Origin of the sequence: Pedobacter sp. ASV1-7 (genome assembly GCF_040203335.1) — a bacterium.
In the GTDB taxonomy this organism is placed as follows: Bacteria; Bacteroidota; Bacteroidia; order Sphingobacteriales; family Sphingobacteriaceae; genus Pedobacter.
Genome location: NZ_JBEHBV010000002.1, coordinates 288,358 through 403,700 on the forward strand (window position 1 = coordinate 288,358; position 115,343 = coordinate 403,700).

The following is a 115,343-nucleotide window of genomic DNA, read 5'->3' on the forward strand; positions in this document are numbered from 1 at the left end:
TCCACATCCCCTGGCCAAATATACCTGCAAATGCGGCATTCATATTTACTTTTTGCCCATTTATGTCTTGATTAACCCAGAAATCTGAGGGCTGTAGGTGCATTGCAGCACCCACAACGATAAAGGCATAAGAGATTAAAATAGCAGTGAGTATAGATAAAAAACGAACCTGTCTAACTCCAAAATATTCATTTATAATATCTGTCATAATAAATATTATTGGCCAGGTAAGCACACCGGCCGACATATGAAAAGATAAGTTGGGTACACCAAATAAATTTATATCAAACTGCTTTATGCCTAGTGTTCCTTCTACCGTAAAAATTTTAACACCGATAAACTCAGATAGAATTGCATTGGCAACAAAAAAGGCACCTAGGACAAGCAATAACTTACTCTCTTTTGTTCTAAAACTCATAGCAGGTTGAAATTATTAAATAAATCTGATATAAGGCTATAAAATATTTATTTCTATTTTCGTCGTAACATGATATCTATACAGTCAAAATTACCCCATACAGGCGTCACCATTTTCAGTGTAATGTCTAAGTTAGCTGAGGAACACAATGCAGTAAACTTATCACAAGGCTTTCCAGATTATGAATGTGACCCTAAACTATTAAACTTTGTTACAGACGCAATGTTAAGGGGTAACAACCAATATGCCCCTATGGCTGGCTTACCTTTACTTAGAGAGCTTATAGCCGAAAAAGTAAGCAGACTTTACGGTGCAAACTATAATCCAGATACTGAAATTACAATTACAGCCGGCGGAACTCAGGCCATTTTCACTGCATTAAGTTCATGTATTAACTCTGGTGATGAAGTGATTATTTTTGAACCTGCATATGATTGTTATGCGCCGGCTATTAAATTATTGGGTGGCTTGGTTAAACCTTATGAGTTATCTCCTCCTAACTATGAGATTGACTGGGAAATGGTAAAAAAGCTGTTTACCGCAAACACCAAGATGATCATCTTAAATAGCCCTCAGAATCCAACAGGATGCATTTTGTCTGATAAAGATATTAAAGCCTTAATTAAGCTTACTAAAAACACAGACATCTTGATTTTAAGTGATGAGGTATATGAGCATATTATATTTGACAATAATAAACATCGGAGTATTGCTTTATATCCTGAATTAAGAGAGAGGAGCTTTATTGCTGCTTCGTTTGGAAAACTATTGCATGCTACTGGTTGGAAAACAGGTTACTGCCTAGCTCCGGAAAATTTAATGAAAGAGTTCAGGAAAGTACACCAGTTTAATGTTTTTAGCGTTAATACTCCAATGCAGCTTGGTATTGCTAATTATTTAAAAGATAAAGAAACCTACATGGGTCTTTCTCATTTTTTTCAACAAAAAAGGGATTTCTTCATCAGCTTACTTGCAGAAACCCGGTTTAAATTACTACCTTGTAACGGCTCTTATTTTCAATGCGTTAGCTATGCGCATCTAAATGAAGAAAAGGATACGGATATGGCTATAAAACTGGTTAAAGAGTTCGGAGTAGCCAGTATTCCGGTTTCAGCATTTTATATGAAGCATACCGATCATCAGGTATTAAGGTTTTGTTTTGCTAAAAAGCAAGAAACACTCGAAAAAGCCGTTGAGAGACTAATGAAATTATAATTTACATCCCTATAAATTAGAATAATGGACAACCCTAAATACCTAAATATAAACAACCTAAAAATCACCATTTTCCAGGCTTACCTTTTCTGGGAAAACATTGATAAAAACTTACAAAATCTTGCACTCCGTCTTTCATTGGGTGTAAAGGAAAAAACGGATCTGATTGTTTTACCTGAAATGTTCAATACTGGTTTTAGCATGAATGCAGCTGACCTGGCTGAGGAGATGAATGGTAAAACCATGCTGTGGATGAAACAGATTGCAGAAAAGTACGAGAGTGTGGTTACAGGAAGCCTGATCATCAAAGAAAATGGCAATTATTACAATCGTTTAATCTGGATGTTACCAGATGGCACTTCCAGTCATTATGACAAAAGACATCTATTTGGATTGGGAGGCGAAGATAAAACTTATACAGCTGGAACTGAAAAAGTTATTGTGGAGTTAAAGGGATGGAAAATACGCTTAGCGATATGTTACGACCTCCGTTTTCCTGTATGGCTGCGCAATCAGGAGGAAGAATATGATATTTTATTGCTAATTGCCAGTTGGCCTGACAAGCGTTCCTCGCATTGGAAAGCGCTTATTCCTGCTCGTGCAATTGAAAACCAAAGCTATGTAATTGCTGCCAACAGAGTTGGTCATGACGGAAAAGAAGTTTACCATAGCGGCCATTCTATGTGTATTGACCCTATGGGTAAAACCGTTTATTATAAACCTGAGGATGAAGATCTTTACACTTTCAGCATAGGTTATGAAGAGCTGGTAAAAACCCGCAGAAGCTTTCCTTTTTTAAAGGACGCAGATAAGTTTGATATCATTTAATCAAAATACGACAACATGTTTAGTCGTCGAAAGTTTATAAAAGCAACTGCTATCTCTGCATCGCTGATTGTGGCTGATAAAAAAAGTATAGCCGCTTTAACTCCTCCTATTCTTAAAGCTGATGTAAAGCCAATCGTGATATCGACCTGGGATTTTGGTATTGCTGCCAATAAAGACGCATGGAAAATCTTGTCGACCGGCGGAAGAGCACTTGACGCTGTAGAGAAAGGTGTTCGCGTACCTGAAGCAGATCCTAAAAACCAGTCTGTAGGTTATGGCGGCTTACCTGATAGAGATGGTCATATAACACTTGATGCCTGTATTATGGATGAGCGAGGTAATTGCGGCTCAGTGGCTGGCCTGGAACACATTATGCATCCAATTTCTGTTGCAAGACTTGTGATGGAAAAGACGCCTCATGTGATGTTGGTTGGTGATGGCGCATTACAATTTGCACTTGAAAATGGTTTCAAAAAGGTGAACCTACTGACTAAAGAAAGTGAGAAAGCCTGGAAAGAATGGCTTAAAACGGCTAAGTATGCTCCTGTAATGAATATCGAAAATAAGTTATACAATAAGTCTGCCCCTACTAAATTACCCGGCAACCAATATAATCATGATACCATTGGTATGTTAGCGCTGGATATTAATGGCAATTTATCAGGAGCTTGTACAACTAGTGGAATGGCTTATAAATTACACGGACGTGTTGGTGACAGCCCTATAATTGGCGCTGGACTATATGTTGATAATGAAATTGGAGGTGCTACATCTACAGGTGTTGGAGAGGAAGTAATTCGCAATGTCGGCAGCTTCCTTGTTGTAGAACTAATGCGACAAGGCTATAGTCCCACTGATGCCTGTAAAGAGGCTGTAATTAGAATTATTAAGAAAAAACCCGACACAGCTAAAAACATACAGGTAGGCTTTTTAGCCTTAAACAAAAAAGGTGAATATGGTGCATATGCTATTCAGCAAGGCTTTAGTTATGCTGTATGTACTGAACAAAAAAGGGATTTATTGATTCCTGGAAAAAGCTATTATTAATTATTCAATTTCTTCATCAGGTATATGATAAATATGGAAGTCTGCGCAAACTCGTTGGAGTCGGCGCTTGAAGCACAAAGAGGTGGAGCTATTCGGGTTGAATTGTGTGACAATTTAGCTGAAGGTGGAACAACACCCAGTTATGCACAAATAGCATTAGCTAAAGAGCACCTATCTATTAAAGTATATCCTATCATAAGGCCCCGCGGTGGCGATTTCCTGTACAATGAAATGGAATTCAATATCATGAAGAGCGACATCAAAATCTGTAAAGCCTTAAACTGTGATGGTGTTGTCATTGGTATCTTAAATGCCGATGGTAGTATAGACATGGAAAGATGTGCTGAATTGATTGAGTTAGCCAGTCCTATGCCCGTTACCTTTCATAGGGCTTTTGACATGAGTTATAATCTGGAAACATCATTGGAAGCTGTTGTTTCTCTAGGTTGTGAAAGAATCCTGACCTCTGGTGGAGAGTCTTCCGCTATCAATGGGGCTGAAATGATTGCTAAACTGATTAAACAGGCTGCCGGACGCATTATTATTATGCCTGGAGCGGGTATTAATACAGGCAATATAGCCAAGCTTATAAAAACTACAGGGGCCTCAGAATTTCATGCTTCTGCAAAGCATGCCGTAAAAAGCAATATGGTATATAGAAATCCAAGGCTAAATATGGGAAGTGTTGCTGATGAATTTAGTTACGATCTGACCGACGCCGATACAGTTAAAATCTTGATTGAACTGGCTAACAAACCAGGATAAGCTCCTCAAGCTTAGTATTATAATATATGTATTTGTGCAAGTGATGTAAATTAAATATTGTAGGTATTAAATTACATAAAATAATCCAGTCAAACTCTTATATTTGCGCAACTGATGAAGCACATACGTAATTTCTGCATAATTGCACATATTGACCACGGTAAAAGCACTTTAGCTGACCGTTTATTGGAATACACTAAAACCATTTCACAACGTGAGTCTCAAGCTCAATTGCTGGATAACATGGATTTAGAGCGTGAACGTGGTATCACGATCAAAAGCCACGCTATACAAATGAATTATAAGGTTGGTGAAATTGAATACAATTTCAACCTGATTGATACACCTGGACACGTAGATTTTTCTTATGAGGTTTCTCGTTCTATCGCTGCCTGTGAAGGTGCTTTACTTATTGTAGACGCGTCTCAGGGTATTCAGGCACAAACCATTTCAAACTTATATCTTGCTTTAGAGCATGACCTTGAAATTATTCCGATTTTAAATAAAATGGACTTACCTGGAGCTATGCCTGAGGAAGTAAAAGACCAGATTATTGATTTGATTGGTTGTAAACGTGAGGAAATTATCCCTGCTTCCGGAAAAACTGGAATGGGTATACCAGATATCATACAAGCTATTGTAGATCGTGTTCCTGCACCAGTTGGTGATCCTGAAGCTCCATTGCAAGCTTTGATCTTTGACTCAGTTTTTAACCCTTTCAGGGGAATTATTGCCTACTATAAAGTAGTAAACGGAGAAATTAAAAAAGGTGACAAAGTGAAGTTCATCAACACTGGTAAACAGTATTTAGCTGATGAAGTTGGTATCCTTAAACTGGATATGTCGCCACGTAATGTAGTTAAAACCGGGGATGTAGGTTATATCATTTCTGGAATTAAAGAAGCTCGTGAAGTAAAGGTTGGGGATACAATTACTACTGTAGACAGGCCTTCATTAGAGTCTATCCAAGGGTTTGAAGAGGTTAAGCCAATGGTTTTCGCTGGTATTTACCCTGTTGACACGGATGATTTTGAGGAGCTACGTGAAGCCATGCATAAATTACAGCTAAACGATGCTTCAATTGTTTTCGAACCAGAAAGTTCTGCAGCATTAGGTTTTGGTTTCCGTTGCGGATTCCTTGGCATGTTACACATGGAAATTATCCAGGAGCGTTTGGAGCGTGAATTCGATATGACGGTTATTACCACCGTTCCCAACGTATCTTATATTGCTTATACTACAAAAGGAGACGAAGTAACAGTAAACAATCCATCTGATTTACCTGATCCAAGTAAGTTAGAGTCTGTTGAAGAGCCTTTCATTAAAGCAAATATCATTACAAAAGCTGAATTTGTTGGCCCGGTAATGTCCCTTTGTATCCAAAAAAGAGGTATTATTATTAATCAATCATACTTAACTTCAGATCGTGTAGAGCTTGTTTTTGAAATGCCTATGGGTGAAATCGTTTTCGATTTCTATGATAAGCTTAAAACAATTTCTAAAGGTTACGCTTCATTTGATTATCATCAGATTGGTTATCGTAAATCAGACCTGGTAAGGTTAGATATGTTGCTTAATGAAGAACCTGTTGATGCTTTATCTTCCTTAATCCACCGCAGTAATGCGTATGATTTTGGAAAGAAAATTTGCGAAAAGTTGAGAGAGCTTATCCCTCGTCAGCAATTCGAGATTAAAATACAGGCATCTATCGGTGCAAAAGTTATTGCAAGGGAAACACTTAGTGCTTTACGCAAAGATGTTACTGCTAAATGTTATGGTGGTGATATTTCACGTAAGCGTAAGTTACTTGAAAAACAGAAGCAAGGAAAGAAACGTATGCGCCAGGTTGGTAACGTAGAGATTCCACAAACAGCTTTTATGGCTGTTCTAAAACTGGATTAGTCTTTTAATTTATAAGTTCATCTAATTTTTAATAACAAACAACATTATCATACATGCAGTTACTTGACGGAAAATTCGCATCAGAAAAAATAAAACAGGAAATAGCAGCTGAAGCTGCAGACTTTTTAGCTACTAGTGGCCGAAAACCACACCTGGTTGCAATTTTAGTGGGTAACGATGGTGGTAGCGAAACTTATGTTGCCAGTAAAATGAAAAACTGTGAGAAGGTTGGTTTTCAATCCTCTCTGATCAGATATGATGTTACTGTAACTGAAGATGAACTGTTGAATAAGATCCAGGAGATTAATCAGGATGCTGGGGTTGATGGCTTAATTGTACAGCTTCCTCTTCCTAAACATATTGATCCCGAAAAGGTAACTGAAATGATCGACTACCGTAAGGATGTTGATGGTTTTCACCCAGTAAACCTTGGAAGAATGATGCGCAACCTACCTTGTTTTATTCCTGCTACACCTTATGGTATTTTATTGATGTTACAAGCTTATCAAATTGATACTACTGGTAAACACTGTGTGGTTGTTGGTCGTAGTAATATTGTTGGTAGCCCTATGAGTATCCTTATGGCACGTAATGCTAACCCAGGAAACTGCACAGTAACGCTTACACATAGTAAAACTGCTAATTTAAAAGAATTGGCTCTACAAGCTGATATTATTGTTGCTGCAATTGGTAAAAAGAACTTTGTTACTGCCGATATGGTAAAACCAGGTGCGATTATTATCGACGTAGGTATCAACAGAGAAACTTCTGACCAAACTAAGTCCGGCTATAAGTTATTTGGTGATGTGGATTTTGAAAATGTTGCGCCTAAGTCTTCATGGATTACTCCGGTTCCGGGTGGCGTTGGTTTGATGACCATAGTGGGATTACTTAAAAACACACTGGCATCAGCTAAAGGCGAGATTTACAGCTAAATAAATATTATAAAAGAAATTGGTATTAACTGCCAAACAGCTTTTTAATCCAACTTTCTTTAAAACCTACATATATCCCGTCGGCCCTGAGCTCTACGGGATATTTATTTATATAGTCGCCCTGCCCCTCTGCTCCTCTTCCTGTCTGTAAATTGTATTCCCAACGATGGATAGGACAAATCAAATGGCCATTTTTACACCAACCGCCACTCAAAACACCTCCTGCATGTGGACAATAATTCTGTACCACAAAAAACTCTCCTTCATGTTTTACCAGGCATAATTTTTTACCATCTACCATAATTTGTTTCACAAATTCCTCTTCTGGTATTTCTGTATCTATTTTATGCCACTTTAACTTATTCATGAGTTGGTCATTTATTGGTGTCAAGATACATATAATCTCATTTTAAACGGATATTTATTTACCTTTGCCTCCTTAATTATGGCACATCAAATACCAGAAGACGGCACGTTACTTCCTTTAATGGAAGAGTTTTACACTATACAGGGGGAAGGATTTAACACTGGAAAAGCAGCATACTTTATCCGTTTAGGCGGTTGTGATGTGGGGTGCCACTGGTGCGATGTAAAAGAAAGCTGGGATGCTGAGTTACATCCGCTTACTTTAACTGATGATATAGTTGCGAAAGCAGATACTTTTCCTGGCAAAGCTGTAGTGATTACTGGTGGTGAACCTTTGATTTATAACCTTGACTATCTGACAAAATCACTTCGTAGCAAGGGTATATTAACTTTTATTGAAACATCTGGTGCTTACCCTTTATCTGGAGAGTGGGACTGGATTTGTTTATCTCCTAAGAAATTTAAGGCTCCACGTCCTGATATTACTCCTTTTGCAAATGAGCTTAAGGTAATTGTTTTTAATAAGAGTGATTTTGAATGGGCAGAGAAATATGCAGAATCAGTTTCCGAGAACTGCAAGTTGTATTTACAACCAGAATGGTCAAAATCTAAAGAGATGACTCCGCTGATTATTGATTATGTAATGGCCAATCCTAAGTGGGAAATTTCCTTACAGACACATAAGTATCTAAACATCCCTTAAACGGAATAGATTATTTTTTTTACATTTAACCTTATAGTTATTATAACTTGGCATAAATGAAGAAAATTGCGCTTTTACTATTCCTTTTTTGTATTATCAAAAATGCTGATGCGCAAACCTCTACGGTAAAAAAAGCGCAATCAAGTTATGATAAGGCACAGGTACAACTTGCTTCTAGCAATTATGATCATGCAGTAACTTTATTACAGGAGGCTGTGAAAACTGATCCCACTTTTCAGTTTGCCTTTTTTCAATTAGCAGATATCAGCCGCAGACTTAAATTATATGAGCAGGCAAAGCAAAACTACAACAGTGCACTTGCTTTAGGGAGTAATCTGGAACCTAGATTTTATTATGGTTATGCTGAAGCTGAGATACATACTGGTGATTACGTAAATGCCTTAAAACATCTAAAGCTGTTCATAAATACTTATACAGGCAATGATCCTGACTTTATAGACAAAGCAAAAAAGTATGCAAAGGATTGTGAATTTGCCATTGTAGCATTGAAAAATCCTATAAAATACGAACCAGTAAACATGGGGGCTGAAATCAACTCTGTTCACCGTGATTATTTTCCCTCTGTCACTGCAGATGGCAATCAACTCATTTTTAGCAGAAAAATAGATGATAATGAAGACTTCTATGTTTCTTCTTTAAAGGATAAACTATGGAGTAGCCCAACTCCTCTGAGTAACCAGATTAATACTTCAAAATATAATGAAGGGGCACAATCTATTTCTGCTGATGGCAGGTATCTATTTTTTACAGGCTGTAATCGTCCGGATGGTTTAGGACGTTGTGATATATATGTTAGTCATAAAATTGGAAAAGAATGGGGCGAACCATTTAATCTTGGCGCACCAATTAATTCTACTTATTGGGAATCTCAACCTGCCATTAGTCCAGATGGAAGTACTTTATACTTTGTAAGTAACAGACCTGGTGGTTTAGGGGGCTATGATATATGGAAAAGTATGTTAAAAGCAGATGGCTTTTGGACGACCCCTGAAAACCTTGGACCAAACATTAATACGCCTTACGATGAACACACTCCTTTTATACATCCTGATGGAAAGACTTTGTACTTTTCTTCGGATGGTTGGCCAGGAATGGGCAATAAGGATATTTTCATGAGCCGTTCTGATGAAAAGGGCAACTGGTCCAAACCCGAAAACCTAGGTTATCCTATTAACACTTTTAATGAAGAAACAGGTTTAATTGTAACTCCTGATGGCAATTACGGTTTATTTTCATCGAACTTAAAGGGCGGTTATGGAGATATGGATATTTACCAGTTTAAAATGCCCGAAAGTAAAAAGCCGCTTCCGATTACTTATGTTAAAGGGATTGTGACAGACAAAGAGACCAATGCTTTTTTAGAAGCGAAAGTCCACGTTGTAAACTTAAAAAACAGGAAAATTGAGTATAGTGATTATACCTCAGCAGAAACTGGGGATTTTTTAGCGGTAATGCCTATTGGAGGAAATTATGCCTTTAATGTGAGTGCAAATGGTTATATATTTTATTCGGAAAACTATGCGCTTGACACTGCCTATATCAATAATCCATTTATTTTATCAGTTAGACTCGATAAATTGATTATTGGAAAAAATATGGTGATGAGAAATGTTTTCTTCGATACCAATTCCTATAATCTTTTACCTGCATCAGTTACAGAACTAAATACGCTTAAAGAGCTCCTTCAAGACCATACCAATCTGGCTATAGAGATACAAGGACATACTGACAATGTGGGTAATGATATAATCAATGAAAAACTATCATTACAACGCGCTAAAGCCGTTTATGATTATCTGATTGAAAATAGAATTGCTCCTGAAAGATTGAACTTTAAAGGCTATGGAGCTAAAAATCCCATAGCACCGAACGACACAGAAGTGCAAAGAAAACAAAACAGGAGAACCTCTTTTGTAGTTACAAAAATCTAAGAAAAAAGCGGTTAAATAACCGCTTTTCTTATTCTTATTAACTTCACTAATAGCTCTTCTATCAAATCCAGATGCAGCATATTTGCACCATCGGATTTTGCATTAGCCGGATCAGGATGCGTTTCAATAAACAATCCATCAGCACCCACCGCAATAGCTGCTTTAGCAATGGTTTCTATCAATTCGGGCTTACCACCAGTTACACCAGAACTTTGATTAGGCTGTTGCAATGAATGTGTACAATCCATTACTACCGGAACACCAAAACTTTGCATTTCCGGAATTCCGCGATAATCAACGATTAAATCCTGGTAACCAAAAGTATTCCCCCTGTCCGTAAGGATTACCTTATTGTTACTTGACTCTACAATTTTTTCTACAGCAAACTTCATTGATCCCGCAGAAAGAAACTGGCCTTTTTTTACATTTACTACTTTATTTGTTTTAGCAGCAGCGATTAGTAAATCAGTCTGACGACAAAGGAATGCTGGAATTTGAAGTACATCAACATAGGCTGCTGCCATAGCAGCTTCCGCACTTTCATGAATGTCGGTTACGGTCGGTACACTAAAAGTCTTTCCAATCTTCTCTAAGATCTTCAATGCTTTTTCGTCACCTATTCCAGTAAAAGAACCACCTTTAGAACGATTTGCTTTACGGTAAGAACCCTTAAAAATAAAAGGAATCTCTAGTTTATCAGTAATTGTTACCAATCGTTCAGCTATTCTAAGTGCAATCTCTTCACCTTCTATTGCACATGGTCCTGCCATTAAAAAGAAGTTACCAGAATCTATATTTTTTAAATTATCTAATGAAATGTTGGTCATTACTTTTGTTATAGTATTAATTTCCTAATTCAGACATAAACTTTATACGCATCAGCTGTATTTCTTCGCGTGAGTAGTCAGTTTCTCCCAACTCTTTCAATGCCTCATCTATAGAGTCATTTTCAGCAGATTGGAAATAATCAAATACTTCATCTTGTCTGTCTTCGTCAATTACTTCATCCACAAAATAGTTCAGGTTTAGTTTAGTTCCTGAGTTTACGATAGCTTCTATTTCTTTCAAAATGTCATCATAAGTGATGCCTTTAGCCTTAGCGATATCTTCAAGGCCTATCTTTCTATCGATATTTTGAATAATGGAGACTTTAAGCTGCGATTTATTGGCCTGTGTTTTAATGATCAGATCTATAGGGCGTTCAATATCATTATCTTCCACATATTTCTTAATCAATTCCAGAAAAGGAGCACCAAACTTTAATGCTTTACCATTTCCTACTCCAGAAATCTGCTTCAATTCATCCATAGCTATAGGATAATGTGTACACATTTCTTCTAGTGATGGATCTTGGAAAACGACAAATGGAGGTACATTTTTCTGTTTGGCTATTTTCTTTCGCAGATCTTTAAGCAGTTGCAATAACTGAGTATCCGTTGTTCCTGAACCATGTTTTACATCATCTTCATCATCATCCGCTGCACTTTCAATCGGCTCATTCAGGATAAACTTAAGGCTATAAGGATTTTCGATAAAGTCACGGCCTGAATTGGTTAAACCCAGTAGTCCATAGTTATCAATATCTTTAGAAAGGAAGTTATTTAATACAGCCTGTCTAACCAAAGATTTCCAGTAGCTCTCTCCTTCCACAACACCTATTCCAAATTCAGGAAGTTTACTATGTTCGTAAGCAATAGTTTGTGCTGTTTCAGATCCCATAATTAAATTAAGGATATGCGAATCATCAAATTTCTCCCCTACTTTCTGAATTAATTTGAGAAGTAAAGACAATGAATCTTCAGCTTCAAAAAGAGTCTTCGGCTTTTTACAGTTGTCGCACATACAGTTACAACCTGTTTCATTAAAGTTTTCCCCGAAATAGTGAAGGATCTGCTTTCTTCTGCAGACAGCCGATTCAGCATAATCAATAACCTCTTTTAAAATCTGAGTACCTATTTCTCTTTCAGAAACAGGTTTATCTTTCATAAACTTAGCCAGTTTATCTACGTCCTTTTGTGCATAGAAAGCAATACAAACCCCTTCTCCACCATCTCTTCCAGCTCTACCTGTTTCCTGGTAATAGCCTTCCATACTTTTAGGGATATCGTGGTGTATTACAAAACGAACATCAGGTTTATCTATTCCCATACCAAAAGCTATGGTCGCTACAATCACCTCTACATCTTCCATTAGAAACTTGTCCTGAGTTTCAGCTCTAACTTTAGGTTCTAATCCAGCATGGTAAGGTAAAGCCTTAATACCGTTCAAATTCAAAGCTTCAGCGACTTCTTCTACCTTTTTACGGCTTAAGCAATAGATAATTCCAGATTTACCAGTGTTGTATTTTATATACCTGATAATCTCTTTTATGATATCGCGTTTAGGTCTGATTTCATAAAACAAGTTAGGCCTGTTAAATGAAGACTTAAACAGTGTTGCATCGCTCATCTGAAGATTTTTAATGATATCATGCTGCACTTTAGGAGTGGCTGTTGCAGTTAAGGCTATGATAGGAATACCCTCACCCAAGCCACTAATAACCTGTCTGATCTTACGATACTCGGGTCTGAAATCATGTCCCCACTCGGAAATACAGTGAGCCTCATCTACCGCTACAAAAGATATTTTAATCAGTTTCAGGAATTCAATATTATCCTGTTTAGAAAGCGACTCAGGAGCAACATAAAGTAACTTAGTTTGTCCGCTTAATAAATCTCCCTTTACCTGGGCAATTTCTGTTTTGTTCAGTGACGAGTTTAAAAAATGTGCAATACTATCACTTCCACCAAAAGCTCTCAATTGATCTACCTGATTTTTCATCAGTGCTATTAGTGGTGAAATAACAATTGCTGTACCTTCATTCATCAATGCAGGTAACTGGTAACATATGGATTTCCCCCCCCCTGTGGGCATGATCACAAAAGTATTCTTCTTCTCAAGAACATTGGTGATTATTGACTCCTGATCACCCTTAAAATTATCAAAACCAAAAAAGGTTTGTAAGTTGTCAAACAACGACTTTTTCACATCCATTTCGTGTATAAAATATTCAGTGCTATATTTACTTCAAAATAACATAATTTTGCACTAATTCAAAGCATCAATATACTAATAAATTCTGTTTGAAAAGTAAAAAATCTATTATCGAGGCGGGTGTCAGCACTTTACAGTTAGAGGCTGATGCAATTTTAGGCTTAATTAAAAATATAAATGATGATTTTGTTAAAGTTGTTGACTTAATTATTGAAAGTAACGGACGTATAATCGTTACGGGAATTGGCAAAAGTGCCATTATTGCACAAAAAATTGTAGCAACTTTCAACTCAACTGGTACTCCTTCCATATTTATGCACGCTGCAGATGCAGTACATGGAGACCTTGGAATGATCCAGAAAAACGACATTGTTATCTGCATTTCCAACAGTGGAAATACACCTGAAATAAAAGTACTTGCTCCCCTACTTAAACAGTCTGGGAATATCATGATCGGCATGATTGGGCAAATGAATTCAGAACTAGCTAAGCAAGCTGATCTGGTTTTAAATACTACTGTTGAAAAAGAGGCTTGTCCGCATAATCTTGCTCCAACTACCAGCACCACTGCACAGCTTGCTATGGGTGATGCGCTGGCAATGTGTTTATTGCATACCCGGAATTTTAATGAGCAAGATTTTGCGAGATATCATCCAGGCGGAGCATTAGGTAAAAAATTATATTTAAAGACGGGTGAACTGGCACTTAAAAACCAAAAACCAAGTATCAGTCCAGATGCATCGGTTAAAGATGTGATCGTAGAAATTAGCAGAAACCGTCTTGGTGCAGTTGTTGTTGTAGAGACGAACAAGATTTTAGGTATCATTACTGATGGTGACATCAGAAGGATGCTGGAGAATCATTCTGATTTAAGCAATATTAAAGCTAGAGACTTAATGAATTCAAATCCGAAGAGAATAGAAAAAGATTTATTGGCAATAAGTGCACTTGATGTCATAAAAGAAAATAACATAACCCAATTGTTAGTAACAGATGCCGGAAATTACTTTGGTATCGTACATTTGCATGACCTCCTTCAAGAGGGAATCATATAATACTTTCTAATTTAGCATGAATAAGAATAATTACGCATTGATAATGGCCGGCGGTGTTGGCAGTCGGTTCTGGCCGGTAAGCAGGACTGAGTTCCCAAAACAATTCATTGACTTCTTTGGTGTCGGAAAAACGTTGATTCAAAGTACTTATGATCGTTTTTTAAAGATATGTCCACCTGAAAATATATTTATTGTAACTAATGAAATCTACATAGATATCGTTAAAGAGCAATTACCTGATTTAAAAGAAAATCAGATCCTGGCTGAGCCTATAATGAGGAACACAGCGCCCTGCATTTCTTACGGATCAATGAAGATTGCGAGTCTGAATCCAAATGCAACCATTGTTGTTGCGCCATCAGATCATACCATAACCAATCAGGATGCTTTTGTATCGGCAATTGAGCAATCTTTAAAAGCAGCTTCTGAAAACAATTGTCTGATTACGCTAGGTATTAAACCAAGCAGACCAGATACAGGATATGGTTATATTCAATATGTAGAGAATACACTAAAAACTGACGAGCAAATCCATAAGGTGAAGATATTTACTGAAAAGCCAAATATTGAGCTCGCGAAATCATTTATACAAAGTGGCGATTTCCTATGGAATGCCGGGATATTTATCTGGTCTGCAAAGTCAATAAATGAATCATTCCACAAGCACCTTCCTGATATGCATGAGATATTTTTACAGGGACGCGCTTTATATAACACTGAAAATGAAAAACAATTTATCAGTGATGCCTATCAGCAATGTACAAACATTTCTATAGATTTTGCCATTATGGAAAAAGCTGATAATGTTTATGTGCTACCTGCAGAGTTTGGCTGGTCTGATTTAGGCACCTGGGCTTCAATATATGATATTGCTGAACATGATTACGTTGGCAATGCGGTGATACCTACTGAAAAGGTAATGATGTTTGATTCTTCAAATTGTATGGTTAATGTACCTAAAGATAAACTAGTTATTCTTCAAGGCTTACATGATTATATCGTTGTAGAATCTAACAACACATTACTTATCTGTCCACGCACAGAAGAACAATCTATTAAACAAATCGTTGCAGATGTAAAAGCTAAATTTGGCACAAAGTATATCTAGCCCTCAGCTTATTTTTCTATACCTACATCCGGGTCTGGACTAAAACCAGGTTCGGATGTCTTTTTATTCCCCTTTAAACATTTTGAGTTTTTTACAATGAGTAAGTTTTTATACGGAATTGATTTTGGAACAACCAATTCTGCCCTATCTATTTTTGATGAAGAGAAAAATCAAATTATAGAAACGATTATTGTGCCTTCAATTTTATACTTTGGAAGTGAACAGAGTGCAGCAGAGCCATTGAAATATGTAGTTGGAGAAGAAGCTATAGCAGCATACCTGGCTGACGGAATGAAGGGCCGTTTTATGAAATCAATTAAACGAATACTGCCAAGAAGCAGCTTTATCGAAACAAGGATCCACCATAAAAGATTAAATGCTTCTGACCTGGTGACCTTAATTTTAAAAGAATTAAAGACTAAGGCAGACCTGATTACTGGCATTGATTGTCAGAAAGCTGTTATCGGCAGACCTGTTTTCTTTGATGATGACAATACCACTAAGGATGCACTAGCACAAAAAAGATTAACTAAAGCAGCAGAGAATGCAGGATTTAATGAAGTAAGATTTCAGTTTGAACCTATTGGAGCGGCTTTTGCCTACGAAAAAACCATTAGTAAAAAAGAAAAAGTATTAGTTGCCGATCTGGGTGGTGGAACTACAGATTTTACCTATCTGGAGCTAGATCCTGCAAAAATTGGCAGTAAAGACCGTAAAAAAGACATTATTGCAACAGGAGGTATATATATTGGTGGCGACAGCTTTGATTCAGCTTTTATGTGGGAAAAGGGCACGCCATATTTCGGGAAACACACCATGTATGAAGCTGCCCCTGGAAAAATGTTAAAAGTTCCTGTTTCCCTATTTTCTAATATATGCTCATGGGAACAAATGAACTTTTTCAATGGATTAAAGGTAAAAAATGACATTCAGACATACTATCATTACTCCAAGCAGGACAAGACATTCAAAAACCTTATTACACTTATAGATAACAACTTAGGCTACTCTATATTCCAAACTATAGAGCAAACAAAAATAGAACTATCTAAACAAAGTACTTCAAAATTCAATTATTCAGAAATGGAGATCGAGATTGACGAAGCTATTTCTATTGAACAATATGAAACAGTTATTGATAAGGATATCAGAAAGATCAGCCAGTATCTTGATGCCTTTTTATTGCAGCATCAGATTAAGCCTGAAGAAATAAACAGCTTATTTTTAACAGGGGGAACATCAATGGTACTTGCCGTTAAAAACTTATTTAAAGTCAGATTCCCTGATACCCCAATGCATACCGGAGATAACTTTATGAGTGTTGCTAAAGGGTTAGCTTATAGCGGTTACTTATTTAACGAAGAATAATAAAAAATGGTCATCAGTCAGCTATTGCCGCTGTCTGATGGCCTCATACAAAATAACACCTGCCGATACAGATACATTGAGGGAACTGATCTCTCCTATCATAGGAATTTTGGCCAGGTGATTTGCCATACGCATTATCTCATTGGAAATTCCCTCATCTTCAGCGCCCATTACAATAGCTGTTGGAGCTGTATAATCAGGCACATATATTAGGTCGTTGGTTTTTTCAGTGCAAGCCACGATCTGCAAGCCGCATTCCTGCAAATACAAAGCTACTTTATGTAAGTTCTGATGTCTGCATACCGGAATACTAAACAATGCTCCTGCAGAAGTTTTTATAGCATCTGCATTAATTTGTGCTGAATTTTTTGAAGGAACAATTATAGCATGTACACCAGCACAAGCAGCCGTACGGGCAATAGCCCCCATGTTTCTTACATCAGTAACCCCATCAAGAATCAATACTAATGGCGTCTGCCCTTTTTCATAAATTGTTGGAATGATATCTTCAATTTTTTGAAAAGAGATAGCTGATATAACTGCGATAACCCCCTGATGGTTCTTTTGGGTCATGCGGTTTAATTTTTCAATCGGCACATTATGTACAGGAATATCAGTCCCTTTTAATAAGGCCTTTAGCTCCAATATGATCCCACCGGTAAGTCCGCGTTGTATATAAATACTCTCTACATCTTTTCCAGCTTTAATCGCCTCTATTACAGCACGTATACCAAATACGAATTCATTATTTTCTTTAGATCTTGAAGGTCTCCGGAAATTTTCCATTAATATAAAATTGAACCGCAAAAATAAGGATTCTTTTCCACATAGTTTTGTTAGCAAAAATCTAAAATTTCATAAGGCAATACTGTAATGCAAGTATTGAGGAATGTCTAAATGTGAGTAAACAATTAGCGAAAGGACTTATTTTTTACATAATTTTGTAGCTATGAGTAACGATCCCCAATCCCAAGGAAATGATAAGGCAAATTTTAGTGCAAGAAAAAACCGTTTAAGCAACACGATAAGTACTATGGGGCGAATACCTCCACAAGCTACAGATCTTGAAGAAGCGGTTCTAGGTGCACTGATGCTCGAAAAGGATGCATTATCTACTGTTATTGACATCCTTAAACCTGAAATGTTTTATAATGAAGCGCATAGGAAAATATTTGAAGCTATCCAGGGACTCTTTCAAAAATCAAAGCCAGTTGATATATTAACAGTTACGTCTGAAATGCGTACACTTGGCTTATTGGAAATGATTGGGGGAGCTTATTACATTACGAATCTGACAAACAGAGTTGCTTCTGCTGCGAATATAGAGTTTCATGCCAGGATTGTATCTCAGAAATATATTCAAAGGGAACTGATCAGAATTTCATCAGAGATCATATCTAATGCTTACGAAGATACAACCGATATTTTCGATCTTTTAGACCAGGCTGAAAAGGGTTTATTTGATATTGCACAAAACAACCTGCGTAGAGATACACAGAAAATGGATGAGATTGTAAAACAATCATTGGCTACACTAGAGGAATTACGAAGCAAGAGTGATGGTTTAACTGGGGTACCTTCAGGTTTTACAGATCTTGACCGTATTACCGGCGGGTGGCAACCTTCGGATTTGGTAATTATTGCAGCACGTCCTGCGATGGGTAAAACTGCATTCGTATTAACTTGTGCCAGAAATGCCAGTGTACAATTCCACCGTCCAGCAGTAGTATTTTCTTTAGAGATGTCTTCCGTACAGCTTGTAAATCGTCTGATTTCCGGAGAAGCTGAAATTGAACAAGAGAAAATCAGAAAAGGGAATCTACAAGAATGGGAATGGCAACAACTACATAGCAAAATAGGTGGACTAACTGAAGCTCCCCTATTAATTGATGATACACCTGCACTTAACATATTTGAATTCAGAGCTAAATGTAGAAGGCTAAAAGCGCAATATGATATACAATTAATCATTATCGATTATTTGCAGTTGATGCATGGTAAAGGTGAAGGTCAAGGCGGTGGCGGAAACAGGGAGCAGGAAATTGGTAGTATTTCAAGAGCTTTAAAATCTGTTGCTAAAGAGTTAAACGTACCGGTACTAGCTCTTTCGCAATTAAGTCGTGCGGTAGAAAGTAGGCCTGGAGTGAATGGAAAGAGGCCAATGCTATCAGATTTGCGTGAATCTGGGTCTATTGAGCAGGATGCAGACATGGTTTTATTCTTATACAGACCTGAATATTACGGTATCACAGAAGATGAGCAAGGCCGTTCACAAGCCGGTGTTGGTGAAGTAATTATTGCCAAGCACAGAAATGGTGAAACGGGTATTGTACCACTTCGTTTTATTGGTAAATACGTTAAATTTGCTGATTTGGAAGAGAGTTTCTCTGCACCAACTTCATTCTCAATGGATAGCCCAAGTGCAGGTATGACACCTTCGCAAGATTTTGACAGACCAGCAGGAAATGTAATTATTAAACCTTCACGCATGGACGATATGCATGATGATGCGCCATTTTAAATCTACAAAAAATAGCCTAGTAAAATTCCGGCAAGTACAATAAATGGTGTACTGATTTTGGTATAATTAAGTACCAGAAAAGTAATAACCATAATTACAATTGCCAATGCATTTAAGGCAATGGGCGTTAGTAACAGGATAAAAGCTGCAATAATAAAACCTACACTCACCGCATTAATACCCGTTAAGGAGTATTTAATGCGGGTAATTTTTTTAAGGTCTTCCCAGAAAGGGACAATAAACAACACTAATATTACTCCGGGTAAATTAATTCCTATAACTCCAACTACCCCTCCCAAAATCTGTCCACTTATCCCGAAACCAAAATTACGCATACTCAATGCACCCAAATAACTTGTAAAAGAAAATGTCGGGCCTGGCAATGCCTGTTGCAAAGCGAAACCCGATAAAAAACCCGAAGCACTAAGATATTGCTTCATTTGTACAAACTCGGTAAACATTAGTGGAACTAAAACTTGTCCACCCCCAAAAATCACAATACCATTGCGGTAAAAATTTTCAAAAAGCCTGATGGGCAAACTAAATGGTGATGTTCTATTAATTATAGCTCCCATAAGAGCTAAAATCAACAATACACCAAAAAAATAACTTAGCTTTTTGGGATTGATATTTGAAAATAAATTCAATCTGATATTACTTTCTTCTGCTGGTGTACCTATTGCCGATGATATCATCCCTCCCATTAATATGGCCAAGGGAAAAACGTAAGCATTTCTCAAAACCAAAGTGACAATAACAGCCGAGATTGCTAAAAATATAGTTAACTGTGATACTAAAATCCTTTTAGCAAGATTAAATGCCCCATAAGCTACAATTCCAAGTGCAATGGGCTCTACATATTCCAGAATATCGGTGAACTTGCCTTTCTGATCCAGCTTTCCAAAAGTTATAGCTGCAAAGGTCATAATTGCAGCTGACGGCAAAATCCAGATTAAAAAAGTGATGATTGAAAGCTTTAATCCTCCTACTTTATAAGCAACACCGACAAGTGTTTGCGTAGACGCCGGACCAGGCAATACTTGTGCAAGCGCATTTAATTCCAATAGTTCTTCTTCAGAAATAAATGCCACATTTTTCACAAAATATTTGAGCAGAAGTGCCAAATGTGCCTGTGCTCCCCCAAAAGCCGTAAAAGTAAAAAGAGTTACATTTCTAATAAACAACAACTGCCTTTTGCTCACCTGCTTCAATTTAGTTAATCATCTTCATAATCTAAACCAGCTGCCGAGTTGTATGCTCCCTGAAGTTCCGAAAAAGCATGCATATCTCTTTTTGTCCTGGCTGCTAGCATCCCTTTCTGATAAATTTCTAAAGCAGCATCTGTTTGATCTAATTTCTGATAAAGTTTCCCCAGATGATAATAAGTCCCCACATAATCTGGATGGTCATTTATCAGCTTTAAGTAATATTCCAACGCTTTTTCAGTATCATTTGAACTGTTATACTCTGTAGCCAGAGCATACAGAACAAAGGGATCATTAGGATCACTTTCTAAAAACTCCAATAACTTTATTAATCGGGTACTTTGCATTTTAATTCCCTGCTTTTTTAATTAGATTTGCAAAAAGACATTTAGAAGTTTAAGGACTTCTTTAACCTTTAACAATCAAATATATTAATTCTATGAACCCATCTTTGGGTTAAATATTAAAAATCAATATGTGATCCTATGAAAATATTAGTTTGTATCAGTAATGTGCCCGACACGACGACAAAAATAACTTTTACCAACGATAATACACAATTCAATACAGCAGGAGTACAATTTATTGTCAACCCTTATGATGAAATTGCGTTATCAAGAGCAATTGAGCTTTGCGAAGGTGGAAAAGGAACAGTTACGGTAGTCAATGTGGGTGAGAGTTTTACAGACCCAACTATTAGAAAAGCTTTAGCTATTGGAGCTGATGATGCAGTCAGAATTAATGCTGCGCCAAGAGATGCTTATTTTACAGCATACCAAATCGCTGAATATGCAAAGGCCAATGATTATGATATGATCCTTTGCGGACGTGAGTCGATTGACTACAATGGTTCGCAAGTAGCTGCCATGGTTGGGGAATTTTTAGATATCCCATCAATATCTATTATTAAAAAGTTAGATTACGATGGATCAACTGCAACAATTGAGCGTGAAATTGAAGGCGGTAAAGAAGTAATTTCAGTGACTGGAAAATTCATAGCTAGTTGTGCAGAAGGAACTGCTGAACCGAAAATCCCAAATATGAGAGGAATTATGTCAGCACGTACTAAGCCCCTTCAGGTAGTTGAAGCTAAAGATATAGCACAACTTAGTAAAGTACAGCAATTTGAAACACCTCCACCCCGTGGCGCAGTTAAATTAGTACCAGCAGAAGAAACTGCTAAATTAATCGACCTATTACACCACGAGGCAAAAGTTATCTAGACTCCAGCTTCAAATTTTAAATCATTTAATCAAGACCTTATGTCAGTTTTAGTATATGTAGAACAAGTTGATGGTAAATTTAAGAAATCAGTTTATGAAGCGGTTTCTTATGCAAAAGCCATTGCAGATAAACAAAATAGCAATTTAACAGCCATTTCTATTGGTAATGTTGGTGAGCCGGAACTTAAAGAATTGGGTAAATATGGTGCTTCAAAGATTTTGAATGTTTCTAATGATCAATTAAAGAACTTTGTAAACCAAGCTTATGCAGCAGTAATTGCTGAAGCAGCGAAAAAAGAAAATGCTGACATTGTAGTTTTGTCTAATTCATTCTCAGGAAAGGGATTGGCACCTCGTATTGCAGTAAAACTTGAAGCTGGATTAGTTGATGGTGCTATTGAGTTGCCACAACTAGATGGTGGAAAATTCCAGGTAAAGAAAACAGCATTCTCTGGAAAAGCCTTTGCTGTAACAGAACTAACTTCTGCAGTAAAAGTAATTGCGGTTAATCCAAATGCATTTGGCACTAAGGAAAATGCTACGGATGCAACAATTGAGACTTTTAATCCTGAAGTAAAATCAACTGACCTTACTGCTATCGTAAAAGAGGTTGTCAGGGCTACAAATAAAGTTTCATTACCAGATGCAGAACTTGTTGTTTCCGCAGGCAGAGGTCTTAAAGGCCCTGAGAACTGGGGAATGATAGAAGAATTGGCTGATTTGCTTGGTGCTGCTACAGCATGCTCTAAACCAGTCTCAGATGCAGACTGGAGACCACACTCAGAACACGTTGGACAAACTGGTATTGCCATCAGTCCAAATTTGTATATTGCAATAGGTATTTCGGGAGCTATTCAGCACTTAGCGGGTGTTAGTTCTTCAAAAGTAATTGTAGTTATCAATAAAGATCCTGAAGCTCCATTCTTTAAAGTTGCTGACTATGGAATTGTTGGTGATGCATTTGAAGTAGTACCAAAATTAATTGAGGCATTAAAAGCACATAAAGGGTAATATTTGTCATTCTGAGCTTGCTAAATAAGTAATGTTTTTAGCAAGCTTAACATGACATTTCAGCAAAATGAAGAAAGTAAAACTAGACATCGTTGGTTTATCTTATAGCCAAACCCAATCCGGGGCCTATGCACTCGTGCTTGGAGAAGTAAATGGTAGAAGACGGTTACCAATTATAATTGGTGCGTTCGAAGCACAGGCTATCGCCATAGAGATAGAAAAAATGACCCCGAGCAGGCCCTTAACCCATGACCTATTCAAGACATTTGCACAGATTTATAATATTGAAATTCAGGAAGTCCTGATTTACAACCTGGTAGAAGGTGTATTTTATGCCAAACTAATTTGCACAGATGGAAAAACCACACACGAAATTGATGCCCGTACTTCTGATGCAATTGCATTAGCCGTTCGTTTCAACGCCGCTATTTATACCTACGAGTTCATTTTATCATCGGCCGGTATTGTAATAGAAGGTAATGATTTTCTTTTTTTGGAAAATATGGATACACTTCCAAAAGAAAAAGGAGCTGAAGACCTTTCCTCCATCCCATCTTCAAGTTATAAATCATTAAGTATAGAAGAATTAAATCAAAAGCTTCAGGAAGCGCTAGCAGAAGAGGCCTATGAAAAAGCTGCCCGCATACGTGACGAACTAAACAAAAGAAATAATGAACGTTAAGTTTCGCTTAACCCTGATGAGTTTTATGCAATTCTTCGTCTGGGGTGCCTGGCTAATCACTATAGCTAATTACTGGTTCGGCACAAAACAATGGGATGGCACACAATTCGGTGCCATTTTTGCCACTATGGGTTTTGCTTCACTTTTAATGCCCACGTTAAGTGGTATTATTGCCGACAAATGGGTAAATGCAGAAGTCCTTTATGGTATTCTGCATATTTTGTATGCGGGTGTTTTATTTTATTTACCACAAGTAAATAGCCCTAATGGTTTCTTTTGGGTAATGTTAGTAGCCATGTGTTTTTACATGCCTACTATATCTTTAAGCAATTCAATTTCCTATACGACGTTAAAATCCGGATCATTTGATGTGATTAAGGACTTCCCTCCAATCAGAGTATGGGGTACTATAGGTTTTATTGTTGCTATGTGGACAACAAACTTAACAGGAAATAAAGCTACTGCTTATCAATTCTATATTGCCGGAACTGCAGCGCTTGCATTAGGTCTATATGCCTTTACCCTACCTAAATGTCAACCGCAAGGTATAAAAACAGAAAAGAAATCTTTTGCACAAACTTTAGGTCTGGAGGCATTTAAGCTATTTGCGAACTATAAAATGGCTTTATTCTTCATCTTTTCTATGTTCTTAGGTGGTGCACTTCAACTGACCAATGCTTATGGTGATGTATTTTTAGATGAATTTAAATTGTTTCCTACCTATGCAGACTCATTTGTCATCAGGTACTCTACTATTATCATGTCTATTTCACAGGTTTCAGAAACCCTGTTTATATTAGCGATCCCTTTCTTTTTAAAGCGATTTGGTATCAAGAAAGTAATTGTGATTGCAATGCTGGCATGGGTGTTACGTTTCGGTTTTTTTGCTTATGGTGACCCTGCAGGTAATTTATGGATGATTGTTATGTCATGCGTTGTATATGGAATGGCTTTCGATTTCTTCAACATTTCAGGTTCTCTTTTTGTAGAAACTTCTACAACTGCTAAAACACGTTCCTCTGCACAAGGGATGTTTATGATGATGACTAATGGATTTGGAGCAGTATTCGGTAGTCTGGTATCAGGATGGATGATAGATAAATATTTCACTAAACACTACAACGATATTCAATCGCTTGCGGCTATAGCCAACACAGAACCTACAAATCAGCACTTACTTACCTTTTTAAAAAATAAGGGCATAGATGTATTAACGAATGGAGATTTAAGCCGTGCTTTAGATGTTAAAGACTGGCACCATATATGGCTTTCTTTTACAGCTTATGCATTGACTATCACTATTGTATTTGCTATTATGTTTAAGCATAAGCACAGCATTGCAGAAGAAAAAGCTATAGAACAAAAACTAGGTCATTAAGATTATAAAAAAATCCCCGCTCATTTGAACGGGGATTTTCTTTTTATATAATTCAGAATATTACCTGTCTTTTATTGCAACAAACTTCCTGTCTGTATGGCCAACATATATTTGGCGCGGACGGCCAATTGGTTCTTTATTCTCATGCATTTCTTTCCATTGAGCAATCCATCCTGGTAATCGTCCCAATGCAAACAACACAGTAAACATATCAGTTGGGAATCCTAAAGCTCTGTAAATAATACCAGAATAGAAATCAACATTTGGGTATAATTTACGTTGAACAAAATAAGGATCGTTTAATGCGGCTTCTTCCAGTTTTTTGGCAATTTCTAAAACAGGATCATCAATACCTAACTTTTCTAAGATATCATCACATGCTTTTTTAATGATTTTAGCTCTTGGATCAAAGTTTTTATAAACTCTATGTCCGAAACCCATCATACGGAAAGGATCGTTTTTATCTTTAGCTTTATTAATCCATTTTTCTGTATCACCACCATCTTCTTTAATCAATTCAAGCATTTCAATAACAGCTTGGTTTGCGCCACCATGAAGCGGCCCCCATAAGGCATCAATACCTGCCGACACAGAAGCATATAGATTACAATCAGATGAACCAACCATTCTTACTGTAGATGCTGAGCAATTTTGCTCGTGATCAGCATGTAGAATAAGTAATGTGTTCATGGCGCTAACTACTACAGGATCAATTTCGATTTCTTCAGTACGCTGACCAAAAATCATGTTAAGGAAATTACTTACGTAATCATACTTATTTTTAGGATAAATAAGTGGATGACCTAATGATTTTTTATAAATGAAAGAAACGATAGTCGGGAATTTAGCCAGTAATTTAATCATCGTCAGATCCATCGATTCCGGAGATGAATTTGCTTTTAATGATTCAGGATAGAATGTCGATAAAGAACAAACTAAAGAAGATAACTGGGCCATTGGATGTGATTTCGAAGGATATCCATCCAAAAACTTTTTCATATCCTCATGAATCAACGTATGTCTGCTAATTTGCAACTGGAAGTCTGCTAGTTGACTTTCTGTTGGTAAATCACCATATATTAATAAATATGCTACTTCTAAAAATGTAGATTTCTCTGCCAGTTCCTCGATTGGATATCCACGGTATTTTAAAATACCCAGTTCACCGTCTAAAAATGTTATTGCACTCTTTGTTGAGCCCGTATTCTTGTATCCTAAATCTAAAGTGATATGACCTGTTAAATCTCTAAGTTTAGAAATATCAATAGCCTTCTCCCCTTCAGTTCCTGTGATAACGGGGAATTCATACACTTTTCCATCAATCTTAATTTCTGCAATATCTGACATATATATTCTTAAATTTATAAAAACAAACTTAACCAATTCATTCTAATTGGCTTCTAGCTTAAATAACAAAACTGTTAAATTATTATTAAATATGGGTCAACGCCAGGTAAATTACAAGGCAGTTTTTATTGTTTCTACTACTCGACCACATTCCATCATTTCATCACCATAATATGGATTTTGTATTTTTTGCTCACTTGACAACCAGTCACCGCCATCGCCGTTGTTGGCCATTGGACAATGTTGAACAAAAATAGCTCCCTTAGTAATATCTGCATGCTTAAATAGCGCAATTACATCCGAACTTAATGAAGTAAACTCTTTACGTTGGGTTGCAATATCTGAAGCTGTAGCAATCTTTCCAGCAATCAATGCTGTATTTTCACAGCCTTTATAACTCGCTAAATCAGCTTTAAGCACATCAGCAGCTTTTTTAGCTTCATCAAATTTTGTGGCCACCAAAGCATCTTTTAATATAATGTAACCATTATAAATAGACTGAACTTTAGGCTCTTTTAATTCTACTTCAGTAGAAGCTGCAGAGGCTGCAGCTGTAGTTGTCGTGTCCGAATTCCCTGCTACTTTCTTTTCTGTATTTGTGCAAGAAACTATCCCTGCGATTAGCATTACTGCCAGATATTTTCTCATGTATTTTTTTTTGGTTAAAATACCAATTTAATTTTAAATAAATAAGAAAGCTCCTGATTTTTTCAGGAGCTTTGTATAATTAGCAGAAAAATAGTATTATAATTTGAAACCATAGGCAATACGTAGCGCAACCTGGCCTACTGTTCCACCACCAACTGGTACTCCTTCATATTTAACCCCCAGATCTAGTCCGCTACTCCAAGCATAGCCTATTGCAGGTGCATATACAAAGTGTGTCCCTGAATTTTCTGTCACCCCAAAAGCGGCACCAACTTCTGCTAAAGCATATGGACCGGAGCCTGTTTCATCCAAAAACACTTTTACCCCAGTTTTCAGCGGAATATAACCGTAATCACTCACTTTAACATTATTAGCCAGGTCTTCTCCCATAAAGTGAGTATACCCAGTTGTTACAGGAATTGAAACTTGTTTTGATACATCAAACTGTAACCTGGCATCAGCACCAAGCGCGAAATTATATCCATCATTAGTAGGAATACCAAGGTTCAAACCTATTCCTAGTTTCTGAGCATTTGCATTTGTAGTAAAAAATAATGCCACAACAGCTACTGCCGAGGCAATAAATTTGCTAGTTCTATTCATTGATACATTTTTACGTTATTCAATCAGGATTATCCTGATTTTATATACAATGTTGCAAACCCTATGCCATAGATTTAAAATTGTAGAAAAAATAAAAAGGCTCCTGAAAATTCAGGAGCCTTTTTATTTTAATTATTTATCTCGCTAATTACAGTTTAAAGCTATAAGCTAAACGTAAAGCAAACTGACCGTTTTGTGGTCTGAATGTGTTAGAAGTTCTTTGTTGAGTAACACCTTCGTATCTAGCACCGATATCAAAACCACCAGCAGTCTGGTAACCTAAACCACCTGAATAGATAAATGACTCTTTAGAATCTTTTTCAGTACCGAAACCAAAACCAGCTTCACCTGATAAATATAAACCACCGATTTGAGGGAATACTTTAACACCAGCTTTTACTGGGATAAAGTTATAATCTTCACCTTGACCATCTTTCGCTTTGAATGAAGTATAACCACCAGTTGCAGTAAGTGCTAATTCTCTTGACAATTCAAATTGGAAACCTAGATCTGCACCATAAGCATATTCGAATGGAGATTTGTCAGTAGTAGTTCCACCACTAATACCGATACCTAAACGTACACCTTTAGCATCTTCTCTTGTTTGAGCTTGAGTAGCCGTTGCAGTAAACATAAACAAACCTGCTGCAATAGCTAAAATTCCAGTAACTTTTTTCATCTTTTTAATTTCAATTATATAAAACTTATTTGTGTATTATAAATATATATTTAATTGTCGATAAATTATTAATACCTCTAACTAAATAACTATTTATTACTCCCCTTTGCAAAACGTATGCCACATTTCTTAACTATCAATTATTAATTTACAATAATAAAGATGTTAAATGTTCACCATTTTACTTCAAAATATGCCCTGACTGTTAAAAAAGGAGTTATACAAATCCAGCGCTTGTTGGGTAGGGTCAGTTTTTTCAGTCGATTTTATCCAATGAATTTTAACACCATCCTTTTCCATTTTCCTAAAAAAAGTCATCTGACGCTTTGCAAACTGACATATCGCTATTGTTAATTTCTCAACTAATGTCCTATAATCGATTTCACCTAAAATATACGTTACAACATACTTATATTCAAGACCATAGAACTGAAGCTTCTCTATAGAAACACCTGATTGCATCAATTGCTCCACCTCATTTATAAGGCCTTCATTTAACCTTAATTCCAAGCGGCTAATGATGCTTTGCCTACGCAAATTCAGTTCAGGTTCTAACCCAATTACACACGAATTAAATGTTGGTCTTACTACTTTGTCAAGTTTATGGTCAGTTAGATATGAAGAAACTTCTATGGCTCTAATAATTCTCTTCCGAGAAGACAAATCTGCGTGAGCTGTAAATTTATGAGAATATTTTGACAATAAATGTATTAGTTCTTCCGTTTCCAACTTAAGCAAAGTTGTCCTTAATGTAGGATTTGGTGGAATTGCTGTGTATTCATGGTCTTGCAGGACGCTGTGAATATACATACCACTGCCACCACATAATATTGGCAGTGCATTTTTGTCAGTTATTTTTTCAAAAGCACGATAAAAGTCTTCTTTAAATTCATTTACATTATAACTGTCGCCTGCCTTTTTAATGTCTATTAAATGATACTGGATTCTCTTTCCATTAATTATATATTCATCAAGATCTTTCCCTGTGCCAATATCCATTCCTTCAAATACCTGTCTGCTATCGCCACTAATGATTTCGCCTTTTAAAATATTTGCCAAATTCACAGCTAACTTTGTTTTACCAGAAGCAGTGGGGCCCAATATGATTAGAAGTGGATTTTTAGTCATTATTTAATTAAACTTTATTCAAGTATAGTATATATTTAAGATTGCCTGTATTAAACACTGCGGCAAATTTATCTTGACCAAGATCCGGCATACGATGTGGAAAATATCTGATCATCTCCTCTTTTTGTAACCATATCTTAGCTGGAGGAGTAGTTTCAACGAGTTTAAAACCAGAAAGTTCATAAGCATTCCCTAGCGACCAATCACGATCTGCATAACTCATTACGTCATCAGGTTGAATTAATTTTATAAAATGCTTAAGTAACTTTGTGAAGCCCCCTGTAACTGTATAGCCCATTAAAGTAGCAAAACGAATCAGTTCTACAGATCTATAACTGGCAGAAATTCCTTTCATCCATCTCAAATTACTAAAACAGGCTACTGCCACAGTTTGTCCGTCTATTTGAAGTGCAAATTTATACCGCGCTTTAGCAGAGGCTTGAATATGATTTGCAATTAAAAAATCATCCACTTCCGCTTGATCAATTACGGTAACCAGCCCCTTTCGCCCATGCAACCTTTTATTTAAGCCTAAAATAGACTTAATTCTTCCGATTACCTGCTCTTGCCTGGTTAGCCAAATATCTTCCCATAACTGAACTAAAACCACATTTTTAAGCTGATATACCGATTGTAAATCAATTAATTCCGAAGCAGAATAATCATTATCTAGGGGAATCAGATTAATGACCAGCTTGTCGTTGATCAGTATCAAATCATACCGATCATATATTTCAGTGCTTGCAATAACTCCATTATCCTGCAGTGCAATCCAAACACTGTTTTGCCAGATCAATCCTATACCCAACCCTTTTCCTTATATAATCTGAATCCTTCTGCCAATGCACTTTCAATACTCGCTAACAATGTATCGTCCAATTTTTTGATACGAAAACAAGATTTCCCTTTTAATAATTTCAACAGACCAGGATCAAAAATCTCTTTCATTTTTTCAGGTTCTGCATAAACAGGCATAAAATAGAAGCCAACGTGTCCTTTAAAAATCTTTACTTCTGCAAAATAAACTTCATTTCTCTTTTTCCCTTCAATAACCACATTCATATCACTCCACAGATCAAAAGTTGTTTCACTGTTTATCCTGTTGCTAAACCCTTGTGCAGTGTAAGGTTGTAATACTGCTCTTATCGTTTGAAATATTTCTATGAAGTCTGTTTTCATTATATTGATGATAAAATTTATTTAGATAACATCTTAAAAACCATATTGTTTATTTACCTAAATCAAGCCACCATTCTTTTGACGGATAATGTTCATCCAAAACAACAGACTCACCCAGTAAGGGGGTTGTAATTTTAAAATTATCAGCTTTAGCCTGTTTTGCTACACGGATAGCTGGATCATCCCAGCTGTGCATTGCTAAAGCAAACTTCCCCCAGTGTACCGGAAGTAATACCTTAGCATTTAAATCTTTAGCTGCCTGAACTGTTTGCTCAGGAAACATATGTATCAATGGCCAAAAAGCATTATACTGTCCACATTCTAGAATTGCCAAATCAAAAGGGCCATATTTCTCCCCCACTTGTTTAAAATGAGTATCATAGCCTGAATCGCCGCCTAAATATAACTTATGACTAGCCCCCTGCAATACAAAAGCTGACCATAGGGTTTGATTTCTTTTAAATCCTCTACCGGTAAAATGGCGTGCTGGTGTAGCAATAAATCTCAGCCCGTTAGCAGTAACATTTTCATTCCATGCCAACTCTACAATTTTATCTGCAGGCACTCCCCAACGTTCCAGATGTGCTCCTACACCTAAAGAAGTAATAAAAAGTTTGGTTTTACTTTTCAGCTTTAATATGCTCTGATAATCCAGATGGTCATAATGATCATGCGTAATCAATACAATATCGAGGTAAGGAAAATCCTCCACTTTCACAAAATCTGTCCCCTTAAAATTACGAGTTCCAATAAAAGAGAATGGAGATGGACGTTCACTAAAAACAGGATCTACAAGTACCTTTACCCCATCAACCTGTAAGTAATATGAAGAATGACCAAACCAAATAAGCGTGGTTTTATTACTGGTCGTGAAATCTGGCTTAACATGTGGCAGAGCCTTTTTAGGTGAACTATTATCGTTGCCCTTTATCATTCCAACAAGCATATCCCAATAACTTACGCTATCCGGCTTCATTGGTGTTGGAGAAAGGTTCTCAAGCGTGCCATCAGCTTTAAAATTACTAAGCTTCTTAAGTTTTTCCAGCCTCGTTCCTTCAGATACAGAGCCAAACACAGGTAAGTTCAGTACCCATACTGTTGCCAGTGCGAATACTACAATTATGACCAAAATGGAATACATAAATTTCTTCATTTACAATTAATCAGCTTTCGTTTCAACTACTGCTCCCGCTGTTGGCTGTGGTGCTGATGCCAATTTTGCAGCAAGTGTATTTCCTGACAGCAATAACTCATTAGTTATAGCAGTTGTATATTCTGCAATTTCCGCTTTAAAATCAACTACAGACGCGCCAGAACGTATTTCTTCCAGACGTTTTTCCCACTGACCTGTTAATTCTGCCTGTGCAATTTTCTGATCTTTTACTACATCATATACAGCTAAACCTTTAGTAGTAGGTACCAGATTACGTTTCTCCCTCGATATATATTCCCTGTTAATCAGTGTTTCGATAATTGAGGCCCTTGTTGCAGGTGTACCCAATCCACTATCCTTCATTGCATATCTCAATTCTTCATCTTCAATATCCTTTCCAGATGTTTCAAGGGCTTTTAATAAGGAGGCCTCATTGTACATTGGCTTAGGCTTCGTTTGTTTTTCCAACAAGGCCTTGTTTGTAATCGGTAACTCTTCACCTTTCTTAACTTTTGGTAAAGCAGGATTATCCTCATCTTTCTTTTCTTCGTCAGACTCGTTAAATACCGACCTCCATCCAGCAGAACGAATAACAGTTCCATTTGCTATAAATAATGAACCTGATTCAACCGATATTTTAGTAATTTCTTTAACACACTCCTGATGAAAAGCCTCGAGCATCCGTCCAACGACCATATCATAAACCGCCTGCTGATCACTACCTAAATGATACGGAACTTCACCGGTTGGCAGAATAGCATGGTGATCTGTTACCTTCTTCGCATTCACACTTCTTTTATTTAATGGAATACTCTGTAAAAATTCAGCCTGTCTGCCAAAATCCTTATGTGATTTTAATTTATCAATCAATGTCGGCACCCCAGCAAATACATCATCACCTATATACCTGCTCCCAGTACGCGGATAGGTAACCAGTTTACTTTCATACAACCCCTGTAAAAGACTAAGTGTCTGATCAGCTGTGTAACCCTTACGTTTATTAGCTTCCTGTTGTAAACTACTTAAATCATGCAATAATGGAGGTGGTTCTTTCCTTGGCTTCGCTTCAACGCTTATAATCTTAGCACCATTGGTAAACCCAGATGCTACATCTTCAATTTTAGCCAGCAGTTCTTCGGCATCTTCCTTTTTATCGAAATTGTTGACAGACATTGCTCTGAATAGTTGTCCGTCTTTATCTACCTGAATAGCCAATTGATAATAAGCTTGCGGAACGAAGTTTTTAATCTCCAGAAACCTTGAACAAATCATAGCTAAAGTTGGTGTTTGCACCCTACCCAGCGATAAAACAGATCGATTTCCAGCCGAGATACTCAATGCCTGTGTTGCATTCATCCCTACCAGCCAGTCTGATTCAGACCTCATATGCGCTGAATTAAACAAAGTATCATACTCTGTTCCTGGTTTCAGATTTCTGAACCCTTCTTTAATAGCTTCATCAGTTTGTGATGAAATCCAAAGTCTACGGAAAGGTTTTTTACATTTTAAAAAGTAATAGATATATCGGAAAATGAGTTCACCTTCCCGCCCTGCATCCGTTGCAACAATAATCTCCTCAGCTTCATCGAACAGCTTTTTAATAATATCAAGTTGTTTACGCACTCCAGGGTCCTCAACCATCCCATCTTTGGTTTTTATTTTCCGGATAGCCAGTTTAAATTTCTTCGGCAACATTGGTAAATGCTGCCTGCGCCAACCGATAAAACCATAATCCTGTGGCGGAGCAAGCTGCAATAAATGCCCGAATGCCCAGGTAAAAGAGTAACCTTTCCCCTCTATATAGCCGTCTTTTTTAGTTGTAGCACCAAAAACCTTAGCCAATTCACGTCCCACCGAAGGTTTCTCTGCAATAACAATCTTCATAATTATTCAAAAATATCTAAACCAATCTTAAAAGTGTTACAATGCGCATCAACAATATCTTTAATGTTTGGCGAGTATCCACCTCCCATACTTACCTGAACAGGTAAATTATTGTCTTTACAAAATTGCAATACCAACCTGTCTCTTTCTTTACATCCCTCTTTGCTCATTGCGAGTTTCCCTAGTTTATCAGTTTCCAGTACATCAACACCTGATAAATAGAACACAAAATCGGGTTTATGTTCCATTAATAATGGAAATGATTCCTCCAGTTTATTCAGATACAATCGATCTGTTATTCCATCTTCCAATGGAACATCCAGGTCAGAACGTTCTTTTCTGAATGGAAAATTTTTATCGCCATGCATAGAAAATGTAAACACCCGTGGCTCATTATAAAAAATCTCTGCCGTACCATTGCCCTGATGAACATCTAAATCTATCATTAAAATACGGCTGGCTAAATTATTCTTCAATAAATAGTTTGCAGCAATAGCCTGATCATTCAATAAACAAAAACCTTCCCCCCAATTACTGCCAGCATGATGTGTACCACCAGCAATATTAAAAGCAATTCCATATTCCAGCGCAAATAAAGCCCCATCAACCGTACCTTTAGCAATGCTGATTTCACGCTCTAACAATTGTGCATTTAAAGGGAAACCAATTCTTCTCTGCTCTTTTGGAGAAAGTGTAAGGAATTTAAGTTCATTCCAATAATCTTTATTATGCGACAATAATATGACATCCTCTTCCAATTGATCGGGGGTAAACAAATTGTTTTGAGCAATTACCCCTTCATGCATTAATTGTTCAGGAATTAGTTCATACTTCAGCATTGGAAAACGGTGCCCTTCAGGTAAAGGATGTGCATATAAGGGGTGCCAGGCTATCATCACCATCTTATTTAAGGATTTCTCCTACATGCTTTTCAATATTCAGACAAATCTCGTTTACAGGCAGGTCGTTGGCATCCTCGCCAAAAGGATTTTCAATTTCCTCAGCAATCAGTTCTAAACTAGCCAGTACATACAAAATAAAAGGCACAATAGGTATTACAAAATAACCTAAGCTAAATACCCATCCAAAAGGCAATGTAATCACATAAATAAAAATAAACTTCTTAATAAAAGCGCTGTACGAATATGGTATTGGTGTATTCTTAATTCGTTCGCAACCACCACAAACCTCTGTAAATTGCTGAACGTCATCATTTAGAATTATCAGTTGCTGACCTGTAATTTCTCCATTTGCTTCCAGTTCAAAAATCCTGGAGGATATTCTTGCAACTACCTGATTTGGAATATGTTTACCACCATCTACCTCTATTAAAACACTGTTTTTACCAAAATACTGCTTTTCTCTTAAATGCTCTTTTAATGCAAAAGCATACTTTGCAATTGCATATTCAAAAAATTCATTATGATTTTCCTTTAATTTTAATGCTTTTATTTTGATGGCAAAATTACGACTGACATTAGTTAGTAAACCTAATTGCCTACGACCTTCCCACCATCTATCGTAAGAAGTATTAGTTCTGAAAACCAACAACATAGAAATCACAAAACCCAATAGATTATGCATCATTCCTATATTTTTCACAAAGGTGGTTTCAGCAAGTTTCAGATAATTCAATTCAAAGTAGGCAATAATTCCAGAGAACACTGCCACACTAATCATCAAAGGCCATAAAGTACGGATGGTATCCGCTTTATGAACATGAAATATAAAAGTTACCCAGTCTTTTGGATTATAATTTATCATATTATTTTCTATTCAGAATATTAGATTTTGCTTAAGATATTTATTAATTAAAGTATCCGTTTACTGATATCTAGCAATAAGGCTCCCATAGTAAATACATCCTCAAAAGAATTGTATAGCGGCACTGGACTTAGCCTGATCACATTAGGTTCGCGCCAGTCACCCAGTACATTATTAGCAACTAATTCCTGGAATACCTCTTTTCCCTTTTGCTTAGCAATAATAGAAACCTGAGCACCACGATCTGCCTCTGTGATTGGTGTAATAATCTTATATTGTTCATTGCCAAGCGCCTTATTCACCTCATTAACAACAAAGAATAAATAAGCTGTTAAACTCTTACTTTTCTCTCTTAAAGGCTCCATAAAACCGGCCTTTTCAAAACTTTGTAAGGCTGCATAATACAAAGCCATAGGCATAACCTGAGTACAGCTAACCTGCCATCCATCTGCCCCAGCTTCGGGTAAGAAACCTTTTTCCATCTTAAAACGCTGTTCTTCCTGATATCCCCACCATCCCGCAAAACGGTTCATTTTAGCATCAGAGAAGTGCTTTTCATGAACAAAAATCCCACTGATACCACCAGGGCCTGAGTTTTGATATTTGTATGAACACCAGCAGGCAAAATCAACACCCCAGTCGTGTAATTTCAACGGAACATTTCCAGCTGCATGTGCCAGGTCAAACCCTACTACTGCACCAACTTCATGCCCTGCTTTAGTAATGGCATCCATATCAAACCACTGTCCGGTAAAATAATTTACGCCACCAAATAAAACCAATGCAATATCATTTCCATTTTCTGCAATAGCACTTGTTATATCTTCAGTTCTTAAAGTATACTCTCCCTCTCTGGCTGCAACTTCTATAATAGCAATTGATGGATCATAACCATGAAAACGGACCTGACTTTCAATCGCATACTGATCAGATGGAAAGGCTCCAGCTTCCATTATAATCTTAAACCTGCTGGAGGTTGGTTTATAGAAACTAACCATCAGCAAATGTAGATTTACGGTCAAAGTATTCATCGGACAAACCTCAGCAGCACTGGCTCCTACTAATGGCGCCATCATTTTTTTCAACTTCTTATGATAAAACATCCATGGCGTTTCACCTTCAAACCATCCCTCTACAGCAAGATTTTCCCAGTTGTTCAACTGCTCATTTAAGACCTCACGTGCAGCTTTAGGTTGAACACCTAAAGAGTTACCACATAGATAAATAAATGGTTTACCATTTTGATTAGGAAATAAAAAATCTTGTCTAAATTCACGCAGAGGATCTGCCTGATCAAGCGACTGTGCGAATATTAAAGTGTTTTCAAAATTCATTGTTTCAAATATCTGCAAAAACGAGGATAAATTAATCCCGGTAATCATTTTGTTATCCACAACAAAAGCTACAGGCTGGCAGCAAGGATTATAGGAACAGGCAGTATTAAAAAATCAGGTATTTGGTTTACTAACAAATTTATTGCCTTTGATATAATATCGCCAAGGCAATAAAGCATGATCGCCTGCATAATCAACACCTACTCTTGGAACCGAAATAATATCCTCAGACCTAACCACCAAACCATTATCTTCAATCCAAATTTCTTCTCCACAAAGATCTTTAGCATTCAATGCTTTATCAATTCCCATTGCTTTAGCCAATGCACCGGGGCCAGCTGTTAAAACAGGTTTTAAAACAGTTTTATTTCTTCTATGCAACATAATATCCAAACCGTTTACCGGCTCTAATCCCCTTATCAACACCGCATGAGGCGTTCCTTTAGGAGCTGTAACTACATTAAATAGGTGATGAATGCCATAGCATAAGTAAACATATGACATACCTCCCTGATCATACATAATTTTGGTGCGATCCGTGAATCTGCCGCCATAAGCGTGAGAAGCTTTATCTTCCACGCCCTTATACGCTTCAGTTTCTACTATAGTTCCAGAGGTAAGTACCCCATCTATAAATGTATACAACTGTTTACCCAGTAATTGAACGGCAAGCTGGTTAACATCTGTATCCTGATAAAATGAATAAGGTAATTTAGACATTCAATATCTTAACTATTTCCTTTAAATACTTAGCATCAATATCATCAAAATGAGAAAGATATTGACTATCAACATCCAGTACTCCAATTATTTCTTCCCCTCGATACAAAGGTAAAACGATCTCCGACCTTGAAGCTGAAGCACAAGCAATATGCCCTGGAAACAGATCTACATCCGGCACAACCAAAACTTCATTCTGTTGCCATGAGGCACCACACACACCTTTACCTTTTTTAATCCTGGTACAAGCTACAGGTCCCTGAAAAGGTCCCAAGACTAATTCATCACCTTTAACGAGGTAAAATCCTACCCAAAACCATTTGAATTGCTCTTTCAAAGCAGCTGCAACGTTAGCAAGGTTAGCTATCTGGTCGCGCTCTCCTTCCAACAAAGCTGTTATCTGAGGAATAATTGACTTATATTGAGCTTCTTTATCTATATCTGTATTTATAATTAAATCTTCTGCCATTGTTAGAAAGTTGAATTACAAAAATACAAAAGGAAATTTAAAGCAAGATATTCTTAATTTCTGCTACTTTTAACGAAATTCGAAGAAAATGACCCAAGATAAGACATGAGCAATTCATCAAAATTACTATTGCTATTTTCTTTATTTCTTTTTGTAATAGTATCTAAAACTGGCTATGCACAGAAAAATCTTCTATCCGGTTTTGTAATTGATGGAACTATTATTGGTGTAAAGGATAGTACTATTGTTAAGTTATTTGATATTGATGCATCAAAAATATTAGATTCGTCTTATACAATCAACGGTAAATTTAAACTCAGAGGTAGTGTAGATAAACCAACTTCTTGTTGGTTACAATGTTTAAACGAATACTCCATCATTCAGGTAGAAAATTCACCCATGACATTTTATTCTCCTCTCAAGAATATGAAATTAGAATCAATCGTTACAGGAGGAAAGGAACAATCGCTACAAACCAAACTTGATCATATTCAACGTCCATATGAACGCATTTATACCTTGGCTTACGATAGTTTGAACAATAAAAACTATAGAGATAGCCTGCACCGAATCAAGCTTTTTAAAATAATCAAAAAGGCTAGTGAAGCATACATGAATATTTATGTTGCTTATGGAAAGAAACATATTAATTCCCATTTAGGATTGGATATTGTTTATAGAAACAGGAATAAAGTACCTAAGGATTCTATATTAATACTTTATAATAGTTTACCACTTGAAATGAGAAAAAATAACGTCGCATTAGCTTTAAAACTATATGCTGTAAATCACACTCTTAAAAAAGGAGATGTTTTTTTAGATTTTGAAGTAAATACTATTGCAGGAATACCTTTCAAGCTATCTAGTCTAAGGGGAAAATATATTTATCTAACATTTGGAAGCTTTACCTGCGGCCCATGCAGAATAGAAAATAGGGAGATTAGAAAGAACTACAACATTCTTTCAAAAACAGTACACCTAGTTAATTTTTCATTAGATGTCAATAGAAAGGAATGGGAGGCAGCGTCGAAAATTGACGATATCCTATGGTATAATGTATCTGATATGGAAGGAATGGTAGGGAAAATTAAAACGCTTTATGATGTCCAGGCTATGCCTACTTCATTTTTAATTGATAAAAATGGTATTATTATTAAACGTTTTGAAGGCTACAGCCCAGCTCATTTCAGCGAAATAATGGAATTAGCTTCAAAGTAATTAGCGGTTATATATGTGGAAGTAAAAAACCAAATAGAAAGAGACTAAAATCCAACTATACTCCAACTATTCCTTAAGAAACTCGGTATCAACTTAGAGTATAGTTGGAGTATAGTTGGAGTCATCTCATTATTATGTCCTACTTTTGCCACAAATGAAGCCAATTCTACAACTATTTGATTTTTCCCAAAAAGTAAACTACAGAACAGAAATACTTGCTGGTTTAACAGTAGCGATGACCATGATGCCTGAATCCTTGTCTTTTGCTATTCTTGCGGGCTTACCTCCATTATCTGGATTATACGCAGCTTTTATTATGGGTTTAGTCACAGCTATTTTTGGCGGCAGACCTGGCCTGATTTCGGGCGGTGCAGGAGCTACTGTAATCGTACTCATTGCCCTGATGAAATCGAATGGACTTGAATATGTATTTGCTGCTGTAGCAATGGCTGGTTTAATACAGATTGTTGTTGGCCTTTTTAAATTAGGAAAATTTATTCGGCTTGTTCCACAACCTGTGATGTTTGGCTTTGTAAACGGATTAGCAGTCATCATATTTATGGCACAAATTGAGCAATTTAAAGTAAATGTAAACGGACAGCTGATGTGGTTAAGTGGTAGTGCATTATACATTATGCTCGGGTTAGTCGCTTTAACTGTATCAATAGTCATGCTTTGGCCAAGAATAACAAAAGCAGTCCCCGCCTCTCTTGTTGCTATTATCGTTGTCTTTCTTATCGTACTTGGTTTTAATATTGATACCAAAACCGTTAAAGATATTGCTTCTGTAGGTGGGGGCTTCCCTCCTTTTCATATCCCTGAGATTCCTTTTACGCTCGAAACGCTAAAAATTGTATTCCCATATGCATTGATAATGGCAGCTGTTGGTTTAACAGAGGGCTTGTTGACATTAAACCTTGTAGATGAAATTACAGAAAGCAGAGGAAATAGTAATAGAGAGTGTATCGCTCAGGGTAGTGCAAATATACTTAATGGCTTCTTTTTTGGCATGGGTGGTTGTCCTATGATTGCACAAACACTAGTCAACCTTTCTGCCGGCGCCAGAGCTCGTCTTTCTGGTATTGTTGCTTCCATTACTATTTTAATCATCATTTTATTTGGATCTTCCCTGATTGAAAAAGTACCAATGGCAGCGTTAACAGGCGTCATGATTATGGTCGCTATTGGAACTTTCGAATGGATGAGCTTTAAGGTAATAAATAAGATGCCCCGACAAGACATATTTGTTGGTATTTTGGTAGCTTTAATTACCATTTGGCTACATAACTTAGCTTTAGCAGTATTGATTGGCGTAATCATTTCTGCATTGGTTTTTGCATGGGAAAGCGCTAAACGGATCCGTGCTAAGAAATACTTTGATGAAAATGGAGTAAAGCATTACAAGATCTATGGGCCACTATTTTTTGGTTCTATAACTGCTTTCACAGAGAAATTCGACGTCAGTAACGACCCACAAAAGGTAATTATTGATTTCCGGGATAGCAGAATTGCTGATATGTCTGGAATTGACGCTTTAAATAAGCTTACTGAGCGATATCGAAAGGCAGGAAAAGAACTTCACTTGAAATATCTGAGTGAAGATTGCCGTCAATTGCTCCGGAATGCTGATGCCATAATCGAAGTAAATATTATGGAGGACCCTACCTATAGGGTAGCAGATTCTCGTTAACTATTCCAGAAAACACCTCCCTATAATTGTTGTTTTTAAAAAAAACAATTATGTTTGCGCTATGAGATACCTCGCTTTCATATTCACAATTTACATTATGGCACTTTCTGCGTGGCCATGCTGTGGTGATGAAAACAGTATTTCTTCGAACCATGAAGATGTGTGTCTGAGTTCAACCGAACATCAGAAAGACAATCACGAACATCCAGACGCCTGTTCTCCATTCTTTCATGCCAGCAATTATCATGTTTTCGTAACATCGCCTGCTATAACCAATACTCCTGCTATTGCAAATGCTGAACAAATAAGTGACTATCCGGAATATAAAGATGCTGCAGTTATCTTATTTCCAGGTGATATCTGGCAACCACCTCAATTAGTTTAATTTCTTTCTATCTGATCTTCATCAGATAGTCCATCATTTTGTTTTTTTGAATTGAAGCCATAGCCATTTGCAAACTTGTGTTTCATTCAGAATAACTACAAAATTCATTTGCTTAAAATTTTATTAATCATTGCATTCATGCAGGAATACATCCTCTAATGCAGTAAAAACATCATTATATGTTTAACAAGATTATTTTATTCTCTATCAAGAATAAATTAGCAATAGGCATAATGACCCTGGGCCTTATGATCTGGGGAATTTATTCCTTAACCAGATTACCTATTGATGCGGTACCAGACATCACTAATAACCAGGTACAAATCATTTCACAAGCACCTAGTTTGGGTGCACAGGAAGTGGAACAATTTATTACAGCACCAATAGAGTTATCGATGGCCAATATTGCAAAAGTGGTCGAAAAACGTTCTATCTCCCGTGCCGGTATTTCAGTAATTACTATAGTATTTGAAGATGATGCAGATATCTATTGGGCCCGCCAGCAGGTGGCTTTACAGTTAAAAGAGGCTGAAAGTATCATTCCGGCAGGGATGGCAGAGCCAGCATTGGCCCCTATCACTACAGGGCTAGGTGAAATCTATCAATATGTATTACATACCAAAGAAGGTTATGAAAATAAATATTCTGCTGTAGACCTCAGGACTTTGCAGGACTGGGTAGTACGCCCTCAACTTGCAGGAACGAAAGGTGTTGCAGAAGTAAGCGGTTGGGGTGGTTATGTAAAACAATATGAAATTGCATTAGACAACGAGAAATTGAATGCTAACAATGTAACCATTGCTCAAATCTATGATGCACTTAAGAATAATAACGAAAACACAGGGGGCTCCTATATAGAGCAACAAAGCAATGCTTATGTGATCCGTGGAATCGGACAGGTTAAAACCCTGGATGACATTGAGAAAATAGTTGTAAAAAACGTTGGTGGTGTTCCTGTACTTATCAGAGATATTGGCACAGTCCAATTTGGCACATCTACCAGATATGGTGCTGTGACCAGGAATGGAACCGGTGAAGTTGTTGCTGGAATTACCCTTATGTTAAAGGGCGAGAATTTTAACGAGGTAATTAAAAATGTTAAAGAAAGGATTGAACAGATTCAAAAAACATTACCTGAAGGTGTAATCATAGAGCCATATATGGATCGTACAGAACTGGTTGGTCGTTCCATTAGCACTGTACAAAAAAACCTGATAGAGGGCGCCTTAATTGTGATTTTTGTACTGTTACTTCTATTAGGTAACTGGAGAGCGGGACTAATAGTAGCTTCCGTAATTCCGTTATCTATGTTATTTGCTTTCTCAATGATGCGATTATTTGGCGTTTCCGGCAATCTGATGAGTCTTGGTGCCATAGATTTTGGTTTAATTGTAGATGGTGCCGTGATTATTGTAGAAGCAATAATCTTCAGACTTACCGAAAGCAAATTATTTAAAGGTACGCCAAGGTTAAATCAGGAGCAAATGGACCAGGAGGTTTATACTGCATCTTCTAAAATAAGAGCAAGTGCCACTTTTGGTGAGATCATCATCCTTATCGTATACTTACCTCTATTATCGTTGGTTGGTATTGAAGGAAAAATGTTTAAACCGATGGCAGAAACCGTTGTTTTCGCTATTATAGGAGCATTTATTCTCTCTCTAACTTATGTTCCGATGATGAGTGCTCTATTTTTAAGCAAGAATACGGAACACAAAAGAAACATATCCGACAAAATCATGGATTTCTTTAAACGTATTTATAAACCCATGTTAGAAAAAGCGCTGGAATTCAAAAAAGTAGTCGTTGTTTTTGCTATCATTTGCTTTTCTATTGCCCTTTGGTTATTCAATAATATGGGTGGTGAGTTTATTCCTCAATTGGAAGAAGGCGACTTAGCTGTAGAAATTGGAATGGCACAAGGAACATCGCTTACACAGGTTGTAGAAACATTTGGCAAAGCGGAGAAAATACTGAAGGATAGATTTCCTGAAGTGAAGCAAGTGGTAACAAGAATTGGAAGTGCAGAAATCCCAACCGATCCTATGCCAGTTGAACGTGGCGACATGATGGTAACTATGCTACCTAAAGAGGAATGGACTACTGCAAAGACCAGGGAAGAAATGACAGAAAAGATGGAACATGCTTTGTCGATATTACCAGGTGTAAGTGTTGAACTCACGCAGCCTATGCAATTGCGGTTCAACGAATTGATGACTGGTGTAAGACAAGATGTTGCCATTAAAATTTATGGTGAAGATCTTGATGTATTAGCAGCTCAGGCAAAAAAGGTTGCTCAACTTATTGCTCCGGTACAAGGTGTAAATGAGCCTTTTGTAGAGCAGGTAACAGGCCTACCCCAGGTTGTTGTTGATTATGACAGAGATAAAATTGCACAATATGGCTTAACCATAAGCGACATTAATACCATATTAAAAACTGCTTTTGCAGGTAATGTAGCTGGTGTGGTATTTGAAGGCGAAAAACGCTTTGATATGGTAGTACGCTTGCAGCGTGACCTCAGAGAAGATATCTCAAGTATCGAGAATTTATATATTCCGCTTCCCTCTGGTAATAAAGTACCTTTAAGTCAGGTTGCCAAAATTGAACTGAAAGAAGCACCTGCACAAATTTCGCGTGAGGATGGAAAAAGGCGTATTTATGTAGGCTTTAATGTTAGAGGCAGAGATGTTGAACGTACGGTCGCAGAAATAAAAGACATTCTGGATGCGAAATTAAAGCTCCCTTCTGGATATTATACCACATATGGCGGACAATTCCAGAACTTAATTGAGGCAAAAGAGCGGCTAATGATTGCTGTTCCAGTGGCTATGTTACTCATTTTATCATTGCTCTATTTTACTTTCAGGTCTCTTACTCAAACTATATTGGTCTTTACAGCCGTTCCATTATCTGCCATTGGCGGCGTAATTGCATTATTACTCAGAGGTATGCCTTTCAGTATATCTGCAGGAGTTGGATTCATTGCCTTGTTTGGTGTAGCAGTATTGAATGGAATTGTACTCATCTCCTACTTTAACCAGCTTCGGGAAGAAGGTATAACAGACGTTTATAAACGTGTTATACAAGGTACAGCGGTACGACTAAGGCCAGTGATTATGACAGCCTCTGTTGCTTCTCTAGGCTTTTTACCAATGGCTCTATCTGGTAGTGCCGGAGCTGAAGTACAAAGACCATTGGCTACTGTTGTAATCGGAGGCTTAATCTCAGCTACATTTTTAACGCTGTTTGTATTGCCTTGTCTGTATATATTGGTTACAGATAGGAAAAAAAGGTTTAAAACACCTGCAAAAGCTTTAGGTATGCTTATTCTAATTATTGGTATAGGATTTTCCGGTGATGCTAAAGCTCAACAAAAACCTATTTCTGTAGATACAGCTATATCACTAGCCTTAAAAAACAATTTACAACTCAAATCGGCAGGTCTGGCTATTGATCAGTCTAAAGCTATGCAGAAAACAGCTTTTGATCCTGCTAAAACCGAATTTAGTGTATCACAGGATCCTACCGCTGGTGGTGGAAATGAAAATTCGATATCCGTTACTCAAAGTTTTGCATGGCCTGGACTTTACAAGAATCAGAAAAAAGTGCTTAAGGGTCAAACCAGTTTAATGGAAAAATCTGGGAATTATACCAGATCGGAGATTATCCGTGATACAAGACTAGCCTATTACAATCTGATTTTCAGCATGAATACCTTAAAAGTATTGCAAACTCAGGATAGCATTTATCGTAATTTCATTACTAAATCTGAACTTAGGTATAAAGTTGGCGAAACATCTAATCTCGAACTGATTACGGCTAGAAATAAATATCAGGAAGTACAGGCTTTAAAAAAGGCTGCAGAAGCAGAACTGGCTATACAGCAGCTTAATCTACAGCAACTACTTAATTTGAGCACAAATATCAGCCCTCAAGAAAAAACACTTCCAATTCTACCTTTAATTGAAGCAGGTACAGAAAATAGTCCTTTAATGGATGTTTATCAGCAGCAAATTGCAGTAGCAAAAGCTAAAATTGACCTGGAGCGCTCCCGAGCTATGCCAGATCTGACCTTGGGTTATGCACAGCAGTTTGTAATTAAATCCTTTGACCCTGCAAATATTGGCCGCACCTATACGCCAGGAACACGGATTGCAGGTTTACAGCTAGGTATTGCAGTACCTATTTTTAATGGAGCAGGAAGAGCAAGAGTAAATAATGAAAAGCTTGCTGTTCAAATTGCTCAAACTGATTACCAGCGTATGCAAAATCAATTAAACATGCAGTACCAACAGGAACTTCAAAATTATGCACAGCATAAAAGCATGACCGATTATTTTACTTCTGCCGGGCTTAAACAAGCTGATGAGCAATTGCGTATTGCACAAGTTTCCTATGATCTTGGAGAAATAGGATATATAGAATTTATTCAAAATATGACTTTAGCTGTTCAAAGCAAACTGGATTACCTGCAAAATGTTAATCAGCTCAACCAATCCGTTATTCAATTACAATTTTTAAAAGGAAAATAATATAATGAAGGCAACATCATATATCAAAAGAAACATAGCTGTTCTGATCTCTTCGGCTTTTATCATAACAGCTATTAGTTCATGTGGCAATGCATCAAATAAGACTGCCGCTAATACCGAAGCGACAGATGATCATGCTGGCCACAATCATGGTGCAGAAGGTCACGAGGAACATAATGAAGCACTTGAATTGAGTCAGGAACAAATGAATGCTGTAGGAATTGAAATCGGAAAGATTGAACAAAAAAACCTTACAGCTGTGATTAAAGCAAGTGGGCAGTTAGCTGTACCACCTCAAAATGCAGCACAAATTAATGTGTTGACAGGCGGTATCATCAGAAAAATAAATGTAATTGAAGGTCAGCGTGTAAATAAAGGTCAGGTATTGGTTACCATAGAGAATCAGGATTTAATTAAACTTCAGCAAGACTATCTGACTGCCAAAGGAGGCTTCAGTTATATAGAATCTGAGTATAGTCGCCAGCAGCAACTTAAAGCGGCAAATGCCGGAACAGGCAAAGCTCATCAACTTGCTGAGGCGAATTATAATGCTGAACGTGCTCGTTTAAAGGCTTTGGAACGTCAGCTTCAACAATATGGAATTTCAGTGAGCAGCATTGCATCCGGTAATATTACTTCGCAGGTACCCATTACGGCTCCTATTAGCGGTACAATTGGAAAAATCACTGCCGAGACAGGTTCTTATGCGCAACCAGGGATAGCAATTATGGATATTGTCGATAATTCAAAAATCCATGCAGACCTCATTGTATTTGAGAAAGATCTTTCAAAGATTAAAGTCGGGCAAAATGTGGAATTCCAGCTCACTAACCAAAAGAATGAACGTATTGATGGACATATTTATGGCATTAACAAATCCTTTGAAAATGATAGTAAAGGTGTTATTGTTCATGCAATAATTAAGAAACCAAGTGCTGATCTGATCCCGGGAATGTATGTTACCGGTCTTATTGGTGTGGGTTCCGAAACAACAAGTGCTGTTCCTATTGATGCAGTAGTTCGTGCAGACGGAAAAGCTTACATTTTCATTGTTGATTCAAAAGCGAAAGCAGCACATGAAAAGGAACATGGACATCAAAATGAAGGTGAAGCAACTGAAAAACATAAAGAAGAAGATGCAAAAGATGCAAATTCTGTACATTTTAAAAAGATTGAAGTAACCACCGGTGTATCAGAATTGGGTTATATTAAAATCAATTTTCTGGAAAAATTACCGACAGATGTCCAAGTAGTTACAAAAGGGGCCTTTTATTTGCAGTCTAAAGCTGCAGGGCCAGCTGAACACAGCCACTAAAGAATTTCATTAAACATTTAGCATTAAGTTTATGACACAGGACATTGAAAATGTACTTAAAAATAAGCAGGTTAACCCAACTGCCATGCGATTACTGGTATTGGATTTTTTAACAAAACAAACTGCAGCTATCAGTTTAAATGATCTTGAAAAAGGAATGGCTCCCTCCGACCGTATTACGCTATACAGAACTTTAAAAACATTTGAAGAAAAAGGGCTGGTACACAGTATTGAAGATGGTACAGGAGCGACCAAATATGCATTATGTGAACATGATTGTGATGGTGAAAACCATCACGATCTTCATGTTCATTTTTATTGTAATACCTGTAAAGAAACTTTTTGTCTGCCAAACACCCGTATCCCAGAGATGTCACTACCCAAAGGTTTTAAACAGCAGGAAATGAACCTCATTATTAAAGGTGTTTGTCAAAACTGCGGTTAGATTGCAATAGCATTGCATCCATTCATACCTTAACTTTGTTGTATAATTTAAGGCTATGAAAGTATCGAATATACATAAAGAGTGTTGTACAACAGATGAGATTATCAATACCGGAACTCATGTAAAAAATAATCATACAATACACCAACATACTGATCAGGAACATAATGATGATGATGGACATAACCATGGTTCTGAAGAAGCTTCAGGATGGTTAAGCCACTCGCCTTTGCTGACTTCATTAGCTGTTGTTTTAGTAATGATGGTGCTAGAATATGGTTTTCATATCACGTTCGATACACTCACACAACTGATTATTTTTATTCCGGCTTATCTCCTTGCGGGTTATAATGTACTTAACCTGGCATTTAGAAAGGCTTTGAGGCTTGACTTTTTTAACGAATTCTTTTTAATGAGTGTGGCTACCATAGGTGCTTTTGCCATTGGCTCATTTAGTGAAGGTGTAGCGGTTATGGTATTCTATTCTATTGGTGAATGGTTCCAGGATTCTGCCGTAAACAATGCAAAAAGAAGCATTAAAGCCTTATTGGACATCAGACCAGACGCTGTTGATGTAATAAGGAATGAAAAATTGCTTACGGTTGCTCCTGCCGATGTAGCAATTGATGAAATCATACAGATCAAACCTGGTGAAAAAGTCGCTTTAGATGGAGTTCTATTGTCTGATAAAGCTACCTTTAATACCGCTGCGCTTACTGGTGAGAGTAAACCGGATAACAAAGCTAAAGGTGAAACTGTTCTGGCTGGTATGATCAATCTAAATCAGGTCACTGAGGTTCAGGTAAAGGCGTCTTTTAAAGACAGCAAGCTGAGTAAAATACTGGAGATGGTACAAGATGCCACTGCCCGGAAGTCACAAACACAATTATTCATTTCAAGATTTGCTAAAGTATACACTCCAATAGTGTTTTTACTGGCAGTATTACTAGTTGCTTTACCGTGGTTCTTCTTATCTGACTATGTTTTTAAAGACTGGTTATACAGAGGTCTGGTGTTTTTAGTGATCAGCTGTCCTTGTGCTCTTGTAGTTTCTATTCCTTTAGGCTACTTCGGTGGAATTGGTCTGGCTTCTAAAAATGGTATCTTGTTTAAAGGATCAAATTTCCTTGACGTGATGACTAAGGTTAATACCATTGTTATGGATAAAACAGGCACATTAACAAAGGGCGTTTTTGAGGTTCAGAAAGTAGTGGTAAATGATTTTGATGAAAAGGAGTTGATTCTATTAGCAGCAGCTATTGAAAGTAAATCGACCCATCCTATTGGCCATGCTGTTGTAAAGTATGCTGGTGAGGATTTCCATAATGCTACAATTACCAATGTGGAAGAAGTAGCAGGTCACGGCCTTAAAGGGATTGTAAATGGTAAAGCGGTACTTGCCGGAAATACCAAATTGCTTAAAAAGTTTAACATAGACTATGATAAGGTGATTGATTCGGAAGCTGATACGATTGTCCTACTTGCTGTAGATGGCAAATATGCTGGTTATATTACCATTGCCGATGAGATGAAGGAAGATGCAGAGCAAGCTATTGCGGATATGCACAAATTAAATATTCAGACTGTCATGCTGAGTGGCGATAAACAAAGTGTAGTGGACAAGGTTGCTAGTATCTTAAGAATTGATCGTGCTTATGGCGACCTTTTACCAGAACATAAAGTGGAAAAAGTTGAGCTACTTAAAAAAGAGGGAAAGCACATTGCATTTGTAGGCGATGGTGTAAATGATGCTCCTGTGGTTGCTCTTGCCGATGCAGGCATAGCTATGGGGGGTCTGGGTAGCGATGCAACTATCGAAACTGCTGATATAGTAATTCAAAATGATCAACCGTCCAAGATTGTTACAGCCATAAAAATTGGCAAGCTAACTAAAAACATAGTATGGCAGAATATTGGTTTAGCGATGGGGGTTAAAATTATTGTTTTACTTCTGGGTGCTGGTGGTGTGGCTACTTTATGGGAAGCTGTTATTGCTGATGTTGGAGTTGCATTGCTTGCAATCTTAAATGCAGTTAGAATTCAAAGAATGAATGTTTAATTTTTATATTTAATAATGGTCTGCCAATTGAATTGATAAGAGTGCTAATTATATTTATTAAATAATGGTTTTTTATTACGCTATTGCAGTAGCAATATTTAATCAAATGAAAACCAGATCAATCTTAACTATCTGTATCCTCCTGGTAAGTTTAACAACTTTGTCTTTCATTAATAATAAGTTATGGACATCCAGGTTTCTTGAAGTAAATAAAGATGGTAGTATCACCTATTTTCCGGATGAGCAAGGCAATACCATTCCTGACTTTAGTCTCGTAGGCTATCATCATGGCTTAAAAGAAATTCCATCAGTAAAAGTTGTAAAAACAATTTCATCTGTAAAGGGCGATGCTGGGAGTATTATCCAAGAGGCTATTGATCAGGTTTCCGCTTTACCACCCGGACCCGATGGTTTTAGAGGAACTATTCTTTTAAAAAAAGGTGATTACCTTATTGCTGGATCTTTAGATATTAAAGCTGATGGCATAGTACTTAAAGGCGAAGGAAACTCTACTCAGGGCACTCGCCTGATTGCCACTGGTAAAGGGTTACGCTCACTTCTTAAAATCAGTGGTAAAGGAAAAATTACCGAAGCAGGAAGCAGGGTAAAAATCACGGACAAGTATGTACCTACGGGTGCAAAATCATTCGATGTTGCATCTGCAAAGGGCTTTAAAACCGGGGATAAGATTATTGTTTACAGACCCGGAACCGACAACTGGATTCATGATATTCAAATGGATAATATTGTTGAACGCCAAGGTACAAAGCAATGGAAAGGTTCTGAGTATGATCTCAGTTATGAAAGAGAAATTATAGCTGTTAACGGTAACAAAATTACAATAGATAATCCCATTGTGATGTCAATGGAGCAAAAGTATGGTGGTGGCGAAATTTATAAATATGAATACAAAGGCCGGTTAAAAGAAGTTGGCATTGAAAATATATTATTTGAGTCTGAATATGCTAATGATACAGATGAAGATCATGGTTGGATTGCTGTCGACTTTAACCACATTGAGAATGGCTGGGTTACTGATGTTACATCTCGTTTTTTTGGCTATTCGTGTGTAAGTTTAAGTTATGGAGCTAAGAATATTACAGTTAAAAATTCAAAATGTTTAGATGCAAAATCTGTGATTACTGGTGGTAAGAGATACTCATTTAATAATAATGGTCAGCAGAATCTTTTTATGAATCTGGAGACTACGGAAGGCAGACATGATTATGTAACTGGTGCAAAAGTATGTGGTCCTAATGTGTTTTATAATTGTAAATCAAGAAATACGCATGCAGATATCGGGCCTCATCATCGCTGGGCTTCGGGCACTTTGTATGACAATATTGATACTGATGGTGAAATCAATGTTCAGGATCGTGGCAATTGGGGCAGCGGACATGGCTGGGCAGGTGTGACACAGGTTGTATGGAATTGCAAAGTTAAAGGTGCAGCTATACAGAATCCATGGACCTCAGGAAAAAATTACGCGATTGGTGTTCAGGGTAAGAAGTTAAAAGGACGTTTAGACGGCAAGCCTGATGGGGAATGGGATGGATTGAATAAGGATGGCCTACAACCAGCTTCATTGTACCAGGCGCAAGTTGCTGCGAGAAAAGCTAAGTAAAAGTATTACGACATAAGCGTCATATTGTGACATCCTGCGACAAGCCGTTTTTTATTCCATCTACTTTTGGGTTATGAATCAAAAATATAACATAAGAAAAACTTTTTTAACATTTTTTTGGGATGAATATCAGGCTTACAGGATGGCAGTATTGAGCTTAATAACAAAGCCGAATTTAAGTGGGACTTTGTTCGGGTCTCGTTCGGGTTTGTTCGATAAAATCCAAATTAAAAATGGATGGAAACACGAGCAATATATGTACTTATTAATGAAGGGCTAATCATTGCATGACGGGACTAAAAAAAATCGGTTATGTTATTTTTTCAGGCTCTTTCTGATAATATCTACGATCCCCTCATTTTCAACAATATACATCCCAATTGTTTCTGTTGATATCCCCTCCATTAATTGATAGGTAAATACAGGCTTATTATTTTTAAAGAATGTTTCCAGGTATTTGAAAGATATATTTTTCAAACACTTAAGCTTGTCAGCTAACTCAACAATGTGAGTTGATATAAAAAATACTGAATTCCTGACAGAGGAAAGCTCTGAAATAATAAGTAAAGAAGCATCATGAGCCTCTTTTACATTTGTCCCTCTAAACAATTCATCAAATATTACAAACACACGGTCTCTTTCAGCAATTAAGTTAGCTACTTCTTTCACTCTTTTTACTTCACTGTAATAATGACTTAGCCCATTATTAATATCATCAGGCAAATTAATTGTAGTGATTAAACCATTAAAAACCGTAGTTCTTACATCTTCGGCCGGAACAGGAAAGCCAAGATGTGACAGGTATATAACTAAGCCTAAGGATTTAAGTAGTGAAGACTTTCCGGCCATATTAGAGCCTGTTAGAAAAACAATATTCTGATCTTCATGAAAAAAAACATCATTCTTTACAGCTTTTGAAATACCTGGATGAAATAAGCCCTTTATTGTAACTTTTAAAGATTCTGCATGATCATATATAGGAAATGTGAGACCTATTCTTGATGTTAACAACGCTATATTTTCAAAAATATCAAGTTCATAGGCCAATTGAAGCAATTCTCTCATATTCTTCAGTTCAGCACCACGAATTGCCTGGTCTAACTTATTGACCTGAAAGAACTTCAATTTATCTTCTTTCAGAAGAATCGCTTCTTTTAATACCCCATTCTTAATTAGAGAAGTTATTCGCTCAAAAATTATTATAATATACTCTGGTGGATTTTTTTCTGAATGTTCATCTATAAACTTTAAAATATATCTGGAAAATCTGATAAGATACTTCAATCCTGTTTTTATGATATAATAATCATTACTTGAATTTCTCGTCAAAAAATCATAAACAGCATCTATTATATTATGCTTAGACTTCCTTTTATCAAATTTTAAATAAAAGGAGATCAGATCAAACTCTTCATTTCGGATGTCTAAATTAATATTATACTGATGAAAGAATGCTATTGAATCACGACGCAATGTAAGCTCTTCAATGTCTGATGATGGGTTTTGCATCATATTTTCCAGACGTTCTCTTGCTCCCATCGTTCTTGTATTTTTAAAAATACTAAATATCGAATTGGAAGTTGAACCGCTATTAAAAACGTTTAAATCTTTAAATGTTTGTTCATCAATTTTAAAGCGGTTCATAACGTTAACATCAGATTTAAAACTGTAAGATATACATAATTCAGCAAGAATAAATGTATATCTATCTAGTTTAACTTAATGCTTTTCTAACAGCTGGCGCTACCTTATTACCAAATATTTCAATAGACTTCATCATTTCTGCATGCGACGGATCACCAATATCCATATGTGCGATAAAACGTGTAATACCAAATAATTCATGCATATAAAGGATTTTATCTGTTACTTCTGCGGCTTCACCAATAAATAGTGCACCCTCTTTTGAACGGCCACCATCATATTGTTCTTTGGTATATGGTGCCCAGCCTCTTGAAGCTCCAATCCTATCCATCTGGGCTGCATATTTACTGAAATAGCTATCTGCACCAGGTTCATTATCGCTCACAAATGAATGCGAATGTATACCTATCTGCATTTTATTGATATCGTGACCATATTTTACATACTGTTCTTTATAGTATTCAATTAATGGCTGAAACTGTCTGGGCATACCCCCTATAATTGCAACAACCAATGGTAGTCCCAATACCGCAGCACGTAATACTGATTGTGGTGTTCCACCAACAGCAATCCAAATAGGTAATTGTCCGTTGTTAGTAGCTCTGGGCAATACCATTTGATTAACAAGTGGAGCACGAAGATCTCCAGTCCAGTTTACAACCTCATTGTTATTGATGTTGAGGAGCAAATCAAGTTTCTCTTCAAACAACTTATCATAGTTTTTAAGGTCATATCCAAAAAGTGGGAACGATTCAATAAAACTTCCCCTTCCAACTCCAATTTCAGCGCGTCCGTTGGAGATCAGGTCAATAGTAGAAAAGTCCTGGTACACCTTAACTGGCTCAGAAGAACTCAACACAGTTACGGTACTCATTAACTTTATATTCTTTGTAATACTAGCAGCAGCAGCCAGTACAATTTCAGGTGACGAAACTGCATAATCCGGACGGTGGTGTTCTCCCATTCCGAATACATCTAAACCTACCTCATCGGCTAATTTAATCTGTTCTAAAATCTCTTGGAGTTTTAGTTTCGCAGATCTCGGTTTTCCTGTCTGCGGGTCGATTGCTAAATCGCCAAACATTCCTATGCCTAATTCCATATTTTTATATTTTAATACCACAAAGTTACCAGGAGTAGTAAATATAGACATTGATCTAGGATAAGTAATAGCAATAACTACCAGCTACCTTGATAAAATCTCGTCAATCATTCCAAATTCCTTTGCCTCAACGGATGACATCCAGTAATCTCGGCTTGCGGCCTCATTTATTCGATCATAGGTCTGTCCACTATGTCGGGCAATAACCTGGTACAGTTCTTTTTGCATTTGCAATACCTGCTTAATTGATATGTCCATATCAGTTGCTGTTCCCTGCGTTCCACTGGAAGTTTGATGAATCATCACCCGGGAATGTGGCAGGGCAGACCGTTTTCCGGCAGCGCCGGCACAAAGAAGTACAGAGCCCATTGAAAGCGCTATTCCCGTACATATCGTAGCCACATCTGGTACGATAAACTGCATCGTATCATATATACCCAAACCAGCATATACTGATCCTCCGGGTGAATTGACATATAGCTGGATATCTTTTTCAGTGTCGGCCGACTGCAAAAAGAGCAATTGTGCCTGTATAACATTGGCATTCCTCTCATCTATAGCCTCTCCTATGAAGATGATACGATCCATCATTAAGCGAGAAAAGACATCCATCTGGGCAACGTTCAATTGCCGCTCTTCTGTAATATAAGGTGTCATAGCTACCGGACCTGCCATAGCTGAAGTTCTGGAAATGTATTTGTCTACATACAAACTATTGATGCGGTGATGCTTTACAGCATAGCTGAGAAATTCCTTATTGTTCATATTCTTTTTTTTAGATTAAATAGGACATAGCATTGCCCTTGCCCATTGTCAGGACATTAAATTTGTAATTAGATTAAGATGATTTATTTACTGAAGAACCGCTTAATCCTTTCGCTGAAGGAGAAATGTTCTGGGGTTGTAAACAGGTTTTGATGTACCTGTTGGATTTCTTTGCGCAGTTGTTCCCTACCGTAAGTTTCAACCAACCGATACGTTTTCTGTTGCCAGTATACACTTTCCTGAAGATGAGGCTGTAATATCTGGTGAGCCTCCATTAATAACTTATCTTCTGAGTTGGTATTAGCCAAAAGAAAATCTTCAATTAACTTTAGTTCATTCCAGGATGTCTTCATAGCTTATTGATTTTTCTCTTACTGTTTCTTTGACTTTTTCCAGGCATTTGAATTTCTGAACTGTAGCGGAGTGTGAACCAGAAAAGCCAAAGCGTTCAGCGATATTTTCCATCTTCAGTTTTTCATAATAAAATGCACTAAGCAATTGCATACACCTCTGCCCTGCTGTTTGCAATAGCTGGAACAATCGGGATGTAGATATCTCCTGATCGTCCGTGTTGAACCAACCAGCTTGTTCCTCAAAATCAGTACCGAGTTCATCAATAGATATCTGCTTTCCACCTGCTTTGAATCGCTTATTCCAGAGGTGGCGGGCTATACCGAAGAGGTAGGCTTTATCACTATATTCCAGGTTCAACTCAGTGCGTACTGTTTTCTCATAATAAATGATCAGGGCATCCTGAAAAATATCCCGGGCTTCATCCAGTGAACCACCCATCCTGCTGATATGTTTTGCTACCAGCGGAAAGGCATTCTTATACAATTTCGTAAGCCATGCTTCACGATCATTGATTGATGTATCTTCCTTTAATTGTGTGGCCATAATTACTATGTTTTAATAGTATGTGGACATTTAAACTCAAATATCACCAAAATTTAATACTTTTTTTATCTGGCTTTTAGAATAAAGCCGACTATAGCCTGTGGATTAGTGAAACCAGGTTATTTTCTCTCTTTTAATCTCAGCTGCAATTGTGCTTCAAACAATGACTTAGGCAACACTGGTTCTCCTTTCATTTCCACTATTCCGGCATTCTCAAATGTCACTTTCCTGTCCGACTGAAAACCAATTAATACCGGTGCTGCAATTGTATAATTCCTTCTCCTACTCATGTCCCAAAAATTATATTGCTGATCTTTTGCTGATTTATGATAAAAATTCCAAAGCACTAAATCTTTCCCATGATGTGGATGTCCAGGTTCAGGTCCACCTAAATTATAAAAAACACCACCGTCAATATCATCATAAAGCGTAGCGTAAGGCTGTCCGGAATGAATATCAAAATTCTGATCAGTACCTAATGAACACTGAGTAACGACTGTACCAACCGCACTATATCCAGTTCCAGCACCATGGTGTTGTGCACCATTGAATGTACATTTCTTAACCAATATACCATATCCAGTTCTTGCATGAACGGAAGCATGTCCTTTTTTACCTTTGAAATGAGTGTTTTCTACTGTAATCTGGTAGCCAGACCTCATGTAAATCCCCTCATTCCAGTCATGAAATTCACAATTTCGAACCCAGCTGTTTTTGAGATACTCCATACCTATAGCCTCATAAGCATAATCATGGATTTCATTTTTATGATGGATGAACTCTTCCGGATAATTCTTCCAATTGCTGGTAAACAAAATATCTTCTACACCACAATGATCAATAGAATTATAAGTTTCTATAATCCAATCAGCAGATTTTACCATTTTTATATCGATGTGAATCGGATTTATAAAGCTAACCTTATCACCTTCAATTTTATTGATCGTATGGATTTCATAAACCAACATCCCTCCTTTATCACCAAACAACCTTGTCCACTGTGGCTTCAACTCTAAAGGGGCAAAATAAAGCTTTGTAAATTCCTCACTTCTGTGACGAATAGCTACATCCTGACCAACTTTAAGCTTTGAAGCATCTTTTACAACAACCGAAAAAGTTTCACGTCCTGCATCTTTTACAATAGTCGTTAATCTTTCAACTTTATTATCTTCTGGTTTAAACAAAAACTGCCTACCATTGATTCTCATGTTAGCCTGATAGATTTCTGTTCCACCTTTTCCACTTCCATTACCTTTTAAAACAATGTTACTTTTAGCTATTCTGATTTGCCTGCCAGCATCTTCATCTGGTGCGATTAAGTATTTTCCTGATGAGAAAAATACTATGCCACCACCAGGGTTCGATTCGGCTGCATTTATAGCCATTTGGATAGCATCATCATCAAACTTATCATCGTCAGGCTTTGCTCCATAATCATCTACCTTAAAAATCTTCTTCCCACTTAACGAAGGAATAGGAATTTCAGAAAAGCCATATCCCGCATATGAAAAATCAGGAAGCACTGGTGTACTCCCTGATTTTTTAGATTTTACAAAATCATCCCATAATGGTGCTGTTTTTTGTGCCTGAGCACTCAAATTAATCAAACAAATATTAAAACAGATCAGGATGCAATTAAATCTCCTCATAATTATAATTCAAATAGTATTGGTCTTGTGATTAATCGAGGGCACCTGTTTTCATTTCTTTTTTAGGCTTAATATCCAGTTGAGTTGCTACTTTACCTTCAAATTCAACTTTAATAACGCTAGCAACCTGATCGGGCGCTTCTGATGGTATTCCAATTGTCAGTTCACCAGCCTTTATTTCAGTTTTCAATTTACCTTTTGTAGCTAATAAATTAGCTGACAAGACCTTATTCTTTATCCCTGGAACAACTAACTTACCATCTGATGGCCAATTAAACACGGTAAAATAAAGTATAGTACCTTTCGGTGAATCTTTTCGTGTACACCTGCCCCAGGTTAAGGGTTCAAGAGGGTTAGACCTTGTACCGTAAATAGACTCACTATTTACCTTCATCCATGTTCCAATAGCTTTCAAACGATCTATGCTTTCCTGAGGGAAAGTACCATCAGGTTTAGGTCCGATATTTAAAAGATAATTACCTCCTTTTGATGCTATATCAACAAGGTTTCGGATTAGTGTTTCTGAGGATTTCCATTTCTGATCTGAAGTTCTAAAACCCCATGTACCGTTCATCGTCATACATGTTTCCCAATCCATACCATCCAACTCTGCCTGACTTGGTATTTTCTGTTCAGGTGTTTTCGTATCACCAGGAAAGTTCGGGCGCTTTAAACGATCATTTGTAATGATATGTGGTTGTGATTTCAATGCATTCTGTAATTTAACCGCAGCTTCATCAGTCATATTTGTTGGCGTATCCCACCAAAGAACAGCAATATCACCATAATTGGTCATCAATTCTTTAACCTGTGGCACTGCCACTTCATCAATATACTGATCAAATGATTTAGTCATCTGCGCTGGATCCCAATGACCTTTATTAGCCAATGTGTATGCATCAACTTTAGCAGAATCAGGATTTAACCATCCCTCGTTCATCACTTTCCTGGCAGCAGAACCACCTGGATTATTCCAATCCTGTGCCTGAGAATAATAGAACCCTAATTTTATTCCATACTTTTTACATGCCTCAGCTAGTGGTTTTAACAAATCCTTACCGTAAGGAGTGGCATCTGTAATATCCCATTTACTAGCTTTAGAATTAAACAAAGCAAAGCCATCATGGTGTTTTGCAGTAATAATCAAATATTTCATTCCAGCATCCTTTGCCATCCTTACCCAGTCATCCGGATTATATTTCACCGGATTAAAGCTTTTTGCCATTTCCTGATATTCCGAAACGGGGATTTTCGATCTGTTCATGATCCACTCTGCACCACCTCTACGTTGTTCATGGCCTTTATATACCCCAGCAAACTGTGCATATACTCCCCAGTGAATAAACATGCCAAATTTAGCATCTCTCCACCAAGCCATGCGCTCATCTTTAGTTAATGCTTTCTGACTAAAGACAGGTTGTGCCAATATTAGAATGGCTGTTATTGTTAAAAGTATTTTCCGTTTAAACATAATTTAGTTCTATTTGGTAGATGGCTAATTTAAAGAATTAGAAAGAGCCAATTGTCAGTAAATTTGGCTCTTTCCTATACGATATTGTTTACCTTTTCAACGCTTTGTATCTCAATAGTGCTTCAAGGTAATAATAATCAGCGTAAGACAATGGCACATCCACTTCACTCTCTGATGGTTTGGAACCAGTACTGCTTACCAATATAAAGCCTTTATTTTTTCCAGCTGGAGATGCATATTTCGTAGCCATGCTATTTAACATGACATCTGCTTTTTGATAATACATGTTCTTCTCTTTGCTATAACTGCCTAACTCATATAGAGCAGAAGCAGTTACAGCCGCAGCGGAAACATCTCTAGGTTCATCAGGAATATTCGGAGCATCAAAATCATAATACGGCACTAAGTCTGCAGGCATATTTTTATGTTTGAGCATAAAAGCAGCAATATGCTCAGCCTGATTTAAATAGGCTGGGTCTTTGGTAAAACGATAACACATGGTATAGCCATACAGTGCCCATGCTTGTCCTCTTGACCATGCTGACTCATGGCTATAGCCCTGATGGGTTTGTTTTTTTAAAACTGCACCAGTATTCGGGTCATAGTCCACTACATGATAAGAACTATAATCAGGACGGAAATGGTTCTTTATTGTTGTATTGGCATGACTTACAGCAATTTTATAAAATGAAGAGTCACCAGTAAGTGCCGTAGCTTCAAACAATAATTCAAGGTTCATCATATTGTCAATGATTACTGGATTTACCCATTTATCCCTGCTGTGATCCCATGAAAGGATTACGCCTGTCTTAGGATTAAAGCGGGTAGCAAGCGTTTTAGCCGACTTTATAATTACCTCGCGGTAATGCTTGTCTTTGGTAATACGATATCCTGTTCCAACACTACAGTATATCTTAAAGCCCATATCATGTGTTTTGCCATTAAACTGTTCCGGTTCAATCAATTTAGTAAATGCTTTTGCCTGATCAAGCCAGATCTGTTTACCAGTATATTCATATAAAAACCAAAGTTCACCAGGAAAAAAACCACTTGTCCAGTCCTTTGAGGCGACCATCCTCAGATGACCGTTTTCTAAAGTCCGGGGAGTTACCAGATCCTTTTTTGTAGCAGTAGCTTTAGTTTTTTCTATTTCTTTCAGCATGACCAATGTTTGCTGATCTGCATGTTTAAATGCTTTTTTAATGTCTACTTTCTGACTAAAAGATGATCCCGCAGCAAGTAACAATATGCATATTGTTAAAGAGAATGACTTCATAAATTCTTCTATTATTGTTTTCAATTATTTTATTGGTATCAATTGTATTTCAAGCAATTTCATTAACTCCGTACCCTTAATCTCAATCGCTTTAACGCTTAATTGCTGTAAGCCTTTACTTAACTCTGCTACACCAATTTCCTGAGCAACAACAGCTCCTTTTTTTGACTGTATCACATTCGCTTTTTTAGAGAAATCTCCAATTTTAACTTCATATGATGAACCACCTTCTTCAGCAATATATTTTGCTATAATTTTATATTTAGCAGGTTCGAGGGTTTTAAGATCCCAGGATAGATAACTATCTTTCGATTTCCAATTCGTTACGAAGTAGCGATCCGTTTTACCATCTCCATAGCCAAGCTTCTGTCCGTGTTGACTGGCATCAAATACAAGTAGCCGGTTTTTATCAATATTGGATTCCAATACTCTTGCTGGATCTACATCTATCTTTCCTTTTACTTCAAGTACGATCACGACATCAGGTTCCCCGGTAGATTTGACCGGCACACTAACATTTATAGCCGATGCATCCAGACGTTTAATTCCAAGCTTCTTTTTATTATTATCCCCTAAAAACCAGGCTGCTTTAACCTCATTTTTTAATCCACCTACAAGAAGGTTACCATCACGAGGCCAATTAAATACATGCAAATAAACATATTGTCCTTTCTGGGTAGTTACTCCCCATGCAGGAATTGGTAATTTTCCCCTTTCGGTTCCATAAATAGCTTCTCCATTTTTACTTAACCAGGCACCAATACTATCTAAAATATTTTTGTCTTTCTGATCAAAGGTACCATCACCTTTAGGCCCTAAATTCATTAGAAGATTTGCTCCTCTGGATGCTGAATTAGCTAAAAGTTTTATAAAAAAACTAGCGGTTTTATGACTGTTATCATGTTTAGAATATCCATAAGATTCGTTGGTTGTAGGAATTGCCTCTGCATCTCCCTCCACAGTCATTAATTCAGCTGGCCTATCGGCAGTATTCATATAATCCCCAAAGTTTCCACTCGCACTTCTCACCAAACGTCCATTTACTACAATATTCGGATCAGTTTCGCGAATGGCCTTCAATATTCTCATATTTTCTGATAATGGTAATTTATGAGGTGTATCGAACCATAGGATATCAGGATGGTAGATATTTATCAATTCTTTAATTTGAGGAATAGCCTTTTCATCTACATATTTGGCTGCTTTTGGTAGCCATTCGGGATGATTATCATACCAGTTTGCACCACCAAGTAATTTATCACCTCCTGGATTGTTGTATTCCCAGTCATTCCCAGGAGCATCAGGATGCTCCCAATCAAAGGCATGAGAATAGTAAAACCCAAACTTCATTCCATACTTTTTTGCTGCTGCAGCTAGCTCGGCCATTGGATCACGCTTAAATGGAGTCTGTTTCAAAACATTAAAATCGGAAACTGCAGAATTATACATAGCAAATCCATCGTGGTGTTTAGCCGTAATGATAAAATACCGCATGCCTGACTTCTTTGCTTCCAGAATCCATTCTTCTGCATTGAATTTTAGGGGATTAAATTCATGAGCTAAATCAAGGTACTCAGCTCTACTGATCTTTTCTTTTCGCATCAGGTGTTCAGAATACCCCTTCACCAATTTCCCTTTCCACTCCCCGGCAGGTAAAGAGTAAAGTCCCCAATGTATAAACATGCCGAAACGTGCGTCCCTCCACCATTTTATACGCTCATCGTGCGTCTTCATAGAGGTTTTCCACCAGCCAGTTTTTGCTTCTTCTACTGCCTTTTGGTCACGCTGCTGTGCCCTGTTAAACATCTCTTTATCCTCATCTCCTGAAACCTGACTGTAAGCATAGCTACTCAGCAAAAGAAGTGATGAAAACAAAAGTGCTGTCCCTTTGTTCGTTATACGTTTCATTATTTGGTTTTGTGTGTGATGGGTATTTCGTTAATATTCTGTTAATTCAACCATATCAAAGGATTTCTGATAGGTAAGTTCCTTACTACTTCTTCCACCTGAGGATCATGCTCTAATTTTACCCAGGTATTTAACCAGTCCTTATTACCGTAGGCATTGGCACCAAATACCAGTAAGGGCTGTGCAACCGGCCAGTTGTCCCAATACATCACATCGGGCTTCAAAGTCCACTTGCTTTTATCTGCAACATAAGGGTATAAATATTCTATTCCTTTTTTAATAGACTTTCCATCACTTGTCTTATAGTTCCATAAATTATCTGCTTTTGTAGAAAGAATCTGACAAAGCATTGTCATAGCATCAAGATTAAATATCGAATAACCATAAGGTTTTGTCCGAGAGAGCTCTCTAGGAAAACTACCATCCACAGCCATTTGATCAGGCAACAAAACTGTTTTATATCTATTGCTACAAAATTCCATAAGCTGATCATTGTTACATAATTTGGCAAAAGATGCGACTTGCATTACGAAACAGGTTCCATGATTATTTAATGCATTCATTTCTGCTTTTCCATACTCATGACTCATTAGCCAATCAAGATATGCTGCAAACCATTTCCTTGTACCAGTAAGCACTTCTGCATCCATTGCCTTCTGCATCACAATCACACCTTGAGCTACTTCCATAAAATGTATAGTATCAATAATTCCTATACCACGTCCTGTAAAGCGCCCTTGAATAGCCTGCGCATATTGTAAGTTAGGATTCATTAATGTGGCTTCATTTATAAACCATGCCCGTAAATGTTTCATTGCCTGTTTTGCATATTTCTGATCACCTGTAAGTTTATAAGCAGAAGCTAGTGAACCTATGATCTTACTAAAGCGAATCATTGCCAGGCGATGGGCTACAAAGTTCTCAGGATTGGTTAATCCATCTTTCTGAATATAAGGCCCCTTAGGATTTTGAGGATCAGGCCACCAATAATCTCCTTCTGAATAAAAGTCGTGCTTCCCGCCAGCACTTCGTGACGACTGCTGGTCTGTAACAGTAACAGGTTTTTGCTGCATAGCCCATTCGGCATTTTTCAAAATGGTTACTTTCAATGTTTTTATAACTTCTTTTTCAATGTTATTTGCAAAAGTTGTAGCATGAAATACCATTACATTCAACAATAGCAACCCTGATATCAATACTTTCTTCATAAACTCAATTATTTAGTCATTGCTTTAAAACTCACTTTGTTTATTGTGTTTGGCTTTCCTTTCTGAGCAGGTGAGATAGAAGCTTTCAGCTTACCATTTGTTTCTTTTACTATATTGATCTCTCTGAAACTATATGCACCTTTTTCATAGTTAAAAGTCTCTCCGTCATCATCGTAAAGCATATACTTACCAGGTTTATTTCCATAATATCTGATTTCCAGATCTATCTTTTCAATGGATTTAGGAGCGTGTAACAGTGCAGGTCCGATTGGAATAATACCTCCATCTTTAACATAAACCGGAATTTTATCTAATCCTGGAGTTATGTTAATGACTTCACCATCACCAGCAAATTCGCCAGTATAAAAGTCAAACCATTTTCCTTTTGGCAAAATCACAGTCCTTGTTTTCTTGCCTGCAAACATTGGGGCAACCAACAAGTATTCGCCAGCCATATATTGATCTTTCACCTCTTTGTTTACCGCTTCTATGTATGGGTTCTCCTCAAGATTTGTTGTTTTAACTTCAGCCTTGACCTCTGCCTGATAACCATCTTCAAGATTCATTGCACGGAACGGTGGTGTACCTTCAAAATGATATTTAGCAAATTCGCTGTACCAGTAAGGCATCATTTTCATACGTAGTAATGCTGCATCCTTTACTTGCTTTTCTACATTTGGATAGCTCCACGGTTTTGTTCCTGAAGACCAGGCATTAATCATCGCCATTGGGGAGAATACGACAGACTGCATACGTCTTAGCCATTCTTCTTCTGACTTTGATGCTCTAGCCTCTGGAGTCCAAAGCACACCAGCAAAACCACTGTTAATCAAAGCAGTAATAAAATCTTCATGATTATAATAATCGTTATAAATCACATATGGGAATGATGATGCTCCACCATTAGATCCTCTTACCAGTCCGAATGTACGTTGGTTACGTTCACGATACATTTCCGCACTGTAGCGTTGTATGAGTAAACCATAAGTCTGACGCATTTGTTCCGCACTTTTACCTGAAGGAAAGAGAGTGACATCTGGCCATAAGTAATGGTCATAACCATCTACTTCATCAAATTTATAACCGCTGACACCAATATCCAGCTGACTCTTTTTTAACTGTGAAAATAATACATCACGTGCCTGAGGCATTGTCAAATCGGGGATTGCACCAAGCCAAACTGTATGATCAGCTGTAAAAGGTTTAATCTTATTATATATAGATGCCTGTGGTGATACATATGGGTTTGTCCACAGATTTACTCTTACTCCTTTATCAAGTAATGTTTTCACAAATAAAGATGGCTGGGGAAAGCGGTCCTTATCCCATTCAAATGTACATGGATAGGCTTTACTCTGCCATCCCGGCTCCAGGCCTATAAAATCAAGAGGAAACCCTTTGTCTTCAAAAGCTTTCACTTCGGCTTCCACCTCATCAGCAGTATATAAGGTTCTTACCCTTTGCGTAAAACCCAATCCCCAGCGTGGAGGCAATACACCTCCGCCATTAAAGAGGTTATACCTGCGTATAGCATCCAATGGTTTAGGTCCTGCAAATACATAAAATTCCACTCCTTCTGAAGGCACCAAAATCTCTACACCATCAGAATAGGGACGGGATGACCAACTTTTATCAGTATTTCTATCCTTCGCTTCTGGTACATTTTCTCCATCACGCAATACCGCAGAACCAGCATAAACATCAAGATAACGTGCAGAATTAATAAATACACCATAACCATTTGAAGACACATAAAATGGAGTTGGAGCATGTGTACGACCATTATCTTTACCCCCGAAATGATCTACATGTAATTTAAGGATTTTACCACGCTGATGTACTGTTTGAAAATTTAAACCAAATCCATAAATCTGCTCTTTTCTATCTAGCGGAAATCGTAAATAAGTCTTACCATCATTGAGCTTTGCGGTAATATTTTGCTGAACCAATGGAAAAGAAGCGTCATTCATTCTTTTTAACCTGTCCATTGCTGGTTTAGCACCAGAAGCAATAAGCAGGTCATAGGTTTCAGGTTTACCTATGCTTCCTTTCCAGATACCAGGAGCAATGATTTTCCATTTAATATCCTGTGCATCTAGCTGCCCGAATGTGAACAAGAGTACTAAACAAAATGAATATTTGAGTATTTGGTTCATAAATTATATTTATTTCGTAGTTATTTTATAAGTTTTTCCCTTTTCCGTCTGAAAATCTATCACATATCTTTTATCAGGTGTCAATTCCTGAAGTTTAGCAATGGTTCCAGTCACTTTTACCGGTACTGAAGTAATCAATCTGCAATTGCCACCAGATCCTGAATAGATCTCCGCAGTCAATAACCTCCCATTGTTCCATTCCATATTTACTGTAAAATTACCTCTGCCTTTAATGCCTTTAATATGGCCTCCCGACCAATCATCAGGTAAAGCAGGTAACAGGTTTAGTGTCCCATCATTACTTTGAAGCAACATTTCTGTTATTCCAGCTGTAGCACCGAAGTTTCCGTCAATCTGGAATGGAGGATGTGCATCCAGTAAGTTAGCGTAGGTTCCACCACCGCTCATCTGGTCTTTCCCCGGCTCTATTAATGTTAATCCTGTTTTTAAAATCTTTAAAGCATGATTTCCATCTTTAAGTCTGGCCCACCAGTTTATTTTCCAGGCCATAGACCAACCCGTACTATGATCGCCACGATGAATGAGCGATTGCTTTGCTGCAGCAGCTAATTCCGGAGTGTTTTCTATAGTAATCTGGTTACCAGGATAAAGAGCAAAAAGATGTGATAAATGTCTATGACTATCTTTAGGATCATCCAGATCATCGTACCATTCCTGTAGTTGTCCATATTGTCCAATATGATAAGGATATAACTTTGCTTTTGCATCTTTTAGTCTCGAACGAAATGCGTCATCAATTCCTAAGGTTTCTGAAGAAGCAATACAGGCATTAAACAACTCCCTGATAATCCCCATATCCATTGTAGTCGCCATACTGATCTCATACTCTTTACCATTAATTTTAAAAACATTTTCAGGTGAGGTAGATGGATTAGTAACCAGGTAACCTTTTTTATCCTTAACAAGCCAGTTCAACATAAATTCAGCTGCACCTTTCATCAGAGGATATCCCTTTTCTTTCAAAAAGCGCTTATCACCAGTAAACAAATAATGCTCGTACAGATGTGTACTTAACCATGCGCCTCCCATTGGCCATGCCGACCATCTTGGAGATCCTTTTGGATCCCAATCATAGCCACCTGTTGGTGAAGTTTTAGACCATATATCTGTATTATGATGAACAACCCAACCTTGCTGAATGCCATAGTTAACCTTTGCTGTTACGGCTCCATTAACTGCCAATGTCTCAATAAAATCAAATAATGACTGGTGTAATTCTGAAAGATTTGTATTCTCTGCCAACCAGTAGTTCATTTCTGTATTCACATTTACAGTATAATTACTACCCCATGGTGGTTGTACATGATCATTCCATATTCCCTGTAAATTTGTGGCCTGTGAGCCAGCTCTTGAACTCGATATCAACAGATACCTTCCAAATTGATAATACAAAGCCTGTAACCCCTGATCATTTCCTGTTACTCCTTGTCTGGATAGTCTTATATCTGTAGGTAATTCTGATAAAGCAGAGTTTGCTGATAAAGCAAATGAAACGCGGCTAAACAATCTTTGGTAATCAGAAATATGCGCTAATTTCATCATTCCAAAAGATTTTGGATAAACTTTAGCCAGATTTGAAGTGGCTTCAATAGCAGGATCTTTTCCTTGTAAACCGGGTGATTTATCAAAACCATTGAAACTGGTTCCGTTGGTCATGTAAATGGTTACCGCATTGGCTTTGGTTACTATTAATCTATCTCCAACAGCTTTAGTTGTTCCACCTTCCGCTTTGATCTTTACATGCACCTCAAAGGTCATCCCCTCCTTTTCATCGTAAACCACCTGTTGTGCTTCAATAGCTCTGTGGGCAACATGCTTTGGGGCTTTACCTTTCAAGACCATATAATTTTGATCAGGTGTTACTACTCTATATTTCAGCTTGCTGCTGATCTCAGTTGTAAAGCTCAGCGCATTGGGTTTATCGGCCGTTATACGTATAGCCATTGCCTGATCGGGATAGCTAATCAGGGTTTCACGTTTGTACTTTACGCCACCTATGGTATAAGTTACTGTGCTTAAAGCATCGTTTATATCAAGCTCACGATGATAAGCAGTTGTGGTTGAATCTTTAAAGCTAAAATCAAGGAACAGATCGGCCATCGTTAGGTAACGGGCAGAATATGGCCCTTGCATGTTTTTTTTCCATAACTCTGCTGCTTTTCCATAATCACCATTAAATACCGCTTCTCTTAAGATCGGCAGGCTTGCCTGTGCTTTAGGGTTGTTTCCAGCTTCAGGGGCCCCAGACCAAAGCGTATTATTATTAAGTTGGAAGCGCTCTCTGCTTACCCTGCCGAAAACCATTGCTCCCGTTTTCCCATTGCCTAATGGTAAAGCTTCTTCCCATACTTTTGCAGACTGTTTATACCACAGCTTGAGCTCAGATGCTTTTTTTTGCTGTGCAAACCCTGTAATCCCACTGAAAAATATCCCAACAAAAAGAATTCTATATTTCAGCATATTAATTCAAATTAAAAATATATTCCATCCCGGCATCTGTGTCTATATCATACTCTACTATGGGTTTTATACCTACTGGTTTTAGTTTTGCCAGCGTAGAAATTATTGGTACTTTTACCTGTGGCGTTTCGTAAAACGGATTGGTATTTAAACCTTTTGCTAATACAAGGTTTCCGCTTTTAAGCACTACATCCTTATTGATACGCACTCTGCATTTACCTCCTATTTTTGATTTGATTTTAAGTCTGATCAGTTTACTGTTTTTCCATTCCATATCAATAACAAATCCACCACGAGCTACCAAACCGGTTATTTCACCAGCAGGCCAGTTATCTGGTATAGCAGGCAATAAGTGTATTGCACCATCATGCGATTGCAGCATCATTTCGGCAATCCCCGCAGTACAACCGAAATTACCGTCTATCTGAAATGGCGGATGTGCATCAAGCATATTTGGATAAGTGCCACCACCCTTTGTATCTACACCTTCTATACGACCACCTACCAGTTTTAGTTGATCTGTAATAAGCTTATAAGCATGATTACCATCTAAAAATCTTGCCCAGAAATTAACTTTCCAACCCATAGACCATCCTGTAGCAGGGTCACCTCTGTAAATTAATGAAGTTCTTGCTGCATCAAATAACTCAGGTGTTCTGATTGGGGAAATCTGATTACTGGGATACAAACCATATAAATGAGAAACGTGACGGTGTTTATCATCAGTACGATCAGAATCATGCATCCATTCCTGCAGTTGACTATACTTTCCAATTTGCATTGGTACCAAACGTGCTAATGTGTTTTTTAAAACCTTTCGGAAGTCTGAATCAAGCCCTAAAATTTCCGCTGCTTTTTCTGTTTTGGTAAATAAGTCAAACAGAAGCTGATTATCCATAGTTGTTCCAGCTGCAATTGAAATACGTTTACCCGGCACATAAGTGTTTTCAGGTGAATTAGAGGGAGAAACGACTAACCATTTATGTGTTGGTTCCTCCTGTAAAACATCTAAATAGAAATTACAGGCACCTTTTAACACTGGATAATATTCTTTTAAAAAATTCTGATCACCAGTAAACATATAATGATCCCACAAATGCTGGCTTAACCAATTTCCACCCATTGGCCATAAGCCAGCATAAGGCCTATCTACCGGACCAGTAATTCGCCAAAGATCAGTATTGTGATGCGTGACCCACCCTCGCGCACCATACATCATTTTAGCAGTTTCCTGTCCCGTAACAGAAAGATCTTTCAACATTTTAAATAAAGGATCATGCAATTCAGAAAGATTGGTAACCTCGGCAGGCCAATAGTTCATTTCTGTATTGATATTGATGGTATACTTACTATCCCATGGTGCCAGCATTTTATCGTTCCAGATACCTTGTAAAGTAGCTGGCTGGTTACCGGGTTGTGAACTTGAAATAAGTAAGTACCTGCCAAACTGAAAATAAAGAGCTGTTAGATGCGGATCATTTGCTTTCGCAAATTCCGCTATCCGCTGATCTGTAGGTTTATGAACAGCGCTGTTTGCACCAATGCCAAATTTCACTCTGTTAAAGTATTGCTGATAAAATCTGATATGATCAGTCAAAGCTTCAGGATATTTCTTTTTAACCGCGGCACTTAAAAAAGATCGGGCTTTTAAAGCTGCATTTCCGCTAACATCATTATATTTTCTGAAGTTTGTAGCGATAGAAACATATACTGTAGCAGTATTGGCATTTGCAATCGTCCATACATTGTCCTTTAAAATGGCTTTTCCTCCCTCTGCAATTACCTTTACCTGTGATTCGAATTGAACCTGTCCTTTCTCTCCTTCATGATCTGCAGTTAGTCCGGCATAAACAAGGTTACCATTTTCCATTTTTAATCCACCTTTCTGAGGAGAACCCATTGTTGCAGTAAAGGATATTTTTCCCGGTTTACTTGCTGTTAAACGGACAATCATAACCTGATCAGTAAAAGAGGAGAATATTTCTCTCTTATACTTTACTCCCTCCAATTCGTAAATAACTGTAGCTACAGCTTTCTCAATATTCAGATCACGGTAATAGTTTTTAGTCTTTTCATGTCCCTGAAAATTAAGAAAGAGATTTCCTACAGGCTGATATATCATTCCACTGTTTTTCTTTGGAAACATCTCAACATCTGCTAAAGCCTGAGCTTCTTCAAATTTTCCTTCAAAAATCAATTTCCTTAAAGCCGGAATCGCAGCTCCTGATGCAGCAGTAATATTGCTATTTGGGCCACCGGACCATACTGTTTCTTCATTGAGCTGTAATTGTTCCTTAGCAGGATCACCAAAAACCATTGCTCCTAAACGACCATTACCAATAGGTAGGGCTTCATTCCAATTATCTGCAGGCCTGTTGTACCATAATTTCAATGTTTTGTCAATCTTAGATTGACTAAATGCAATTGAACTGCTTACTAATATAAGCCCGGCAAAGAGGATTAAATTTTTGATCATCATATTTTACGTTAGTTAAGTGGAAGAAAGCTTACTGGTATTCCTTCTGCTTTTACACTTGCCACGCTTTTACCTCTATTCAGATTAACACTAATCACCGCCCTTCCATTGTAAAGCTGAACCTTACGTGAACCATCAGAAGTGCCTTGATTATCAATAAGTGTTCCCTCACCTGTTAAACCGAATGTCACATAGTTACGGGCATCTAAACACAATATATTATTTTCATCGTATAATCTCGCCTGAATCACTACAATGCTATCTTTCTCAGATACCTTCTCCAGTACCAGCTTTGCAGGTTTAGCCCATTTTGCTGTCTGGTATTCCTGTGTAATCTCATCGATTATTTCCTTACCTTCTTTGGTTTTAGCAACAACCTTTATTTTATTCTTACCCTCTTGATACTTTACCATCCACCTTAATCCCGCAGCGGGATAATTCTGACTGTTACGTTTCTTCTTACCCATGCTTTTGCCATTTACAAAAAGTTCCGCTTCGCTACAGTTAGAATATACTTTAACCATTTTCTCCTCTCCTGCATTACCCCATCTAACCGGCCATGAATGTCCATATATATGTACCATAGGTGTCTTTGTCCAATATGATTGGAAAACATAGTAAGATTCTTTCTTCTTAAAATCACGCTCAATTACTCCCTTCTGATTCATGTAAGGCACAGGGTTATCAGGACGAACTGGTGTAGAAAAGTCTTTAAACGGCCAGTACGCTGTGCCAGTTAACCAAGGCATGTTTTCTTGTTCTTTTAAATGCCAGTCAATCAGGTTCACGATATAGCTTTCACTCCAGTCTCCATCTTTGGATACCCTTGCACTTCCTCCAAATAAAGAAGCATCTCCATCTCTTTCATCTGCCCCTCCACCGGTTTTCACAAGACTAAGGGCTTTATCAGGACTTTCAGAATGACGGCCGGCATGACTGTCGCCTCCCCATTCTACATGTAAAAAATGATCTACTCTTTCAAATTCCTTTTTAGATGTTTCTTTATACTCTGTATAAATTCCTCTGTACCATCCCGCCCATATAGATGGAGAATATACATCAACAATATCTTTACAGAAATCACATCTTCTTATGGCAGTTTTTCTTGAGGGATCAAGCTTATGAGAAAGCGCATTTAATTCTTTCATAAAAGTCCTGATCTTTTGCTCATCGAATTCATTGAAGTCATTTGGCCAGTCATTTTCATTTCCTAATCCCCAGATAATTACTGAGGCGTGATTATAATGCTGTTCAATCATATTGGTAAGCATTCTGCGGGCCTGTTCTTTGTAAACTTCACCTCCAAGTCCACCACGGCACCAAGGTATTTCTTCCCAAACCAAAATTCCAAGGCTATCACACAAGTCTAATACTATCCTCGATTGCTGATAATGTCCCAGGCGAATAAAGTTTACCCCCATATCTTTCATCATCAAAAGTTCTTCCCGAATCATGTCTTCTGTCATGGCAGCTGCTACACCGGCATGATCTTCATGTCTATGCGTTCCTCTTAATAGTAAACGTTTTCCATTCAACTTGAATGGACCTCTTTTAACAAATTCGAAATTGCGGAAGCCTATTTTTTCCTGATGTACATGTACATCTCCTTTTGAAGTAATAGTTGTTTGTACTGTGTACAAATCCGGAGATTCAGTTGACCAGAGTTTTGGATTCTTAAAACTAATTTCCCATAAAGCTTTATCACCAAAAAATGCTTTTATTTCATTCCCCCAGGTAGCAACTACTTTCCCTTGTGGATCTTTAACTTCAATTTTTACTGAAACAGTATCTACACCAGTAGGATTTAACAATCTTCCAGAGATACTTAACTTTCCTAAAATTCCTTTTTCATCAACACTTGCAGTTGCAAAAATCTTATCAACCGACACTTTAGGTACATATACAAGATTCAAATACCTATAAATACCACCATAAACATTAAAGTCAGACAAATCTGATGGAATCATTTCCAGATCCCTCGTATTATCACACCTGATTTGCAGTGGCACCTTACCCTTAAAGCGTGTTTTATAAGCTTCTGTTTTTTTAAATGCGTTTACAGCATCAGTAATGTCAACAGTCCATTCGTCATAACCGCCAACATGCTCTGCTACCTTAGTATCATAAATATAAACCTGTGTTTTCTGGCCAGCGCCTTCAAAATGCAATAATGTTCTGCCATCTGTATAAGGATTTTTCAATGACAACTGCGTTCGGTACCAACCTGGTCCCTGGTAATAGTTTTCATCTGGATCAACGGAGTTAAGCGCATTAAAACAATGTGGTAAACTCACATTCTGCCATAAAGGAACCGTTTCCGGACTACCTTCTTTTGCAGGTCTGATTGCCTCCCAGATTCCACCTAAATCACCTTGTAAATATTCCCAATTGTTAATCAATCTTTGCTTATTCTGCGCGGAAAGGTACTGACTGCATAATAACAGCCCTAAAAAAAACAACAGCTTAACTTTCTTCACTTCTTATGGTATCTAAATAATTTATATTTGGTTTGCGCATTATTCGTCATTGCTAAATTGCTGATTAGCCTTAGCATTTCGGTTGGCTCTTTTAGCTTATTCATCAGCTATATTGGCATAATATATCCCTATCCCGCAAGCAGGTTAATCAAAAAGTATGTTTTTATTTGTTAAGCGCAGGCGCTCACAAACTCTTTTTGATAGGATAAAGGACTCTTTCCAGTAATTTTCTTAAAGCATTTATGGAAGCTTGCGAAGTTGTTAAACCCACTGTTATAACAAACCTGCTTAAGATTCAGGCTGTCTTCTATTAGCAACTTACACGCCTGCCCCACTTTAACTTCTATTAGAAATTGAGAATATGTTTTACGGGTACGCGATTTAAAATAGCGACAGAATGAATTAGGACTAATCCGGGCTACTTCAGCTATTTCATCCAGATAGATTTTGTTTTTGAAATTGGCATAAGTATAGTCGTAAATATCATTAATTCTGTCTTTCTCAATCATTTCCAGATCATAGTGAAAGCCTACGGAAGAAAGAACTTCTAATTGACTCGACTTAGCAATCTCTACCAATGCCTGCATTAATATAATGATACGCTCTGTACCTTCTGCTTTAAGCATCTGTGTAATCAGTCCTGCTACCTTGGCCTTATTTTTACCTGTTACTTTGACTCCTCTTTTTGCTTTTTCAAGAATGTCTTTAAGCAGTTTATTTTCAGGAAGATTTAAAAAGCTATCGCCGAATAGGTTTTCACTGAAATGAGCTACACGTACATCGGCCTGTGCTGGTTTAGTATCAGTTGCAAAATAATCCTCATCAAACCTCCAGTAGTGTGGTAAGTTTGCACCTAGCAGAACGATATCTCCAGATTTAAATTTTTTAATACTATCACCTATAAATTGAGTACCGTCTCCTTTATTAAAATAGATCAACTCTACTTCCTGATGATAATGCCATTTATTGTTAATACATGGTTCCAGATCTTGCCTTACACTAAATGAATGAGCTGGCTCCATTGATACTTTCAGTAGTTGTGCTTTCATAATCAGTTTATTTATATTTGGTAAGAGCTAATTTATGGCAGCAACAATTGGAAAAGGGGCTAAAATCTTAAAAGAAAAGGGTGAAATTCTTAAATTTCACCCTTTAAAAGGTCTTATTTAACAGGTTCAACTAAAACTGCCCTCAGCTTAAACAGTTCTTTTCCATTTTGCAAAGGATGAATGGATATGGTATAGTTTCCTCCTTTTGTAAAGGTTGTTGTAGCTATATTATGATCAATGAAGGATAAAGGTGCTTTTCTATCAAATTCTGAAGTACGTAAGGTACGGAATAAGAACTCTTCGCCATTTACTTTCATACTTCCTTCTTGTTTAGCACTTTCTGGAGCACAGGAATATTGCAATGTTATTTTATAATCACCCGGCTCTACAACACGAATATCAAATTCAATTTGATCATTAATATCCTTCATATCTGTTACACACGTAGTATGCTTCCAATCTCCATAGTAATGGCTATACGTGAGGCTCCTGGTTTTGGTATTTCCCTTTGTTTTGGCAAAAACAGCTTCAACTTCATTCTTTTTGAACTGGCCCGATACCGTAACCGGAACAGTTAAATCATAATCCTTAATGCTGCCAGTATACTCCATTACAAAAACCGTGTTTGCTGCGTCCTGATCAAATTGTGTTAAATTAACCCAAACATCATCACCATCATTTTTCCAGGTCAGAGCCTGCTTACTACCTAAGGGATAGACTTTTGTTACCTTGCCTTTAAAACCGGGAATCAATAACTTACCATTTGCAGGTCTGCTTAGCACATGTAAGTATTGTTTACCCGGTTTGGATGTACTTACACCCCATGGTTGTGCAGGAATCAATCCAGCAGTAGAGGCATAAATACTTTCGCCGTTTTTGTCCAGCCACTTACCGGTTTCACGTAAAAATTTAGCAGAGTATTCAGGGATATTTCCTTCACCATCCGGTCCTACATTCAACATCAGGTTCCCTCCTTTTGAAGCAACATTGGCCAGAAGTCTAATGATTTCATGAGGCGTTTTAAAGTTCATATCATGTTTGATATATCCCCAGGAGTCGTTATGCGTATAAATAGATTCCCAAGGGCCCTTTATTGGCGTTGAAGGCACTTCTGAATCACCAAAATCTCTATAATCCCCCAAACCATGACCAACCCGGCTACTGAATAAACTTTTGGGTTGTAATACGCGTAAATCGTTGACAAAAGTTTGGGTTTGTTCTTTCGTCATCCCTCCCGGAGTATCAAACCATACAATGCCCAATGGTCCGTAATTGGTTAAGAGTTCTTTTAACTGAGGTATGGCTTTTTCCTTATAGTATTTTTGATAATCTTTTTTTGATTCATCAAAATCCCAGGTGTTTTTACCTCCATTTGGCTCATACCAGTCTTGAAACTGGGAATAATAGAAGCCAAATTGGATTCCTCGTTTCGCATTAGCTGCCGCCAATGCTTTCATTGGATCTTTTTTGTAGGGAGTAGCGTCTACAATATCGAAATCAGTTACTTTAGAATCATACATTGAAAATCCTTCATGGTGCTTCGCGGTGATCACCATATATTTGATTCCTGCATCCTTAGCCAGATCTGCCCATTCATCTGCATTAAACTTTACAGGATTAAAACTTTCTGCAACTTTTCGATAATCTTTAACAGAAATTCGGGCTTGGTTCATAATCCATTCGCCACTTCCATAATAGCGTTTTCCATTCCACTCACCAGCTAGTTTAGCGTATAAACCCCAGTGAATAAACATTCCAAATTTGGCATCTTTAAACCATTGTATATTTGGATGTTGTTTTTTTGAGGCTCTGTTGTCCCACATTTCATCCATGGTTTGTGCATAAAGAGGAATGGTAATAGTACAAGACAAGGTAAGTGTCAGTAATGTTGTAATGTGTTTTTTTAAATTCTTAAATTTCATCAATATTATTTTCTTTAATCGCTGCATTAATTTAGCAACACCAGGTTTTGTAAATTATGCAAACATCCTGGATCGATTTAGTTTACATTTTGTTTAAACTGTTCAGGAGTTTTTCCTTCAGGAACGAGTACTAAACGGTCATCTTTTTTAGTGTTCAATACCATCAGATCATTGCGTTTTTCCGTTTCTCTTTTTCCATTCCGATAAATAACTACCATTTTTCCGGGCCATGGATTTCTGATCCTGCAAGTAGAACCAGATTGTGACAACAACTCTACAAATTCAATCTGTCCTTGTTTAATAGAAGAGGTGACTAAGAAGTTACCACGAGCCAGCATAGTATATTTGGCATCCCAATCATCAGGCCAGGCCGGGAAAACACGCATAATTAAATCAGCGCCGGGACTTGGAGGTGCTGTTTGATTTAAACCCAACTGTATAGCATCTGCTGCTCTGCCTAAACGCTGAATATTGGTGGTATAATAACCTTCACTTACATCCATCCTGTTCGATAAAACTTCATGTGCAGGATCTCTTTTGATCTGATTAGGAACCAGATATTTGATTGCCTCTTTACGGCCCAGCATTGCACCCGCAGCCGGAATTTTAGAAAGGACATAGGGGTAAACGGTCTTGTTGATTCCATTCGGAAAATAACCATTGTAAGTATTTTGTGCAATTTTGAGCATAGCAGGGTCAGACTCCAGGTTACACAAATCAAAAAACCATACAGGCATGGTATTGCCATCAGGCTTACGTTGTCCGTTTCCTTTTATCCATGGTGGTAAAGAACCAACCCAGTATTCCTTTTGACCTACTAAATCCGGATAACTTTTACTGGTCGATAAAGGCGAAAGGTTAGCTATAAACTCCTTCCAGACAGGACGCATTTCCTTATCCAGACCAAGTATCTCTGAAGCTTTGATCAAGGTTGGAAATATCCCCATCATAGATGAAATTTCCTCGACAGTATTGTGACCTCCCCAAATGGACTCATTATCATTTACATGTCGTATATGATATTTACCATCAGCTTCTTTTTTCACATTGGGGAAATTGCGATAGAACTCTGCCATCCCCTTAAGCATTGGATAAGCCCGGTCCCTTAACCAATTGATATCCTGCGTATATTCATACTGTTGCCAATATTGATAAGCCAATTTAGCTCCTCTTGAAAAGATATGATTTACCGGACTATATGCCCCTTCACCTCTGTTGGCAACTGGCCATCTACCTGCAACCCATGTGGTATCTTTACGCCAGTTCCAGCGACTAAAAAATGGTTGCTTTGTTTCGGCGTAATCTATAAACTTTTGCGTCCTTTCCCGCCAGGGCTTTTGCTTTAGATAAAGTTCGCGCATCTCTGCGGCAATATCATCAGGAAGTTCCTCTACCCCATCAAAAGAGACTGTTTCTGGTATATAGATGCCTTTACTACCCCATTGCTGAGCTGCACTTTTTTCAAATGTTGAAAATGCTTTGGTATATAGGTTAAACATAGGGTCTAACAGTTCTAAGTGATTGGTAGGAAATAGAGCATTATAAAGGCAGCTTTGGTTGGCACCCCAATAAGCACTTCCCCACTTACGTGGGTCACCTCCGGTTGTCCAAAGCATCCCATTAAATTTAGTCGGATAATCACCTCTTGAACTAGCAGCCATGACATACAGGTAATAGGTATAGTTTTGCTCGACAAAATTAGCCTCTCCATCTGAGCTCTTCATTCTAATGAAAGATTTAGACCAGAAATCTGCCCACCACTGTTGATTTGATTTATGCAATCCTTCGAAACCCAGACTTTTTGCAGCTTCAAGCTTTTTGATAGCGGTGGCTGTTAAATCTATTGATGGATCGAAGCTTGCAGCACTGGCTGTGTAGACGGTAAAATCTTTCTGTCCCGATCCGGTAAGTAGCCTTACTGTGGTTTCATTTGCCACTTCTGCAGTTACTGATGATCCTTGTATGCCCATTACTACTGCAGACCCGCAATAATAATCATCTTCTTTAAATACTTGTGTAAGTACAATGTATTCGCCATGAATACTTATTTTTGATACCGCAGTATGATTGCCACGGTTGGTAACAGGATTCCTGAACATTCTCAAACTCGCTGTAAACCCTGCATTCAATTGTCTTTTATCACTGATATTTACCGCCATCACATCTTCCTTATTCCAAATCAGTGTATTGGCTTTTATATCCTTTCCCACAGTGCTTATAAGCCCATCATAACAGTACAAATGTTGTTTAAAATCAGGTTTATTAAATACCGGAACTCCAAAATCAAGGTCAACAAAAGCTGCTCCTCCTCCATACTCTGTATTGCGTTGGAAAAAATTATTAGTAGCAGCATTTGAACCAAAAATATCTACCCTGTTCAATTGCATTTTTAACTGAGCAGGTGTGGTCCATAAGAGCGTCCCCATAGTACCATTACCAACAGGCATTCCGGCCTCACTAGTCTTTACAGGTTCAACATAATCCAGATCTGCCCTTGATACCAGGCTTTTATAATCTACATTGATCAATGTAGATCCTTTGTTTTTTGATGCGGTGCCGGGCGACTGGCCCTGCACGGGTAAATTTGCAAGCAAACTGCAAATCCCTAATGCTAATACTTTCTTGATCATTTCGAGTTTAATTCAGGTGATATTTCTACAGTGTTTTTATTCCAGTTTACTGTAACAGTGGTCCCGTCCGAAAACGTACTGCGTTCTATTTTGTAATTCTTATCCAAAAATTCGTGTTTAGTCATTTCCAGCAATGCTACACGCTTACTCAATTCACTCATTTTATCAATGAGTTTTATGGTTTCTTCATCAATTGCTTTTCTAAAAGATACCTGTGGAGTACCACCGTAAAGCAGTCCGCGCAAATCATCTGGATGATAGGGTGTTAAAATCGCATCATGATAAACCAAATCCCACAGGGGCAGTGTAATTCCATTTTTAGCAGTCAATGGCGAAGAAAAATCAACATAAGGTATAGTCCAGTCGCAGGCCGTTTCTGTTCCTACAAAGCCAAGGTTATTTCTAGACCAGTTATAACTTTTAATCCTGTCATTCAGTCCATCAGTACGTGTTGATGGGTGCTGAGGATTAAAATCTTCATCAGGTGGCACATAACCGAACACATCCAGGTAATTGCCTTGAGGATGTATGCCGTGTTTAAACAGCCACTGGTAATTTTTGTTCAAATGTCCATTCATGAAACGCCCACTTAGGTATGCCATTTTTCCGCCATCCCAGTAATCCATAAAGGGGATTTTCCCTTCTTTACTATCTCCGAAACGAGTCCCTGGAAACATATTTGGCATACTACTTTCATCTTCTGCATGAATTGCAAACTGTTTATTGTATGATGGAGCATCGAGATAATAGTCGCGATACTGATCGTGCAAACTGAATAAGTATCCCAACTCTTTACAGGTTTCGGCCAGTCTTTTCATTCCTTCCCATCCCCCTGCTGTTGGTGCTGGTGGCATGGCATCAGGATGCTGACGATCATAGCCTAGATTTGGCCAACCGGTCAATACTACACATAGACTTTTTAATCCCATTGCCTTGTATTTACGAAATTCTTCAGCACGCTCATCAAAGCTGACCAGTTTATATCGGGTATCAGGATCTCTTTTCCATCTTGCACTTTCGGGTTTATAATTCGTAAGGATACTTGAGCGGATAATAGGCGTACCGATGAGCTCTTTCACAATGGGTTTCCTTGCAATTTTATCTTTCAAGGATACAAAAAGACCTGTATTCATTACGTAACTACGGTATCGCTTGGCCATATCCACGTAATTACCTTCCTGAAAAAAGCACATTCTTGCTGTTCGCGGATAACCCAATTTACCTAATTGTGGGCGCCAGCGAGGCCCAATTACTGTTGGACCACCAGCAGGATGACTAAATTGGTATGCTGCATCATCTGGTGTCTCCACAATGACCATCATTGCTGACTTACCTTTTTGAAATCCCCACCAGGACATGCTCCAATCTTCGATTACATTGCTCTGTAATTCGCTTCTGTCACTTTTGGTAATTTCACCATCCGGATCTGAAGTCCGGATGGGATGGTAAGCTTTTGGCCAGTTTCCAGGCAGCAATACCCCTCTTACATTACTGAGCAGTGTACAATCTATATTTCCTGCATCCAAAGCTGTAGGCCAATTCAGTTCTCTGACTACAGCATTGTGCTCTTCAGCAGCTACATCAAATACCAAATCTTCACTGTCTCCCTCCAAGCAAATGGTCAGGTACAATTTAAGATCTATATCCGACCAGCCTTGAAGGGTCAACTGTACACCGGTTTTATATCCAGTATCATAAAGATTAATCTGCTTACTTTTTGCATCTGCCAATCGTAATTTATAAGTCTTACCCTGAACTTTAACCTCCATATCATTAGATGATGAAGGTACCATCGACCAGGTTTCTGTCCCGGTATTAACTTTAAGTTGCAGATCTGCTTCACGTAGCGTCACCTGTTGTTTTTTTCCAGCAATGAGCCATTGCCCATTTTGCTGTGTTACTTTAATTGTTGTGGCTCCCCAATCTGCTCTCGACATTTGTTGAGTACTGGGTCTAACTTGTGCGATCGCTGTATTTCCAACAATAAAAAAAGGGAAACACATCAATAAAAAGAAGTAAAAATCAAGTATTATAGGACGTGTTTTCATCTAAATAATTTTGTTTAATGATTATTCCATTCGTCTTCATGATTCATTTGGTATTTTAAGCCAACTTACCGATAAGCAGGATTTTGAAAATCAATACCCATCTTATCAACTTCCGACTGTGGAACTGGCCAGTAATAATGTTTATCTTCAAATACACGCGTTACATTGCCTGGGTCTTTAAAACCATTGATCACATCTTTAGCAATTTCCCAACGCTTAATGTCGAAGTATCTTAATCCTTCGAAAGCCAGTTCTACCCTCCGTTCATTACGCACCAAATCTCGCGTAAGTGTAGTTTTAGGAGGCATATTAATCCCTGGTCTGTTACGCACATCATTCAATGCTTTTAAGGCTGTAGCATCCGTCGTTGTTCCTCCGGCAATTTCTGTCATCGCTTCTGCATACATGAGTAAGACATCTGCAAAACGCAATTTAACCACTGCCTGCTCACTACCAGTAGCGCCAGAGTTTCCATTATCTACATTGATATTGATGTATTTGCGTACACCAAGATTATTCACAGAAGGTGATTCAGCTTTACCTTTATCGATGTTATTAAAACCAATGGTTTTGTTATAGGCCCATGTTGCTCCCGGGGTATAAATGGTTAGTTTTAAACGAGGATCTCTGTTCTGGTAAAAATCATTTCGCATCCTGTTATTTGGGTCGTATGACGATGGGACAATGGGTGCAACAGGTTTAGTACCGTCACTCATTTCATAAGCATCTGCTAAACTATGCAAAGGAACCATCGCAAACCTGGAGCCATAAAGCAAGTCCATATTGTGTACTGCATTAGGGCTTAAAGCCCTAATGGAAAATATGATCTCAGGATTATTGTTCTGAGCACCATAAAATATGCCTTCGTAACTGTTGGCTAATGAAAACTTCTTTTCATCTATGACCAGCTTAGCAGCAGCAGCAGCTTCAGGCCACATTTTATTGTACAAACAAATACGGGCTTTTAAAGCCAATGCTGAGCCCCTTACAGGATGACCATTGGTATAAGCTGTGTTTGGCAGTCCCACTGCAGCCAGGTCAAGATCTTTAATGATCTTGGCCACCACATCTGCTTTAGGCGACTTTTTAATTTTAAATACATCTGGTCCGAAACCCAATTCTTCTGTCACCAATGGCACATCACCATAAATCATGGTCAATTCATTATAAAAGAAAGCTCTCAGGAAATAAGCTTCTCCCAGCATCAGGTCTTTCTCAGTCTGAGTTAATGCGGGTACCCTGTCCAGATTCCCTATAAACCAATTGCATCTGGCTATACCTTTGTAGGCATCTGTCCACATTCGTGATACGATTCCACCAGTTCCAGAAGTTAGTACTCCTCTGGAAATATCCGTGTAATTATCCAGTGTCGAGTTGCTATAGGCATTGTCTGTCAAGCTTTCAAACTGCATAGAAGAGTAAGAACTGAGGTCAATCGCAAATGCAGGGGTACGCAAAGTACTGTAGCAACCAATTAAGGCTAGTTCTGCATCTTTCTTTGATGTCCAGAATGCTTCATTTGTTAATTTATCTGTAGGCTGTTTGTCGAGAAAATCATCTTTACACCCCATAAAACCCATTACTGAAACCATCAGCAATGCATATTTTATATATTTTACTTTCATCGTCCTAATTTTAAAATGTTGTCTTAATTCCCAAGGTATATACATTGGCTTGCGGATAAATGGCAAAACGGCCACTGGTATTGTCTAGAATTACGCGCTCCGGATCACCAATAAAATCGCTCACCGTAAATAGGTTATCCCCTGAGAAATAAATTCTTAAGTTTTGCATTCCGATCTTTTTTATGAAGTCATTTTTAAAATTATAACCAACAACCAGGTTTTTAAGTCTCAGGTATGAAGCATCTTGAAGCCAAAAAGAAGAAGCAGTAGTGATGGGCGAATAGTTATCTACATACATGCCGGGTAATTTATTGGTCGGGTTATCCGGGGTCCAGCGATCACGCCAGAATGTTGGCGGTGGCGACCATTGTCTGAATGCACCATAACCCCAATCTGTAGTATATACCTTACGGCCGGCTACACCAAGGAAAAAAGCAGAAAGATCAAATCCTTTATACTCCAGTCCTAAATTAAAACCGTAGTTAAAGTCTGGATGTTGTCCGTCGATAACAATTCTGTCAAACGGGTCAATTTTACCATCAGGCACACCATTAGGTCCACTATGATCTGCAAACATCAAATCACCAGGCTTTGGACTGTTCTGATGTTTTGGTGCTGCATTAATCTGGTCTTGGTTCTGAAAAACACCTATCCAATCTAGCATATACCAGGAATTCCATGGTAAGCCCTCACGACGGATTTTATTACCCTGAATCTCTTCCGGGCCAAACTTGGTTACCGTATTTTTATAAGTATAGAAATTGGCTCCAATTTCATAACCTACATTTCCTATTTTATTCTTGTGGGCAATGGTGAACTCAAATCCAGTGTTTTTCATCGCTCCTGAGTTGACTGTTGGCGGAGCCATTCCAACAAAATCCGGTAATTGGGCCACACGCAGGATATCCTTCGTATTTTTATTGAAATAATCTAAAGTACCACTAAGCTTGCCTTTAAAGAAATCGAAATCAAGTCCTACACCTGCGGCAGTAGTTGTTTCCCAGGTAATATTAGGATCGGATAATTTCTGTGAAACGACACCAGTATTCAGGATATCATAAATATAACTGCCATAATCCAGAAGGTTTTGGTAAGGATAATTGGCAATATTCTGATTACCCAATTGTCCCCATGAACCACGAAGCTTTAAGTTACTCAACCACTCATTATCTTTCAAGAATGACTCTTGTGAAATTCTCCATCCAGCGGACAATGCTGGAAATACCCCCCAACGTTTACCTTTTCTAAATCGTGAAGAACCGTCATAACGAACTGTAGCTTCGAAAAGATAACGTTCATCATAAGCATAGTTTACCCTTCCAAAAACAGACTGTAAAGCCCACTGGTAAGCATATCCATTGGCCGTCTGGGCGTCGCTACCTCCAGCATCCAGACTTGGTAAATTTGGTGAAGGAAAATCTCTTCTAAAACCTGCCAGTTGCTCATAGTTAAAACTCTCCTGATTGTATCCACTTACAGCAGAGAAATGGTGTACATTATTAAAAGTCTCATCATAAGACAAGGTCGCATAAGCCGTATAGTTAATAGACTCTTGCTGAGTTTTACGTAAAGTAATAAATTGGCCCAGATAATTTTGCTGTGGTTTATATACGCCTTGGTTATCGGGTTGAAATAAAAATGTAGGTAGTGGAATACGTTGGGCGGTTTGCTTATCCGTATTGTATCGCACAGCTCCCCTGATTTCTCCAACCAAACCTTTTGCCAGATTTAAGTTCACATATCCGATTCCTGAAATGCCATATTCTTTGTTCAAATCTGAACTCGTTTGCTGCACAGCATAAGCATTCTGGTTGGTGGTTTCAAAATCATAAGCTTTACTCACTACCCTTCCACTTCCATCAGGTAAATACGGACTCCATAAAGGGTGTTGGGCATAAATGCTCAATACCAGGTTTTCGGCATTATCTACCGGATCTCTTCTATCCCCTTGCATGAAGTTGATATTGCTACCAAATGTTACAATCTTATTCATTTTGGTTTTGAAGTTCAGAGAAGCATTATATTTTTTATAACCCGTATTAATAAGAATCCCTTTCTGATCCAGATAACCTAATCCAAAGTTGTAAGTCGTTTTTCCTTCACCACCATTTACACTTAAAAAGTGCTGTTGCATGCTGGCATTCTTAAACATGAGGTCCGTCCAATTTGTGTTCGGAAACTGTGCTGAACCATTTCCATTTCTATAAGCATCAATTTGTTCCTGAGTATAAAGTTTACCCATATTTTGTCCTGTCCGGTTGATACCTTCATTACTCAATTCCATAAACTCGGCAGAGTTCCAGATCAGATCAGGTACACCTGCAGGTTTTTGTATGCCATAATTGTAAGAATACTCGATGTTCATACGACCCTGAGCACCCATTTTTGTGGTGACCAATATAACCCCATTAGCCCCTTGAACCCCGTAAATAGCTGCTGATGCAGCATCTTTTAATACAGAAATGTTTTCAATCATATTGGGGTTGATGTTACTCAAAGAACCTGGTACACCATCAATCAATACTAGTGGATTATTACCACTTGCGCCAAAAGTACCTACTCCATGAATTTGTATAGAGGGGTCTTCCTTACCTGGCTGGGCAGAGTTTTGGATGATCTGTAGCCCTGGAACTTTACCTTGCAATAACACTGAAGCATTAGGTGCAGGCCTTTTAACCAATTCCTGTGCAGCAACAGTAGCGACCGATCCGGTTAAATTTACTTTTTTCTGAGTTCCATAACCAACCACAACCACTTCCGTCAGACTCGCATTTTCTTCTAAGAGCACCACATTTAAGATATTCTTACCTCCTGTAGCCACTTCCTGACTAGTATAACCTATATAACTAAATATAAGAGTCGCATTACTTTGAGCTAGAGTAAGTGTATAGTTCCCATTTTGGTCCGTGACTGTGCCTGTGTTATTACCTTTTACTTTTATACTTACACCGGGCAGGGCACCTCCTTTTGCATCAGTTACTCTACCTTTTATTACTGTCTGTTGAACCTTAAAAGTTTCAGTTGGATTGCTCTTTGATTCTTGCCCTCTGATGATTACTGTTTTATCTTTTATCACATAGGTAAAAGGCTGATTTTCAAAACAGCTGATCAATACACTTTCTAATGTTTCACTGACAACAGAAATGTCTATTTTTTTTGCTTTTTTGATATCTTCAAAGTCAAAGAAAAAATCGTAACCACTTTGTTTTCGTATCTCCTTGAATAGTTGTTCAAGTGTTGCATTTTTTTGCTTTAAAGTGATTCTTTGGGCTTTTGATGCCTGAGCGATTTGCAAAAAAGCTGTGATCAATAAAATTGAAGTGAATTTCATTATCAACAGGATTTTATGTACATAGCCTGGAGGCTTACATACAGATTGTTTGTAAAAGTTCATACATTTGATAAGTTGGGTTAAACGAAAAATTAAAGTTTGAGGGTAATCCCAGCCATTTTTGCCGGGAGTGGTTGCAAGCACTTCCGGTTTTTTGACTATTACTACATCACTAAATGCAGTAATTTATCTGTATTAAGAAGAGTTTTGTTTAATAGTTTTCCTTTTCATAGTGTTTAATTTAGTTTGGTGAAGACAATTTATTTGTCAGATTTAAGTACCGTAATTGTTTTGCCCTGAATTTTAAAATGTATTTTCCCTGTAGATTCCATAATACCTAATACCGATGAAATATTTTTACTTCTTGAAATGTAACCGCCAAATTTCAAATCATCAAAACTGCCTTTGTATACCACCTCAACATCGTACCATCGGGCAATTTTTCTCATAATACCACTAAGTTCCTCCCCATTAAAAATAAAATCTCCTTTTTTCCAGGCTATAACATTTTCGGTATCTACATTCCTGACATCAATATTCTCCCCTGTTTGCTCACTTTGTTGTCCGGGCTTTAGCAATCTAGACAGCTCTTTATTCTTTCCCGCATTGAATAATACACGCACAGAACCTTCCAATAAAGTAGTTTTAACAGATGCCTCATCTTTATAGGCATTAATGTTAAAATGTGTTCCTAGCACTTCTACCTGTTGCAAACCGTTTCTCACAATAAATTTCTGGTTTCCACTTTTTGCAACCTCGAAATACCCCTCCCCATAAAGATCTACAATACGCTCACTACCAACAAATTGCATCGGATACCTGAGAGAAGAGGCTGCATTTAACCAAACCTTTGTACCGTCTGGCAGATTAATCTGATATTGCCCCCCTTTAGGTGTTTCAATCGTATTATAAAGTGTTTTTCCCTGATTACTTTGCTGAGCCAATTTTACCACTTCATATACAAGTGTTCCATCTGCAGTTTTACGAATAGTAAGACCTGTCTGCTGTTGAATGGTTCCATTTGCAGCATCAGTAAGTGAGATCTTCTTACCATTTGCAAGAGTTAAGTAAGCTTTATTTCCCCCCGGAAGGATTTTGTCTGTTTTAACAGTTTTATTGTCTTTCTGAATAAAACTTACCGATGATCGGATATAAAGAATTATAGAAAGTGTTAGTATTGCTAAAACAGCTGCAACACGAATAAAAATATTAAATCTTGTTCTCATACGAGCCTTCCTCCTATGATTCATCAACACTTCCCATACTTCCCTTTTAGTATGATCAATCCGTTGTTCTTCTGGCGTGTGGTGCGTAGATAGTTGCAGATACCAGCTTTCGACAATTGCTTTTTCTTCTTCAGAACAATTACCAGCCTTATATTTTTCCAATAATTTTAAAGGATCTTGATGCATACGTTATATTTGGCTTATTAATATTAAGACAGGAAAGCAAGGGGGTATGGGGTACTTTTTTATTAAAAAAAATAAAAAAAGTAAAATACCTCTTAAAGCTTAATTAAACAGCGTAATAATCACTGTTCAGCTTTACAATAGGTGATAAATGAGGAATAAATAAGAAATGATATTTAGCTTCGGCTTTAATATTCTCAGGGCTTTTTTCACATGGGTCCTAACAGTTTGCTCACTAATGTTGAGCTCTACTGCGATTTGCTTATAAGAAAGGTACTCTCTTCTACTCATTTTAAAGATTTCCTTCATCTTTTTAGGCAGAGCAGCAATTTCCTGCTCTATAATCTTCTTCATTTCAAGTTCACGAACATGGTAATCTGCCAGTTCGGTATCCCTATCCATAAAGTCACTTAAAGATGCAATATATTTGTCTTCTACCTTTTTATGCGAAATAAGATTGATAATACGATTTCGTATTGATGCATAAAGATAGGATGACAAACTTTGTTCAAAAGAGATATTATAACGACGCGACCATAATATTTCAAAAAGCTCTTGAACAACATCTTTTGCTTCGTCCTCATTGCCCAGCATTTTGTATGCGTGTATAAACAGCAGACCATAAAAACGATCAAAAATTACAGTATATGCCTTATGATCTCCATTCTTCAGTAGATCAGCCAGTTCTTCGTCATTAAATTGATTGTATGGCGACATAATTCAACCTGATTAAATATTTAATGAACCACAGACCACCGGAGGTCAGCAGAAACTTGTAATCCTCTTTTATCTACTACCGACAAGTACCATATAGTAGCCACAGCAGGTACTGTCGTATTGATTCTCTTATTGTTTTTGATGGTAATTTCTTTCTGTTTCCATTGCCTGTCTTTCAAGGAAGCCAAAGTATCTGTTGTATAATTTAAATAGGCATTAGTTATTGGCAAATGTGATTTTACTCTTGCAATAACCTGGCTTTTTTTTGTTTGCACGTTATCAATTGATGGCAAAGGATCTGTATTATTCAGGTGGCTGTTAATGAAGTTATAAATTTCATTATTTCCCCAACCATAAGCATGATTATGTTTCAAACCGATCTTAATAGAAAGCTTTTTATTCCTGACTAAATCATATGACTTAGCATAACTATCCAAAAAGAAATTTCCATCATTTGTACCATTGATAAACAACATTGGCATTTTAGCCTTTGAGAGATAATTAGAAGGATCATATTGTTTTATCCATGACGCCCTGCTAATTCCATCCATTTTATCCAACTCTTTTTTCATCGCACTGTTTTGAAATAAATAACCACAGCCATATACCGGAACTACAGCCTTGAATCGATTATCTATCCCAGCCAATGTACTGCTAATAATTCCTCCCCAGCTTATTCCAGTCAATGCAGTTTTACTACTATCTACCCCTTTAAAGCTTCTAATTAAATTATGGGCAAGTATCACATCACCTATTGCCTGATACATCCATTGTTCATCTAAATGCTCAGTGATTGTAAAATATGGTGTTAAGTTATTGGGTTCATCAAAGCCCGCTTCTATATGTTTTTTTGTTGCGTCATTCCCTCTTAAATCCATAGCAATCGCAAAATAACCTTTTTTAGCCCAAAGCAATACCCATTGTTTGAAAGCAGTGCCTCCACCACCATGTACCAAAACTACTGCAGGTAAGTTTTTATCCTCTGATTTATTTCCACTTAAGATTCCAGGACTTGAATAATATGCAAAAACATTTTTAGCATGCCCCTTATAATTTAATCCATTATAAATAATACCTATAGCAGAGTCTTTCGATATTACCTTGTATTTAGGCACTTTATAAATATTTTCAGAATCCCATATAGTTCCCTTTATTTGGGTATACCCATTTGGTATTATCCCAAAAACAAAGATTATGGTCACTGTCAGATAATATTTGGTTAACATGGATATCAAATATAGTAGATTTTAAAGCGCACATATTGTTAAATATTGGCATTATACTCAAGAATTTTAACAGAATCACCCTTCTTCAGTATATTCACTTGGCGATGTGCCAAACTGTTTTGCAAACTCTTTACTAAAATATTTGCTATCACTAAAACCCACCATGTATGCCACTTCATAAACCGTGTGAACCTTTTGTTGTAAAAGCTGCGCAGCTCTTTTTAAGCGTACTGATTTGATAAAATTATTAACCGTAAGTCCTGTTAATGCTTTAATCTTCTTGTATAAAACTGGCGTACTCATTCCAACTTCCGATGCCAGTATATTAACATTAAAATCATCGGTAACAAAATTCTGTTCAATGATAGCCATAATCTTATTCAGAAACTCTTCATCAGTTGATTCTATCAATACATTTGAAGGTTGTAATGTGATCTGCTGACTAAACTTCCTTCGCATACTATTTTGCAGATTTAGCAGGTTATTGATGTTCAATAGTAAAACATCAATACTAAAAGGCTTGGTGATATAAGCCTCAGCACCTGTTTTAAGCCCACTAACTTCATGTATATTCCCCGATCGCGCAGTTAGTAAAATAATAGGAATATGACTGGTCCGTAAATCTGTTTTAAGAATGCGACACATTTCAAGTCCATCTCTAACAGGCATCATTACGTCACTCACGATAATATCCGGAATTTTTTCAAAGGCAATTTCAGTTCCCTCCTCTCCATTCACAGCCTCTATAACCTGATAATTCTGTCTTATAGACTGCCTGATAAAATCACGTATTTCCTGATTATCTTCAACAATAAGGATGGTAATCTTATCATCAACCTTTTCGTCAATCTCATCTGGGTCAGGCAATTCAGGTTGTTCTTGTGGCAATTGGTACAATAATGGACTCTCTACATCTACAAACTGTTCAACAAATTCTTCTTTTTTAAAATGAGAATTTCCAGTTCTTAACTTTAATTTGAAACAGGTTTCTACATGTTCTTCATTTAATGGTTTATCAGACATTAGCAAGAGATCACCATGATGCAATATTGCAATTCTTTTAGATAAAGCCAGGCCAATTCCTGTTCCGCTATTTCTGGAAAGCGGATCTTTAACCTGATAAAAATTAGTAAACAATTTATCTCTGCTATCTTCTGGAATTCCCTTTCCATTATCACAGACAGTAATCTCAACATATTCCTTACCAGATCTTTTAACAATCAGTGTAATGGTTCCATAATCATGTGTGAACTTGAATGCATTTGACAACAAATTATAAAACACTTTTTCTAATTGTCCGGAATCAAAGTAAACCTCTATATGCTCTTCACTGCTCTTAAATTGATAATCAATATGATGTTTTATCGCCAGATACTGAAAAGATAAATAGATCTCTTTTGCAAATGAAACAATATTTTCTGGTGCAACATTCAAGGTCATTTTACCTGCCTCCTGCTTTCTGAAATCCATAAGTTCAGTTACTAATCTGGTTAGTCGCCCCGTATTCTTTCTAACTGTCAACAACCTACGATTAATCCCGGGATATTCTTTAGTATCATTAATTAGACGCTCAAGTGGGCCAACAATAAGTGTTAAAGGTGTCCTGATCTCATGAGAAACATTCGTAAAGAAATCCATTTTCATTTGATAAACTTCGTGCTCTTTTCTTAACAAAGCTCTGATCCATAAAAACCTGAATACCAAAAAGAGTATACCAGAAATTGCCAGTACATAGAATAGATAAGCCCACCATGTTTTCCAAAAGGGCGGAGTAATATGTATGGTCATCTGTTTAGGCTGAGATGCCCATAATCCATCATTATTTGAGCCTTTGATCAGCAATTTATAGGTACCTGGTGGTAAGTTGTAAAAGGTGGCTATAGGTGAACTGACATAATTCCATTCCTTATCCAGTCCTTCCAGCTTATATGCATACTGGTTTTTCTCTGCCTTTATATAATTAAGCACTGCAAACTCAATGCTAAAAATATTCTGTGCATGCGAAAATGTGATTTCATCTGTTAAGCTAATGTTTTTCTTTAACAAATTACTCTCATCTCCAATGGCTACAGTTTTATTAAAAAGTCTTAATCTGGTAAAAATAACCTTCGGGATTTTCTTGTTCTCTTTAATCTGTTCAGGAAAGAAACTCAACAGACCGCTATATCCACCAAAAAAGAATTCACCTTTAGAATCCTTATAAAAAGAATTATAATTAAACACATTCCCTGGTAAACCATCCTCAATCGTATAGTTTTTAAAAACTTTGCGATCAAACTTAGCCAGACCATTATCAGTACTGATCCATAAATTCCTTTCTTTATCCTCTAAAACACCAAGAATTACATTGCTTGGCAGACCGTCCTTCATGGTATAAAACCTGACTGTATTTTTTATCGGATCATAACGAACCAGGCCACAATCATAGCTTCCAAGCCAGATTATTCCCTTAGAATCTTCCTTTATGATGTTGATATCATCAAATTTGCAGCTTTTATCATTAACTGTAAATGTTCGTATTTTGTTGGAAGCAGGATTAAGGATATAAGTTCCTGAATTAGTGGCAATCCATATATTTTTCCTGACATCTTCATAAAAGTATCTAAGAAATTTTAAATCGTGCTGCCTGGCAGGATTGATATAAGGATCAAAATTATCTTCTTTTTCATTATATATAAAAATCCCCTGAGCTCTTGTCCCTATCCATAATCTGTTCTGACTATCATGTAACAAGCATATAATCCGGTTAGAATTTAAAGCTTTAGGGTCGGAATAATCAGATACATAACGTCGGAAATTATTTGTTTTCGGTTGATAAACATCTAACCCACCCTCATAGGTGCCAATCCAGACTTCACCATTACGTGCTATTGATATGGTTTTAACCAGATTTGAACTTAATGAATTTGGATTTTCAGCATCATGCTTATAGCTTTTAAACCTTCCCGAAGTTCTATCATAATAGTTGAGTCCTTCGGCTTCTGTTCCAATCCATAAATTATGAGACTTATCTTCCACGATCGAGCTAACGACGTTACTACTGATTGTATTCTTACCTAAGCTAGTTGTATATTTCTTAAATGGTGTTGCATTAGCATGATAAAAGTTAACACCACCAAAATAAGTTCCCACCCACATTGAACCTGTTGCATCCTCCAATATGTCATATATGGAATTATGATTCAGGCTCCCCGGATCTTCGGGATTATGATTCAGGACAGAGAATTTAAAACTCTCCAGATCTAGTATGTTTATACCATGAAGGGTTGAAATCCATAATTTACCATCAGCAGCCATTTTAATCTTTCTGACTACATTACTGCTGATACTATTCGGATCATCCTTCTTAGACATAAAATGCCTGAAACTCCCCTTTTCCCGGTCAAACAATTCTAAGCCATTATTATGTGTACCTATCCAGAGATTATGTTTTGAGTCTTCATACACTACACTCAAATCATTATCAATCAAACTATTAGGATCATCTTTCTTATGATAGTAAGATTGAAAAGCATATTTTCCATTGATGAACTCCATGCTTGTCAGTCCATTCATAGTAGCAATCCACATTACCCCTTTATAATCCTGATAAATTGATTTTACAAGCTGATGGGCTAAACCAGGAGTATTTAAATCACCTTTCTGAAACCGGATGAATGTATCATCTTTATTTAACTTATTTAAGCCGCTATCAGTTCCTACCCAGATCTGACCTGATTTATCCTCAAAAAGACTTCTGATAATATTGTGGCTAATCGTATTTTTTTTATTGGGATTGGTGACAAAACGTTTGAAAGAATTACTTTCAGGAAGGTATTTATTCAGGCCCTTCTGCGTTCCTACCCATAAATTCCCTTTACTGTCGGTCAATAAGGCATTAATATTCTGCGCACTGGTCAATGATGACCGCTTCCCTCTTTCACGCTTATAAATCTCGAAATTCCTGGTATTATATTTATTTAAGCCATCTTTTGTTCCAAACCACATGAATCCCATACTATCCTGAGCTATAGACAATACACTGCTTTGAGAAAGTCCATCCTCTACAGTTAAATGCTTAAAACTTACTTTCTCCTTTTGAGCAATTGCAGTACCATATCCATAGACAAGTATGAAAAACAATAGTACTTTACAACGGAAATGTGGAGACATCTATAGTTATATTTGGTTTACGGTAAAAATATGCTTTTAGTTTCATATTCATATAAAAGCAGTTGCCAGTAAATACCGCTCTATTAACGGATATTTACTGGCAAACGCATTATAATAGTAAAATAAATTACCTACTATTTCTGAACACTAAACCTATAAATTGTAACAGTTTTATATTCTTGCCCCGGTTTTAGCACAGTTGTTGGAAAAGCAGGTTGGTTTGGTGAATCAGGAAAATGTTGAGTTTCCAGGCAAAACGCCGAACGATGAGGATAGCTGATCTGACCTTTGCCATCTTTATCTTCACCTGTTAAAAAGTTACCACTATAAAACTGTAGTCCTGGTTCTTCTGTTAACACATCCATTACAATACCTGTTTTGGTACTGCTTACTGTTGCTACTTTTTGCAAACCAGCAGCTTTTTTCAATACATAATTATGATCATAGCCTTTACCGTATTTCAATTGCTGATCATCAGTATTAATCCTTTTGCCAATTAAAGTTGCAGTATTAAAATCAAATGGTGTGCCGACAACTTTTTCAATTTTTCCCGTTGGGATCAAGGTAGAATCAACTGGTGTATATCCATCAGCATCAATTTGTAGCAGATGGTCAGTTATTGTAGCATCCCCTGCTCCATTTAAATTAAAATAAGCATGATTGGTTAGATTTACTACAGTATTTTTATCGGTAGTTGCATGATAACTAATTTTAAGTTCATTATTATCAGACCATTCATAAGTTACCTTAACTGTTAAATTACCTGGGTAACCAGCTTCACCATCTTTAGATAGATAAGCTAGCTCCAATGTATGATCATTTATTTTTTTAGCATCCCATACCTTGCCCCAAAAGCCATTAAAACCTCCATGGAGTGTATTTACACCATCGTTTAGTTCAAGATCATAAGTCCTTCCATCCAATACAAACTTCCCTTTGGCAATCCGGTTTCCATAACGGCCAATCAATGCCCCGAAAAAAGCTTCACCTTTTTTCTGATATGATTTCAGATGATCATATCCCAAAACAACATCTTTAAATTGATTATTTTTATCGGGCACCAATAATGACACTACCCTACCACCATAATTGGTTATAGCTACCTGTGCACCATTTTTATTTTTTAAAATGTACAGATCTACTAAATTACCTTCTATATTGGCTTTAAAAGCTGTAGAATCAGGAAGGTTAACTACTGAAACAGTCGTACTATCATTACCCGACGAACTATTATTGGTTTCATTTCCACAGCTACTAAATGTCCAGGCAGCAATGAAAAATAAACAGTAAGATTTGAAATTGTTGTTCATATAGTGTTTTTTTTATATTTGATCTGTATGCTAATGTATTAAAAGATATTAAACGTCACAATAACAATTAATGTTGAGTATTGTAATATATTTACATTTGAAATGTAATAACTTTAAAAGTAATAAAATCCTCACCGCAGCAAAACTGAAAAACAATATAAGTAATTTTCTGCATAGCATACGATAGCTTCATCACTAACAACAACCAAATCAAACACACATGAAAAAATATAATGATCAAACCCGTTTCTTAATAGCTGTAGATTGTATAGTATTCGGATTTGATGGAGAACACCTTAAAATACTATTAATAAAAAGAGGTTTTGAACCTGAGAAAGATAAATGGAGTTTAATGGGTGGTTTTGTAAATCCTAAGGAGAGTCTGGATGGAGCCGCTAATCGCGTACTTACACAACTAACCGGGTTAAAAGATGTTTATCTTGAGCAAATTCATGCTTATGGTAGTCCTCTGAGAGATCCTATTGAAAGAACGGTATCTGTAACTTATTTTGCTTTAATTGATATTCATAAATATGAAACACAGATAAGTGATCAATACCATGCAGAATGGTTTTTATTAAAAGATACTCCAGCACTTATATTTGATCATGAAGAAATGGTCGAAGAAGCAAAGAAAAAAATAAGATATAAGGCTGCACTCCACCCTATTCTTTTTGAACTTTTACCTAAAAAATTTACGGTACCACAATTGCAGAATCTATATGAAGATGTATATAATACGCAAATAGACAACCGTAACTTTATCAGGAAACTAACCGCAACCAAACTACTCATAAAACTAGATGAGAAGGATAAATCAGGTTCAAAAAAGGGAGCCTTTTATTTTAAACTTGATAAGAAAAAATACCAGGCAAACTTTCAGGCATTCCTAAATATCATTCCAAACCCGGACAAACTAATAACTGGGTAAGAACATCTTAGCTCATATTAAGGAATCTTTAAATAAATTCTTTTATTAAAAAAAATAAACGTTAATTAGACGTTTATTTAACTAAATATGAGCAAAGATCAATACGTTATAGGGGTTGACTATGGATCAGATTCTGTACGATCGGTAATTATTAATACAAACAACGGAGCAGAACTTGCTTCATCTGTTTTTTATTATCCCCGCTGGCAAAAAGGTTTATATTGTAATCCAGCAAAAAACCAATTCAGACAACATCCTCTTGACTATATAGAGGGCCTGGAACAAAGTATAAAAGACTGCATTCAGAAAGCAGGTGGTGCATTTGTTGCAACTAATATTAAAGCGATTTCTGTAGACACTACCGGCTCTACTCCTGTCGCGGTTAATCAACAAGGTCTACCATTAGCACTTTTACCAGAATTTGAAGCCAATCCGAATGCAATGTTTGTACTTTGGAAAGACCATACTTCGGTAAAAGAAGCCATGCAAATTAACCAGCACGCCGCATTGCAGGATACCAATTACCTCAAATATTGTGGCGGAATTTATTCTTCAGAATGGTTTTGGGCCAAACTACTACATATTTTACGTGCAGATTCAGAAGTCAGACAAGCCTGTTATTCCTGGGTTGAACATTGCGACTGGATCCCTTTCCTGCTTACTGGGGGTTCAGATATTTCCAAAATGAAAAGAAGTCGTTGTGCAGCCGGGCATAAAGCGCTTTGGGCTGAAGAATTTAATGGCTTGCCACCAAATGACTTCTTTAAAAGCTTAGATCCTCTGCTGGATGGATATACCGACCATTTATTCAAAGACACATATACGTCTGATGAATCTGCTGGAAAAATTAGCAAGGAATGGGCATCACGTTTAGGGTTAAATACTGATGTTATAATTGGTGTTGGTGCTTTTGATGCACATATGGGTGCCGTTGGCGGTCAGATTGAACCTTATTATTTAAGTAAAGTAATGGGAACATCAACCTGTGACATCCTTGCAGTGCCACAGGCAGATATTGATGGTTTATTAATAAAGGGTATTTGCGGACAAGTCAACGGTTCAGTTATTCCTGGTATGCTAGGCCTTGAGGCTGGTCAGTCTGCATTTGGTGATATATATGCATGGTTTAAAGAAGTATTATCATGGGCAGTAAAAAACCTGCTTCGCAACTCTACGTTATTAGATGCAAATACATTAGCTGCTTTAGAGCAAGAGTTACTAGATCAGATCATACCTCAATTGAGTAAACAGGCTGCTGCTTTAGTTAAAACTGATGATGATGAGTTGGCTTTAGACTGGCTAAATGGCAGAAGGACTCCCGATGCAAACCAGGAATTAAAAGGCTTAATCAGCAACCTGGATCTAGGTAGTGATGCACCTCGCATCTTTAGAGCCTTAGTGGAAGCATCTTGCTTTGGCGCTAAAAACATAGTAGATCGATTCATTGAAGAAGGAATTCCAGTTAAAGGAATTATCGGGATTGGCGGTGTGGCTAAAAAATCTCCTTACGTAATGCAAACCATGGCCGATGTATTGAATATGCCAATCAGAATACACCAGTTTGAACATACTTGCGCCTTAGGAGCAGCCATGTTTGCAGCAGTTGCAGCTGGTATTTACCCTGATGTTGAGACCGCTATGAAAGAAATGGGTAGCGGCTTTGACCAGGAGTACTTCCCTCAGGCAGAAAATGTTTCCTACTATGAAGATCGTTTTTTAAAATATAAAGCACTCGGTGCTTTTATAGAGGAAAGTACAAAGGAACATCATATTACAGAAAATGTATAGTTTGAATTAAATCAATAAAAAAATACAAATGAGTAATTATCAGGATATAAAAGAAAAAGCTTACGAAGCTAATATGCAGCTCCCAAAGCTGGGACTGGTACTGTTCACTTTTGGTAATGCAAGCGCGGCTGACCGAACAAAAGGAGTATTCGCTATTAAGCCGAGTGGCGTTGCTTATGAAGAGTTAAGTCCGGAAAAGATGGTTATTGTTGATTTTGATGGCAATACTATTGAGGGTACCTTACGCCCTTCATCCGACACCAAAACTCATGCTGTTTTATATAAGTACTGGGAAGAAATTGGCGGTATTGTGCATACACATTCTACTTATGGAACAGCCTGGGCACAATCACAAAGACCCATTCCAATTTATGGCACCACACACGCAGATCATCTTACTGTTGATATTCCTTGTGCCCCTCCTATGCACGATGACATGATTAAAGGTAATTACGAGTATGAAACTGGATTTCAGATAATGAACCATTTTAATGAGGCTGGACTCAGCTACAAAGAAGTAGAAATGATTCTGGTTGGTAATCATGCACCTTTTACCTGGGGTAAAACTGTTGAAAGAGCAGTATACAATAGTGCTGTGCTTGAAGAAGTAGGCCGCATGGCATTGCTGACTGAACAAATACGCAAAGACGTACCTAAATTAAAGGATGCGTTAATTAAAAAGCATTATGAACGTAAACATGGTGCAGATTCTTATTACGGACAATAACAAAACAGATATATAATGATCAACTTAAAAGACTTAGAGGTATGGTTCATCACCGGTACCCAACACCTTTACGGTGAGGAAACATTAAAACAAGTAGCATCACATGCACAGCAGGTAGCAGCATCATTAAATGCAGCTCAGCCTATCCAGGTGCGGGTGGTATACAAACCAATTGTAAAAACTGCAGACGAGATCTTTCAAACGCTTCAGCAGGCAAACTCAAGCGACAGTTGCATAGGGGTAATTACCTGGATGCATACATTCTCCCCTGCCAAGATGTGGATCAGAGGCTTAAATATTCTTCAGAAACCTTTGTTGCATTTACATACACAATTCAACAGGGACATCCCATGGGATACGATTGACATGGATTTCATGAACCTTAACCAGAGTGCTCACGGTGATCGTGAATTTGGTTTTATGGTAACCAGAATGCGTAAAGACCGTAAGGTTGTTGTTGGTCACTGGCAGGATGAAGAGGTTATTGGCGAGATTGATACCTGGACGCGTGCTGCAGCCGGATGGCATGATTGGCAGGGGGCCAAGTTTGCTCGCTTTGGTGACAATATGCGCTATGTAGCAGTTACTGATGGTGATAAAGTTGAAGCAGAACTTAAATTTGGTTTCGAGGTAAATACATACGGAATCGGCGACCTTGTTGCTGTAATTAACAGCATTCCAGAAGCTGCTATTCAGGATTTACTTACAGAATATGAGGCTACCTATATCATGAGCGACGATCTGATTCGTGGAGGTGCGAGACATACTTCTGTTTATGAAGCGGCTAAAATAGAATTGGGCTTAAAGAAATTCCTGGAAGATGGTGGCTTTAAGGGTTTCAGTGACACTTTCGAGGATTTGCATGGCATGGTTCAACTACCTGGTATCGCTGCTCAACGCCTGATGGCTGCTGGTTATGGCTTTGCTGGTGAAGGCGACTGGAAAACTGCAGCATTGGTTAGAGCCTGTAAAGTAATGGGTGCCGGACTACCTGGTGCAAATGCATTCATGGAAGACTATACCTATCATTTCGATCCATCAAACTCAATGGTGTTAGGCTCTCACATGCTTGAAGTTGATGCTTCATTAGCTAATGGCAAAGCACGCCTGGAAGTTCACCCACTAGGAATCGGTGGTAAGGCAGATCCAGCCAGACTAATTTTTAATGTGGCTGGTGGTAATGCACTAAATGCCTCAATTATTGACATGGGTAACCGTTTCCGTTTATTGGTCAATGAAGTTGAAGCCGTTGAACCTAAACATCAATTACCTAACCTTCCTGTGGCTCAGGTATTATGGAAACCACTTCCTGATATGAAAACCGGATGTGCCGCATGGATTTATGCAGGAGGTGCTCATCATACAGCATACAGTCAGAATCTGACTACATCGCACTTGCTGGACTTTGCCAATATTGCAGGGATCGAATATGTTAGCATTGGTGCCGATACAAAAATCAATCAATTCAGAAATGAATTGCAATGGAATGAAGTTTTTTATAGATAATCCAACAGAGCTGCAATGAACAATAATTTAACCGCTACAGATTATGTAGTTTTCATCATCTATTTCTTAATCGTATCTGGATATGGATATTATATTTACCGCCAGCGTAAAAAAAATGAACATGATGCTAAAGCCTTTTTTCTAGCCGAAGGTACGCTAACCTGGTGGGCAATTGGTGCTTCTCTCATTGCATCGAATATTTCAGCCGAGCAGTTTATCGGTATGAGTGGCGAGGGCTTTTTTCTTGGCATTGCAGTCGCAGCTTACGAATGGATTGCAGCAATTGCATTGATTATTGTTGCAGTGTGGTTTATCCCTGTGTATCTTAAAAATAAGATTTACACCATGCCACAGTTTTTAAAAACCAGATATAATGAGTCAGTCGCTTTAATTATGGCTGTTTTCTGGCTGTTTTTATATGTTTTCGTAAACCTCACGTCTATACTTTATTTAGGTGCAGTAGCTATTAACGGATTAATGGGAGGCGAATACTTACATTTAATCATGATTGGATTAGCTGTTTTCGCCCTTGTTATTTCACTCGGTGGAATGAAAGTTGTGGCATATACAGATGTAATCCAGGTAGGTGTTTTGATTTTTGGTGGGTTAGTAACTACCTATATTGCTTTAACAGTTGTAGGACAAAAATTTGGTGTGGGTGCTAATGCTCTTGCTGGTTTTAATGTACTGATGGAGCAAGCTCCAGAGCATTTTAAAATGATTATACCAGAACCAACAGCTGAGTCAAGTCAAAACGAGATCAACAAATACCTTACTTTTCCTGGACTAATGTCTTACGCTGCAGGTATATGGATTATCAATCTAAACTATTGGGGTTGTAACCAATACATCACACAACGTGCTTTGGGTGCTGATCTTCATACAGCAAGAACAGGCATTTTATTCGCAGGATTTTTAAAGCTCCTGATGCCTTTAATTGTAATGCTACCAGGTATTGCAGCATATGTTTTATATGAAGGTGGACATTTGCCACAACTTATTGGTGGTAAAGACGGTGCTTACTCAGCAGTTCTTACCTTCTTGCCTACTGGACTTAAAGGTTTATCCGTAGCAGCACTGACAGCAGCTATTGTAGCCTCATTAGCAGGTAAGGTCAACAGCATCTCTACTATATTTACCTTAGACATTTACTCGAAATACTTTGCGAAAAGTTCTGGTGAAAAAAATCTGGTTTTTGTAGGAAGAGCGGCTGTATTTGTAGGTATGATCCTGGCTGTTCTATTTACCTGGGATGATCTTCTGGGTATTGGAAGTGCAGGAGGCTTTACATTCATCCAAAAATATACGGGCTTTATTAGTCCGGGTGTTTTTGCCATGTTCATTCTAGGAATGTTCTGGAAAAGAACTACAGGGAGTGCAGCAGTTGCAGGTGTGCTTGCAGGTTTTCTCTTATCAGTTTTTTTCAATGAAATGGCACCAGGTATGCTTGGGAATGAAACTTTTCTTTACACGGCCTATCCTAACGGTTCAGGCGGCTATGAGATTCCATTTCACATTTGCATGGGACTATCATTCGCATTTACCATGCTTATTATGATTGGTATCAGTATGGCAGGCCCTAAAGTTAATGCTAAGGCATTTGAGTTAGATAAGGAGATGTTTAAAGTAGCCCCTTCTACTATGGCATTGATCGTAGTCACCATATTGATCATCGCTGCTCTTTATGTGAAGTTCTGGTAATTGCTTAATAGATTATACGAACAATAAAAAAGGGTTGTATATCGTTGATGTGACCCCAAAAAGTTGGACAGATTAACAAAATTAAGTTTTTTGTACGAGAGCTCGGTATTCCACCGGGCTCTTTCCATTTAACCTGTTTTTTATTCTTTTATTGTTATAGTAATGAATGTATTCTTTTAACGAAGCGATAAATTCTTCCGCAGTTTCAAAGCTCTGTCTGTATAGCAACTCTGTCTTCATAATCCCAAAGAAATTTTCGGCCAGGGCATTATCTAAGCAGTTTCCTTTTCTAGACATGCTCTTTATAATTCCTTGTTTCTCTAAAGCCTTTCTATAGCCATAATGCTGATACTGCCAGCCCTGGTCAGAATGAAAAATAAGCCCTTTTGTATCTTTTACTTTATCAAAAGCCTTGTATAACATTTCCTCTATCATCTGCATGTTTGGACTGTTGGAGATACTATAAGAGATAACTTCTCCATTGAACAGGTCAAGTATTGGAGAGAGGTAGATTTTCTCTCCTTTGATGTTTACCTGAGTGACATCCGTAGCCCATTTCTGATTAGGCAAACTTGCCTTGAAATTCCTTTCAAGTAGGTTGGGGGCAATTTTACCAACTTCACCTTTGTATGAGCGATAGCGGACTTTCCTGATATTACATTTTAGGTCCAATGTTCCCATTAATCTTTGAACAGTCTTATGATTTATACTATAACCCAAGTTCTTCATTTCGGCCGTTACCCGTCGATAACCATACCTTCCTTTATGCAAGTGATAAATGCGGACAATATCTTCTTTTTCATGTTTGTATTTATCATCAACATTCAAGCGCTTGCGATGATAATAAAATACAGAACGAGCCATCTGCTTGCAATTCAGAAGAATTGCAACATCGTGTTCGGGCCTTAGTTCTTCGATGGCTTTTGCCCACTCCTGCGTTCGCGGGCTTCTCTTTCCTTGACTAAGGCCGTGACTTTTTTTAGTAGTGCGTTCTCGGCTCGCAAACGGGCATTCTCTGCCTGGAGCTTCTCTAATTCTGTTTCAGGTTCATGCTTCTTTGATCTTCCCATATCTTTAGGTGGTCGTCCACGGTTCTTTTGTTGATATAATACAGCATATCCCTCAACTCGTACTGATCTTACCCAGCGCTCTAAGGCAGTCTTGCTTACCTTGTATTCCAGAACAACCTGTGTTAAAGGTACTCCTTTTTCTATGACAAGCCTTACAACTTTTTCTTTGAAATCAGCCGTGGGCCGGACATTAGGTTGTTTGTGCAGCCCACTTTCACCATAAAGATCATATTTCCGAACCCATTCCAATATCATGTGTTCGCGGATATGGCGTTCGAGGGATATGCGCAGAATCGGCTTTCCCTTTCTTACTTGAGAAACTATATCTAGTTTCTCTTCAAATGTGTGTTTTGTCATAAATAGTGAACCCCAAAAGTTTTTGTCTAACTTTTGGGGTTCACTTCACGTTAAGTCGATTACAACCCTTTTTCTTTTACAGTTCAACCATTGCCTTGATTACCCCATTTTTAGGATCGAGCCAACTTTGAAATTCATCTTTTACACCGCTAAACGGAACTTTATGTGTAATGTAGGTTGTAGGTTCCACCAGTCCGGCTTTCATCGAAGCAATCACATGTTCAAAGTCTTGTCTGGTTGCATTTCTACTGCTTATTAATGTTGCTTCGCGTTTGTGAAATTCGGGGTGATTAAAGGATATATTTTCCTTTTGCAATCCAATCAACACAAATCTGGCGCCATGTGCCAAATATTGGAATGCATTATTGATCGCTTTTAAGTTACCAGTTGCATCAATTACAACAGTAGGCATATCACCACCCGTAATATCTTTTAATTGCTGTAACACATCCGGAGCCATTGCATTTACTACATATGGTACTTTTATTTTATCCTTACAAAAAGCTAAACGTGCGTCATTGATATCAAGAGCAATTACTTTTGCCCCAGCAATTCTTGCAAACTCCATTGCCCCTAAGCCTATAGGCCCTGCACCGATCACCAATACAAACTCATCCTTTTGGATTGCTGCACGACGAACGCCATGTGCACCAATAGCCAGTGGCTCAACTAAAGCCAGTTCTTCAAAACTTAAACCCTCACCATGAATCAGTGTATGCGATGGAACTGAAAGGTATTCTGCCATACCACCGTCTACGTGAACACCGCAGACCTTAATATCTGTACAGCAATTGGGTTTCGCACTACGACAAGCAATGCATTTACCACAATTAAAATATGGAATAAATGTAACTGACTCCCCTTTTTCAAAACCGTCAGCACCTTCGAATTCAAGCAGTTCGCCGGAAAGTTCATGTCCTAATATTCTTGGATAACTAAAAAAAGGTTGAGTTCCTTCAAAAGCGTGTAAATCAGTACCACAAATACCTATTCTTTTGATCTTTATAATTGCATTACCAGGAGTTAGTAAAGGTCTCTCCCGTGTGATATACTCGAATGTTCCCGGCGTAGTGCAAACTAATGTCTTCATTAATGTTATTCTTTATACTTAATTAGAACTGATACTATTATGCATTGGCCAAGGACCGATCTAAATGAACATATCCTCCATCTACATGAATAATTTGCCCTGTAGTATGACTAGATCGTGCAGACATCAAAAAAACTGCCATATCCGCTATTTCCTCCGGTGTACTCATTCTGTTTTCAAATGGAATTTTCGAAGTGATTTCTTTCAATTTCCGTTCAGCATCAGGCAATGTTTCAATCCAGGCCTCATAAGCTGGAGTCCAGCATTCAGCAACAACTACCGCATTTACCCTGATGCCATGTTTTAATAGTTCTACAGCCCATTCTCTGGTCAATGCATTTCTCCCTCCATTAGCAGCAGCATAAGCTGAAGTATTTCCCTGCCCTGTTTCAGCTGTTTTAGAAGTTATATTTACAATTGTCCCTTTACTTTTTATAAGTTCAGGTAAGGCAAAATGAGCCATCAAATAGTAATGAACAACATTTTTATGCAATGACGCCATGAAATCTTTATAATTCCCATGCTCTAATCCAACACCATCATTTACACCCGCATTGTTTACTAAACCGTCAATCCGTCCAAATTGAGCAACAATAGCCTTAATAGTATTTTCACAGGCATCCGGATCGCTCAGTTCAGCGGCTACCTGGGCAGCACGGCCTCCCGCAGCTAAAATCTCGTCCACCACTTTAATGTTATCGCTTTCCTTTCGGCCAACAACTACTGCAATTGCCTCCTCAGCAGCAAGTAAAATGGCTACTGCCTTCCCTATTCCTTTAGCTCCTCCCGTAACAATAATAACCTTATCTTTTAACTGTAAATCCATCTCACTATTTATTTATTTCTTACTCAATTGCTTGCTAATCCAATAAATCAGGTCTTGTCCCGCATTAAAATTATTATACTCAGCAGGCAGTTTTCTTCCATTTACATACTCATCGTATAACCACGGATCTCCAATTGCAAATACGGTGCCTTTACCCAATTTAGCAACAGCCATCATATCATCGCCATCTTTATCCTTAAGTACGGATTTTGCAGGTGCTGCTAATTTCAAAGTACTATACTCTTTTATGTATAATTGTTTCGCAGTTTTAAAAATTTCATTTCCAGCGGGAACTAATGCCTTCCCCATCTCAAACTCGTTTTTTATCACACGTCCTTTACTATCCTTATTAAATTGGATACCGAAGTTTTTAGCCAGCTGATTAAAATGGTCAAACTCAGAATTTCCTATGTCATTTCCCATCAGCAGCAATACCCCACCTGCTTTTACCCAACTGGTTATTTCTTTAATATCGTTGGCACCAACATAATTAGGTTTAGGCGTTTCCTTTTCTGTATCTGGATCCACAATAATATAAACAGAAGCACTTTTTAAATTTGCAGCTGTAGGTGCAGTAAAAAGTGTCGAAGTCTTAAAGCCAGCATTGTTAAACTGCTCTCCCCACATTGAAAAACCTGGATTAGACATTTCATCCCATTTATAATGCCATGAGATTTCATTACCACTTTGGTCTTTTTTCTTTTCATTATTGAAATAAGAATCCAACAATACTGTTTTACCCAAACCAGGTTTAGGCATTGCTGCCATTTCCATTTCATTAATAGCCTTTAAAAATGCACCAACCCCTTTTGGATCATTGGTAATCACTTTTTCACTCATGTAATATGCAAAGCTACCATCGCGATAAGGTTTACCACCTAATCCCGACACTGAAACTGTACCTTTAAGGTTAATCATGTTTTCTGAGCGCTGTTCTACAAATTCCTGCTGCATCCCTTTGTAACCTTTATCGGCTACAGCAAAAAATGAAGCTGGTAAATATTGCAATCTTACACCTTTAGCAATAGAATAAACAAACATAGCTGATGCTGAAGATTCAAAATAATTCCCTTTATCATTAGGACGATCTAAAATATCATACCATACCCCTGTTTTATTATTTTGAACACTTTTTATTGCTACTGCCAGGCGGTTTAAAATATTAATCAACTCTTTCCTCTTCGGATGATCTTTAGGAAAATAATCCAATGCATCAACCAGGGCCATGGCATACCAACCCATAGCTCTTGCCCATATATGTGGTGATAATCCCGTTTTAGGATCAGCCCATTTTTGTTCTTTCGATTCATCCCAACCATGGTAAAGCAAACCAGTTTTCGTATCTCTGGCATGTTTTTCCATGTAGATGAATTGATTGGCTATATCATTATAAGCTTCCTTATTGTTAATCAAAGCAGCATATTCAGCATAAAATGGCTGCCCCATATACAAGCCATCCAGCCACATCTGATAAGGATAGATCTTTTTATGCCAGAAACCGCCTTCTTTTGTCCTAGGATGTTCTTTTAATTGATCCCAAAGCGTAGTCGCTGCTTTAAAGTATTTTTGCTGTCCAGTTACTTTATATAAAGTAAGTAAAACTGTACCATTCTTTACATTATCAATATTATAATGGTCCATACGGTAAGCATCAATAACACCATCTGCTGAAATAAACTGGTCCATTTGCTTTTGAACATATTTAAAGTACTCGGCATTACCAGTTCTTCTCCATATCTCGTTCATTCCATCTTGTACCACACCATCATCATAAGACCATTTTTTTGATCTTTCCTTCCATACCTCCATAACAGTTGCCGCCATTTGATCTGATAAAGGCTTAGCCTTTGATGCAGTGATCTGGGCATTAGACTGAAATACAGTTGTGAGCGCAAATAAGCTTAATATAAGGGATTTCGTTTTCATCATACTTGTTGTCTTATATTGGTTTATACAAGTCTACACAGTTTTAAACAGTGATTTTAGTAAAACGGACAAAATAAATACGCAATCGTTGCCGTAAATCTATTTCAATAGGTTAACTATGTCTTTTCTTCTTGATTCAGGGCTTACCTTTAAGCTTTCCACCTTACCATTCTTTAATATTCCCTCAACGATTGTTTGCTGGGGAGCATGCAATTTAAAATGTACATCCCAATCCTTTGGCCAGGCAGGAAATAAATAAAGTTTCCCAGCATGACTTTGCAAGAGCATTTCCTGAAGCCCTATCATTCCAGAACCTCCCCAATTATGATCTGGTACCCAATCAAAACCAGGTCCCCAAAAAGCCGGGAACCTTCTACCTGAATTTTTTAATTTCAACAAAGTCAGTTCTGCTGCCTCTTTTGTTAAGCCCAATCTGGCTGCAAAAATATTATCCTGCTTCCATCCAATATGACTTCTAAATTTCAATACATCGGTATCATATTTAAATGTATTAATAGCAGTATCTAATCCTGGCCTACCCAATCCATAAATCCCCCATGGATACACTGGGTATAATTGTGGGCTTTCAGTATTATTTATCCTTTCCCATAGTTTTGCGGGAGCGATAGTAGTATGTCCATTAAATTCTTGAAAAGTAATTGGAGGAATACGCTTTAACATAGATGTCCAGCTAATTCTTTGGACATCAGTTATCCCTTTAAGTTCTAACAGACTGTTCAATACTGTTTTTAGTGCAGCAATAGTAGAAGTGGCATTATAAGTCATTTTATAAGTTTCAGTTGCTGAACCTGGATATAAAACCAGATGTCCATTTGCATCTAATACCTTACTTCCTCTCTTTTTCGCAAGATAGGTATAGTGTTCATCAAAAAAGCTTAAACAGCTTTCTATAAACGGAAGATATACTTCGACATCTTTTCCAGCATAACTTTGTGTTTCCAACATCATCTGGCAAAACTCCAGAACAGTATCCCATTCATATTCAAGCCAGGCATTATACTCCATACCCTTATCGTAGTCTGCAGGTCTTTTCCAATTGTATTCAGCAGGATTAGGCAGCGCAAAATTCTCTAGCTGCTCTGTAAAACTAGCCCCCTTATGTCCCCAGTAAAACTCGCTTCTAATTTCCGCATTGCGTAATAAACGGGTATAAAATTCAAATTGCGGACGCATCATATCGGCATCACCACTTCTTAACATCGGCCAGTATACCAATCTCTGATTTTGAGCAGTATGGGTACCTCCTCCCCAATTTCTAAAATCAGGTGTAAACTTTAAAGTCGAATCCACATATACAGGATCATAAGTAAATAACCCTCCGTTAAATTTAGTTGGATAAACTCCATAAGCATTGGCTCCTAACATATAACGAAACAACTGATAATTACGACTAATTTCTGCAGCTAAAGGTTCAGAACTATTTTTGATGTCAATAAAACTACGATTCCAATAGTTTTTCCACCAATTCTTAGTACTTTCAAACGCGGCCTTACTGTTGAACGCAAAAGATGCAGTTTGATTTAAACCATGTAGCCATTCTGCAATTGTCTCTGTTTGTGCTGTATGTAAAGTAATTGAAAGCTTCATTGCTTTTTCAGCTTTTGAAGTTTTAAACTTCCAGCCTTTAAATGGTGTACCAGCATAAATACCAGTATAGGTTCCAGCTGGAGTCAATCCTTCCCCTTGCATTAAACCTCCAAAAATCAAATTGCGCAATGGGTTATACAATTCGGCCTTACGTGACTTCAAACCTTGCTGATTTACAGCAACATCAAAAATAGTATATGCTTTATTCTGATGAAAAAATAGCAGGTTATTGTTTTTAAAAGTAATACTATCTTTAAAGGTTTTAACTTCACCCTGTGGTGCCCATTTATAAGAATTTTGATTGTTCTCTTTACCTTTAGTTATTCTATCATCATATCTCCAGCTTTCAAATCCTGCTTCTGCAACAGTTTTTTGATTACTTTTTACTTCCAAGTGTACCAATGGTTTAAATACATCAACCCAAACTTTAACTTCTGTATTTAACCCAGATTTTACACCTGTAATTTTTACATAGCCTTCTTTTAATACAAGCTCTTGTTTAAAAGAACTATTTTCATCAAAAGGGTTAGGACTTAACTTTAACCTAACCCTTCCAAGCTTTAACAAGGTATTATTTTCATCAAATGTCCCACTCCTGGAAATGTAAAACATCACATCACCATTTTCCACCCATACGTTAAGGCCTATATCACCACCACCACAAGGCATAGACCCTGCGGAATTCTCACTCTGACTTGCCCATACTACATTGTTATCAAACTGCTTATCCTGCCCAATAGCAGTAAATAAACAGCCCGAGAGTAACATAATACATAGACCTATAAACTTCTTTTTCAAAATTTTTAATTTAATTATTACCAATCATCCGTTCTAAAGGATGACACAGGTAAACCATCAGTTCCAAATAAATCACCTATTACAAAATCCTTAAAAGCGTAACGTACAGCCACTGGAACTGGAACAGCCGCTGCTGAAACAATAACCTCAGTACCTTTTATCACCGCATTTGCAGGATGAAATACCTTATCAGCACCTGCAACTTCAAATAGTTCCAATGTTTTCCCAAAAGCTGTTAATCCATTTGGTGCATTGCTAAATTTAATGGCTACAGTGCCATCACTAATGCTCATAGACTCATAATCAGGACTTGCATAACCAAAACCTTTCATACCGTAAGTCTTATTTAAGGCCAGATAAGCCAGACGATGTCCTACTTTTTCTTTATTTGCTGGATGAATATTATAACTTTCTCCTACATCCATCAATACTGCCATACCGGAATTTGGAATTTTAAGTAATGACTTCCTTTGTGCATCCCTGATATAGGCTGAGTTCGTTTTACCGGCAGTTGCGATTTGTTCTGGTTTCAAATATCCAAAAGGAGCAATTTGAACATAATAAAAAGGAAATTCTCCCATGCCCCATACGTTACGCCAATCCTTAACCATAGCAGGAAACAAATCTTCGTATTTATCTGATTCTATTCTGTTAGACTCGCCTTGATACCAAATAGCACCCTTAATGCCATAACCAATTACAGGAAACAACATTCCATTATATAAAGTTGTTGGAGTGCGACTAGCTACTTTAATCACATCTGTTTTTGCTGGTATTTTAACTTCTGGAAACGAATTTAACGATTCCGGAGACATCCATGCTTGTACGCTTGAACCTCCAAAACTATCATTAATCAACCCAATAGGTACTCCCAACATTTCACTTAGCAACTTCCCAAAGTAATAAGCTGAAGCACTAAAATCAGCCACAGACTCAGGATTAGCAACCTTCCAATCCGACGGCTTACTGTTGTCTTGTCTTACCGCAACAGAAGAACGGGGAACAGTATACAATCTGATCTGAGAATTAGCAGATTTCAATATAGTTTCATTAGAACCTAATATCGGCTGACTTCTAAACCCTTTCATTGGCATTTCCATATTAGATTGGCCACCACAAAACCAAACTTCGCCAATCAAAATGTCTTTTAAAGTAATATTCTTACCATCGCTGATGGTTATCTCATAAGGGCCACCTGCTTTAGGAGTCGCAATTTTTAATTTCCACTTCCCAGTCTCATCGGTTTTAACTGTATATTTCTTCTTATTCCATGAAGAAGTTAAAGTTACCAGACTATTGTTATTTGCCCAGCCCCAGATTGCTACATCAGTTTGCTGTTGAAGCACCATATGGTCAGTAAAAATAGAGGCCGGTTTAACCTCTGCAGAAGAGAAATTTAAATTGCTAATGAGTAACAACGCCGTTGCTACTGATTTAAAAATGTGTGTGTTAAATGGTTTCATCAGACTAAATTATTATTTTGATCTGTATATTTTTCTAATTCTACCGTTTTTATCTAATATTAGTTAACCAAACTAAAGATTTGCTTAAAACTATCGACCTTATCGACTAACAGGTAACCAAACAGACATTTCTGAATGCCCCCTGTTACCCCAAGCGAAATATGGTACAAGCCTGATTGGAGTAATCGCATTAGACCTATTAATTGGTCTATATAACACGTTCTTCCAGTCTTTATTCTCAATTACTTGTGCATTTCCATCCAGACTCATCATATTGGCTCCAGCGATTTGCATCGGATTTGCCCTTAAGCTGATGTTTGAAGGTATTAAAACATTGAAAATACGCTTACCTGGCAGATCAGGAGATTCCAGACAATAAACAACAGGTCCACGTTTAACCGCAACCTGATTTCTATTTTCTTCTACAAGTGGATTTGATTCCAACAACTGAGCTTCCATTGGCAATACAAGTTCAATCCAATCTCCAGCTTTCCATTTACGGTTTAGTTCCGCATAAGTACCAGGAGTTAACACAAGATTCTCCGCTTTACCATTTACCTTCACCGCTGCATGTGATGCCCAGCCTGGAATACGTAAGAACATAGAATAAGGCTTATTCGCGGTTGATTTAACATTGATTCTGATATTGCCATCCCAGGGATAATTGGTTTCCTGTACTAAGGATACATTAGTCCCTTCACTTAAAGTAGTCCTGATAGTATTTCCACCATATAAATTGAACCACAATCCTTTATCGGAAATACTATAAGCATAATCACTTACTTCTGCAATGGTACGCACAACATTTGGAGGGCAACAATTAGATAGACCAATGTAAGGTACGCGATCTTTAGACCAACGTTGTTTAAATGGAAGATCATCCGAATAACTTAAAGGATTGGTGTATAAGAACTTCTTACCATCCAGACTAATGCCAGATAAAACACTATTATATAGTGCAAGCTCCATTACGTCTGCATACTTTGCATCTCCACTGATTTGTAACATACGCCAGTTCCATAATACATTTCCAATATTGGCACAAGTTTCATTATGCGCAGTGAAATTTGGTAGCTGAAAATCTCTACCAAAGGCCTGATGTATCTTTTGAACTTCAGTAGGGTTGTAAGATGTGCCATCAGGAGAAGTACCATCATATAAAGAACCACAACCACCTGTAACATACATTTTATGCTGATTTACATCATCCCACATCAAATTAAGGGTATGCATCAAAGAATCATTTCCAGTTTCAGCATACAAATCTGCCACACCAGCATACAAATAATTAGCCCTTACAGCATGCCCCATTGCTTTAGTTTGTTGTAGAAATGGAATCCTGTCCTGATTATCATCAGTACCGTCCTCAATTTTACCTTTAATAGCAATCAGATGTTTTGCCAATTCCAGATAACGGGGATCTTTAATAGTACGATACATTTCTACTACTCCCATATAATGCGAGGGACAAATGGCATTTCTAGCCAATGTAGGAGATGCTTTCTTATAAAAATTGTATAAATATTCCGTAGCCTTTTTAGCTACATCCAATAGATTCTTTTTTCCAGTAGCCCTATAATGCACACAGGCAGCCGTCATTAAATGACCAATATTATAAGCCTCAAAACTTAGTCTATCTTGAAACTGATTATCAGAGCCAGTCTTTCGCTGCTCTATCATCGCCTTAGTATAGATATATCCATCCTCTCGCTGCGATTTGGCTATCACAGCTATAGACTGATCCATTTTAGCCAATAACTTCTTATCGTTTGTTGAAGCATACATGCTGGCCATAGCTTCTAATGTTTTATAGTAATCACCATCATGAAAGGATGGCCCTTTGTGTGATCCTGTATCTAATCCCGCAGCTATTTCAAAATTCTTAAAAGCATGACTAATGTTTTCATCATTATAAATATCCCACATATTAGGAACCATTGTTTCTTTAGCGACCTTAAACCGATCAGCCCAAAAACCTGTAGTCCAGCTCACGTCTTTCATATTCGGACTATGCAATTTTGCATGAATGCTGGCTTTAGTATTTACAAGACTTTTATCTTGTGCAGAACTATCCGAAAACAGAAAAAACAATGCAGCGTATGTACTATACAACAAAGCTTTACTTAGCCGTACTTTTATCCTTTTCATCTGGTTTATATTTTGGTATTCTTATAATTTACTTAATAACCTGAATACTTACAGGCCCTAACAGACCAGCCTTCAGTAAAGGTTTACCTTCAAGCCTATAAGGTGCTGTAGTTTTGGTGATTCTTTTATTTTCAGGAAGACGCTGATCCCCAATCAGTCGATTTGCCCAGGTATTGCTTACTTCTATAGTTAACTGATTTTTTCCTGCTTTAAGTGCTTTGCTAATGTCTACCCGATAAGGGGGAGTCCATACTGTTCCACAATCCACACCATTTACTTTTACTGATGCGATATCGGCGATTTTACCCAAATCCAGAAAGGTTTGCTGTTGTTTGCCCTTATTATAATTAAAGTCTTTGGTATAGATAGCAGTTCCTGAATAATACCTGACAAGTGAATCAGCATTTTTGCTCCAGTCCTGAAGTTCTTTAAATACCAATGGCTTTGACGGTCCACCATAACTGGCATCAAAACTAACTCCCCAATCTCCTTTTAATACCTGTACCGTGTTAAACACATCAAAATTAGCTTGACCGATAGCTGGACTTTCTGAAACAGCATTATGGTCAAAAGTTAAAAATACAGAAGCATTGGCAGCTAATTCAAGCTGCATTTCCAACCTGCCATTTACAAATTTCCAATCTTTAGCTTTCCTAGCTTTACCTGTAACAGCGTCGTAAAACTCTGGAGCACCATTAACATCATAAATCCTAAATGAAACATTTAACAAACGATCTTTATTCAATTGATTTGCAATAAAATAAACATCCTTACTTTCCGTTTTCCGATGTGTATAGGCTATACCTTTGGCATAAGAATCATACCCTAAATCTTTTAAAACCAAATCCCGATCTAATCCTAAGGCAGTGAATGTTTCATCCTGATAAGGTCCTATAACTACTCGTCCTTCACCTAATTTACCAGGTTTCCATAACTCATCAACTAAGGCTTTAAAGTCAGCAGCATTAACCTGTTTCCGTCCCGTTTGATATAGAGGCTTCTCATTCAACAATACCGTTGCCCCGGCTTTTACCAAATTCAATAATTGCTTCAGTGTTTCGAAGTTCATATATTGATAATTCGGATTCATTGCAGTTTTACCCGGAATGACTAATATCGCATAATTGGCACCGCTAGCAAATACTACCCTTTTATCTTTAACAACAGCAGAGCTCAATACATCAGGATTAAAAGAGTCATAAGCATAACCACGTAGAGGATTTACCCAATTTTCAGGATCAGCCATATTAGCCGAATGATTTACTCCAGCTGGCTTTTGCCTTAATGGTTGTCCGGCATTCAACAATCTAACACGCTCCGCTTCTACTACATCCTTTCCAAAAATACCAGGTAAAAAGGGAACTAAACGATCTGGCAATACAGACCTCCTAGGGATTTCATCACCAATAAAAACAGCAATATCCGCTACCGGTTTACCTTGCTGCAACAGTACTTGTGCACGTTCCGCATAATCTACCCATGCTTTCCCAGGTTTCCACCAGGTTTGGTCGCGCTGAAAATACAGCCCTACACCATCAAGTGTCATCCCTGGTTTTCTATCCATCCAAGGGTTATGAACATACACATGATAGATCAATTTATTGATTCCCAAGGCATAATTCCGGTCTTGCAAAGTTTTTATATTCCCTGGATGCTCGCTCCAATCCATACGCACAGTTGTAAAAGCTTCGGCTTGCACAATATTTTTCCCGTATATATGCGCACCTGAAATGGCATCCATAATGTCGTTCAGTTTATCGTGAGTCGGACTATTTAACCAAAATTCACCCATTGGTACATCAACTGTTTTAAAATGCAGCAAACCATCGCTGGTCATAGTTGGGGCTACACTTTCTGCTACAAGAGTAATTCCTTTTTCTTTAGTAAGAGTAGCAATAGTTGTATAAAACTGATCAATAATCAGTTCTGAAATGGTTTTACGCAAATCGTATAGAAAGCCTTCAGAAGCTGCTGCACTTTGTACAGGTACACCAATTATTGCAGGCAGATATGGCATCATATCATAACCTCTTCGCTTTTTAAATTCCTCAGCAATTACGGGCGACCAGTTCTGGCTACCACATTCCCAACTCTCAATAAATAAGTCGGTCAGCACTTTAGATGCAATCTCTGGCCCTCCGCGTTTTAATGCTTCACCGTACCAGCTATCAAATTGTAACTTCACAGCCACAGGATTAAACTTATCACATTCAAGTCCTTTACCACCTCCACCAGTTGCATTAGTATGACCTGTAGAGGTATGTCCTATCCTTAATATTGTCCAATCTCCTTTTGGGGCATTCCAATTTAAACTACCATCGGCATTTAATTTTGAAGTAAGGTTAATCATTTTATGCAAAGGCACACATGACTTTTCAGGAACTTCTTCTGCTGTACTACGTTTACCAATTCGCCATACTGCTCCTGATTTTCCCTCATATTGATTAATACGAGCTTCAGCAGACAACTCCAGGTTGACCAATTTTAAAGATGGTTTCCACTTAGCGGCATCCAAATCCTCGGCTCCAGGCTCTGAACCGGTTTTATCATATACAAAACGATAATGCTTCGCTGTAACTGCTTTAATAGAATGCGTAACATCAGCATCAGTATCCTGCCAGCCATGACGTGGTGGTACTAAGCGACCTATAGAACGAAAAACCTTTCCATCGTTACTAATTTGTACTTCCAGACGCTGCGCCTGATAATTATTTCCACCTGTTTTAATGGTTATAGTCCTGGCTGTAAACGGATGTTCAAAATCATACTGAATCCAGCATGACTCATTACTACCAAAGTTCTTTTTATTCCCGGGAATAACCAATCCGCTTGCATCGTTACCATTACTGGTGCTTATCTTTGGAACAATTGTACGTGTAGAAATACCGGCACCCTCTGTAGATGGGTAAGCGTAAACAGCAATATCTTTGTAATAATTCTCAAGAGTTTGAGGTTGTTCCAACTTAATATTCGAAGTCTTACCACCCTTAATATTCAATTGAGTAGACACCACCTTCTGCATAGAAAGTTCAGGAGTGATCCATGGACCACCAGCAAGAGCAAAACCGTCACTTACATGCATACCCAGTTTTAAATCCAGACGCTTAGCTTCCTGCATGGCAAAAGTTACCATAGCCCACCATTCGGGGGTTAACTGCTGAGCTGGCGGACTAAACAAGGGTGGGTTACCTACTCCTTTTATAGACATGAGGTATGCACCTCCAATACCTGCTGTTTTCATAGCTTCAAGATCAGCTGTAATTCCAGGCTTTGAAACCCCGGCCTGAACCCAATGCCACAATACCCAGGGTTTAGTTTTATTGTAGTTTTGAGCATGTACTGACATTGCTGTCAGGTTATACCAAATTACAAAAGCCAATAAAATCCCTTTTCCTTTAAAACTCATAAACAATCCTTTTATCTGTGAGCAATTTTATAGCCTCTTAATCCGAAATACAAAATGATCAGATAACAAACCAATGGAATGCTATACCCCATCTGAATGTTGTCACTATTTAAATCAATCAGTGTACCCATTGCGTACGGAAGTATTGCTCCACCTACAATAGACATAATCAACC

General features: G+C 37.6%; 84 protein-coding genes and 1 pseudogene (2 of these 85 only partly in view). 29 read left to right on the forward strand and 56 right to left on the reverse strand.

Translation table 11 applies throughout. The features are described 5' to 3' along the window. A protein-coding gene (locus tag ABDJ41_RS06315; RefSeq protein WP_349785004.1) for a queuosine precursor transporter crosses the window boundary here: on the reverse strand, window positions 1-418 show its 5' portion. The gene continues 353 nt to the left of window position 1, outside the view; only the first 418 of its 771 coding nucleotides appear in the window; the start codon lies at window positions 416-418; its stop codon lies off the left edge, out of view. Window positions 419-487: 69 nt separating this feature from the next. Between ABDJ41_RS06315 and ABDJ41_RS06320 the strand changes: the two genes are divergently transcribed. From ABDJ41_RS06320 to ABDJ41_RS06345, 6 genes are all read left to right on the forward strand, one after another. Next, window positions 488-1,633: a methionine aminotransferase gene (locus tag ABDJ41_RS06320; RefSeq protein WP_349785005.1), complete on the forward strand. Its 1,146-nt coding sequence runs from the start codon at window positions 488-490 to the stop codon at window positions 1,631-1,633. 24 nt (window positions 1,634-1,657) lie between these two features. After that, window positions 1,658-2,461 carry a nitrilase family protein gene (locus ABDJ41_RS06325; protein WP_349785006.1) on the forward strand — a complete coding sequence of 268 codons (804 nt, stop codon included), beginning with the start codon at window positions 1,658-1,660 and terminating at the stop codon, window positions 2,459-2,461. A gap of 15 nt (window positions 2,462-2,476) precedes the next feature. Next, entirely contained in the window at window positions 2,477-3,508 is a 1,032-nt protein-coding gene (locus tag ABDJ41_RS06330) for a glycosylasparaginase (protein WP_349785008.1), read from the forward strand. A 33-nt stretch (window positions 3,509-3,541) separates the two neighbouring features. After that, window positions 3,542-4,273 carry a copper homeostasis protein CutC gene (locus tag ABDJ41_RS06335; protein WP_349785009.1) on the forward strand — a complete coding sequence of 244 codons (732 nt, stop codon included), beginning with the start codon at window positions 3,542-3,544 and terminating at the stop codon, window positions 4,271-4,273. Window positions 4,274-4,387: 114 nt separating this feature from the next. Next, window positions 4,388-6,175, forward strand: coding sequence for a translation elongation factor 4 (lepA, locus tag ABDJ41_RS06340; RefSeq protein ID WP_349785011.1), 1,788 nt, complete (start codon window positions 4,388-4,390; stop codon window positions 6,173-6,175). 53 nt (window positions 6,176-6,228) lie between these two features. Further along, window positions 6,229-7,110, forward strand: a complete 882-nt coding sequence (locus tag ABDJ41_RS06345; RefSeq protein ID WP_349785013.1) for a bifunctional 5,10-methylenetetrahydrofolate dehydrogenase/5,10-methenyltetrahydrofolate cyclohydrolase — start codon at window positions 6,229-6,231, stop codon at window positions 7,108-7,110. A gap of 25 nt (window positions 7,111-7,135) precedes the next feature. Here ABDJ41_RS06345 and ABDJ41_RS06350 read toward each other — a convergent pair whose 3' ends face one another. Continuing rightward, complete coding sequence (locus tag ABDJ41_RS06350) at window positions 7,136-7,477, reverse strand: Rieske (2Fe-2S) protein (protein WP_349785014.1); 342 nt, start codon at window positions 7,475-7,477, stop codon at window positions 7,136-7,138. A 78-nt stretch (window positions 7,478-7,555) separates the two neighbouring features. On the opposite strand from ABDJ41_RS06350, the gene ABDJ41_RS06355 reads away from it, so the two are divergent. Beyond that, entirely contained in the window at window positions 7,556-8,179 is a 624-nt protein-coding gene (locus tag ABDJ41_RS06355) for a 7-carboxy-7-deazaguanine synthase QueE (protein ID WP_349785015.1), read from the forward strand. 56 nt (window positions 8,180-8,235) lie between these two features. Next, entirely contained in the window at window positions 8,236-10,131 is a 1,896-nt protein-coding gene (locus ABDJ41_RS06360; protein ID WP_349785017.1) for an OmpA family protein, read from the forward strand. An 11-nt stretch (window positions 10,132-10,142) separates the two neighbouring features. Here the strand turns inward: ABDJ41_RS06360 and kdsA are convergent, their stop codons facing one another. Both kdsA and recQ read right to left on the reverse strand, forming a co-directional pair. Next, on the reverse strand, window positions 10,143-10,958 hold the full coding sequence (kdsA, locus tag ABDJ41_RS06365; RefSeq protein WP_349785018.1) for a 3-deoxy-8-phosphooctulonate synthase: 816 nt from the start codon (window positions 10,956-10,958) through the stop codon (window positions 10,143-10,145). 16 nt (window positions 10,959-10,974) lie between these two features. Then, complete coding sequence (gene recQ, locus ABDJ41_RS06370) at window positions 10,975-13,164, reverse strand: DNA helicase RecQ (RefSeq protein WP_349785019.1); 2,190 nt, start codon at window positions 13,162-13,164, stop codon at window positions 10,975-10,977. Window positions 13,165-13,253: 89 nt separating this feature from the next. Here recQ and ABDJ41_RS06375 point away from each other — a divergent pair, with 89 nt between their 5' ends. The 3 genes from ABDJ41_RS06375 to ABDJ41_RS06385 all read left to right on the forward strand — a co-directional run bounded on the left by ABDJ41_RS06375 (window position 13,254) and on the right by ABDJ41_RS06385 (window position 16,695). Next, complete coding sequence (locus ABDJ41_RS06375; RefSeq protein ID WP_349785020.1) at window positions 13,254-14,219, forward strand: KpsF/GutQ family sugar-phosphate isomerase; 966 nt, start codon at window positions 13,254-13,256, stop codon at window positions 14,217-14,219. 16 nt (window positions 14,220-14,235) lie between these two features. Then, window positions 14,236-15,327, forward strand: a complete 1,092-nt coding sequence (locus ABDJ41_RS06380; RefSeq protein ID WP_349785021.1) for a mannose-1-phosphate guanylyltransferase — start codon at window positions 14,236-14,238, stop codon at window positions 15,325-15,327. Between the two features lie 96 nt (window positions 15,328-15,423). Further along, entirely contained in the window at window positions 15,424-16,695 is a 1,272-nt protein-coding gene (locus ABDJ41_RS06385) for an Hsp70 family protein (protein WP_349785022.1), read from the forward strand. A gap of 21 nt (window positions 16,696-16,716) precedes the next feature. Here ABDJ41_RS06385 and rlmB read toward each other — a convergent pair whose 3' ends face one another. Continuing rightward, entirely contained in the window at window positions 16,717-17,481 is a 765-nt protein-coding gene (gene rlmB, locus ABDJ41_RS06390; protein ID WP_349785023.1) for a 23S rRNA (guanosine(2251)-2'-O)-methyltransferase RlmB, read from the reverse strand. A gap of 163 nt (window positions 17,482-17,644) precedes the next feature. Between rlmB and dnaB the strand changes: the two genes are divergently transcribed. Further along, the gene (gene dnaB / locus ABDJ41_RS06395; RefSeq protein WP_349785025.1) at window positions 17,645-19,216 is read left to right on the forward strand and encodes a replicative DNA helicase; all 1,572 of its coding nucleotides are present in this window, start codon (window positions 17,645-17,647) and stop codon (window positions 19,214-19,216) included. Window positions 19,217-19,218: 2 nt separating this feature from the next. On the opposite strand, the gene chrA is transcribed toward dnaB, so the two are convergent. Together chrA and ABDJ41_RS06405 are read right to left on the reverse strand one after the other, a co-directional pair. Next, window positions 19,219-20,418, reverse strand: a complete 1,200-nt coding sequence (chrA, locus tag ABDJ41_RS06400) for a chromate efflux transporter (RefSeq protein ID WP_349785026.1) — start codon at window positions 20,416-20,418, stop codon at window positions 19,219-19,221. A 14-nt stretch (window positions 20,419-20,432) separates the two neighbouring features. Continuing rightward, on the reverse strand, window positions 20,433-20,768 hold the full coding sequence (locus ABDJ41_RS06405) for a heme biosynthesis protein HemY (RefSeq protein WP_349785028.1): 336 nt from the start codon (window positions 20,766-20,768) through the stop codon (window positions 20,433-20,435). 138 nt (window positions 20,769-20,906) lie between these two features. Here ABDJ41_RS06405 and ABDJ41_RS06410 point away from each other — a divergent pair, with 138 nt between their 5' ends. From ABDJ41_RS06410 to ABDJ41_RS06425, 4 genes are all read left to right on the forward strand, one after another. Beyond that, window positions 20,907-21,644, forward strand: a complete 738-nt coding sequence (locus ABDJ41_RS06410) for an electron transfer flavoprotein subunit beta/FixA family protein (RefSeq protein WP_349785029.1) — start codon at window positions 20,907-20,909, stop codon at window positions 21,642-21,644. A gap of 39 nt (window positions 21,645-21,683) precedes the next feature. Next, complete coding sequence (locus ABDJ41_RS06415) at window positions 21,684-22,655, forward strand: electron transfer flavoprotein subunit alpha/FixB family protein (RefSeq protein ID WP_349785030.1); 972 nt, start codon at window positions 21,684-21,686, stop codon at window positions 22,653-22,655. Window positions 22,656-22,722: 67 nt separating this feature from the next. Further along, entirely contained in the window at window positions 22,723-23,337 is a 615-nt protein-coding gene (locus ABDJ41_RS06420) for a bifunctional nuclease family protein (protein ID WP_349785031.1), read from the forward strand. Beyond that, window positions 23,327-24,715 carry a nucleoside permease gene (locus ABDJ41_RS06425; RefSeq protein WP_349785032.1) on the forward strand — a complete coding sequence of 463 codons (1,389 nt, stop codon included), beginning with the start codon at window positions 23,327-23,329 and terminating at the stop codon, window positions 24,713-24,715. The genes ABDJ41_RS06420 and ABDJ41_RS06425 overlap by 11 nt, the downstream gene beginning before the upstream one ends. 60 nt (window positions 24,716-24,775) lie before the next feature. Here the strand turns inward: ABDJ41_RS06425 and ABDJ41_RS06430 are convergent, their stop codons facing one another. The 14 genes from ABDJ41_RS06430 to msrC all read right to left on the reverse strand — a co-directional run bounded on the left by ABDJ41_RS06430 (window position 24,776) and on the right by msrC (window position 37,623). After that, window positions 24,776-26,062 carry a citrate synthase gene (locus ABDJ41_RS06430; RefSeq protein ID WP_349785034.1) on the reverse strand — a complete coding sequence of 429 codons (1,287 nt, stop codon included), beginning with the start codon at window positions 26,060-26,062 and terminating at the stop codon, window positions 24,776-24,778. A 111-nt stretch (window positions 26,063-26,173) separates the two neighbouring features. Continuing rightward, window positions 26,174-26,710 (reverse strand): DUF3347 domain-containing protein, encoded by a 537-nt coding sequence (locus ABDJ41_RS06435; protein WP_349785035.1) that lies wholly within the window; start codon window positions 26,708-26,710, stop codon window positions 26,174-26,176. Window positions 26,711-26,806: 96 nt separating this feature from the next. Continuing rightward, window positions 26,807-27,313 (reverse strand): hypothetical protein, encoded by a 507-nt coding sequence (locus tag ABDJ41_RS06440; RefSeq protein WP_349785036.1) that lies wholly within the window; start codon window positions 27,311-27,313, stop codon window positions 26,807-26,809. A 148-nt stretch (window positions 27,314-27,461) separates the two neighbouring features. Beyond that, the gene (locus tag ABDJ41_RS06445) at window positions 27,462-27,992 is read right to left on the reverse strand and encodes an outer membrane beta-barrel protein (protein ID WP_349785037.1); all 531 of its coding nucleotides are present in this window, start codon (window positions 27,990-27,992) and stop codon (window positions 27,462-27,464) included. Between the two features lie 186 nt (window positions 27,993-28,178). Then, window positions 28,179-29,120 (reverse strand): tRNA (adenosine(37)-N6)-dimethylallyltransferase MiaA, encoded by a 942-nt coding sequence (miaA, locus tag ABDJ41_RS06450; protein ID WP_349785038.1) that lies wholly within the window; start codon window positions 29,118-29,120, stop codon window positions 28,179-28,181. A 7-nt stretch (window positions 29,121-29,127) separates the two neighbouring features. Then, on the reverse strand, window positions 29,128-29,928 hold the full coding sequence (locus tag ABDJ41_RS06455) for a hypothetical protein (protein WP_349785039.1): 801 nt from the start codon (window positions 29,926-29,928) through the stop codon (window positions 29,128-29,130). Next, a complete protein-coding gene (locus ABDJ41_RS06460) occupies window positions 29,919-30,299 on the reverse strand; it encodes a hypothetical protein (RefSeq protein ID WP_349785040.1) in 381 nt (126 codons plus the stop codon). Before ABDJ41_RS06460 ends, ABDJ41_RS06455 begins: the two co-directional genes overlap by 10 nt. A gap of 49 nt (window positions 30,300-30,348) precedes the next feature. Further along, window positions 30,349-31,452 carry an MBL fold metallo-hydrolase gene (locus ABDJ41_RS06465; protein ID WP_349785041.1) on the reverse strand — a complete coding sequence of 368 codons (1,104 nt, stop codon included), beginning with the start codon at window positions 31,450-31,452 and terminating at the stop codon, window positions 30,349-30,351. Between the two features lie 6 nt (window positions 31,453-31,458). Further along, on the reverse strand, window positions 31,459-33,336 hold the full coding sequence (topB, locus tag ABDJ41_RS06470) for a DNA topoisomerase III (RefSeq protein WP_349785042.1): 1,878 nt from the start codon (window positions 33,334-33,336) through the stop codon (window positions 31,459-31,461). Window positions 33,337-33,338: 2 nt separating this feature from the next. Further along, complete coding sequence (locus ABDJ41_RS06475; RefSeq protein ID WP_349785043.1) at window positions 33,339-34,238, reverse strand: histone deacetylase family protein; 900 nt, start codon at window positions 34,236-34,238, stop codon at window positions 33,339-33,341. Between the two features lies 1 nt (window position 34,239). After that, window positions 34,240-35,100 carry a bestrophin family protein gene (locus ABDJ41_RS06480; protein ID WP_349785044.1) on the reverse strand — a complete coding sequence of 287 codons (861 nt, stop codon included), beginning with the start codon at window positions 35,098-35,100 and terminating at the stop codon, window positions 34,240-34,242. 47 nt (window positions 35,101-35,147) lie between these two features. Beyond that, the gene (kynU, locus tag ABDJ41_RS06485) at window positions 35,148-36,434 is read right to left on the reverse strand and encodes a kynureninase (RefSeq protein WP_349785045.1); all 1,287 of its coding nucleotides are present in this window, start codon (window positions 36,432-36,434) and stop codon (window positions 35,148-35,150) included. A gap of 114 nt (window positions 36,435-36,548) precedes the next feature. After that, a complete protein-coding gene (locus ABDJ41_RS06490; protein ID WP_349785046.1) occupies window positions 36,549-37,154 on the reverse strand; it encodes a DNA-3-methyladenine glycosylase in 606 nt (201 codons plus the stop codon). Further along, window positions 37,147-37,623: a free L-methionine (R)-S-oxide reductase MsrC gene (gene msrC / locus ABDJ41_RS06495; protein ID WP_349785047.1), complete on the reverse strand. Its 477-nt coding sequence runs from the start codon at window positions 37,621-37,623 to the stop codon at window positions 37,147-37,149. Before msrC ends, ABDJ41_RS06490 begins: the two co-directional genes overlap by 8 nt. A 105-nt stretch (window positions 37,624-37,728) precedes the next feature. Between msrC and ABDJ41_RS06500 the strand changes: the two genes are divergently transcribed. The 8 genes from ABDJ41_RS06500 to ABDJ41_RS06535 all read left to right on the forward strand — a co-directional run bounded on the left by ABDJ41_RS06500 (window position 37,729) and on the right by ABDJ41_RS06535 (window position 50,894). Beyond that, the gene (locus ABDJ41_RS06500) at window positions 37,729-38,841 is read left to right on the forward strand and encodes a redoxin domain-containing protein (RefSeq protein ID WP_349785048.1); all 1,113 of its coding nucleotides are present in this window, start codon (window positions 37,729-37,731) and stop codon (window positions 38,839-38,841) included. 154 nt (window positions 38,842-38,995) lie between these two features. Then, window positions 38,996-40,531 (forward strand): SulP family inorganic anion transporter, encoded by a 1,536-nt coding sequence (locus ABDJ41_RS06505; RefSeq protein WP_349785049.1) that lies wholly within the window; start codon window positions 38,996-38,998, stop codon window positions 40,529-40,531. 61 nt (window positions 40,532-40,592) lie between these two features. Beyond that, the gene (locus ABDJ41_RS06510) at window positions 40,593-40,916 is read left to right on the forward strand and encodes a hypothetical protein (RefSeq protein ID WP_349785050.1); all 324 of its coding nucleotides are present in this window, start codon (window positions 40,593-40,595) and stop codon (window positions 40,914-40,916) included. Between the two features lie 179 nt (window positions 40,917-41,095). Continuing rightward, window positions 41,096-45,451, forward strand: a complete 4,356-nt coding sequence (locus ABDJ41_RS06515) for a CusA/CzcA family heavy metal efflux RND transporter (protein ID WP_349785051.1) — start codon at window positions 41,096-41,098, stop codon at window positions 45,449-45,451. 4 nt (window positions 45,452-45,455) lie between these two features. After that, on the forward strand, window positions 45,456-46,766 hold the full coding sequence (locus ABDJ41_RS06520; RefSeq protein WP_349785052.1) for an efflux RND transporter periplasmic adaptor subunit: 1,311 nt from the start codon (window positions 45,456-45,458) through the stop codon (window positions 46,764-46,766). A 31-nt stretch (window positions 46,767-46,797) separates the two neighbouring features. Beyond that, window positions 46,798-47,211 (forward strand): Fur family transcriptional regulator, encoded by a 414-nt coding sequence (locus ABDJ41_RS06525; protein ID WP_349785053.1) that lies wholly within the window; start codon window positions 46,798-46,800, stop codon window positions 47,209-47,211. Window positions 47,212-47,266: 55 nt separating this feature from the next. After that, window positions 47,267-49,270 (forward strand): heavy metal translocating P-type ATPase, encoded by a 2,004-nt coding sequence (locus ABDJ41_RS06530; protein WP_349785054.1) that lies wholly within the window; start codon window positions 47,267-47,269, stop codon window positions 49,268-49,270. Between the two features lie 106 nt (window positions 49,271-49,376). After that, window positions 49,377-50,894: a DUF5017 domain-containing protein gene (locus ABDJ41_RS06535; RefSeq protein ID WP_349785055.1), complete on the forward strand. Its 1,518-nt coding sequence runs from the start codon at window positions 49,377-49,379 to the stop codon at window positions 50,892-50,894. A gap of 315 nt (window positions 50,895-51,209) precedes the next feature. On the opposite strand, the gene ABDJ41_RS06540 is transcribed toward ABDJ41_RS06535, so the two are convergent. The 25 genes from ABDJ41_RS06540 to ABDJ41_RS06660 form a co-directional block, all read right to left on the reverse strand. Further along, window positions 51,210-52,538 (reverse strand): MutS-related protein, encoded by a 1,329-nt coding sequence (locus ABDJ41_RS06540; protein WP_349785056.1) that lies wholly within the window; start codon window positions 52,536-52,538, stop codon window positions 51,210-51,212. A 70-nt stretch (window positions 52,539-52,608) separates the two neighbouring features. Beyond that, window positions 52,609-53,691: an Atu2307/SP_0267 family LLM class monooxygenase gene (locus ABDJ41_RS06545; protein ID WP_349785057.1), complete on the reverse strand. Its 1,083-nt coding sequence runs from the start codon at window positions 53,689-53,691 to the stop codon at window positions 52,609-52,611. A gap of 33 nt (window positions 53,692-53,724) precedes the next feature. After that, window positions 53,725-54,405, reverse strand: a complete 681-nt coding sequence (locus ABDJ41_RS06550; protein WP_349785058.1) for an ATP-dependent Clp protease proteolytic subunit — start codon at window positions 54,403-54,405, stop codon at window positions 53,725-53,727. An 83-nt stretch (window positions 54,406-54,488) separates the two neighbouring features. Further along, window positions 54,489-54,758 (reverse strand): hypothetical protein, encoded by a 270-nt coding sequence (locus tag ABDJ41_RS06555; protein WP_349785059.1) that lies wholly within the window; start codon window positions 54,756-54,758, stop codon window positions 54,489-54,491. Then, window positions 54,739-55,302: an RNA polymerase sigma factor gene (locus tag ABDJ41_RS06560; RefSeq protein WP_349785060.1), complete on the reverse strand. Its 564-nt coding sequence runs from the start codon at window positions 55,300-55,302 to the stop codon at window positions 54,739-54,741. Before ABDJ41_RS06560 ends, ABDJ41_RS06555 begins: the two co-directional genes overlap by 20 nt. 119 nt (window positions 55,303-55,421) lie before the next feature. Next, entirely contained in the window at window positions 55,422-56,951 is a 1,530-nt protein-coding gene (locus tag ABDJ41_RS06565; RefSeq protein WP_349785062.1) for a DUF4955 domain-containing protein, read from the reverse strand. Window positions 56,952-56,982: 31 nt separating this feature from the next. Then, window positions 56,983-58,422: an alpha-L-fucosidase gene (locus ABDJ41_RS06570; protein ID WP_349785063.1), complete on the reverse strand. Its 1,440-nt coding sequence runs from the start codon at window positions 58,420-58,422 to the stop codon at window positions 56,983-56,985. A gap of 88 nt (window positions 58,423-58,510) precedes the next feature. Next, on the reverse strand, window positions 58,511-59,698 hold the full coding sequence (locus ABDJ41_RS06575) for a glycoside hydrolase family 88 protein (protein WP_349785376.1): 1,188 nt from the start codon (window positions 59,696-59,698) through the stop codon (window positions 58,511-58,513). A gap of 24 nt (window positions 59,699-59,722) precedes the next feature. Continuing rightward, window positions 59,723-61,606 carry an alpha-L-fucosidase gene (locus ABDJ41_RS06580; RefSeq protein ID WP_349785064.1) on the reverse strand — a complete coding sequence of 628 codons (1,884 nt, stop codon included), beginning with the start codon at window positions 61,604-61,606 and terminating at the stop codon, window positions 59,723-59,725. 41 nt (window positions 61,607-61,647) lie between these two features. After that, a complete protein-coding gene (locus ABDJ41_RS06585; RefSeq protein ID WP_349785065.1) occupies window positions 61,648-62,814 on the reverse strand; it encodes an alginate lyase family protein in 1,167 nt (388 codons plus the stop codon). 8 nt (window positions 62,815-62,822) lie between these two features. Next, window positions 62,823-64,970 (reverse strand): glycoside hydrolase family 31 protein, encoded by a 2,148-nt coding sequence (locus ABDJ41_RS06590; RefSeq protein WP_349785066.1) that lies wholly within the window; start codon window positions 64,968-64,970, stop codon window positions 62,823-62,825. Between the two features lie 9 nt (window positions 64,971-64,979). Next, window positions 64,980-67,451: a glycoside hydrolase family 95 protein gene (locus ABDJ41_RS06595; protein WP_349785067.1), complete on the reverse strand. Its 2,472-nt coding sequence runs from the start codon at window positions 67,449-67,451 to the stop codon at window positions 64,980-64,982. Window position 67,452: 1 nt separating this feature from the next. Next, window positions 67,453-69,930 carry a glycoside hydrolase family 95 protein gene (locus ABDJ41_RS06600; RefSeq protein WP_349785068.1) on the reverse strand — a complete coding sequence of 826 codons (2,478 nt, stop codon included), beginning with the start codon at window positions 69,928-69,930 and terminating at the stop codon, window positions 67,453-67,455. Window positions 69,931-69,938: 8 nt separating this feature from the next. Beyond that, window positions 69,939-72,404, reverse strand: coding sequence for a glycoside hydrolase family 2 TIM barrel-domain containing protein (locus ABDJ41_RS06605; protein ID WP_349785069.1), 2,466 nt, complete (start codon window positions 72,402-72,404; stop codon window positions 69,939-69,941). A gap of 170 nt (window positions 72,405-72,574) precedes the next feature. Next, window positions 72,575-73,453 carry an AraC family transcriptional regulator gene (locus ABDJ41_RS06610; RefSeq protein ID WP_349785070.1) on the reverse strand — a complete coding sequence of 293 codons (879 nt, stop codon included), beginning with the start codon at window positions 73,451-73,453 and terminating at the stop codon, window positions 72,575-72,577. A gap of 113 nt (window positions 73,454-73,566) precedes the next feature. Then, the gene (locus tag ABDJ41_RS06615; RefSeq protein WP_349785071.1) at window positions 73,567-75,375 is read right to left on the reverse strand and encodes an alpha-L-fucosidase; all 1,809 of its coding nucleotides are present in this window, start codon (window positions 75,373-75,375) and stop codon (window positions 73,567-73,569) included. 77 nt (window positions 75,376-75,452) lie between these two features. Beyond that, window positions 75,453-78,005 carry a glycosyl hydrolase family 95 catalytic domain-containing protein gene (locus ABDJ41_RS06620; protein WP_349785072.1) on the reverse strand — a complete coding sequence of 851 codons (2,553 nt, stop codon included), beginning with the start codon at window positions 78,003-78,005 and terminating at the stop codon, window positions 75,453-75,455. Continuing rightward, complete coding sequence (locus tag ABDJ41_RS06625; RefSeq protein WP_349785073.1) at window positions 78,002-80,053, reverse strand: DUF5696 domain-containing protein; 2,052 nt, start codon at window positions 80,051-80,053, stop codon at window positions 78,002-78,004. Before ABDJ41_RS06625 ends, ABDJ41_RS06620 begins: the two co-directional genes overlap by 4 nt. 65 nt (window positions 80,054-80,118) lie before the next feature. Then, complete coding sequence (locus ABDJ41_RS06630) at window positions 80,119-81,678, reverse strand: RagB/SusD family nutrient uptake outer membrane protein (RefSeq protein WP_349785074.1); 1,560 nt, start codon at window positions 81,676-81,678, stop codon at window positions 80,119-80,121. A gap of 10 nt (window positions 81,679-81,688) precedes the next feature. Beyond that, the gene (locus ABDJ41_RS06635) at window positions 81,689-85,009 is read right to left on the reverse strand and encodes a TonB-dependent receptor (protein WP_349785075.1); all 3,321 of its coding nucleotides are present in this window, start codon (window positions 85,007-85,009) and stop codon (window positions 81,689-81,691) included. Window positions 85,010-85,269: 260 nt separating this feature from the next. Beyond that, a complete protein-coding gene (locus tag ABDJ41_RS06640) occupies window positions 85,270-86,397 on the reverse strand; it encodes a FecR family protein (protein ID WP_349785077.1) in 1,128 nt (375 codons plus the stop codon). A 156-nt stretch (window positions 86,398-86,553) separates the two neighbouring features. Then, window positions 86,554-87,135 carry an RNA polymerase sigma factor gene (locus ABDJ41_RS06645; RefSeq protein WP_349785078.1) on the reverse strand — a complete coding sequence of 194 codons (582 nt, stop codon included), beginning with the start codon at window positions 87,133-87,135 and terminating at the stop codon, window positions 86,554-86,556. 20 nt (window positions 87,136-87,155) lie between these two features. After that, window positions 87,156-88,361, reverse strand: a complete 1,206-nt coding sequence (locus tag ABDJ41_RS06650; protein WP_349785079.1) for an alpha/beta hydrolase family protein — start codon at window positions 88,359-88,361, stop codon at window positions 87,156-87,158. 75 nt (window positions 88,362-88,436) lie between these two features. Next, a complete protein-coding gene (locus tag ABDJ41_RS06655; protein WP_349785080.1) occupies window positions 88,437-92,513 on the reverse strand; it encodes a hybrid sensor histidine kinase/response regulator transcription factor in 4,077 nt (1,358 codons plus the stop codon). A 134-nt stretch (window positions 92,514-92,647) separates the two neighbouring features. Beyond that, the gene (locus ABDJ41_RS06660) at window positions 92,648-93,823 is read right to left on the reverse strand and encodes an aldose epimerase family protein (RefSeq protein WP_349785081.1); all 1,176 of its coding nucleotides are present in this window, start codon (window positions 93,821-93,823) and stop codon (window positions 92,648-92,650) included. 220 nt (window positions 93,824-94,043) lie between these two features. On the opposite strand from ABDJ41_RS06660, the gene ABDJ41_RS06665 reads away from it, so the two are divergent. The 5 genes from ABDJ41_RS06665 (at window position 94,044) to ABDJ41_RS06685 (ending at window position 100,476) form a co-directional block, all read left to right on the forward strand. Then, window positions 94,044-94,754, forward strand: a complete 711-nt coding sequence (locus ABDJ41_RS06665) for an NUDIX hydrolase (RefSeq protein ID WP_349785082.1) — start codon at window positions 94,044-94,046, stop codon at window positions 94,752-94,754. A gap of 87 nt (window positions 94,755-94,841) precedes the next feature. Then, the gene (locus tag ABDJ41_RS06670; RefSeq protein ID WP_349785083.1) at window positions 94,842-96,542 is read left to right on the forward strand and encodes a ribulokinase; all 1,701 of its coding nucleotides are present in this window, start codon (window positions 94,842-94,844) and stop codon (window positions 96,540-96,542) included. Window positions 96,543-96,570: 28 nt separating this feature from the next. Continuing rightward, window positions 96,571-97,269: an L-ribulose-5-phosphate 4-epimerase gene (locus tag ABDJ41_RS06675; RefSeq protein WP_349785085.1), complete on the forward strand. Its 699-nt coding sequence runs from the start codon at window positions 96,571-96,573 to the stop codon at window positions 97,267-97,269. 15 nt (window positions 97,270-97,284) lie between these two features. Then, window positions 97,285-98,775 (forward strand): L-arabinose isomerase, encoded by a 1,491-nt coding sequence (gene araA, locus ABDJ41_RS06680; protein ID WP_349785086.1) that lies wholly within the window; start codon window positions 97,285-97,287, stop codon window positions 98,773-98,775. Between the two features lie 15 nt (window positions 98,776-98,790). Continuing rightward, on the forward strand, window positions 98,791-100,476 hold the full coding sequence (locus ABDJ41_RS06685; RefSeq protein ID WP_349785087.1) for a sodium:solute symporter family transporter: 1,686 nt from the start codon (window positions 98,791-98,793) through the stop codon (window positions 100,474-100,476). 81 nt (window positions 100,477-100,557) lie between these two features. Here ABDJ41_RS06685 and ABDJ41_RS06690 read toward each other — a convergent pair whose 3' ends face one another. From ABDJ41_RS06690 to fucP, 10 genes and pseudogenes are all read right to left on the reverse strand, one after another. Continuing rightward, the gene (locus ABDJ41_RS06690; RefSeq protein WP_349785378.1) at window positions 100,558-101,511 is read right to left on the reverse strand and encodes an IS3 family transposase; all 954 of its coding nucleotides are present in this window, start codon (window positions 101,509-101,511) and stop codon (window positions 100,558-100,560) included. Continuing rightward, window positions 101,475-101,903, reverse strand: a pseudogene (locus tag ABDJ41_RS06695) (transposase); the annotation flags it as partial. The gene ABDJ41_RS06690 and the pseudogene ABDJ41_RS06695, both read right to left, overlap by 37 nt. A 76-nt stretch (window positions 101,904-101,979) precedes the next feature. After that, a complete protein-coding gene (locus ABDJ41_RS06700; protein WP_349785088.1) occupies window positions 101,980-102,993 on the reverse strand; it encodes a zinc-binding alcohol dehydrogenase family protein in 1,014 nt (337 codons plus the stop codon). Window positions 102,994-103,030: 37 nt separating this feature from the next. Beyond that, a complete protein-coding gene (locus ABDJ41_RS06705; protein WP_349785089.1) occupies window positions 103,031-103,819 on the reverse strand; it encodes an SDR family oxidoreductase in 789 nt (262 codons plus the stop codon). A 12-nt stretch (window positions 103,820-103,831) separates the two neighbouring features. Beyond that, window positions 103,832-105,748, reverse strand: coding sequence for a glycoside hydrolase family 88/105 protein (locus ABDJ41_RS06710; RefSeq protein WP_349785090.1), 1,917 nt, complete (start codon window positions 105,746-105,748; stop codon window positions 103,832-103,834). A 96-nt stretch (window positions 105,749-105,844) separates the two neighbouring features. Further along, window positions 105,845-108,151 (reverse strand): DUF5703 domain-containing protein, encoded by a 2,307-nt coding sequence (locus tag ABDJ41_RS06715; protein ID WP_349785091.1) that lies wholly within the window; start codon window positions 108,149-108,151, stop codon window positions 105,845-105,847. A 17-nt stretch (window positions 108,152-108,168) separates the two neighbouring features. Beyond that, on the reverse strand, window positions 108,169-109,614 hold the full coding sequence (locus ABDJ41_RS06720; protein WP_349785092.1) for a sialate O-acetylesterase: 1,446 nt from the start codon (window positions 109,612-109,614) through the stop codon (window positions 108,169-108,171). Between the two features lie 99 nt (window positions 109,615-109,713). Further along, window positions 109,714-111,762 carry an aceric acid hydrolase gene (locus tag ABDJ41_RS06725; RefSeq protein WP_349785093.1) on the reverse strand — a complete coding sequence of 683 codons (2,049 nt, stop codon included), beginning with the start codon at window positions 111,760-111,762 and terminating at the stop codon, window positions 109,714-109,716. A gap of 28 nt (window positions 111,763-111,790) precedes the next feature. Next, window positions 111,791-115,168, reverse strand: coding sequence for a glycosyl hydrolase (locus ABDJ41_RS06730; RefSeq protein ID WP_349785094.1), 3,378 nt, complete (start codon window positions 115,166-115,168; stop codon window positions 111,791-111,793). 11 nt (window positions 115,169-115,179) lie between these two features. Beyond that, window positions 115,180-115,343, reverse strand: the end of a protein-coding gene (gene fucP / locus ABDJ41_RS06735; protein ID WP_349785095.1) for an L-fucose:H+ symporter permease. It continues 1,129 nt past the right edge of the window; 164 of the gene's 1,293 nt are visible here — the last part of the coding sequence; its start codon lies beyond the right edge, outside the window — the gene reads right to left on this strand; the stop codon is at window positions 115,180-115,182.

Coding starts and splice junctions, on each gene's coding strand:
- ABDJ41_RS06420 (WP_349785031.1), top strand. CDS start 22,723: ATGAAGAAAGTAAAACTAGACATCGTTGGTTTATCTTATAGCCAAACC.
- ABDJ41_RS06430 (WP_349785034.1), bottom strand. CDS start 26,062: ATGTCAGATATTGCAGAAATTAAGATTGATGGAAAAGTGTATGAATTC.
- ABDJ41_RS06580 (WP_349785064.1), bottom strand. CDS start 61,606: ATGAAACGTATAACGAACAAAGGGACAGCACTTTTGTTTTCATCACTT.
- ABDJ41_RS06445 (WP_349785037.1), bottom strand. CDS start 27,992: ATGAAAAAAGTTACTGGAATTTTAGCTATTGCAGCAGGTTTGTTTATG.
- ABDJ41_RS06350 (WP_349785014.1), bottom strand. CDS start 7,477: ATGAATAAGTTAAAGTGGCATAAAATAGATACAGAAATACCAGAAGAG.
- ABDJ41_RS06720 (WP_349785092.1), bottom strand. CDS start 109,614: ATGAAACCATTTAACACACACATTTTTAAATCAGTAGCAACGGCGTTG.
- ABDJ41_RS06440 (WP_349785036.1), bottom strand. CDS start 27,313: ATGAATAGAACTAGCAAATTTATTGCCTCGGCAGTAGCTGTTGTGGCA.
- ABDJ41_RS06670 (WP_349785083.1), top strand. CDS start 94,842: ATGAGCAAAGATCAATACGTTATAGGGGTTGACTATGGATCAGATTCT.
- ABDJ41_RS06480 (WP_349785044.1), bottom strand. CDS start 35,100: ATGATAAATTATAATCCAAAAGACTGGGTAACTTTTATATTTCATGTT.
- lepA (WP_349785011.1), top strand. CDS start 4,388: ATGAAGCACATACGTAATTTCTGCATAATTGCACATATTGACCACGGT.
- ABDJ41_RS06595 (WP_349785067.1), bottom strand. CDS start 67,451: ATGCTGAAATATAGAATTCTTTTTGTTGGGATATTTTTCAGTGGGATT.
- ABDJ41_RS06510 (WP_349785050.1), top strand. CDS start 40,593: ATGAGATACCTCGCTTTCATATTCACAATTTACATTATGGCACTTTCT.
- ABDJ41_RS06655 (WP_349785080.1), bottom strand. CDS start 92,513: ATGTCTCCACATTTCCGTTGTAAAGTACTATTGTTTTTCATACTTGTC.
- ABDJ41_RS06530 (WP_349785054.1), top strand. CDS start 47,267: ATGAAAGTATCGAATATACATAAAGAGTGTTGTACAACAGATGAGATT.
- ABDJ41_RS06710 (WP_349785090.1), bottom strand. CDS start 105,748: ATGATGAAAACGAAATCCCTTATATTAAGCTTATTTGCGCTCACAACT.
- ABDJ41_RS06560 (WP_349785060.1), bottom strand. CDS start 55,302: ATGGCCACACAATTAAAGGAAGATACATCAATCAATGATCGTGAAGCA.
- ABDJ41_RS06570 (WP_349785063.1), bottom strand. CDS start 58,422: ATGTTTAAACGGAAAATACTTTTAACAATAACAGCCATTCTAATATTG.
- kdsA (WP_349785018.1), bottom strand. CDS start 10,958: ATGACCAACATTTCATTAGATAATTTAAAAAATATAGATTCTGGTAAC.
- ABDJ41_RS06600 (WP_349785068.1), bottom strand. CDS start 69,930: ATGATGATCAAAAATTTAATCCTCTTTGCCGGGCTTATATTAGTAAGC.
- ABDJ41_RS06435 (WP_349785035.1), bottom strand. CDS start 26,710: ATGAGAAAATATCTGGCAGTAATGCTAATCGCAGGGATAGTTTCTTGC.
- ABDJ41_RS06355 (WP_349785015.1), top strand. CDS start 7,556: ATGGCACATCAAATACCAGAAGACGGCACGTTACTTCCTTTAATGGAA.
- dnaB (WP_349785025.1), top strand. CDS start 17,645: ATGAGTAACGATCCCCAATCCCAAGGAAATGATAAGGCAAATTTTAGT.
- ABDJ41_RS06540 (WP_349785056.1), bottom strand. CDS start 52,538: ATGAACCGCTTTAAAATTGATGAACAAACATTTAAAGATTTAAACGTT.
- ABDJ41_RS06525 (WP_349785053.1), top strand. CDS start 46,798: ATGACACAGGACATTGAAAATGTACTTAAAAATAAGCAGGTTAACCCA.
- ABDJ41_RS06330 (WP_349785008.1), top strand. CDS start 2,477: ATGTTTAGTCGTCGAAAGTTTATAAAAGCAACTGCTATCTCTGCATCG.
- ABDJ41_RS06515 (WP_349785051.1), top strand. CDS start 41,096: ATGTTTAACAAGATTATTTTATTCTCTATCAAGAATAAATTAGCAATA.
- ABDJ41_RS06460 (WP_349785040.1), bottom strand. CDS start 30,299: ATGAAAACAGACTTCATAGAAATATTTCAAACGATAAGAGCAGTATTA.
- ABDJ41_RS06610 (WP_349785070.1), bottom strand. CDS start 73,453: ATGAAAGCACAACTACTGAAAGTATCAATGGAGCCAGCTCATTCATTT.
- ABDJ41_RS06630 (WP_349785074.1), bottom strand. CDS start 81,678: ATGAAAGTAAAATATATAAAATATGCATTGCTGATGGTTTCAGTAATG.
- ABDJ41_RS06565 (WP_349785062.1), bottom strand. CDS start 56,951: ATGAGGAGATTTAATTGCATCCTGATCTGTTTTAATATTTGTTTGATT.
- miaA (WP_349785038.1), bottom strand. CDS start 29,120: ATGACTAAAAATCCACTTCTAATCATATTGGGCCCCACTGCTTCTGGT.
- ABDJ41_RS06535 (WP_349785055.1), top strand. CDS start 49,377: ATGAAAACCAGATCAATCTTAACTATCTGTATCCTCCTGGTAAGTTTA.
- ABDJ41_RS06700 (WP_349785088.1), bottom strand. CDS start 102,993: ATGAAGACATTAGTTTGCACTACGCCGGGAACATTCGAGTATATCACA.
- ABDJ41_RS06645 (WP_349785078.1), bottom strand. CDS start 87,135: ATGTCGCCATACAATCAATTTAATGACGAAGAACTGGCTGATCTACTG.
- topB (WP_349785042.1), bottom strand. CDS start 33,336: ATGAAGATTGTTATTGCAGAGAAACCTTCGGTGGGACGTGAATTGGCT.
- ABDJ41_RS06620 (WP_349785072.1), bottom strand. CDS start 78,005: ATGATCAAGAAAGTATTAGCATTAGGGATTTGCAGTTTGCTTGCAAAT.
- ABDJ41_RS06380 (WP_349785021.1), top strand. CDS start 14,236: ATGAATAAGAATAATTACGCATTGATAATGGCCGGCGGTGTTGGCAGT.
- msrC (WP_349785047.1), bottom strand. CDS start 37,623: ATGGCAGAAGATTTAATTATAAATACAGATATAGATAAAGAAGCTCAA.
- ABDJ41_RS06635 (WP_349785075.1), bottom strand. CDS start 85,009: ATGAAATTCACTTCAATTTTATTGATCACAGCTTTTTTGCAAATCGCT.
- ABDJ41_RS06415 (WP_349785030.1), top strand. CDS start 21,684: ATGTCAGTTTTAGTATATGTAGAACAAGTTGATGGTAAATTTAAGAAA.
- ABDJ41_RS06730 (WP_349785094.1), bottom strand. CDS start 115,168: ATGAGTTTTAAAGGAAAAGGGATTTTATTGGCTTTTGTAATTTGGTAT.
- ABDJ41_RS06685 (WP_349785087.1), top strand. CDS start 98,791: ATGAACAATAATTTAACCGCTACAGATTATGTAGTTTTCATCATCTAT.
- araA (WP_349785086.1), top strand. CDS start 97,285: ATGATCAACTTAAAAGACTTAGAGGTATGGTTCATCACCGGTACCCAA.
- ABDJ41_RS06550 (WP_349785058.1), bottom strand. CDS start 54,405: ATGAACAATAAGGAATTTCTCAGCTATGCTGTAAAGCATCACCGCATC.
- ABDJ41_RS06660 (WP_349785081.1), bottom strand. CDS start 93,823: ATGAACAACAATTTCAAATCTTACTGTTTATTTTTCATTGCTGCCTGG.
- ABDJ41_RS06575 (WP_349785376.1), bottom strand. CDS start 59,698: ATGAAGTCATTCTCTTTAACAATATGCATATTGTTACTTGCTGCGGGA.
- ABDJ41_RS06490 (WP_349785046.1), bottom strand. CDS start 37,154: ATGTCTAAATTACCTTATTCATTTTATCAGGATACAGATGTTAACCAG.
- ABDJ41_RS06585 (WP_349785065.1), bottom strand. CDS start 62,814: ATGAAGAAAGTATTGATATCAGGGTTGCTATTGTTGAATGTAATGGTA.
- ABDJ41_RS06425 (WP_349785032.1), top strand. CDS start 23,327: ATGAACGTTAAGTTTCGCTTAACCCTGATGAGTTTTATGCAATTCTTC.
- ABDJ41_RS06665 (WP_349785082.1), top strand. CDS start 94,044: ATGAAAAAATATAATGATCAAACCCGTTTCTTAATAGCTGTAGATTGT.
- ABDJ41_RS06725 (WP_349785093.1), bottom strand. CDS start 111,762: ATGAAAAGGATAAAAGTACGGCTAAGTAAAGCTTTGTTGTATAGTACA.
- ABDJ41_RS06475 (WP_349785043.1), bottom strand. CDS start 34,238: ATGGTGATGATAGCCTGGCACCCCTTATATGCACATCCTTTACCTGAA.
- ABDJ41_RS06360 (WP_349785017.1), top strand. CDS start 8,236: ATGAAGAAAATTGCGCTTTTACTATTCCTTTTTTGTATTATCAAAAAT.
- ABDJ41_RS06520 (WP_349785052.1), top strand. CDS start 45,456: ATGAAGGCAACATCATATATCAAAAGAAACATAGCTGTTCTGATCTCT.
- ABDJ41_RS06405 (WP_349785028.1), bottom strand. CDS start 20,768: ATGCAAAGTACCCGATTAATAAAGTTATTGGAGTTTTTAGAAAGTGAT.
- ABDJ41_RS06590 (WP_349785066.1), bottom strand. CDS start 64,970: ATGAACCAAATACTCAAATATTCATTTTGTTTAGTACTCTTGTTCACA.
- ABDJ41_RS06545 (WP_349785057.1), bottom strand. CDS start 53,691: ATGTCTATATTTACTACTCCTGGTAACTTTGTGGTATTAAAATATAAA.
- ABDJ41_RS06335 (WP_349785009.1), top strand. CDS start 3,542: ATGGAAGTCTGCGCAAACTCGTTGGAGTCGGCGCTTGAAGCACAAAGA.
- kynU (WP_349785045.1), bottom strand. CDS start 36,434: ATGAATTTTGAAAACACTTTAATATTCGCACAGTCGCTTGATCAGGCA.
- ABDJ41_RS06705 (WP_349785089.1), bottom strand. CDS start 103,819: ATGGATTTACAGTTAAAAGATAAGGTTATTATTGTTACGGGAGGAGCT.
- recQ (WP_349785019.1), bottom strand. CDS start 13,164: ATGGATGTGAAAAAGTCGTTGTTTGACAACTTACAAACCTTTTTTGGT.
- ABDJ41_RS06465 (WP_349785041.1), bottom strand. CDS start 31,452: ATGAAGAAATTTATGTATTCCATTTTGGTCATAATTGTAGTATTCGCA.
- ABDJ41_RS06410 (WP_349785029.1), top strand. CDS start 20,907: ATGAAAATATTAGTTTGTATCAGTAATGTGCCCGACACGACGACAAAA.
- ABDJ41_RS06625 (WP_349785073.1), bottom strand. CDS start 80,053: ATGAAAACACGTCCTATAATACTTGATTTTTACTTCTTTTTATTGATG.
- ABDJ41_RS06325 (WP_349785006.1), top strand. CDS start 1,658: ATGGACAACCCTAAATACCTAAATATAAACAACCTAAAAATCACCATT.
- ABDJ41_RS06345 (WP_349785013.1), top strand. CDS start 6,229: ATGCAGTTACTTGACGGAAAATTCGCATCAGAAAAAATAAAACAGGAA.
- ABDJ41_RS06615 (WP_349785071.1), bottom strand. CDS start 75,375: ATGAAATTTAAGAATTTAAAAAAACACATTACAACATTACTGACACTT.
- ABDJ41_RS06505 (WP_349785049.1), top strand. CDS start 38,996: ATGAAGCCAATTCTACAACTATTTGATTTTTCCCAAAAAGTAAACTAC.
- ABDJ41_RS06555 (WP_349785059.1), bottom strand. CDS start 54,758: ATGAAGACATCCTGGAATGAACTAAAGTTAATTGAAGATTTTCTTTTG.
- ABDJ41_RS06650 (WP_349785079.1), bottom strand. CDS start 88,361: ATGTTAACCAAATATTATCTGACAGTGACCATAATCTTTGTTTTTGGG.
- ABDJ41_RS06320 (WP_349785005.1), top strand. CDS start 488: ATGATATCTATACAGTCAAAATTACCCCATACAGGCGTCACCATTTTC.
- ABDJ41_RS06500 (WP_349785048.1), top strand. CDS start 37,729: ATGAGCAATTCATCAAAATTACTATTGCTATTTTCTTTATTTCTTTTT.
- rlmB (WP_349785023.1), bottom strand. CDS start 17,481: ATGGAAAATTTCCGGAGACCTTCAAGATCTAAAGAAAATAATGAATTC.
- ABDJ41_RS06675 (WP_349785085.1), top strand. CDS start 96,571: ATGAGTAATTATCAGGATATAAAAGAAAAAGCTTACGAAGCTAATATG.
- ABDJ41_RS06385 (WP_349785022.1), top strand. CDS start 15,424: ATGAGTAAGTTTTTATACGGAATTGATTTTGGAACAACCAATTCTGCC.